Source organism: Streptococcus australis, from assembly GCF_003943615.1.
Taxonomy (GTDB): Bacteria; Bacillota; Bacilli; order Lactobacillales; family Streptococcaceae; genus Streptococcus; species Streptococcus australis_C.
Genome location: NZ_RJPZ01000002.1, coordinates 230687 through 346029 on the forward strand (window position 1 = coordinate 230687; position 115343 = coordinate 346029).

The 115343-nt window shown below is 43.2% G+C and carries 107 protein-coding genes (2 of these 107 running past the window's edge); 31 read left to right on the forward strand and 76 right to left on the reverse strand.

Translation table 11 applies throughout. The features are described 5' to 3' along the window. Nucleotides 1-247, reverse strand: the beginning of a protein-coding gene (locus D8785_RS03005; RefSeq protein ID WP_125374441.1) for a YceD family protein. Its footprint begins 296 nt before the window's first position; only the first 247 of its 543 coding nucleotides appear in the window; the start codon lies at nt 245-247; its stop codon lies beyond the left edge, outside the window. Between the two features lie 207 nt (nt 248-454). On the opposite strand from D8785_RS03005, the gene D8785_RS03010 reads away from it, so the two are divergent. From D8785_RS03010 to D8785_RS03015, 3 genes are all read left to right on the forward strand, one after another. Then, entirely contained in the window at nt 455-1315 is an 861-nt protein-coding gene (locus tag D8785_RS03010; RefSeq protein ID WP_125374442.1) for a helix-turn-helix domain-containing protein, read from the forward strand. Nucleotides 1316-1424: 109 nt separating this feature from the next. Further along, complete coding sequence (locus D8785_RS09730) at nt 1425-1601, forward strand: hypothetical protein (RefSeq protein WP_185759615.1); 177 nt, start codon at nt 1425-1427, stop codon at nt 1599-1601. Next, nucleotides 1598-2818 carry an MFS transporter gene (locus D8785_RS03015; RefSeq protein ID WP_125374443.1) on the forward strand — a complete coding sequence of 407 codons (1221 nt, stop codon included), beginning with the start codon at nt 1598-1600 and terminating at the stop codon, nt 2816-2818. The genes D8785_RS09730 and D8785_RS03015 overlap by 4 nt, the downstream gene beginning before the upstream one ends. Nucleotides 2819-2997: 179 nt before the next feature. Here the strand turns inward: D8785_RS03015 and htpX are convergent, their stop codons facing one another. Further along, nucleotides 2998-3894 carry a zinc metalloprotease HtpX gene (gene htpX, locus D8785_RS03020; protein ID WP_125374444.1) on the reverse strand — a complete coding sequence of 299 codons (897 nt, stop codon included), beginning with the start codon at nt 3892-3894 and terminating at the stop codon, nt 2998-3000. A gap of 1 nt (nt 3895) precedes the next feature. After that, nucleotides 3896-4456 (reverse strand): LemA family protein, encoded by a 561-nt coding sequence (locus tag D8785_RS03025; protein ID WP_117744591.1) that lies wholly within the window; start codon nt 4454-4456, stop codon nt 3896-3898. A gap of 70 nt (nt 4457-4526) precedes the next feature. On the opposite strand from D8785_RS03025, the gene rsmG reads away from it, so the two are divergent. Continuing rightward, entirely contained in the window at nt 4527-5240 is a 714-nt protein-coding gene (gene rsmG, locus D8785_RS03030) for a 16S rRNA (guanine(527)-N(7))-methyltransferase RsmG (protein ID WP_117744592.1), read from the forward strand. Between the two features lie 161 nt (nt 5241-5401). Here the strand turns inward: rsmG and D8785_RS03040 are convergent, their stop codons facing one another. The 5 genes from D8785_RS03040 to D8785_RS03060 all read right to left on the reverse strand — a co-directional run bounded on the left by D8785_RS03040 (nt 5402) and on the right by D8785_RS03060 (nt 10455). Continuing rightward, nucleotides 5402-6343, reverse strand: a complete 942-nt coding sequence (locus tag D8785_RS03040) for a carbohydrate kinase family protein (protein WP_125374446.1) — start codon at nt 6341-6343, stop codon at nt 5402-5404. A 72-nt stretch (nt 6344-6415) separates the two neighbouring features. Then, complete coding sequence (locus D8785_RS03045; protein WP_125374447.1) at nt 6416-7171, reverse strand: SDR family oxidoreductase; 756 nt, start codon at nt 7169-7171, stop codon at nt 6416-6418. A gap of 4 nt (nt 7172-7175) precedes the next feature. Next, complete coding sequence (locus D8785_RS03050; RefSeq protein WP_125374448.1) at nt 7176-8006, reverse strand: energy-coupling factor transporter transmembrane component T family protein; 831 nt, start codon at nt 8004-8006, stop codon at nt 7176-7178. Continuing rightward, a complete protein-coding gene (locus tag D8785_RS03055) occupies nt 7999-9681 on the reverse strand; it encodes an ABC transporter ATP-binding protein (protein WP_125374449.1) in 1683 nt (560 codons plus the stop codon). The genes D8785_RS03050 and D8785_RS03055 overlap by 8 nt, the downstream gene beginning before the upstream one ends. Beyond that, nucleotides 9682-10455 (reverse strand): nucleoside phosphorylase, encoded by a 774-nt coding sequence (locus D8785_RS03060; RefSeq protein ID WP_125374450.1) that lies wholly within the window; start codon nt 10453-10455, stop codon nt 9682-9684. A 496-nt stretch (nt 10456-10951) separates the two neighbouring features. Here D8785_RS03060 and D8785_RS03065 point away from each other — a divergent pair, with 496 nt between their 5' ends. Continuing rightward, nucleotides 10952-12232, forward strand: a complete 1281-nt coding sequence (locus D8785_RS03065) for a uracil-xanthine permease family protein (protein ID WP_185759616.1) — start codon at nt 10952-10954, stop codon at nt 12230-12232. 34 nt (nt 12233-12266) lie between these two features. On the opposite strand, the gene D8785_RS03070 is transcribed toward D8785_RS03065, so the two are convergent. The 24 genes from D8785_RS03070 to D8785_RS03190 all read right to left on the reverse strand — a co-directional run bounded on the left by D8785_RS03070 (nt 12267) and on the right by D8785_RS03190 (nt 32824). Then, nucleotides 12267-13163: a DUF4299 family protein gene (locus D8785_RS03070; protein WP_125374452.1), complete on the reverse strand. Its 897-nt coding sequence runs from the start codon at nt 13161-13163 to the stop codon at nt 12267-12269. Between the two features lie 92 nt (nt 13164-13255). After that, nucleotides 13256-14239, reverse strand: a complete 984-nt coding sequence (gene trhO / locus D8785_RS03075; RefSeq protein ID WP_125374453.1) for an oxygen-dependent tRNA uridine(34) hydroxylase TrhO — start codon at nt 14237-14239, stop codon at nt 13256-13258. 221 nt (nt 14240-14460) lie between these two features. Then, a complete protein-coding gene (locus D8785_RS03080; protein ID WP_125374454.1) occupies nt 14461-14952 on the reverse strand; it encodes a DUF6773 family protein in 492 nt (163 codons plus the stop codon). Beyond that, nucleotides 14953-15432 (reverse strand): DUF6773 family protein, encoded by a 480-nt coding sequence (locus D8785_RS03085; RefSeq protein WP_125374455.1) that lies wholly within the window; start codon nt 15430-15432, stop codon nt 14953-14955. It abuts the gene before it with no gap. A gap of 29 nt (nt 15433-15461) precedes the next feature. Next, nucleotides 15462-15656: a helix-turn-helix transcriptional regulator gene (locus D8785_RS03090; protein ID WP_125374456.1), complete on the reverse strand. Its 195-nt coding sequence runs from the start codon at nt 15654-15656 to the stop codon at nt 15462-15464. 138 nt (nt 15657-15794) lie between these two features. After that, the gene (locus D8785_RS03095; protein WP_125374457.1) at nt 15795-16346 is read right to left on the reverse strand and encodes an ECF-type riboflavin transporter substrate-binding protein; all 552 of its coding nucleotides are present in this window, start codon (nt 16344-16346) and stop codon (nt 15795-15797) included. A gap of 13 nt (nt 16347-16359) precedes the next feature. Continuing rightward, nucleotides 16360-17208 carry an SAM hydrolase/SAM-dependent halogenase family protein gene (locus D8785_RS03100; protein WP_125374458.1) on the reverse strand — a complete coding sequence of 283 codons (849 nt, stop codon included), beginning with the start codon at nt 17206-17208 and terminating at the stop codon, nt 16360-16362. Nucleotides 17209-17225: 17 nt separating this feature from the next. Further along, nucleotides 17226-17798, reverse strand: a complete 573-nt coding sequence (locus D8785_RS03105) for an MptD family putative ECF transporter S component (RefSeq protein WP_185759617.1) — start codon at nt 17796-17798, stop codon at nt 17226-17228. 21 nt (nt 17799-17819) lie between these two features. After that, nucleotides 17820-18512, reverse strand: a complete 693-nt coding sequence (locus D8785_RS03110; RefSeq protein WP_006595735.1) for a methionine ABC transporter permease — start codon at nt 18510-18512, stop codon at nt 17820-17822. Then, a complete protein-coding gene (locus tag D8785_RS03115; protein WP_125374460.1) occupies nt 18509-19576 on the reverse strand; it encodes a methionine ABC transporter ATP-binding protein in 1068 nt (355 codons plus the stop codon). The genes D8785_RS03110 and D8785_RS03115 overlap by 4 nt, the downstream gene beginning before the upstream one ends. Beyond that, nucleotides 19569-20942 carry a M20/M25/M40 family metallo-hydrolase gene (locus D8785_RS03120; protein WP_125374461.1) on the reverse strand — a complete coding sequence of 458 codons (1374 nt, stop codon included), beginning with the start codon at nt 20940-20942 and terminating at the stop codon, nt 19569-19571. Before D8785_RS03120 ends, D8785_RS03115 begins: the two co-directional genes overlap by 8 nt. Nucleotides 20943-21010: 68 nt before the next feature. Further along, nucleotides 21011-21883: a MetQ/NlpA family ABC transporter substrate-binding protein gene (locus D8785_RS03125; protein ID WP_125374462.1), complete on the reverse strand. Its 873-nt coding sequence runs from the start codon at nt 21881-21883 to the stop codon at nt 21011-21013. Nucleotides 21884-21916: 33 nt separating this feature from the next. Further along, nucleotides 21917-22744 carry an amino acid ABC transporter substrate-binding protein gene (locus tag D8785_RS03130; protein ID WP_125374463.1) on the reverse strand — a complete coding sequence of 276 codons (828 nt, stop codon included), beginning with the start codon at nt 22742-22744 and terminating at the stop codon, nt 21917-21919. 127 nt (nt 22745-22871) lie between these two features. Continuing rightward, on the reverse strand, nt 22872-24014 hold the full coding sequence (locus D8785_RS03135; protein ID WP_125374464.1) for an amidohydrolase: 1143 nt from the start codon (nt 24012-24014) through the stop codon (nt 22872-22874). Nucleotides 24015-24349: 335 nt separating this feature from the next. Beyond that, nucleotides 24350-25066, reverse strand: a complete 717-nt coding sequence (locus tag D8785_RS03145) for a YebC/PmpR family DNA-binding transcriptional regulator (RefSeq protein WP_006595729.1) — start codon at nt 25064-25066, stop codon at nt 24350-24352. A gap of 121 nt (nt 25067-25187) precedes the next feature. Continuing rightward, on the reverse strand, nt 25188-26285 hold the full coding sequence (locus D8785_RS03150; protein ID WP_125374465.1) for a nucleotidyltransferase: 1098 nt from the start codon (nt 26283-26285) through the stop codon (nt 25188-25190). Between the two features lie 22 nt (nt 26286-26307). Continuing rightward, nucleotides 26308-28071: an ATP-dependent nuclease gene (locus D8785_RS03155; protein ID WP_125374466.1), complete on the reverse strand. Its 1764-nt coding sequence runs from the start codon at nt 28069-28071 to the stop codon at nt 26308-26310. 32 nt (nt 28072-28103) lie between these two features. Beyond that, nucleotides 28104-28844: a class I SAM-dependent DNA methyltransferase gene (locus tag D8785_RS03160; RefSeq protein ID WP_125374467.1), complete on the reverse strand. Its 741-nt coding sequence runs from the start codon at nt 28842-28844 to the stop codon at nt 28104-28106. 208 nt (nt 28845-29052) lie between these two features. Further along, nucleotides 29053-29406 (reverse strand): ribosome silencing factor, encoded by a 354-nt coding sequence (gene rsfS / locus D8785_RS03165; RefSeq protein WP_049514170.1) that lies wholly within the window; start codon nt 29404-29406, stop codon nt 29053-29055. Next, a complete protein-coding gene (yqeK, locus tag D8785_RS03170) occupies nt 29407-30000 on the reverse strand; it encodes a bis(5'-nucleosyl)-tetraphosphatase (symmetrical) YqeK (protein ID WP_125374468.1) in 594 nt (197 codons plus the stop codon). Beyond that, entirely contained in the window at nt 29997-30629 is a 633-nt protein-coding gene (locus tag D8785_RS03175; protein ID WP_125374469.1) for a nicotinate-nucleotide adenylyltransferase, read from the reverse strand. Before D8785_RS03175 ends, yqeK begins: the two co-directional genes overlap by 4 nt. A gap of 21 nt (nt 30630-30650) precedes the next feature. Then, complete coding sequence (yhbY, locus tag D8785_RS03180; protein ID WP_006595720.1) at nt 30651-30962, reverse strand: ribosome assembly RNA-binding protein YhbY; 312 nt, start codon at nt 30960-30962, stop codon at nt 30651-30653. Between the two features lie 225 nt (nt 30963-31187). Continuing rightward, nucleotides 31188-32294: a ribosome biogenesis GTPase YqeH gene (gene yqeH, locus D8785_RS03185; protein WP_125374470.1), complete on the reverse strand. Its 1107-nt coding sequence runs from the start codon at nt 32292-32294 to the stop codon at nt 31188-31190. 2 nt (nt 32295-32296) lie between these two features. Continuing rightward, complete coding sequence (locus tag D8785_RS03190) at nt 32297-32824, reverse strand: YqeG family HAD IIIA-type phosphatase (RefSeq protein WP_045759146.1); 528 nt, start codon at nt 32822-32824, stop codon at nt 32297-32299. 173 nt (nt 32825-32997) lie between these two features. On the opposite strand from D8785_RS03190, the gene D8785_RS03195 reads away from it, so the two are divergent. Continuing rightward, on the forward strand, nt 32998-33618 hold the full coding sequence (locus D8785_RS03195; RefSeq protein WP_125374471.1) for a TVP38/TMEM64 family protein: 621 nt from the start codon (nt 32998-33000) through the stop codon (nt 33616-33618). Between the two features lie 33 nt (nt 33619-33651). On the opposite strand, the gene D8785_RS03200 is transcribed toward D8785_RS03195, so the two are convergent. From D8785_RS03200 to D8785_RS03240, 8 genes are all read right to left on the reverse strand, one after another. Further along, nucleotides 33652-34563, reverse strand: coding sequence for a DMT family transporter (locus tag D8785_RS03200; RefSeq protein ID WP_125374472.1), 912 nt, complete (start codon nt 34561-34563; stop codon nt 33652-33654). Between the two features lie 99 nt (nt 34564-34662). Next, nucleotides 34663-35703: a 2,3-butanediol dehydrogenase gene (locus D8785_RS03205; RefSeq protein WP_125374473.1), complete on the reverse strand. Its 1041-nt coding sequence runs from the start codon at nt 35701-35703 to the stop codon at nt 34663-34665. A gap of 191 nt (nt 35704-35894) precedes the next feature. Beyond that, nucleotides 35895-37340: an Asp-tRNA(Asn)/Glu-tRNA(Gln) amidotransferase subunit GatB gene (gene gatB, locus D8785_RS03210; protein WP_125374474.1), complete on the reverse strand. Its 1446-nt coding sequence runs from the start codon at nt 37338-37340 to the stop codon at nt 35895-35897. Beyond that, the gene (gatA, locus tag D8785_RS03215; protein ID WP_023024211.1) at nt 37340-38806 is read right to left on the reverse strand and encodes an Asp-tRNA(Asn)/Glu-tRNA(Gln) amidotransferase subunit GatA; all 1467 of its coding nucleotides are present in this window, start codon (nt 38804-38806) and stop codon (nt 37340-37342) included. The genes gatB and gatA overlap by 1 nt, the downstream gene beginning before the upstream one ends. Next, nucleotides 38806-39108, reverse strand: a complete 303-nt coding sequence (gene gatC, locus D8785_RS03220; protein ID WP_002884769.1) for an Asp-tRNA(Asn)/Glu-tRNA(Gln) amidotransferase subunit GatC — start codon at nt 39106-39108, stop codon at nt 38806-38808. The genes gatA and gatC overlap by 1 nt, the downstream gene beginning before the upstream one ends. 136 nt (nt 39109-39244) lie before the next feature. Beyond that, the gene (locus D8785_RS03225) at nt 39245-39814 is read right to left on the reverse strand and encodes a cysteine hydrolase family protein (RefSeq protein WP_125374475.1); all 570 of its coding nucleotides are present in this window, start codon (nt 39812-39814) and stop codon (nt 39245-39247) included. After that, nucleotides 39814-40602 carry a GTP-sensing pleiotropic transcriptional regulator CodY gene (codY, locus tag D8785_RS03230; protein WP_023024217.1) on the reverse strand — a complete coding sequence of 263 codons (789 nt, stop codon included), beginning with the start codon at nt 40600-40602 and terminating at the stop codon, nt 39814-39816. The genes D8785_RS03225 and codY overlap by 1 nt, the downstream gene beginning before the upstream one ends. Nucleotides 40603-40939: 337 nt before the next feature. After that, nucleotides 40940-42154 carry a pyridoxal phosphate-dependent aminotransferase gene (locus tag D8785_RS03240; protein ID WP_125374476.1) on the reverse strand — a complete coding sequence of 405 codons (1215 nt, stop codon included), beginning with the start codon at nt 42152-42154 and terminating at the stop codon, nt 40940-40942. A gap of 213 nt (nt 42155-42367) precedes the next feature. Between D8785_RS03240 and D8785_RS03245 the strand changes: the two genes are divergently transcribed. Then, a complete protein-coding gene (locus D8785_RS03245) occupies nt 42368-42820 on the forward strand; it encodes a universal stress protein (RefSeq protein ID WP_023024222.1) in 453 nt (150 codons plus the stop codon). 169 nt (nt 42821-42989) lie between these two features. On the opposite strand, the gene D8785_RS03250 is transcribed toward D8785_RS03245, so the two are convergent. Next, entirely contained in the window at nt 42990-44417 is a 1428-nt protein-coding gene (locus D8785_RS03250) for a Cof-type HAD-IIB family hydrolase (protein ID WP_125374477.1), read from the reverse strand. A 64-nt stretch (nt 44418-44481) separates the two neighbouring features. On the opposite strand from D8785_RS03250, the gene D8785_RS03255 reads away from it, so the two are divergent. Beyond that, nucleotides 44482-45444, forward strand: a complete 963-nt coding sequence (locus D8785_RS03255; RefSeq protein WP_125374478.1) for an asparaginase — start codon at nt 44482-44484, stop codon at nt 45442-45444. A 357-nt stretch (nt 45445-45801) separates the two neighbouring features. Here D8785_RS03255 and recG read toward each other — a convergent pair whose 3' ends face one another. The 6 genes from recG to manA form a co-directional block, all read right to left on the reverse strand. Continuing rightward, nucleotides 45802-47817, reverse strand: coding sequence for an ATP-dependent DNA helicase RecG (gene recG / locus D8785_RS03265; RefSeq protein ID WP_125374479.1), 2016 nt, complete (start codon nt 47815-47817; stop codon nt 45802-45804). Nucleotides 47818-47914: 97 nt separating this feature from the next. Then, nucleotides 47915-49042: an alanine racemase gene (gene alr, locus D8785_RS03270; protein ID WP_125374480.1), complete on the reverse strand. Its 1128-nt coding sequence runs from the start codon at nt 49040-49042 to the stop codon at nt 47915-47917. Next, nucleotides 49032-49394, reverse strand: a complete 363-nt coding sequence (gene acpS, locus D8785_RS03275) for a holo-ACP synthase (protein WP_125374481.1) — start codon at nt 49392-49394, stop codon at nt 49032-49034. Before acpS ends, alr begins: the two co-directional genes overlap by 11 nt. Before the next feature lie 83 nt (nt 49395-49477). Beyond that, nucleotides 49478-50509 carry a 3-deoxy-7-phosphoheptulonate synthase gene (locus tag D8785_RS03280; protein WP_120701666.1) on the reverse strand — a complete coding sequence of 344 codons (1032 nt, stop codon included), beginning with the start codon at nt 50507-50509 and terminating at the stop codon, nt 49478-49480. A gap of 20 nt (nt 50510-50529) precedes the next feature. Continuing rightward, nucleotides 50530-53049 carry a preprotein translocase subunit SecA gene (gene secA / locus D8785_RS03285; protein ID WP_023024235.1) on the reverse strand — a complete coding sequence of 840 codons (2520 nt, stop codon included), beginning with the start codon at nt 53047-53049 and terminating at the stop codon, nt 50530-50532. A 207-nt stretch (nt 53050-53256) separates the two neighbouring features. Continuing rightward, nucleotides 53257-54201 (reverse strand): mannose-6-phosphate isomerase, class I, encoded by a 945-nt coding sequence (gene manA, locus D8785_RS03290; protein WP_125374482.1) that lies wholly within the window; start codon nt 54199-54201, stop codon nt 53257-53259. 143 nt (nt 54202-54344) lie between these two features. Between manA and queG the strand changes: the two genes are divergently transcribed. After that, entirely contained in the window at nt 54345-55484 is a 1140-nt protein-coding gene (gene queG / locus D8785_RS03295) for a tRNA epoxyqueuosine(34) reductase QueG (RefSeq protein WP_117744630.1), read from the forward strand. A gap of 212 nt (nt 55485-55696) precedes the next feature. On the opposite strand, the gene D8785_RS03305 is transcribed toward queG, so the two are convergent. From D8785_RS03305 to D8785_RS03320, 4 genes are all read right to left on the reverse strand, one after another. Continuing rightward, nucleotides 55697-56212, reverse strand: coding sequence for a phosphatase PAP2 family protein (locus D8785_RS03305; RefSeq protein ID WP_125374483.1), 516 nt, complete (start codon nt 56210-56212; stop codon nt 55697-55699). Nucleotides 56213-56256: 44 nt separating this feature from the next. Further along, complete coding sequence (locus D8785_RS03310; RefSeq protein WP_117744632.1) at nt 56257-56667, reverse strand: peptide deformylase; 411 nt, start codon at nt 56665-56667, stop codon at nt 56257-56259. A gap of 108 nt (nt 56668-56775) precedes the next feature. Beyond that, entirely contained in the window at nt 56776-57669 is an 894-nt protein-coding gene (scrK, locus tag D8785_RS03315) for a fructokinase ScrK (protein ID WP_117744633.1), read from the reverse strand. Nucleotides 57670-57868: 199 nt separating this feature from the next. Continuing rightward, nucleotides 57869-59788 (reverse strand): sucrose-specific PTS transporter subunit IIBC, encoded by a 1920-nt coding sequence (locus D8785_RS03320; protein ID WP_123159523.1) that lies wholly within the window; start codon nt 59786-59788, stop codon nt 57869-57871. 380 nt (nt 59789-60168) lie between these two features. Here D8785_RS03320 and D8785_RS03325 point away from each other — a divergent pair, with 380 nt between their 5' ends. Together D8785_RS03325 and D8785_RS03330 are read left to right on the forward strand one after the other, a co-directional pair. Next, a complete protein-coding gene (locus tag D8785_RS03325) occupies nt 60169-61623 on the forward strand; it encodes a sucrose-6-phosphate hydrolase (RefSeq protein ID WP_125374484.1) in 1455 nt (484 codons plus the stop codon). Then, nucleotides 61604-62569 carry a LacI family DNA-binding transcriptional regulator gene (locus D8785_RS03330; protein WP_023024250.1) on the forward strand — a complete coding sequence of 322 codons (966 nt, stop codon included), beginning with the start codon at nt 61604-61606 and terminating at the stop codon, nt 62567-62569. Before D8785_RS03325 ends, D8785_RS03330 begins: the two co-directional genes overlap by 20 nt. Before the next feature lie 96 nt (nt 62570-62665). Here the strand turns inward: D8785_RS03330 and nusB are convergent, their stop codons facing one another. The 5 genes from nusB to uvrA all read right to left on the reverse strand — a co-directional run bounded on the left by nusB (nt 62666) and on the right by uvrA (nt 68476). Then, the gene (gene nusB / locus D8785_RS03335; protein ID WP_023024252.1) at nt 62666-63094 is read right to left on the reverse strand and encodes a transcription antitermination factor NusB; all 429 of its coding nucleotides are present in this window, start codon (nt 63092-63094) and stop codon (nt 62666-62668) included. Then, nucleotides 63087-63476: an Asp23/Gls24 family envelope stress response protein gene (locus tag D8785_RS03340; protein ID WP_006595687.1), complete on the reverse strand. Its 390-nt coding sequence runs from the start codon at nt 63474-63476 to the stop codon at nt 63087-63089. Before D8785_RS03340 ends, nusB begins: the two co-directional genes overlap by 8 nt. Nucleotides 63477-63512: 36 nt before the next feature. Beyond that, nucleotides 63513-64073, reverse strand: coding sequence for an elongation factor P (gene efp / locus D8785_RS03345; RefSeq protein ID WP_023024254.1), 561 nt, complete (start codon nt 64071-64073; stop codon nt 63513-63515). Nucleotides 64074-64586: 513 nt separating this feature from the next. Beyond that, nucleotides 64587-65654, reverse strand: a complete 1068-nt coding sequence (locus D8785_RS03350) for a M24 family metallopeptidase (protein ID WP_125374485.1) — start codon at nt 65652-65654, stop codon at nt 64587-64589. Then, complete coding sequence (uvrA, locus tag D8785_RS03355; protein ID WP_125374486.1) at nt 65651-68476, reverse strand: excinuclease ABC subunit UvrA; 2826 nt, start codon at nt 68474-68476, stop codon at nt 65651-65653. The genes D8785_RS03350 and uvrA overlap by 4 nt, the downstream gene beginning before the upstream one ends. A 121-nt stretch (nt 68477-68597) precedes the next feature. On the opposite strand from uvrA, the gene D8785_RS03360 reads away from it, so the two are divergent. Continuing rightward, nucleotides 68598-69542, forward strand: a complete 945-nt coding sequence (locus tag D8785_RS03360; RefSeq protein WP_023024261.1) for a magnesium transporter CorA family protein — start codon at nt 68598-68600, stop codon at nt 69540-69542. 28 nt (nt 69543-69570) lie between these two features. Next, nucleotides 69571-70245 (forward strand): DUF1129 family protein, encoded by a 675-nt coding sequence (locus tag D8785_RS03365; RefSeq protein ID WP_123160581.1) that lies wholly within the window; start codon nt 69571-69573, stop codon nt 70243-70245. 38 nt (nt 70246-70283) lie between these two features. Here D8785_RS03365 and D8785_RS03370 read toward each other — a convergent pair whose 3' ends face one another. From D8785_RS03370 to rpsF, 4 genes are all read right to left on the reverse strand, one after another. Then, nucleotides 70284-70802 carry a GNAT family N-acetyltransferase gene (locus D8785_RS03370; RefSeq protein ID WP_123160582.1) on the reverse strand — a complete coding sequence of 173 codons (519 nt, stop codon included), beginning with the start codon at nt 70800-70802 and terminating at the stop codon, nt 70284-70286. Between the two features lie 107 nt (nt 70803-70909). Then, entirely contained in the window at nt 70910-71149 is a 240-nt protein-coding gene (rpsR, locus tag D8785_RS03375) for a 30S ribosomal protein S18 (RefSeq protein WP_000068664.1), read from the reverse strand. Between the two features lie 41 nt (nt 71150-71190). Then, on the reverse strand, nt 71191-71685 hold the full coding sequence (locus D8785_RS03380) for a single-stranded DNA-binding protein (protein WP_006595680.1): 495 nt from the start codon (nt 71683-71685) through the stop codon (nt 71191-71193). 26 nt (nt 71686-71711) lie between these two features. After that, complete coding sequence (gene rpsF / locus D8785_RS03385; protein ID WP_023024266.1) at nt 71712-72002, reverse strand: 30S ribosomal protein S6; 291 nt, start codon at nt 72000-72002, stop codon at nt 71712-71714. A gap of 276 nt (nt 72003-72278) precedes the next feature. Between rpsF and D8785_RS03390 the strand changes: the two genes are divergently transcribed. From D8785_RS03390 to D8785_RS03400, 3 genes are read left to right on the forward strand one after another with little or no spacing between them, the layout of a single operon-like run. After that, a complete protein-coding gene (locus D8785_RS03390; RefSeq protein ID WP_125374487.1) occupies nt 72279-73331 on the forward strand; it encodes a bifunctional glycosyltransferase family 2/GtrA family protein in 1053 nt (350 codons plus the stop codon). After that, nucleotides 73318-74220, forward strand: a complete 903-nt coding sequence (locus tag D8785_RS03395; RefSeq protein ID WP_125374488.1) for a phosphodiester glycosidase family protein — start codon at nt 73318-73320, stop codon at nt 74218-74220. The genes D8785_RS03390 and D8785_RS03395 overlap by 14 nt, the downstream gene beginning before the upstream one ends. Beyond that, nucleotides 74201-74617, forward strand: a complete 417-nt coding sequence (locus D8785_RS03400; protein ID WP_125374489.1) for a hypothetical protein — start codon at nt 74201-74203, stop codon at nt 74615-74617. Before D8785_RS03395 ends, D8785_RS03400 begins: the two co-directional genes overlap by 20 nt. A gap of 108 nt (nt 74618-74725) precedes the next feature. On the opposite strand, the gene D8785_RS03405 is transcribed toward D8785_RS03400, so the two are convergent. Further along, nucleotides 74726-77110: a phosphoketolase family protein gene (locus D8785_RS03405; protein WP_125374490.1), complete on the reverse strand. Its 2385-nt coding sequence runs from the start codon at nt 77108-77110 to the stop codon at nt 74726-74728. 360 nt (nt 77111-77470) lie between these two features. Here D8785_RS03405 and D8785_RS03410 point away from each other — a divergent pair, with 360 nt between their 5' ends. Beyond that, nucleotides 77471-78442 carry a hypothetical protein gene (locus D8785_RS03410; protein ID WP_125374491.1) on the forward strand — a complete coding sequence of 324 codons (972 nt, stop codon included), beginning with the start codon at nt 77471-77473 and terminating at the stop codon, nt 78440-78442. 103 nt (nt 78443-78545) lie between these two features. On the opposite strand, the gene hutI is transcribed toward D8785_RS03410, so the two are convergent. Beyond that, the gene (gene hutI / locus D8785_RS03415; RefSeq protein ID WP_125374492.1) at nt 78546-79793 is read right to left on the reverse strand and encodes an imidazolonepropionase; all 1248 of its coding nucleotides are present in this window, start codon (nt 79791-79793) and stop codon (nt 78546-78548) included. A gap of 200 nt (nt 79794-79993) precedes the next feature. Here hutI and D8785_RS03420 point away from each other — a divergent pair, with 200 nt between their 5' ends. The 8 genes from D8785_RS03420 (at nt 79994) to hutG (ending at nt 90161) form a co-directional block, all read left to right on the forward strand. Further along, nucleotides 79994-82024: a urocanate hydratase gene (locus D8785_RS03420; protein ID WP_048716395.1), complete on the forward strand. Its 2031-nt coding sequence runs from the start codon at nt 79994-79996 to the stop codon at nt 82022-82024. Between the two features lie 82 nt (nt 82025-82106). Continuing rightward, entirely contained in the window at nt 82107-83006 is a 900-nt protein-coding gene (gene ftcD / locus D8785_RS03425) for a glutamate formimidoyltransferase (RefSeq protein WP_006595667.1), read from the forward strand. Between the two features lie 12 nt (nt 83007-83018). Further along, nucleotides 83019-83648 carry a cyclodeaminase/cyclohydrolase family protein gene (locus D8785_RS03430; protein WP_125374493.1) on the forward strand — a complete coding sequence of 210 codons (630 nt, stop codon included), beginning with the start codon at nt 83019-83021 and terminating at the stop codon, nt 83646-83648. Nucleotides 83649-83700: 52 nt separating this feature from the next. After that, nucleotides 83701-85374 (forward strand): formate--tetrahydrofolate ligase, encoded by a 1674-nt coding sequence (locus D8785_RS03435; protein WP_125374494.1) that lies wholly within the window; start codon nt 83701-83703, stop codon nt 85372-85374. Between the two features lie 15 nt (nt 85375-85389). Next, nucleotides 85390-85968, forward strand: coding sequence for a HutD family protein (locus D8785_RS03440; protein WP_125374495.1), 579 nt, complete (start codon nt 85390-85392; stop codon nt 85966-85968). A gap of 20 nt (nt 85969-85988) precedes the next feature. Continuing rightward, complete coding sequence (locus D8785_RS03445; protein WP_125374496.1) at nt 85989-87317, forward strand: APC family permease; 1329 nt, start codon at nt 85989-85991, stop codon at nt 87315-87317. 228 nt (nt 87318-87545) lie between these two features. Beyond that, the gene (gene hutH / locus D8785_RS03450; RefSeq protein WP_125374497.1) at nt 87546-89087 is read left to right on the forward strand and encodes a histidine ammonia-lyase; all 1542 of its coding nucleotides are present in this window, start codon (nt 87546-87548) and stop codon (nt 89085-89087) included. A gap of 87 nt (nt 89088-89174) precedes the next feature. Beyond that, the gene (gene hutG / locus D8785_RS03455) at nt 89175-90161 is read left to right on the forward strand and encodes a formimidoylglutamase (RefSeq protein ID WP_125374498.1); all 987 of its coding nucleotides are present in this window, start codon (nt 89175-89177) and stop codon (nt 90159-90161) included. Nucleotides 90162-90264: 103 nt separating this feature from the next. On the opposite strand, the gene D8785_RS03460 is transcribed toward hutG, so the two are convergent. The 5 genes from D8785_RS03460 to D8785_RS03480 form a co-directional block, all read right to left on the reverse strand. Further along, complete coding sequence (locus D8785_RS03460; protein ID WP_125374499.1) at nt 90265-93201, reverse strand: AAA family ATPase; 2937 nt, start codon at nt 93199-93201, stop codon at nt 90265-90267. A gap of 132 nt (nt 93202-93333) precedes the next feature. After that, a complete protein-coding gene (metF, locus tag D8785_RS03465) occupies nt 93334-94209 on the reverse strand; it encodes a methylenetetrahydrofolate reductase [NAD(P)H] (RefSeq protein WP_125374500.1) in 876 nt (291 codons plus the stop codon). 71 nt (nt 94210-94280) lie between these two features. Then, nucleotides 94281-96530, reverse strand: coding sequence for a 5-methyltetrahydropteroyltriglutamate--homocysteine S-methyltransferase (metE, locus tag D8785_RS03470; RefSeq protein WP_125374501.1), 2250 nt, complete (start codon nt 96528-96530; stop codon nt 94281-94283). A 266-nt stretch (nt 96531-96796) separates the two neighbouring features. Continuing rightward, nucleotides 96797-98410, reverse strand: a complete 1614-nt coding sequence (locus D8785_RS03475; protein WP_125374502.1) for a glycoside hydrolase family 13 protein — start codon at nt 98408-98410, stop codon at nt 96797-96799. 114 nt (nt 98411-98524) lie between these two features. Further along, nucleotides 98525-99565, reverse strand: a complete 1041-nt coding sequence (locus D8785_RS03480; protein ID WP_125374503.1) for an acyltransferase family protein — start codon at nt 99563-99565, stop codon at nt 98525-98527. A gap of 118 nt (nt 99566-99683) precedes the next feature. On the opposite strand from D8785_RS03480, the gene pabB reads away from it, so the two are divergent. The 4 genes from pabB (at nt 99684) to D8785_RS03500 (ending at nt 103907) form a co-directional block, all read left to right on the forward strand. Further along, the gene (gene pabB / locus D8785_RS03485) at nt 99684-101411 is read left to right on the forward strand and encodes an aminodeoxychorismate synthase component I (RefSeq protein WP_125374504.1); all 1728 of its coding nucleotides are present in this window, start codon (nt 99684-99686) and stop codon (nt 101409-101411) included. Further along, nucleotides 101411-102025, forward strand: a complete 615-nt coding sequence (locus D8785_RS03490) for an alpha/beta fold hydrolase (protein WP_125374505.1) — start codon at nt 101411-101413, stop codon at nt 102023-102025. Before pabB ends, D8785_RS03490 begins: the two co-directional genes overlap by 1 nt. 164 nt (nt 102026-102189) lie before the next feature. Then, the gene (locus D8785_RS03495) at nt 102190-103098 is read left to right on the forward strand and encodes an ABC transporter ATP-binding protein (protein ID WP_023027225.1); all 909 of its coding nucleotides are present in this window, start codon (nt 102190-102192) and stop codon (nt 103096-103098) included. 56 nt (nt 103099-103154) lie between these two features. After that, nucleotides 103155-103907: an ABC transporter permease gene (locus D8785_RS03500; protein ID WP_125374506.1), complete on the forward strand. Its 753-nt coding sequence runs from the start codon at nt 103155-103157 to the stop codon at nt 103905-103907. Nucleotides 103908-103937: 30 nt separating this feature from the next. On the opposite strand, the gene D8785_RS03505 is transcribed toward D8785_RS03500, so the two are convergent. After that, a complete protein-coding gene (locus tag D8785_RS03505) occupies nt 103938-104819 on the reverse strand; it encodes a sensor histidine kinase (protein WP_125374507.1) in 882 nt (293 codons plus the stop codon). Then, on the reverse strand, nt 104819-105508 hold the full coding sequence (locus D8785_RS03510; RefSeq protein ID WP_125374508.1) for a response regulator transcription factor: 690 nt from the start codon (nt 105506-105508) through the stop codon (nt 104819-104821). Before D8785_RS03510 ends, D8785_RS03505 begins: the two co-directional genes overlap by 1 nt. Before the next feature lie 203 nt (nt 105509-105711). Between D8785_RS03510 and D8785_RS03515 the strand changes: the two genes are divergently transcribed. Then, nucleotides 105712-106245, forward strand: a complete 534-nt coding sequence (locus D8785_RS03515) for a hypothetical protein (protein WP_125374509.1) — start codon at nt 105712-105714, stop codon at nt 106243-106245. A 126-nt stretch (nt 106246-106371) separates the two neighbouring features. On the opposite strand, the gene D8785_RS03520 is transcribed toward D8785_RS03515, so the two are convergent. The 5 genes from D8785_RS03520 to D8785_RS03540 all read right to left on the reverse strand — a co-directional run bounded on the left by D8785_RS03520 (nt 106372) and on the right by D8785_RS03540 (nt 112081). Further along, on the reverse strand, nt 106372-107811 hold the full coding sequence (locus D8785_RS03520; protein ID WP_125374510.1) for a 6-phospho-beta-glucosidase: 1440 nt from the start codon (nt 107809-107811) through the stop codon (nt 106372-106374). Nucleotides 107812-108019: 208 nt separating this feature from the next. Next, nucleotides 108020-108367 (reverse strand): VOC family protein, encoded by a 348-nt coding sequence (locus D8785_RS03525; RefSeq protein WP_125374511.1) that lies wholly within the window; start codon nt 108365-108367, stop codon nt 108020-108022. Nucleotides 108368-108454: 87 nt separating this feature from the next. Further along, complete coding sequence (gene spxB, locus D8785_RS03530; protein WP_023024318.1) at nt 108455-110230, reverse strand: pyruvate oxidase; 1776 nt, start codon at nt 110228-110230, stop codon at nt 108455-108457. Nucleotides 110231-110562: 332 nt separating this feature from the next. Beyond that, entirely contained in the window at nt 110563-111195 is a 633-nt protein-coding gene (locus tag D8785_RS03535) for an SGNH/GDSL hydrolase family protein (protein ID WP_125374512.1), read from the reverse strand. 52 nt (nt 111196-111247) lie between these two features. After that, nucleotides 111248-112081 (reverse strand): HAD family hydrolase, encoded by an 834-nt coding sequence (locus D8785_RS03540; protein ID WP_125374513.1) that lies wholly within the window; start codon nt 112079-112081, stop codon nt 111248-111250. Nucleotides 112082-112330: 249 nt separating this feature from the next. Here D8785_RS03540 and D8785_RS03545 point away from each other — a divergent pair, with 249 nt between their 5' ends. Continuing rightward, nucleotides 112331-113206, forward strand: coding sequence for an AraC family transcriptional regulator (locus D8785_RS03545; protein WP_125374514.1), 876 nt, complete (start codon nt 112331-112333; stop codon nt 113204-113206). A gap of 110 nt (nt 113207-113316) precedes the next feature. Here the strand turns inward: D8785_RS03545 and D8785_RS03550 are convergent, their stop codons facing one another. Together D8785_RS03550 and D8785_RS03555 are read right to left on the reverse strand one after the other, a co-directional pair. Next, the gene (locus D8785_RS03550) at nt 113317-114984 is read right to left on the reverse strand and encodes a MutS-related protein (protein ID WP_125374515.1); all 1668 of its coding nucleotides are present in this window, start codon (nt 114982-114984) and stop codon (nt 113317-113319) included. 18 nt (nt 114985-115002) lie between these two features. After that, on the reverse strand, nt 115003-115343 hold the 3' end of the coding sequence (locus tag D8785_RS03555; RefSeq protein WP_260469863.1) for a CapA family protein. 937 nt of this gene lie beyond the right edge of the window; the window shows 341 of its 1278 coding nt (coding positions 938-1278); the start codon falls outside the window, past its right edge — the gene reads right to left on this strand; its stop codon occupies nt 115003-115005.

Genomic DNA, 115343 nt, shown 5'->3' on the forward strand with positions numbered 1-115343 from the left:
TTACAGGGTAGCTCTCTTTGATCTCAACAGGCTCCATGCTTCGGCTAGATGCAAGGACGATGGTATAGGTCAATTGGTAATCCAAAACATAGAGACCTGTATCATAGGCTACTCGGCCTGTCGCTGTCACATCCTTTAAATCAAGAATTTCCGGATTGCGCTTTTGCAGATCCTTTAGCAAATCCAACTCTTGATCAAAAACCAGTCCTTCAGGATTTTTACGGATTTCTTGTGTATATAAGTTCATTCTTTTGCCCTCACATCTTCTAGATACTACTAGTATATCATGAAGCTGTCCCTTCAACCAAGAAGTCTCCTAAAAAATTTGTTATAATCATGAAAAAGATACAGTGTACTAGACCTATTGGTGTTGTACACCAAGGTCCCACAATCTCTTGGATAAAAGAGGTTCATTTGCTAAGGCATTGGTCCTTGTATAGATAGAGGAGAAGGCATGAAAGAAATTGGAGCAGTTTTTCGACAAATACGGGAAAGTCGCCACATCTCTTTAGAGGAGGCTACAGGTGGCGACTTTTCGCGCTCTATGCTATCTCGATTTGAAAGAGGAGAAAATGACCTGACGACCCAACGTTTTTTCCTGGCCTTACAACAGGTTAAAACCAGTCTCAGCGAGTTTTCCCATCTTGCAGGGATCGATCAGCACTCCTTTATCCCCAAATTGTTGAAAGAGCACTATGAAAACATGAGCTTGGAACATGATCAAGCCTTGTACCAAAGCTACCAGCTCGCCTACCAGAAAGATCAGAAAAAAGAAGACTTCTTAGCCAGCATTATTCTCAAGGCCCAAATGCTTGGCAACTATCCTGAGGTAGAGTTGAATGCTAACCAAGAGGAACTAGATTTCCTCTATGACTACCTCTTCTCTGTCATGGTCTGGGGAAATTTTGAATTAAGCCTATTTTCACTAACCTCTCCACTTTTTTCCAGTCAGCTCTATCGACAGTACACAGAGGAATTGGTCCAACGGGAGGACTTCAAGCTTCTCCTAGACTCTTCTCTTCCTGCCCTCAACTCTATTTTTCTCAATGGCTTTTTTCTGGCCATTAGTTCAAATGAATTTGAAGATGCGACCTATTTTGATCAGCTGATCAAGGACCACTTTTACTCCGAAAACGAAGCCTACCTTCGGACGGTTTATCTCTATGCCAAAGGGGAATTCCTTTATCGAAAGGGAGAAAAAGAAACTGGTCTTGAAAAGATGGAACAGGCCATCCAGGTCCTCTCTATTCTGGATTGTAAGGTCAGTGCCAACTACTACAAACAGGGCATGCAAGAACTCATCAAGGAATCCTAAAAACTCACAGATCTATTCCGTGAGTTTTTTGTTGAAAATATGCAACATGTTGTTTTCTCTTGTTTTGGAGGTCTATAATAGGATCACCAAGAAAAGAAAGAGGTCCAGTATGATAACCAAACTAAAGAATCGTCTCCTTCATTATTTCCTTAAACAGACTAGTTTTTATGTTAAAGAGGAAAAATTAGAACTGACAGAAGAAGAGAAACTGTCTCTTCTGAAGCAGGTGGTGCAACATTTAAGAAAAGTTATTGTTTGTGCTAAACAGAAGGAGGAAAGCTTATGAAACTCTTATTTCGCAATCACATCTTTGCCTTACTCAGTCTTTCACGTTTTTTGAATACCATTGGTGCTGCAATATACAACCTTGTCTTTGTGGTCTTTGCGGCTAGCATGCCCCATCCAAGTCTGGCAGTTGGGATCGCCAATCTCATTGTTTTTATCCCAAGTCTTTTCACCATTTTCATTGGAATGAAGGCCGATCACACCGCTAAAAAAGCTGACTGGCTGATCCGAATGGGCTTTCTGCAAGCTATTCTTTTCGTCATCATTGCACTGATGACCAAGATTCCGGGTTACCTTGCCTTTTCGATCGTTTGCTTCTTGAATATTGTATCAGATTGTTTAAGTGATTATCGCGGGGGTTTGCAACTTCCCATTATGCAGAAGAACATCCCTAGCGAGGATCTGATGGAGGCTTACTCCTTCAATCAACTGCTGAGTATGGTTTGTTCCATTTCAGGTCAAGCGTTGGGAGTCTGGCTTTTAGCTATTAGTCACCAAAACTTTGCACTGGTTGCTTCGATCAATGCCTTGACCTTTCTCCTGTCTTCCACTTGTCTTTTCATCCGACGAAGTCAACTGACCCACGAACCTATTCAAGCGGATTCTAGTAAGAACGTTTCTTTCCTTCAAGAATGTCGAGACATGTATCGCAATGTCACCACTATCTTTGCAGATGAAGAGGTTCACAACTTTGGAAAACTTCTCCTATCCTTAGTTTTTATCAATGCTTTGGGCGGATCTATTTCTGGGATCTACAATTTGCAACTGCTTCACTCCCCCTTCTTTCATTTGAGCTTCAGCCAATCTCTCTTGATTTTAGAAGCTGTAACGATCTTAAGTATGGTCTGGGCTAGCCTGACACCCCATGACTATTTTTCCAAGCAATCGCTCCATCATATCCTCCTGTGGATCGCAGGTGGCCTAAGCATGCTTGGTATCACAAATATTTTGGTGCGCTGGGATATCCTTTCCCTTTTACTCATCACTTTCCTCGGTTATCTTGTTGCAAAAATAAATCCAAAAGTTTCCAGTCTTTTAATGAGCAAACTGCCAGCTGAAAAATTAGCTTCTACCTCTAGCTTTTTGGGACTGATGGTAAGCTTTGCCATGCCACTTGGAACAGCCCTTTTCTCTAGCTTAGCTATCTGGAACCTCTCTCTTGCTTGGGGAATATTTGCCTTCCTTGGTTTCGGTACTGTCCTCTTGTCTAGCAAATAAAGAGGCTGGGACAAAAGTCCTAGCCTCTCAATTGTCTTTGAATTGTCGAGCAAGACGCAGTGGTTGAGTAGGCTCTACTACCCTGATTTCATCAGCTTTTACAGCCCTACTCAACTGTGCGGAGGTGGGACGACGAAATCGAAGTCTAACGAATGACCGATTTCTGTCCCACTCTCACTTTACATGTTTCTTAGTCTTTCCACCCGTTCTGCAATAGGTGGGTGGGTATAAAAGAGCTTTTGAAAGCCTGATTCTTTTTTTGGATCGTTAATAAAGAGAGCACTGCTGGCACTATCGACTTCTCGCTGCATGGGCGCACTATGATCCAGTTTCAAAAGAGCATTGATCATCCCTTGAGGATTCCGTGTCAATTCGACACTGGAAGCATCCGCCAGGAACTCCCTTTGACGAGAAATGGCTAACTGCACCAAGGTCGCCGCTAAAGGAGCTAGAACGATGGCAATCAAGGAAAGGATCAGAACAATAATTTCTAAACCACTTCCACCTTCTCGATCATCATCCCGTCTACGGCCACCGCCCCACCACATCATCCGGCCTCCGATACTAGAGAGCATCGTGATGGCACTGGCTAAGGCCACTGCAATGGTGGAGATACGGATATCGTAATTGCGAATATGGCTAACTTCGTGTCCAATGACTCCCTCCAATTCCTCACGATTCATCACAGCTAAAAGACCTGTCGTTGCTGCAACAGCAGCATTTTGAGGATTGGATCCTGTCGCAAATGCATTCATGGATGGATCATCTACAATATAGACACGGGGCATGGGAATCTGAGCCACCATAGCCATATCTTGCACAATGTGGTAGAGTTGAGGGGCTTGATCTTCTGTGACCTCACGCGCTCCATTCATCCGCATGACGACCTCCGTCGATTGAAAGATCATGCTAAAGGCATAGATACCACCAATAATCAACGCTAGGATGACGCCACCAAGTGAGGAGCCTAACCAGAGATAGCCAACGGCTGCTCCGATGAGAGCCAAGAGTATGAAAAAAGCAATAAGGAGAATCCAGGTTCTCCTTTTATTGCTTGCAATTTGGTCAAACAGCATATTAGTCTCCTAATCCGCTAAAGTCCACCTTTGGTACTGCTTTTTCTTCTTCAGGCACTTGAAGGAATTCGGCTTGTTTGAAGCCAAACATTCCAGCAATCACATTTGTTGGGAAAGTTTCCAATTTCACATTGTAGTTGCTTGTCACACTGTTATACAATTGACGGGCATAAGAAATTTTATTTTCTGTATTGGTCAATTCTTCTTGCAATTGCATGAAGTTGGTGTTAGCTTTCAAGTCTGGGTAGTTTTCCGCAACCGCAAAGATGCCTGCTACTTGACGTGAAAGAGCATCACTGGCTGCCATTGCTTCTGCAGGTGAAGATGCTTGAGCAACTTGTTGACGAAGTTGAGTGACCTTAGCAAGAGTATCTCCTTCGTACTTGGCATACCCTTTAACCGTTTCGATCAAGTTTGGAATCAAGTCATTCCGACGTTTCAATTGCACATCGATTTGACTCCAAGCTTCGCGAGTCTGCATCCGACTTTTGACCAAGCCGTTGTATACTCCAACGACCAAAAATGCGAGGACCACTAGGATCCCAAGAATAATCCAAATCATTTTATTGAATTCCTTTCATTTCTTTCTACCAGTATATCAAATTTCCCTTATTTTGTGGTAAAATTATCTTATGAAACCAGAAGAATTTTATGTCCATTTAGCCGACCTCGGCTTCCCATTAACTGATCGACAAAAAGAACAATTCGAACGCTATTTTGAGCTCCTCGTAGAATGGAATGAGAAAATTAATCTCACCGCTATCACCGATAAAGACGAAGTCTATCTCAAGCATTTTTATGATTCTATTGCGCCCATTTTGCAGGGCTTAATTGAAAATCAACCTATCCGTCTTTTGGATATCGGAGCTGGTGCTGGCTTTCCCAGCCTTCCTATGAAGATTCTTTTCCCTGAACTGGATGTGACCATCATTGATTCTCTCAATAAGCGGATTAACTTTCTCCACCTGCTGGCTGAAGAGTTAGGCTTGAGCGGGGTTCATTTCTATCATGGACGGGCTGAGGATTTCGCACAAGACAAGGCCTTCCGTGCTCAATTTGACCTTGTGACCGCTCGTGCGGTTGCCCGGATGCAGGTTCTTTCTGAACTGACCATCCCCTATCTGAAAGTTGGAGGACGACTCCTCGCACTTAAAGCTAGCAATGCTCCAGAAGAGTTGGAAGAAGCAAAAAATGCCCTCAACATCCTTTTTAGCAAGGTCGAAGACAATCTACAGTATGAATTGCCAAATGGAGATCCTCGTTACATCACTGTTGTGGAGAAGAAAAAAGAAACTCCTAATAAATATCCAAGAAAAGCTGGCATGCCTAATAAGCGACCATTATAAGATCAACTCAAAAGAAGAGGCTGGGACAAAAGTCCTAGCCTCTCAATTGTCTTTGGATTGTCGAGCGAGACGCAGTGGTTGAGTGGGCTCTACTACGCTGATTTCATCAGCTTTTACAGCCCTACTCAACTGTGCGGAGGTGGGACGACGAAATCGAATTCTTACGAATTACCGATTTCTGTCCCACTCTCTTTTGACTGGACCAATTGGTTCAACTCTTGCTCTAGGGAATGGTAGTGATGGCGCTCTAAATGAACTCCCCTAGTCGCCACAACCTTGCTTGCTAAACGGTTAGCAAAGCTTAAGGCATCCTCTACATCTACCCCTTGCAAGGATGCTGCTAAAAAGGCTCCCAAATGACTGTCTCCTGCTCCTACGGTATCAAGAACTTCTGTCGGAAATCCGATAGCCTCATACCACCTACCATCGTATGCGATTGCTCCTTTTTCTCCTAAAGTGACGATGACTAACTGCCCTGTTCTCTGGTAAAGGATCTTAACTGCTTCAGCAATCTCTTCACATTCTGAAAAAGCCTTAGCTTCTAGCTCATTGAGGTGGAGGATGGGTTGGAGATCATAAATTGCTTCCAGTCGGTCCTTGGGAATCAAGAGACCGCGAGGCCCTGGCGCAAAGATAACTTGGCCTTCGAGTTTTGACACAGCTTGAATGAGTTCCATCCCGGTCGGCTCTTCTACTTCAAGGCCACAGAGATAAATAGCGTCATAACTTTCCTGCTCCAGAGACTGCAGCCATTCCTTCTGAAAACCATATTCCACTCCATGATCTGATAAAAAGGTTCGTTCTCCATCCGACTCAATGAAACAATAGCAACAACCATTCGCTCCTGTTACTGAAATAGGGGTTTGGATGCCCAACTTTTCTAGTTCTGCCTTAACAAAATCCCCGTAGACACCCGTCCCAACTGGCGAGATGAAGTCTACCTTTTGACCTAAAGCATGAAGTACAGAGACGACATTAAAGGCACACCCTCCAAGAGACCAAGTCTGCTCATGGATATGGGCGTCCCCTTCCCGACTTGGTAGACGATCCAGATAGACCATAATATCACAAACAGTGGATCCAATCACCAAGGCTTTTGACATGGATATTCTCCTCCTATTTTCTATCCTCAACATGGAAAAATAACCAGCACGAGATAGAGCTGGTTAGTAAAACTAGTCACCCCGATAGACCGGTTGAGGGCCAAAGGTTTGGGAAACTGGCATGATTTCAATCCGATTGACATTGACATGCTTGGGTTGTTGAATGAGCCAAGACACCGTGTTGGCTATATCTTCAGGTTGAATAGCATGAGCGTCTCGATAGAGAGCTTCTACCCGTTTTTCATCCCCTTTAAATCGAACCGATGAGAACTCGGTCCCTTCACAGAGACCTGGTTCAATATTGGTCACCCGAATTTGTTTTCCAGCCAGGTCGGCACGTAGGTTTAAAGAGAACTGTTTAACGAAGGCCTTGGAAGCACCATAAACATTGGCCCCAGGGTAGGGAACCGTCCCAGCAGTCGACCCCATATTGATGACATACCCATCATTTCTTTCCACCATCTGGGGGAGGATTTGCCGGGTCAAATAGGTCAGACCGATGATATTGGTTTGGATCATGGTCAACCAATCTGCAATCTCTGCTTTCTGAGCTGGAGCGAGGCCTAGGGCCAAGCCAGCATTATTAACCAAGACATCAATCTGCTCCCAAGCTTTTGGTAAACTGGCAAGTGCATGATCCACCTGAGTGAGATCTGTTACATCCATTTGAAGAGGATAAAAGGCTTCTCCCAACTCTTCGTAAAGGGCCTGTAATTTTTCAATGCGTCTAGCCGCACCAATCACTCGATGTCCATCGGCAACTAAGCGCCGACAGATGGCTTGACCAAAGCCAGCGGATGCTCCTGTTACTAAAATTGTTTCTGCCATTTTCTTACCTCCAAGGATTATAGAATCGACCTTGGTTCACCCAAATCAAGACCAAACTCAAGACTACCATCAGACCGGATCCTAGGATAATCAGACGATCACGAGTCGTCATCTCTTGATAGGTGTACCAGGTCCGTTTTTTATTTTTCCCAAAGCGACGCAATTCCATGGCCGTAGAGATCGTTTCGATCCGCTCCAGAGAACTAAAAATCAAGGGAGAAATCATCTGAAGATTCCCCTTCACCCGCTGGACAAAGTTGGCCTTTTTGGACAATTCCAATCCTCTTGCTTCTTGGGAGAGCTTGATAATCTGGTATTCCTCCTGCACATCTGGAATATAGCGCAGGGTCAGGCTTACTGAATAAGCAATCTTGTAAGACACCCCAATCTGATTAAGACTTGAAGCAAACTGACTAGGATGGGTGGTCATTAGGAAAATAAGAGCCAGAGGAATGGTACACACATACTTCAAAGCTAGATTGAAGAGATAAAACAACTCTTGAGCTGTGATGCTATATGCCCCTAAACCATCTAGAAGAACTGTTTTTGCTCCATAGATTTCTACCCCATATTGAGGGGCAAAAAGATAGACCATCAAGACATTGAGAAGAGCAAAGACCAGGGCAAAACTAAGAATAAAAGAGATGTCTTTCAAACGAATGCCTGAGGTCGCAAATAAGGCCAGGGCACCTAGACCAATGACCAATAACAAACGGGTATCGTAACTCAACATGGCAGCTAATGATACCAACAATAAGAATAGGAGTTTGCTGGCGCCTGAGAGGCGATGCAGAAAGCTGTTTCCGGCATGGTAGCCGACTAAACGATTATTCATGACCTACCCCCTTCTGATTCATATAAAACTGGGTCAAGGCAAGAGGATCGACACCAAGACGATTTGCCAAGGCGAAAATAGACGTTTCTTTCAAATTAGCCCGTCTTAAAATTTCTGGTTGGGTCAAGAGCTCTGCCGGCGTCAAATCTGCCAAAATTTGCCCATCCGTCACCACGATCGCTCGATCGGAATAATCCAGCATCAGTTGCATATCATGGGTAATCATGATAATGGTATGTTCCTTTTGATGGAGTTCATCAAGGAAGTCCATAATTTCCGTATAGTTTCGTTGGTCCTGACCAGCCGTTGGCTCATCCAAAACCAGAACATCTGGTCCCAAGATGAGGATAGAGGCGATGGTCACCCGCTTTTTCTGGCCATAAGACAGGGCGGAAATCGGCCACTTACGAAACTCATAGAGACCACAGGTTTTCAAGGCTTGATGGACACGACTTTCAATCTGGTCCTCTGGGACATTTCTCAAGCGAAGACCGAGGGCCACCTCATCAAAAACCATAGTCGATGAAATCATCTGATTGGGATTTTGCAAGACATAACCTACTCGCTCTGCCCGCTCCTTGACACTATCACCCCTGATATCTTCACCCTTTGAGAAATAAGTTCCTTCCGTCTGGATAAAGCCACAAATCGCCTTAGCAAGAGTAGATTTTCCAGCTCCATTTTTACCTACAATCGCTAGCCGTTGTCCTTTTGGAATGGTCAAGGAAAGATCTTTTAGAATAGGCTGGCCTTCTCGATAGGCAAAGTTCAAATGACCAAGCTCTAAAATTGCTTCTACCTCTGCTCCTTTTTCAAAATTTGGAACTGGAATATCTACTGATACGTCCTCAAGTGGTAGTTTTCCTACATTGTCCAAATAAGGCAGCTTGCTTATATCCTTCCCTAACTGGCGAAGGGTTGTTAAATAGAGGGGCTCCCGAATCCCATTTTCAGCCAGCAGTGTCGTTCTCAACAACTCATCTGGTCGCCCATTAAAGAGAACTTGCCCTTGATTGATCAAGATGACCCGATCGATAGGACGGTAGAGCACATCCTCCAAACGGTGCTCAATGATAATGGTCGTCGTCCCCTGCTCTTCATGAATCTGATCGATCAGATCAATGATATCCTGACCCGACTTGGGATCTAAATTAGCCAGTGGCTCATCAAAGAGCAGGATCGGACTTTCGTCGATCAGGACGCCTGCCAAGCTGACCCGCTGTTTTTGTCCACCGGATAAATCTTGAGGCCGATGGTCCAAGAGTTTGCCCAAGTCTAAGCGCTCCGCCCAGGTATGAACCCGAGATTTCATGCTTTCCAGCTCGACCATATCGTTTTCAAGAGCAAAAGCTAAGTCTTCTGCAACACTAAGACCGATAAACTGACCATCCGTATCCTGTAAGACCGTACTGACCAAGTGAGACTTCTCATAAATACTGAGATCAAAGGCTTCTTTCCCCCGAATAAGGAATTGCCCACTACTAGTTCCTTTATAGATATTGGGAATAATCCCATTCAAGCACTGGCCTATCGTTGACTTGCCAGAGCCAGATGGTCCCACTATCAGGACCTTTTCTCCCTCATAAATGGTCAGGTTAATCCCTTTTAAGGTTGGCTCAGACTGGGCCTTATACTGGAAGGAAAAATCCTTCAATTCAATGATTGCTTCTTTCATTTAGTTTGCCTTTTCCCATAAGAGCGCAAATTGGATTGCCAACTCTGCGATTCGATCCTTACTATCTAAGTCCGCATGACTAGATAAGGTTCGGATATCCCATTTTTCTTCCGAAAGGTGATCCGCCGCATAGAAGAAATGGCAGAGAGCAAAGTCTCGAAAAGTTGCTAAGGCCGCCACTGCAGAACACTCCATATCGACACAGATGGCTCCTGCTTCCTTTCGACGCTTCATCTTGTCGATGGTTTCTCGATAGGGAGCATCTGTGGTCCACACTTTTCCCAACTGATAGGAAACCTTGTGACTATCCAGAAAAGATTGGAAGAGAGGAAGGACTCCCTTGTTCACTTCCACTTCATCACTGGCCGGAAGATAGTGGTAACTGGTTCCCTCGTCTCGAAGGGCAGCTGTCGGAATGATGATGGAGGTCGCCTCAATATCTTGGTCCAAAACCCCACAAGTCCCAAAGAGAACGAGCTTTTCCATCCCAAATTGAATCAGATCCTCTATAATTCCCACACAGGAAGCAGCCCCAACAGGCGCATTGAAGACAGCAATCTGTTGGTCTCCAATCGTAATCCCATAGACAATGACTTCAAAGTTAGCCATAGAGGTTCTTGTAATCTCATAATGTTCGTAATTCTCAAGTAGGCGCGCAAAGGTCACTCTTGAAAAGCAAGAGATGGCTACTTTAGGAAATCCCTCAATTGGTTTGTGTAAGTCCTGTGGATTGATAATCGCCTGTCGGTTGGCATCAAATTCTTCTAACAGCATCTCTTGCTCCTCTTTCATTTATTCTACTTCTAGTCCTCTATTATACCACAAAACCGGCTTCTTTCCTTCTAACAAAGGAGCAAGAAGCCCCACTTGTTCGTCTTTTGTGGTAGGAAACAATACAGCTGTCTTCAAAAAAAAATGAAGAGGGGCCACTCAACCACTGCGTCAATCGTTGACCTCTTCCCTGATGCAAATAGGTCACTCTTACTAACTCCTACCTCGCTCTCTTGTTTTCAGGCTCGGGAAAAGGGAGAGGGACAGAAAGCAATAATCAATTAAAAAAATGCTTTCGTCGTCCCTCCCTCGCTCTCTTATTTCTAGGCTCGGGAAAAATTCGTTTACAAAACGAATTTTTTCTGCTATACTTCTTAGAAGCAAAGGTTTTTAATGTCATCCCGTGAGGTGACAAAGACGCAGAATATGAATAATCTGAGGGCCCTTGCTATGCAAAAAAATCATGGGCTCTTTTTTGGTGCCCAAAAGTGAGGTTATTATGAAAGAAGAATCAACTGTTGATTTGCTCCTGGATGTCGATCAAAGTCCGGCACCCCTAAAAGGAATCTTATTAAGTTTCCAACACGTTTTTGCCATGTTTGGGGCAACCATCCTGGTACCACTCATCTTAGGCATGCCCGTATCTGTTGCCCTCTTTGCATCAGGTGTTGGGACGCTGATCTATATGACTTGTACCGGCTTTAAAGTCCCTGTCTACCTCGGCTCTTCCTTCGCCTTCATCACTGCTATGGCTTTGGCCATGAAGGAAATGGGCGGAAAAGTCGATGCAGCCCAAACTGGGGTTATCCTGACTGGTCTGATCTACGTGCTTGTCGCAGCAGGTGTTAAAGTTGCTGGCACTCGCTGGATTGACAAATTGCTTCCAGCCGTTGTTATTGGACCTATGATTATCGTCATTGGTTTAGGGCTTGCAGGATCCGCTGTTAAGAATGCTGGTTTTGTTGAAGGAGGAGATTGGAAAAACGCCCTTGTCGCTGTCGTGACCTTCCTAATCGCTGCCTTCATCAACACCAAAGGAAAAGGCTTCTTCAAAATTATTCCTTTCCTCTTTGCCATTATCGGTGGCTATGTCTTCGCAGTCTGCTTGGGCTTGGTTAACTTCGATCCAGTTCTCAAAGCTAACTGGTTTGAGATTCCTGGCTTCTATCTTCCTTTCAATACAGGTGGTGCCTTCAAACAATACAACTTGTACTTTGGTCCTGAAACCATCGCCATCTTGCCAATCGCTATCGTAACGATTTCAGAACATATTGGTGACCATACGGTGCTTAGCCAAATCTGTGGCCGTCAATTCTTGAAACAACCGGGACTTCACCGTACCCTTCTTGGTGACGGAATTGCAACTTCTGTATCGGCCTTTCTTGGTGGTCCAGCTAATACCACTTATGGAGAAAATACAGGAGTGATTGGGATGACTCGTATTGCTTCTGTATCAGTTATCCGTAACGCAGCCTTTATCGCAATTGCCCTAAGCTTCCTTGGAAAATTCACAGCATTGATTTCAACAATTCCAAATGCCGTACTTGGTGGGATGTCCATCCTTCTCTACGGGGTAATCGCAAGCAACGGTTTGAAAGTCTTGATTAAAGAGCGCGTTGACTTCAGCTTGATGCGCAACCTGATTATCGCAAGTGCTATGTTGGTACTTGGACTTGGTGGTGCAATCCTTAAACTTGGTCCCGTTACACTTTCAGGTACTGCCTTATCAGCTATGACAGGAATCATTCTCAACTTGATCTTGCCACATGAATCAAACTAATAAAAAAAGTTCTCAGAATTGAGAACTTTTTTTATTAGACTTGGGCCAATTGCAACAAGCGTTCCTTGGACAATTTTTTGATTTCAATTTGATTGGCATCTAACAATTCAAATTCACTTGCATCCAAAGCATCCAGCAGGGCTTCTAGATTTACAGCTGCTACCGGCATATAACTCTCTGGCATATCGGGATTTTCAGTGATTTCCACTAAGTTCACTTTCCAGTCGATGACTTCATCCATATTGACCTTCTCTACAAACTCTGCAGGCACAAAAGGCACACGTGGCAAAACGGTATCCGTGTCTTCTGTTAGACTGTAACTGCCAATGATGCCTCCCGTTTCGTTCTGACGGTAGAAACGGACTTGACTAAAGAAAGCGGAGCTGTATTGTACCTTTTTAACCACTTGACTGAACTCCTCTAAAGGTTGAGGAGAATCTAAGATTTTACGGAGGAGCTCACGATCTAAGATAACAGGATGAGCAAATCCCTGAATCTGGTATTGATGAAGGTCTGGATCTTTTTCTAGATTCTGTAAATTCTTCAACAAATAGGTCTCATAGTCAAAAGAGAAAATAGAATCTGCGTCATAGCTGGTCCCCAAATTATCGTGAATCTCATTTCCCAACTGGCGAGCAAGGGCACTGAGCCATTCTAAAATGAGTCGCCAATCTTCAAGGGTTGCAAAATCTGCAAGGATGAACTGATAAGCATGCTCTTGATCCAGATAGCGAAGGATGATTGGCAAACAGCTCTTTCCATAGCGGATACACATCATAGCTGGAAAATCTTTGAGAGAGCGACTAAGCATGGCTTCCTCAAAACTGTAGGTAAGTACTCCCTCCACCAAATTTAATACATCTTTAGCCGGCATCACTTTTTGATAGCCAAACATACTCTTTTTATTTCGAATTGAAAACACAACTGACATTTGTTTTCTCCTTTATGTAATCGCTTACCGAATTATAGCACAAATTTTCATGATTTTCCATATAAAAAAACAGCCGAAAGGCTGTTTTTATCTTATGCAGGTGCTCCATCAAGCGTCTCACCAATGGCTGCCAAACGCTCACTCACCTCTTCTTGTGACATCTTGTGCTCTTCTACATAGCGATTGCGTGGGTGAACACGGCACTCGTGTGAGCAACCACGGAGGTACTTGTCTTCGTTCTCTTCTGAGGTCAAGATCCGACGGTTACAGAAGGGATTTCCACAGTTGACATAGCGCTCGCAAGGTGTACCATCGAACCAGTCTTTTCCGACAACACTTGGATCAACATGGTTGATATCAACCGCAATCCGCTCGTCAAAGACATACATCTTCCCATCCCACAGTTCTCCTTGAACTTCTGGATCTTTTCCGTAAGTCGCGATTCCACCATGCAATTGACCGACATCTTTGTAGCCTTCACGCACCATCCAGCCTGAGAATTTCTCACAGCGGACACCACCCGTACAGTAAACTACAACCCGTTTGTCCATAAATTTTTCCTTGTTATCACGGACCCATTGTGGCAACTCACGGAAGTTGCGAATGTCTGGACGGATAGCCCCACGGAAGTGTCCAAGGTCGTACTCGTAGTCGTTACGAGTATCAAGGACAACGGTATCTTCGTCTAGAAGAGCTTCTTTGAACTCTTTTGGAGACAAATAAGCACCTGTTGTTTCAAGTGGATTAATATCTTCATCGAAGTTTTCATCCTCTAACCCAAGGTGAACGATTTCCTTTTTGTAGCGAACAAACATCTTCTTAAAAGCTTGCTCTTCTTCCTCATCCATCTTGAACCAGAGGTCTTCCATGCCTGGAAGACTGTGAACGTAGTCCATGTACTTTTGTGTCGTTTCGTAGTCACCAGAAACAGTTCCGTTGATCCCTTCGTCAGCGACTAGGATACGCCCTTTGAGGCCAATCGACTTACAGAAAGCCAAGTGGTCTGTCGCAAATTGTTCTGCGTTTTCGATGGGAACATATTTATAGTAAAGTAAGACACGAATAGGTTTTGCCATAAGATTCTCTTTTCTAAGATTAAATTATCAGAATTTTTCATTCAACTATACCAGTATACTCTCCCAAGAAAACGAATGCAATTTATTTGACCGAAAAATAAAAGCCTGGGATTCCAAACTTTTATTCGAATTTATCGATTATACTTATGAAATGTAAATGAATTTTAGATTTCTAGTCATGTTTTAGTATATTTCTACGATGACATCAAGGCTTCAACTTCTTATTCTTCCATCTCCAACTGGTCCAGATAGTCTTCATAACGTTTCTTCTCTACTTTTGCAAGGAGCATCACAAGGAAATTCATCCCCCATACAATCGGAAGATTCAGGAGAAAGGTGATGGGAAGCACTAGCAAGAATTTTGAATGGAAGGGATTAGACTGATAGACAGTTTGGTTTAATTGATAATTCTGAGTCCAGATGAATAAGGAAAGAATACAGGTCACTACTATAACACCTGTTAGATTTAGGTAGCTATAGCTGATAAACCGTACGCCCAATCGTTGACAACGAACAGCATAATAAATTCCCGAGACAATAAGTAAGCTCACTACCATGATTGGACTTAGACCGACCTGAGAAGTAAAGATAGACCCCACACTAAAAACGGTTAAGGCAAGAAACAGAAACCCAGCTGTTTCAGCACCAGCCTTATTGGCGAGTCCTTCTTCTCGTTCATCTATGATTTGTTTGTTCATTAAGTGTAATCTCATCTATTCCTCCTCTAACTCTGCCTCGATCTTCTTCTGTTTTTTCCGATTGATAAAGGCGAGTGGCTTTTCTAACAGATAAGTCAGAAAGGCAAAGACTAAAATGGCAAGGACGATTTTGAGCAGATACTTGGGACTAAGCATAAAGCTCATCGTTTCCCGCTTTCCAATCACATCCATTACGATCACAAATAAGGCAAATAAGATACCTGAGCCAATGCGACTGAACCAGCTGTCTGTTTCTAACATATCTCGAACATCAATCCCAGAACTGATTCTTCTGACAAGGGCATAAGCTCCCATGCCAATCAAGAGAATAAGCTCTGGAAAATAGGCTATTAGATCCAAGTCCAGGATACTAGCTTTCACAAAGGCGGATACTGCAATAAAGCAGGTCATTCCAAGAACAAGTTCCCCTGCAATTTTTCCATCAATCAGCATGGTCCGTTCATCTTTTACAATTGGTTCTTTCTTTTGTTTCATATGTTTCCTCTTTCTATTGTTTAAAACTGTTACTCCCAGAACAGTTGATCCAGTGTCTTATCCAAGGTCTTACAAATGGCCAGGCAGAGACTGAGGGTTGGATTGTAGTTCCCTGCCTCAATCAGGCCAATGGTCTGGCGGGTCACCCCGATGGCATCTGCAAGATCTCCCTGGGTCATATCGTGCTCGACCCGGGCCATTTTTAATTTGAGATTTTTTGCCACAGGCTTTTCCTTTCTTGTTTTTATAGCTATATTATACACTATATTTTCTATTTTGCAATATATATCTTGCATTTTGTAAAAAATATTTTAGATAAACAAAAAAGCCTGGGAAACCAGGCTTTATCTTCTTTTTTTTGATTAATCTTTAGATAAACTTCCATCTTTTGTTTGGGTACGGGCATAGGCAATCAAGAGAAGAGAACCTGCAATAGCAACCACTAAAGCATTGACAGAACCCGCAACAACACCTTGTAGGAAGACTTTATTTGGATTATCGTGGTAGATCAAGACATCCCCAACCGGAGCAATCAATCCCCAAATAAGCAAGTTGGCAATGACTTGCACAACGTTAAAAACGATCAATTCTTTCTTGGTCACTTCTCCTTTGAGGTCACCGATTTGTTTGCGGAATAAACCAACAAAGAGACCAAATAAGCCACTAGAAATGATCCAAGTCCACCAAAGACCACCTGACATAGCGTCCTTAATAGCATGACCGATTAAGCCCATCAAGAAACCAACAATCGGACCAAAGATCACACTAAAGAGGGCTTGAAGAGCAAATTGCAACTGAATGTTTGTATTTGGAGCTGGCGCCGGAATTGGAATCATCGCAATGACCACAAAGAGGGCTGCTCCAACCCCGATGGCTACAACATCCTTAATTGAAAAAAATTGTTTTTGTTTCATATTTTATCTCCTATTAATTTTCTATTTTTCTAATTTCGATATGCCAAGAAGCCCCAACTCCTACATTATAGGCCTTGGCAAAGGATCCCTGGTTGATGGCAAGGCCAACACGATAGAGGGAATTGATATAGAGGATCGGCTGTCCAATCCGCACATCGGCGAAAGACTTGCCGTAGGTTACTTGGTTTTGGTAAACCAGCATGTCATTGTTATAGATGGTTACTTCAAAGCGTTCCCCAAATTCGGGTTCCAAATGATTAAACTCTTCCCGAGTAATCGAGGTCCAAAGAGAACCAAAGCGCACATCCAAGATGTCAACGGCTCCTTTGACAAGATTGTCCTCCATAACAGTTTCCACCACTGGAATTTCTACAATGTGTTCAACACTGAGTTCTGGTCCCACTTCCTCAAAGCTGATATGACCACTGGCTAACTTAGCTCCTGTATAGGCATAGACATCACGCCCGTGGAAGGTATAAGAAAACTCTGTATTGGCCCGGCGGTTTTTGACCTCTGAAATCTCACGGATAGCAACAATCCCTACATGTTTCTTGATGAAAGATAGGGTTCCATTATCCGGTGTGACAATGTATTGATTCTTGGCCGTTTTGGCTACGACGCTCTTTCGTTTAGAGCCGACCCCCGGATCGACGACCGAAACAAAGGTTGTCCCTTCTGGCCAGTAGTCCACCGTCTGAAAGAGGCGGTAACTTCCTTCAAAGATATTATAAGGGGTAATGTCATGGGTCAAGTGGTGAATCTTGAGGGTTGGTGATTCCTCTAAAGCAACCCCGATCATAGCAGAGACAGCTCCATCCACCAGACCGAAGTCTGACTGAAGGACTAGTAAATTATTGTGCATATTTCTTCTCCATCATGTCATTTTCTATTTAGTTTTTGACAGACCAAGTATCCAAGAAGATAACCTAGCAGAGCTCCAAGAAGAAGGGTCAGTAAAAACCAGCTCACCGTTCCCATATTCGACGGTACCATAACACGTTCGATATAATCCATCGATTTCCCACGGGCTAGTAAAGAAGCACGGTAACTAGCTGGTTGGAACCACATCATAAGGATAGGCCCTGTCGTCGTAAAGGAAAAGAGGAGGAAAGACACCGCATTGCCTAACTTCGACTGGTAGTGGCCACGGCCTGCGACCAATTCTGCCAAAAGCCCTCCAACAAGAGCAGGCAGAAAGGCTCCAGCTCCATGACGAGTGAAAAGGAAAAAAGCACCAATCACAAGAGCAACGACTAGAATGGCTCCTGTTCGTTGAATTTTCTCAACATAGACCTGATAGATTCCTCCACCAACCAGGGCAGAGAAGGCTGGAGCATAGAACATGTTGCCTCGATTGTCAACCAGACTTCCCAGTAGGACGCCTAATCCAATGGCAAGAAAATACAAGCCTGCAAAGGCTGCAACCTGCTTAAACTGATGTTTCTGTATCATTTTTATTTACCTTCCCCATCCTCACCGGTGACTAATTTTTTTGGTTAAGAAATCACCAATAAATTGAATAAAGAAAATCAACAGCAGAATCAAGAAGGTCGCTAGTAAAGTAACATCATTATTAAAGCGTTGGTAACCATAAGAAATAGCTACATTTCCTAGACCTCCCGCTCCAATCGCTCCCGCCATAGCTGTTTCACCAACCAAGGAAATGAGGGTCACGGTTGTCACACGAATCAAATCAGGAAGACCTTCACGAAGATAGACTCCAACAATATCCCAGAAAGTTGCCCCACTTGCTTGGGCTGCTTCAATCACACCTCGGTCAAGTTCAGATAAAACGACTTGAACTTGGCGGGCAAAGAAAGGAAAGACAGCTAAAGATAGGGGAACTAAGGCTGCCGTAGGACCAATCCCAGTTCCCACAATCATGCGAGTAAAGGGATTGATCAAGGCTAGCAAGATGATAAAAGGAATCGCACGGAAGATGGAAGTGATTTTATCCAAGATATGGAAAACCAATTTATTCTCGATAATCCCACCAGGTGCTGTCAAGACCAGTAATAAGCCTGCAATTAAGCCCAATAAACCACCAATCACAAAAGAGATAAAGGTCATGTAAAGGGTCAGATAAATCGCTGTTCCCCATCCAGCTTGGCCACTCCAGCCCATCCGATAAACATTTGGTAGATAGGTTTGAATAAAGTCAATCATGCATTACTCCCTTCTTTTAAGACACGCACAGAAACACCTGCTGCTTGTAGATCCCGCTGTGCTGCAGATAGATTCGTTGTTTCACCAGTGAGGATAACAACCAACTCACCAACAGGGGTGTGATCCAAAATTTCAATATTTCCGTGTAGAATATTTGCAGACACTTGGTACTGTTTATAAATATCGTTGATAATCGCTGTGTCTGTCACCGAACCAGAATATTTCAAATGAGCTAAAACAGAATCCGCTGGCAATTTCTTAACAATTTGTTGCTGGTTGATTTTCACCATGGCTTCATCGATCCCTGTTGCAGTTGTGATGAAGTCTTGTGTCAATTCATTCTTAGGATTAGAGAAGATGTCTAAAACAGACCCCTCTTCAATCAATTCACCATTTTGCATGACAGCTACTCGATTGGCAATGTCTTTGACAATTTGCATTTCATGGGTGATCAAGACCACTGTCAAGCCCAACTTCTGGTTCAGCTCTTGTAGAAGAGCAAGGATTTGTTTGGTCGTTTTTGGATCTAGGGCTGATGTTGACTCGTCAGAAATCAAGATTTTTGGATCGTTAGCAAGAGCACGCGCAATCGCTACCCGTTGCTTTTGACCACCAGATAATTGAGCCGGATAGTTGTCTGCCCGATCTGACAGCCCAACTAGGTCCAACAACTTGGCTACTTTTTCAGCCTTTTGTTCTTTAGATAAGTTTGAATGTTTGAGGGCAAAAGCCACGTTTTCAGCAGCGGTCATTTGGGCCATTAGATTGAAATGTTGGAAAATCATACCAATGTCCCGACGTTTTTGGCGTAAAGCAGCCGCATTTAGGGTCACCTGATCTTGATAGATGACATCCCCATCTACGGTGATCGTTCCCGCTGTTGGTACTTGCAAGAGATTGATGACCCGTACAAGAGTTGATTTCCCTGCTCCAGAATAACCAACGATTCCGTAAATATCCCCTTCATTGATATGAATAGTTACATCCTTTACAGCTGAAATTTCACGTTTTTTCTGATGAAAGGTAACATCGATATGGTCCAATTTGATAATTTCTTTACTCATAACTTGTGATTAACTCCTTAATTAATTCAATATGGGTATAGTAGTCAGCAATTTTCACATTCTCATCCCCACCATGATCTCGACTATTGGCATTTCCGATTCCAAAGGCAGCCATTGGAACTTGCAAGGCCTCAAAGACCGTATGCATGGGACCAGTGCCTGCAGTTGTTGGAAGGACACAGACCCCTTCTGGATAAAAGCGTTTGGCCAGATCAATGACATTGAGAATGGAAGGTGCACTCATATCACTCCGATAACTCATTTCTCCTAGTGTATAGACGAGATCAATCTTCTCAAAGCCATTTTTATCCAACTGAGCACGAATCAATTCTAAGACTTGTTTGGGTTCCAAGCCAGGCACCAATCGAACTTCCATCTTGGCTCGAGCTTCTGCAGGTAGTATGGTCTTGACTCCTTGGCCCTGATAGCCTGTTCCCAAACCTTCAATGTTCATGGCTGGTTCAAAATAAAATCGTTTCAAGAACTCACTGCGTTCCTCTTTCAAGATAGGCAATTGAAGATTGTAAATCTCAGTCACATCGTCTGCTGTCTTATTGGCATAGCGGTCAATCAAGGCTAGTTCCCGCTCGTTAGGCTCCTCAATCAAATCATAGAGGCCATCCACCAAGATGCGACCGTCTTTATCCCGAAGACTGGACAAAGCATTGAGCAGATACCAGGATGCTGACTCCACCACTCCACCATAGCTGGAATGGATATCCACATCTGCACTTTTGACCACCATGTCAAAGGTAACAATCCCCTTGTTTCCACCTGAGATTTCCAGTTCTCCTTGTTGGTTACGGGTCCCTTGTTCCCAGACTAAGAGGTCTGCCCCACGCAAGTGTTTTTTGTGCTTGGCTAGATACTTGTCTAGATCCGTTGAGGCAGATTCTTCTGCCCCTTCGATGATAAAGGTAATGTTAACCGGAAGGTCGCCATTCTCACGGATATATTTCCGAATAGCGGTCAAGCGTGCGGTAATATGACCCTTGTCGTCATCTACCCCTCGACCATACATGGTCCCATAATGGACCGAAAGCGTGAAGGGATCACTTGTCCAAGGCTGGTCGCCATCTGCTGGAACTGTATCGTAATGGTTGTAGAAAATGATGGTCTTCGCATCCGGATTGGGTGAAACAAATTTAGCAATAATAAATGGCGCTGTATAAGTGTCATCAACAGTCACCTTAGCCCCCGCAGCTGTGAAGATTTCTCCCAAGTAAGTCGCCACTTCTTTTAAACCAATCTGCTGGGCAAAGATGGAGCGCTTGGAGATGAGAGTCCTCAGGACTTCAAAATAATGCTGAGCGACCTCATCATTTTCAAATTTGCGTATTTGTTCTGTCTCTCTTGGATTCGACATCATTTCCTCCTACTATACACGATAAGAGGTAGAGAAAAACTTCTCCACCTCTCTATTCATCCTCTTGATTACCAAACTGGTTGGTCCATACCGTCTGAAGATTTTTCAATCACTTTCTTCACGTTATCAGTATGGTAGGCTTTGATAATAGCTTCGATTGCTTTCGCTTTATCAGATGATTTCCAATCTTTCTTAGTTGCAATCAAGTTATACCATTGTTTAGAGTTGCTGTTTGCTTTTTCTACAAAGAGAGCTTTCTTGTAATCAATGCCTGCTTCACGAACAAAGGTGTTATTGATGATCGCTGCATCAACTGATGGAAGTGAAGAAGCTGTTTGAGAAGCGTCCAACTCAGAAATTGTCAAGTTCTTTGGATTGTCTTTGATGTTGCTGATGGTAGCCAATTCCCCATCTTTTGTATCCAACTTGATCAAACCAGCTGATTCCAATACATACAAGGCACGGCTTTCGTTTGTTGGGTCGTTTGGTACTGCAATCGTTCCTTTTTCAGGAATGTCTTTCACATCTGTGTATTTATTTTTTCCATCTTTTGTACCAGAGTAAAGACGGATTGGTGCAATGTACGTATCTGCTACAGAAACTAGGTCTGCGCTGTTTTCTTTGTTCCAGTTTTCAAGATAGTTGTAATGTTGGAAAGCATTGATATCCACATCCCCATCACGAACAGCTTGGTTTGGTTGTGAGTAGTCTGTAAACTGAGTGAATTCCAATTTGATGTTTGCTTTTGCATCATCTAAGTTCTTTTGCACTTCTTTCCAACGAGCTTCTTCTGTATCACTTAAGTTCATCACCCCAACTTTAACAGTTGTCACACCATCTTTATCAGATGATTTAGATGATTTTGAAGAACCACATGCTGCTAAAGCAAATGTTGCAACGGTAGCAAGAGCTGCTACTCCAAAAAATTTTGTTAATTTCATGATCTTTTCTCCTTATAATGTTTTTAAATAACCTTATTTAATATCAGAAGCTTCTGGAAGGAAAGTTCCACCGAAGTACTTCTTAGACAATTTTTCAAGTGTCCCATCTTCGTACAATTCTTTGATCCGTTTGTTGACGAAGGTTTCCAATTCTTTCTCACCTTTGGCAAGGATTGGGTATACGTATGGTTGTTGATCGCTTGGTAGTTCAATGACCTCCAAGTTATCCAAGCCTTGGTCCTTGATGATGGCCTCAACTGTCAAGCGTTCAAAAATCTTATAATCTGAACGTCCATCACTCAAATTCGCAAGAATAGATTGGATAGTACCATCTGTATATTTGAGCTCTGTTGGATTATCCTTATGCTCTTCATTGTAGGCTTCCAACTGTTTCGCTGTAGATGTTCCTTGGATGACCTCTGTAGACTTGCCACCGATATCATCTAATGACTTGATGCCTGATCCTTTTTTTACCACTAAGACCACTGGGTTCTTTGCGTAAGGATTTGGATACAAGTATTTTTCTGCACGTTTTTTATCGTAGCTAAGGTTGCTGACACCGATTTGGTAACGATCACCGTCTAAGCCCGCAAAGATAGAAGACCACTCCGTCTTATTAAAGTTGACTTCATACTTATCTGATCCTTTGAAGATTTCACGCATGACTTCGATTTCGTAACCAGTCAATTCCCCATCCTTATCATAAGTGAAGGGTTTGGTTGTTCCAACCGTTGCGACTTCAATAGTCCGTTTTCCACTTGATTTACTTGATGACTTTGATGAGCAGGCTACCAAAGTCCCAACTGCTGCTAAGCCCACAAGGCTCAAACCAACATATTTGATGAATTTATTCAATTTCATTTGTTCTCCTTTTCACTAAAATTGTTTATTCCTCTGTAAAAAAACAGCTTTTTCCATCATATCAAAATTCCTAGCTCTTGGGTATTATATTTTCTTTATGGAGGTGATAGGTTTTATCTATCACGGCTCATTTGCTTGAAAATTTTTCCAGCAAAGCGAGGGCATTTTCTACGTAATATGGAACCGATACTGCAAAAGCAGCATCATCTATGACCATGCTATCATGGTGGAGATCCGGTGCATCCGGTGCACCATTCGATCCAATAAAAGCAAAAACCCCTGGGATTTTCTCCTGATAAAAGGCGAAATCTTCACCCGCTGTCGATGGCTGAGCCTCTACAACTTCTGCAAAAGACTTAGACCAGCGAAAGACTTTTTTAGCCAAGGCCTTATCATTATAGGTGACCGGGGGCGTCTTGCCCCATTCAAACTGGACCATGACTCCTGTACTATTGGAGATTTGCTCGATCACGCGAATGAAATCCGCCTTGAGACGTTTCTGGAGATCCGGATTAAAGGTTCGAATGGTTCCTTCAAAGTAACCAGACTTGGGTAGAACATTCCAGGTTGAACCAGCTTCGATATGCGTTACAGATAGGACGGCTGTTTCAAATGGCGAAACCGTACGAGAGACCAAGGTTTGCAACTGCTGGACCATACTTGTGATTGCTACAACAGTGTCCAAACCAAGATCCGGTCGAGCTGCATGACTGCTCACCCCAGCGACAGTCACCTTGAATTTTTCAACCCCTGCCATCATAGCTCCTGGACGCAAGGCCAACTGACCCGCAGGCAATGACGGCATGTTGTGAAATCCAAGGATGGCTCGGACATCTTCGAGGAGTCCGGTTGCTAATACCGCAGATGCTCCCTCAGAAGTCTCTTCAGCCGGCTGAAAGATCAACCGAATCGTTCCCTTTAGGTCCGCTTCCATACCTTTTAGGACTTCTGCAGCCCCTAAGAGACTGACCTGGTGGAAGTCATGGCCACAGGCATGCATGACACCAGGTTTTTGACTTTGGTAGTCGAGACCCGTGTTCTCCTGAATTGGGAGGGCATCAATATCTGCTCGCAGGGCAATGACTGGCTTACCGCTACCAATTTCAGCAATCAGGCCGGTTTTTAATCCACTGTTTAAAATGCGTACACCAAGCTTTTCCAAATAGGCTTTGAGATAAGCTGTGGTTTGGTATTCTTGTCCAGATAACTCTGGATGCTGATGCACATAATGCCGAATGGGCACTAGATGATCATAGGAAAATGAAACCATTTCTCGTCCCCTTTCTAGCATAGTTCTATTCTATCACTGTGATCTCTATTCGTCTAATTCCTATTTTTTTCTCTCAGTTATAGCCAGGGACTATATCATTATTTTTGGGACCTCTGCCGTCCTTTCTAAAAAGTCGAACCGCAAGAAAAAAGAGGCTGGGACAAAAGTCCTAGTCTCTCAATTGTCTTTGGATTGTCGAGCAAGACGCAGTGGTTGAGTGGGCTCTACTACGCTGATTTCATCAGCTTTTACAGCCCTACTCAACTGTGCGGAGGTGGGACGACGAAATCGAATTCTAACGAATGACCGATTTCTGTCCCACTCTCCTATTTCTATTAGAATCCATCCACGTTGGTGTAGATTTTTTGAACATCTTCGTCGTCTTCAAGAACACTGTAGAGTTTTTCAAAGGTCTCCAAGTCTTCACCTGACAATTCCACTTCAGACTGAGGAATCATCTCAAGTTCAGTCACTTGGAATTCTTCAATACCTGATTCACGCAAAGCAACGATAGCCTTGTGAAGGTCAGTTGGAGCTGTGTAAACAGTGATGCTTCCTTCTTCTGCTTCAACATCATCTACATCCACATCTGCTTCCAACAACAGCTCAAAGATGGCATCCGCATCATCACCCGCAAATACGATGACACCCTTGTTATCAAAGAGGTAAGATACAGAACCTGAAGCTCCCATGTTTCCACCGTTTTTACCAAAAGCAGCACGGACATTGGCAGCTGTACGGTTAACGTTTGACGTCAAGGTATCAACGATCAACATTGAACCATTTGGCCCAAATCCTTCATAACGTCCTTCTGTAAAGGTTTCGTCTGTATTTCCTTTTGCCTTATCAATCGCTTTATCAATTACGTGCTTTGGCACTTGCGCTTGTTTGGCACGGTCGATAACGAATTTCAAAGCAGTATTCAATTCTGGATCTGGTTCACCCTTTTTAGCGGCTACATAGATCTCTACACCAAATTTGGCATATACTTTTGAGTTGGCACCATCTTTGGCAGTTTTTTTGGCTACAATATTGGCCCATTTACGTCCCATGAGGATTCTCCTTGTGTTTGGTTCATATTATTTTCAATCTTTTATATTATATCACAAATCATAAGACTTGGAAGAGTTTTTTACGCATCATCCTGGATGGAACTACTCTACCAAGCATCTTTTATTCATCTCTTACTCTCACCGGCACCCGACCCCAGGTTTGTTCCGGTAGTTGGGGATGGCCCAATTGATAGACTTGGTCTGCTTGCTGGGTCAAGGCATCCCAAGCTTCCTTACCAATCCGCGTTACCAAGTCCACTTGACCTTTTAGTGACTTGAGGTGAGCTTGGCCTTTTGCGGAAAATCCTAAGACATGAATGGCATCGGGCGATTCTTGATCCATCGCCCCTACCAAGATATAAGTCAAAATGCGACGGACACGCGCCTTGGTATAGCGCTTGGTTGCCACTTTCTCCACCAAGTCTTCCACAGAACTCGCGCTTCGAATGGCATCCCTTATCCGATTAGCCAACTCTTCATTGACCTGAAAAATCTGTGTCAGATCCGGATGGGTTAGGATTTGATAACGGAGCAATTGATAGTAATCCTCCCAAGATACCTTTGGAGCCGACTGAAAGAGTTGGCTATTGGGCATGAACTGATCCACAAAAGCGTGGTCCTCTTTATGAAGACGAAGGCTGGTGGCAGAAGCATAGGCCACCTCTTTTTCTTCTGAATGGTAGCCCGCACCTTGACGTTGGATAGGCTTGAGCGCAATCCCCTTCCCAGCACAAGCCTTGGCATAAGCCAAGCCCAGGATATGGTTGGGAGTATCCCCTGTGAACTCCACTCCAGCAAAGCTTTCCCACATTTTTTGGGTCTTCTGTGGATAGGATAAATCATCAGGAAGGCTTCGCAAGAAAGCTTCCATTTCCACTTCTTTCTCAGAGTAAATAGTTGCAATCGCTTGGTAATCTAAGACCTCTTCTGTCCCAAAGGTCAATTGGTCGATTCCCAGACGGGACAAGATCTCTACCGCTCCCTTGGCAAAATGATCAGCCGACTGAACAGCCACGAGAAAGGGGAGCTCGACCACCAGGTCTGCTCCATTTTCCAAAGCCATCTGCGCGCGAATCCACTTGTCTACAATGGTAGGCTCGCCACGTTGAACAAAATTCCCAGACATGGCAATAATTTTCAGCCCTTCTGCCTGTTCCAGCAGGAACTTATGGCCATTGTGAAAAGGATTAAATTCTGCAATAATTCCTGTGATGGTCATGATATCCTCCTGTTTTTTACATCTATATTTCTATGCCATCAATAATATCTAAAAATAAATTCTCAATATCCTTATGCACTTCCTCTCTATTTATTTCTTCAAATATAATTTTATCTGTGCAACTTTGATGATACTCTTCATTAATAAATTTATAAATTTTACTTTTTAAATCTTTACCATTAATCATCGAAATCTTATTTTCTAAACTAACTTTCCATCGATTATCAAATAATTCCTGACATTTAGAATTCTTCTTTGACGCTTCCCACTTAGAATCTAATTCTTTACCATCCCCCGTTCCATGAGAAAACACCTTATTATAGAATTTTTCTGATGTCTCTTTTCGAAAAGTTTCACAAATTTTTTCTAATTCTTGATAAAACTTATCTCTATCTTGCCCTTTTGATACCCTAAATAAAACCTCCGGAATCAAAATATAATTTTCTATTTCTTTTTTAGCCCAAATATGTAACTTTAGACGATTTTTATCTTCTGCTTTTTCTTTTATTGAACTCAAATACGAATCTGGATAATAATCTCTATCCAATACTCCAATTATACTAATCTCACTATCAATACTATTTAAAAAATCAGCTACTTTAAAGTATTTTTCAAGATTCGAAAAACCATCTATTTTTATAGAAAATATATGATCAATTGAAAAATCACTCTCCGGATATAACTTATCAAAAAACTTCTTTAAATACCTCATATCATCACCTTCAAGAAATAGTAATTTCTTATACGTAAACAAACGTATCAAAGACATATTTTGAATACTTCCGATTTCATCTACCACTTTTTGAACAGCAGGTAACTCATTTGTGTACTTCAAATTTTTCTTTTTATTACTAACATTTAAAATATTCTCTGAATCGACTTCAGAAATAATTTCTATTGAATGAGTCGCAATAATCACTTGTTGAAAATTTCTACGAACATATTTCAATAATTTTCGTTGTAAATCGGGGTGCATATACACATCTGGCTCATCTAAAATAACCGTCGTTATACCTTTGTTTTTTGATTTAGTAACAAACCACATCATTTGTAACCACATTTGAAGTCCATTACCAACATACCCTAATTCTGTCATAAAATCATTCTCTCCTACAACTAAAGAAACCAAAGTATTATCTGAAGAGTGGTCAAGTTTTGGAGGATTTATTTGCAGATTTTTCCATGTTTGCTTTATTAATGAAGAAAATTCATTAAATACTTTTTCATCATTAGTCATTTCCAAATAAATCTCGTTTCTGAAGTGCAATGATGATAAATATGTATCTTTATCTTTCCTTACTGTTTCTTCCGACAAATATTTTTCAATTTTTCTTAACGGACCTATTTGAGGTAAAATATTTAACTTAGGAAATCCAGAACTGTTAAAAGTATTTTTATTAGTAATAATTTTACCATTCGAGTCATAAACAAGTGCAAATATTAAGCCATCATAGAAATGAACTACAATTTTATAGCCATCATAAAATCCTGCAGTGAGTTTTGGTTTAGCCCCTTCGTCATAGTTATGTGGAATCGTACCAGTATTGATTTTTAACATCTTACCATTAACAATAATACATTTAGCTTTTTTAGGGAAATCGCGAGCCAAACCGTCAGGAATATTTCTAAAAATTGGTTTGGATAAGGCATAAGAAATTATTCTCAATGCTTCAATAATGGTTGATTTCCCTGCATTATTTTTTCCAACTGCAATTGTTAAATCTTTAAACTCTAGTTTTGTATCTTTGAAACAACGATAATCTTCTAAATGTAAAAATTTAAGCATCTAATTTGCATCCTCTTTTCAAATCCATAAAATTATTTATTACATACAAAAAACCAACGTTTGCTGGTCTTTGTTGGCTCCTTATCTTCAAAGTCCGCGTAGAGTTTAAAGGATTTAAAGCCAGCCTGCTCCAGTAAAATATCATAGGTCAAGACTTCGTAGGTGCGCTCTTCATGAACTTCATCGTGACGACTAAAGGAGCCATCCTCCTCTTGGACAAAGAAGGTCAGCTCATGGACAATCGAGTGAGGAGCTTCATCCTCATAGGTATCCCAGAGCATGGCAAAATCTTCCGCATTTTCATGGTAAGAATAGCCCGGGAAAACTTCATCCGTCTGGTAGGTCGAATGGACATCAAAAATAAAGATACCATCTTCATTAAGAGCGTTATAGACTTCTTTGAAGACATCTCCCACTTCCACCTCGTCCTGCATATAGCAGATAGAATCAGAGTAACAGGTCACAAAATCGTAGGTACCCGCTTGCGACAGGTCCAGCATATTGCCCTCGATAAAATCAATCTTTTGCTTGGCTGAAGCCGCTCTTTTTTCAGCAATTTTCAGCATATCAGCACTCAAGTCTAATCCTGTTACGTCAAAGCCAGCTTGGGAAAAGCGGACAGACTGAATCCCTGTCCCACAAGCCAATTCCAGTAATTTTTTCCGATCCTTGCTTTTAGGGAGATGCCGGAGAGAAAAATCCGTCCACAAATCATACAGACTGTCATCCATGACCGCATCATAGACCGCCGCAAACGTTTCATAAGTCGCCATAAATCAAGATACAAAGAGCGTTAAAAGCAAAGAGAAAATAGGAAAATTTCTGCCGTATCGTCAGATACAAAGGAAGTTTATCTTTTTCTCACAGCTTTTAGCTCGTGTTCAGTTGACAAATTAACTAAACACGACACCCTATCCTTTCTTTCCATAGAATTTCAATTTAACCAACAAAACTCAGTTGCTACCAACTGAGTTTAGCTGCTTATGCTAAGGTTGCTGAAAGATCGACAGCATTTGCTTCGTGCCATAGCTTTTCTAGATTATAGTGGGCACGCATTTCTTCTGAGAAGACATGAACCACCACACCACCTAAGTCAAGAAGGACCCAACCTCCTGCTGAGTCACCTTCGACGTGGCTGGCATTGCCCCCAGCTTCAACGACTTTCTCGCGAATATTTTCTGCGATCGCTTCCAACTGACGGCTGTTCATAGAGCTTGCGATAACAAAGTAATCCGTCACACTGGTCAAGCTTTGAACATCCAAAGCCACAATATCTTCTGCACGTTTTTCATCGGCAGCTTTAACAACAAGTTCAAGTAATTCTTTTTCTTTCATTTAGTCCTCTTTCAAATACTTCACAAAGGCGTTATAGGTTTCAAGGGTTTGGGGATAGATGGGCAATCCTTGGTGGGCCAGGTGTTCGACTGTACGAGCTGTTTCATAGGCCACGGCACGATCTAAGGAGACTTGGGCGATATCACGTGCTTGCTCCACCCCTGGGAAGGACCGGTTGTGCTCAATGTAATCTGCCACATAGACAATCTTGTCTAAGGTTGACATCTGTCCACTCCCCACAGTGTGAATCTCAATACTGCGAAGAATGGCTGGATCTGTCAGCCCGAGATCTTCTTGGATCTTGTAAATCCCGACCATTCCATGCCAGACATTGTTGCCCCAGTTTTTTAATGCTGGATCCAGCTCATAACGATCGATCAAGTCTAGAAATTCCTGATCCGATAATTTCTTGGCGTAGTCATGTAATAGACCGGCTAGGCCAGCCTGCTCTTCATCTACCCCATAGCGCTTGGCTAAGTCACGAGCAGCCTTCTCAACCCCTAAACAGTGGGTTAGGCGTTTTTCCGGCAAGATTTGACCCATTTTTTCGAGCAAGACCTCTCGAGAAAAGCCGAGATAGTTTTCATAGGTCATTGATACAACCCTTCTTTCTTGATATAGTCCAAGACTGGTTTTGGCAGCATAAAGTTGGGCGTCCGACCTTGAGCGATAAACTCGCGAACCATGCTAGAAGAGATATCCATCAAGGGAACATCCACCCAAATCACGGGGTAAGAAGTTCCCGCCTTGTAACGGGGGCGTTGAACCCCGACAAACTGGACCATCTCTACTAACTCGTCAATCCGATACCATTTTGGCAGGTAGTCCACCATATCGGCTCCAATGATAAAGTAATAGTCTGTATCAGGCTCTCGCTCATTGAGTAACTTCATCGTATCGTAGGTATAAGAAATCCCTTTACGCTCTAGCTCAATCGTCTCGATTTCTAGTCCTTCAATCCCTTCAATGGCTAGTTCCAACATTTTCAGGCGATGACGCTCATCAATGGTTTCTTTTTTATCCACATGCGGAGGCTCATATTCTGGCATGAGAAGGACCTTGTCCAAGCCCAATTGCTGGCGGACCTGGTCCGCAACTACAAGATGGGCATTATGGACAGGATTAAAATTCCCTCCGAGGATTCCCACTTGTTTGCGTTTCTTATCTTTGATCTCTGGCTCTAACTCCACCTTGGTAAAGGGGGTTAATAGTTCAATGGCCATATACCTGCTCTCCTGTGTCTCTTAGATTTCTTTCACTTTGACTGAAATCTTCCGGTTTTCTTTTTTGCTTGATTGTTTATACAAGATGAGGATGCGTCCAATTTTTTGAACCGTATCCACACCGATTTCTTCTTCCAAGATTTCCGCTACTTCATGGATATTCTCATCCGTATTTTGAAGGAGGGTCACCTTGATCAGTTCGCGAGCGTCTAGCGCTTGGCGAACACTGGTTTTGATTTGATCGTTAAGCCCGTTTTTCCCGATTTGGATAATAGGTTTGAGGCTGTGGGCTTGGCTATTGAGGAAAGCCCGTTGTTTGGATGTTAATGTCATGTTTTTTACTTCCTTTTTCTTGATCGTTATTTTAAGTGGTGGGGACGGCCGGAACTAATTTTTCAAAGATCTCATCTTTGAAAAATGGATTTCCTCACCTCAAAATTGAGCCTTGGTCTCAATTTTGCCCTTGCCAATCGATCGATTGGCAACTACACCACGGCAATAACGATCTATTTATGAGCTCACTTGGTTCGCTCTTTAATTCCAATTTGTTCCAAGTTTTTAAATGATAGCTTTGCGTGATACGACGGCGACGCCTTCTGGTGCCCAGACCGCTATTTTGGCTTTTCCATTGACGCGGATCCAGCCAAGCCCAGAGATAACGAGGTCTGTCTTGTCCTTGATGGTAAACTCATGAGAAACCAATGGTGGGAAGTCTTCTTTTTCCTTGCTGTTAGGAGGTGTTAACAAGCCACCGACATGCTTGTCATAAAAGGCGGTCGCTCCTTCGAGTTTGGTCCGGTGAAGCTTGAGTTCGTTATCAAAAAAGGCGGTGAAACCTTGTTTTTCCCCCTTGATAAAGTCAAACCGTCCCAAGCCACCCAAGAAGAGGGTTTGCTCTGGGTTAAGCTGATAAGTCTTAGGCTTGATTTCCTTTTTAGGACTGACATACTTGAGGTTTTTAGCCGTCAAGTAGTGAGCCATCTGGTGGCGGTGGATAATCCCTGGTGTATCGTAGATGTAGGATCCATCGTCCAGTGGGATTTCGATCTTGTCCAGTGTCGTTCCTGGGAAGCGAGAGGTTGTAATGATATCCTTATCGCCTGTGATTTCTTGGATAATCGCATTGATGAGGGTCGATTTCCCTACGTTGGTCACACCCACCACATAGACATCACGGCCTTTGCGGTGCTGCTCAATTTTTTCCATCAAGTCCTTGATGGCACTCTTGTTTTGGGCAGAGGTGAGGACCACATCGACAGGACGCATGCCTTCTTCGTGGGCCCGCTCCATCAACCAATGGGTCACCTTGCTATCTTTAACAGACTTGGGCAAGATGTCTTTTTTATTTCCGACCAAGAGGACATCATTTCCTGCTACAAAGCGAGGTAAGCCGGGGATGACGGAGCCATTAAAGTCAAAAATATCGACTACATTGACCACGAGAGCATCACTATCTCCTACTTCGTGTAACAATTTCAGGAAATCATCATCTGTCAGATGTACATCTGTGATTTCATTGTAGTGACGAAGACGGAAACAGCGTTGGCAATAGACTTCGCCTGTTTCCAATCCCTTTTCAAGAGCTGATTGGGGAGTGTAGCCTAGTCCCTCTTTGTTTTCTGTCTGAATGGGGGCTCCACAGCCAATACAGAATAATTCTTCCATTCTTAAATTCCTTTTTTATATACAATCGGACCATATTTTTCGGCCATTTGCTTCATGACACGGCGTTCACGCGCCCGGTTGATCTGGGTCTTGATGGAGTCATGCTCGACCAAAGGCTTGACCAAAATCGAACGAATGCCCGCCCGATGAGCTGCCCGGATGTCGGTCATCAATTGATCCCCTACCATGACCACTTCATTTTTTTCATAGTGGAAACGTTTGAGAGCTCGGTCAATCCCAAAGGTAAAAGGCTTAAGCGACCAAGCTTCATAGTCAATATCAAATTTCTCAACCGCGCGCTTGACCCGTTTAGGACTATTATTGGACACCACGATGACCCGAATCCCGCCATCACGAAGGTCATGCAACCACTGGCGCATCTCTGGGGTTCCATCCGGATTATTCCATGCAATCAAGGTATTATCCAAATCCACAAGGACTGCCTTGATCCCCTGTTTTTTCAAGTCTGCAACGGTGAGATCATAGGCTGCTTCCACCGCAAAATCTGGTTTGTAATTTTCGATTGACACGTTTTTCTCCATTTTTTATATTCTCTTCATTGTAGCATAAATGGACGTATTTTGCACTTGCTTCATCGCCCCTATTGGAAAAAGCATAGTTTGGTTTGTTATCTAAAATAGACAAAATCGTTACAAACTTTCAAAAACATGATATAGTAGAAGAAAAAATACATGGAAGAGTTATGATAGCAAAAGAAAAAAAATTGAGGGAGGTTTCTCCTCTCCTCCAAAAAATCATCAATTGGTCCTCCATCATTGGAGCCCTTGCAACCCTTGCTTTCTGTATATGGGCCTACTTTGCTGGTATCCTCCAATCCAAGGAAACCTTGTCGGCTTTTATTCTTCAAGCAGGAATCTTTGGACCCCCTCTCTTTATCCTTCTTCAGATCCTTCAAACAGTGGTCCCTATTATCCCCGGCGCTCTAACATCTGTCGCTGGTGTCTTTATATATGGCCACATCATCGGGACCATCTACAACTACATTGGAATTGTCATTGGCTGTGCCATTATCTTCCAGCTCGCGAGAATGTACGGGCCTAAATTTGTCCAGTCTATGGTCAGTCAGAAGACTTACGAAAAGTATATTAACTGGCTTAACGAAGGCAAGCGTTTTGACCGTTTCTTCATCTTCATGATGATCTGGCCCATCAGTCCTGCAGACTTTCTCTGTATGCTAGCTGGTTTGACCAATATGACCTTCAAACGCTACATGACGATTATTATTTTGTGCAAGCCGATTACTTTGGTCATCTACACTTATGGACTCACCTATATCATCGACTATTTCTGGCAAATGATGTAAAAAAGATGTTGAGCAATAGCCCAACATCTTTTTTTATAGAATTCCTTTTTCTTTTTGAATAATGAGGTCTTTCAGAGAGATCAGAAGCACTGCTAACAGAATCATCCCCATCCCTATAAAATCAATCGCATAGAACTGATCATTCATGATCAAATAGGCAAAAAATACAGCGGAAATAGGCTCAATTGAAGCTAATAAACTACCTTTTACTGCCCCAACCATCGAGGTTCCTTTGAGAAAGGCCGTATAAGCAAAAATAGTTCCCAACACGATCAAGCCAAAGAGGGCCAGAAGGTTATCAGAAGAATAATGTCCTTGAAAGGATACCAGGCCACTAAAAGGAACCATGAGAATTCCTGGTAAGAGCATACCTACCCCAATAACTGGCATGCTTCCCCATTTTTTGATTAAGTTGAGGGGCAAGATAATATAGAGAGCATAGGCAAAGGCAGAAAACAAGCCCCAACCTAGACCCTTGGGCGTAATAGCCAACTGATGCAACTGTCCATGGGTTGCAATCAGAAAGGTCCCCCCAATCGCTAATAGCATGGAAGCAATCTCTGAGACAGTAGGCCCAACGCGGTCCTTGACGCAGGTATAGGCTAAAACACCAACTGGGCAAACATATTGAAGCACCGTAGCGGTCCCAGCATTGGTTTCTGCAATGGCGATCAGATAGGTTAACTGAGTCAATAGCAAACCCAAAAAGGCAAATAGAATCAAAGATAGATAAGAGCTTTTATCCTTCAAAAAGGCAAAAAACTTCTCCTTATCAGACAGATAAGCAAAGAGAATGAGGACGGCACCTGAAATCAGCAGGCGAATATTGGTCAAGATAATAGCCGAAAAACCGTGTGCCATCAAATATTGCCCACTCACTCCAGAAAGCCCCCAGGCAATCCCAGCAATCACAGTCATCAAGGTTCCTTTAAAAGATGTAGACATATTGCCTCCCAAAACTAATTAATACGGTACTCTACTTCTTCTCTATTCTATCACAAAAACCAGCCCAAATGGACTGGTTTTTTCTAAAAGTTTGATACATTACGGCTCAACCAAAATCTTGATTTGGGCTTTATCTTGTGTTAATTCAACAAATCCCTCTTCAACGATATTTTCCAATTTAATTTTCTTGGTTACTAATTTCTCAGCAGAGAAGTAACCTTGTTCCATCAATTCCAATACTTTAGGGAAGATGTGGCGATAAGCGATAATCCCTTTGAGGGTCTTTTCTTGAATGGCGAATTCATTTGGATTGATGCTGGCTTCACGTTCCCAAATGGAAACAACCATACACTCACCAGCCTTATGCACAGCTGCCAAAGCTTGTCCAAGAACAACAGGAACCCCTGTCACTTCATAAGAAACATCTGCACCACCATCCGTCAAACGATGAATGGCTTCAACGATTGATTCACCTTCTTCTGGGCGAACCACAATGGCACCCAATTCTTCAGCCTTAGCTTGGCGTTCAGGAGACAATTCAACCGCATAAATTTTCGATGCCCCAGCTGCACGGAGAGCTTCCACGATCAAAAGACCGATTGGGCCCAAACCAAAGATAACAGCTGTATCCCCAGCTTTCAAAGCAGACTGACGAACTGCATAAACGGCAACAGCAGCAGGTTCTGTAAGCGCAGCCTGCTCGAAGCTCAAGCTATCTGGAATCACATGGACCAAATCTCCATCTAGGACACAATATTTAGCAAAACCACCATCTGCAGCAAGGCCGACGAAGTTCAAGTTTGGATCGAGGTTATAATCACCAATTAAGTTGTGTTTTGCCAAAATTGGTTCGATTGTCACACGATCGCCGACTTTGACACGAGTCACATCGCTTCCAACCTCAACAATTTCCCCAGCAAACTCATGACCGAGGGTCACGGGTGCTTTTTGACCAGAATAAACATGCTCTTCTGTTGGAATGAAGATTGGCCCATCCAAGTATTCATGCAAGTCTGTCCCACAGATTCCCGTGAATTTGACTGCAACCTTTACTTGATGGGGTTGTACTTCTGGAACTTCCACTTCCTCGATGCGAACGTCCTTTTTGCCGTGCCAGCGGGCAGCTTTCATTGTTTCCATATGATTCTCCTATTTTCTATGAATTGCAATTCCCTTTCAGGAAACCCGATAACCATATTGTAAGCCTTTTCACAAACTTTGTCAAGGAGGATTGAAAGCTTAACTGACTATTTTCTATTCGAAAATAGATAAAATTTTCAAGCCACTTATTAAGTACTAAAAAAACAGACACCTAAAGGTGCCTGTTCCTTTTATTCACTATCCTTCAACTTAGCCAATTCTTGGGCAAGTAACTTGAGGGCTACTTGTGGGTTGGCTTGGCCTTTGGTTGCTTTCATGAGGAAGCCTGTGAAGGCCTTATCCGCATTCCGTTTCCCTGACTTAAAGTCAGCTACGGCCGCTTCATTATCTGCAAAGACTTGGTGGATGATTGGAATCAAGACTTCAGGGTCTGAAATCTGTACCAATCCAGCTTTTTCGACGTATTCACGCGCACCGCCACCGTTTTTCGCCAAGTGAACGAAGACTTTCTTAGCAATCTTAGAAGAAATCGTTCCATCTTCGATGATGGCAATCATTTCTACCAAGTTTTCTGGTGTCAATTGGATTTCTTCCAGCGTTTTGCCTTCCGCGTTCAAGAATTGTGCCACTTCTCCTTGGAGCCAGTTAGACACTTGTTTAGCATCTCCACCAAGGGCTACGGCTGCTTCAAAGAAGTCAGAGGTCACTTTAGTCGCTGTCAATTGGTTGGCATCATAGTCAGACAAGCCCAGCTCTGTCACATAGCGAGCCCGACGGTCTTTTGGAAACTCTGGCAACTCCGTGCGCATTTCCTCAATCCACTCATCTGAGATTTCAAACAAGGGAAGGTCTGGTTCTGGGAAGTAACGATAATCCGCTGCCCCTTCTTTGACCCGCATAAGGATGGTACTCTTGTTGGCTTCATCGTAACGACGCGTTTCTTGACGAATGATCCCACCTGAACACAAGATTTTCGCTTGACGCTCCACTTCATATTCAAGACCTTTACGGACGTTTGAGAAGGAGTTCAAGTTCTTCAACTCTGTCTTGGTCCCAAATTCCTCTTGACCATATGGACGAAGGGAAATGTTGGCATCCACCCGCATGGATCCTTCTTCCATCTTCACGTCAGAAATGCCTGTGTATTGGATGACTTCTTTCAAAGCTGTCAAATAAGCGTAGGCTTCTTCAGGAGAACGCATATCGGCTTCAGATACGATTTCGATCAATGGCACCCCTTGACGGTTAAGGTCTACATATGAGAAACCGTCTGTTCCATGCGTGTTCTTACCGGCATCTTCTTCCAAGTGAGCCCGTTCAATCCCGATTTTCTTGGTTGAGCCGTCTTCCAATTGCACTTCAATCCAACCGTTGTAACCAATTGGCTCGTCAAATTGCGAAATTTGGTAGGCCTTTGGATTATCAGGATAGAAATAGTTCTTACGGTCAAAGTGCATGTGCTGGTGGATATCCATGTTCAGCGCCAAGGCAGCCTTGATTCCAGCATCCACAACACCCTTGTTCAAGACAGGAAGTACCCCTGGGAAAGACCAGTCGATCACATTGGTATTGGCATTTTGCTCGTTCCCAAAGTGAGCAGAGGTTGGTGAGAAGATTTTTGAATTTGTATTCAATTCAACGTGGACTTCAAGTCCGATGACTGTTTCAAAGTTCATTAATTGTCACCTCCGAAAATAAGGGGTTGTTGCTTGTGGTAATCCGTCGTTGCTTCAAATGCTGCTGCGGCTTGATAGATCGTTTCTTCGGAATACTTAGGACCAATCAACTGCAAACCAACTGGCAGTCCTTGGGCAAAGCCTGCAGGAATCGAAATCCCTGGTAGACCTGCCAAGTTAACTGGAATGGTCAACAAATCCGCCAAGTACATTGCAACTGGATCATGGCTGAGCGAATCCAAATCAAAGGCTACACTTGGTGCTGTAGGACCTAAAATCAAATCGTAATCCGCAAAGACTTTTTCAAAGTCTTGGATAATAAGGGTCCGGACTTGACCAGCCTTCTTGTAGTATGCATCGTAGTATCCTGATGACAAACTAAAGGTCCCAAGCATGATCCGGCGTTTGACCTCATCACCAAAACCTTGGCTACGAGTGTTGACATAGATATCGTCCAAGTTCTTAGCATCTTCCGCACGGAAACCATAACGAATGCCATCGAAACGTTGCAAGTTTGAAGATGCTTCTGAAGAAGCAATGATGTAGTAGACAGCAACCCCGTATTTAGAATGAGGCAAGCTGACTTCTTCGACTGTTGCTCCCAATTTTTCAAAGTGCTTAGCCGCATTAAGGATGGTTTCTTTGACTTCTGGGTCAATTCCTTCCCCAAGATATTCTTTCGGAAGGGCAATCTTCATACCTTTGATGTCTTGACCAATCTTAGAAGTGTAGTCTGCTACACGTACTGGTGCAGAAGTTGAATCTTTAACATCTTCGCTAGCAATGACATTAAGCAAGAGGGCATTTTCCTTAACTGTTGGCGCAAAAGGACCAATTTGATCCAATGAGCTACCAAAAGCAATCAGACCAAAACGGGAAACCGTTCCATAGGTAGGCTTGAGTCCAACAATCCCGTTAAAAGCAGCTGGCTGGCGGATAGAACCACCTGTATCCGAACCAAGGGACAAACGGACTTGACCCGAAGCTACAGCTGCTGCCGAACCACTGGATGAACCCCCAGGAACCTTGCTGTGGTCCCAAGCATTCTTGGTTGGTCCATAGTAAGAAGTCTCACCAGATCCACCCATGGCAAATTCATCCATGTTGGTCTTCCCGATGACAATCATATCTTTAGCTTTGGCATTGGCAACCGCTGTCGCATCAAAGATAGGCTCGTAGTTGTAGAGCATTTTTGAGGCCGCAGTCGTCAAGATGCCGTCAGTAGAGATGTTATCTTTGACAGCGAGTGGGATCCCAGACAGGAGGTTGTCAGCATCGATTCCTTTTTCGTCAATAGCCTTGGCTTGTGCAAGAGCAGCTTCTTCAGCTACCGTCACAAATGCATTGACTGCTTCTTCACGCGACTTAATATCGTCAAGAGTCGCTTGAGTCAATTCTGTTGCTGAAATTTCCTTAGCAACAAGGAGATTGTGCAACTCTTCAATGGTTTTATTGTTGAATGACATTAGGCATCTCCTCCATCTTCTAGGATAGCTGGTACCTTGATGTAGTAATTGTCTTTTTCAGGTACATTTTTAAACAAGCGGTCACGGTCAGTCCCTTTTTCAGCGACATCCGGACGCAATACAGTCTTGCGGTCCGCCATGGTTGTTGTTGGAGCAACACCGGTTGTATCCACCTCTTCCAACAATTCCACCATGTCGACAATTTTAGACAAGGTTGTCGCAAACTCAGCTGTCTCTTCTGGGGAGAATTTCAATTTTGAAAGATTGGCAACGTGGGTTACCTCTTCTTGCGTAATTTTCATCTTGCTTCCTTTCGTGAAATGATGATTTTTCAATACCCTCTATTTTACCATATTTTTAGTATTTATGCGGTAGTTTGGCAAGAAAATAGAGTCCAAGGAAGCGTAGCCATTAGGCCTCTCTCCTCGAACTCTCTTCTTAACATTCTTCTAATTGTTCATTCACAAGTTTTGCTCCCAAAACATGTTTGAAATGATTTAAAGCAAACTGGTGGTTTTCAGGAGTAAGCGACGCTACTGCCGGTTCTACCACTTCAATCTGATAGCCAAGATTGTAGGCATCAACCGCTGTATGGAGGACACAAATATCTGTTAAGACTCCCGTCAAAACAACAGTATCCACGCCACGTTCTCGAAGACGGATATCCAAGTCAGTTCCCGAAAAAGCAGAATAATGACGCTTGTCCATCCAAAAGACGCGTGGATCAGCTTGATGTTGCTTATAAAAATCAGCTAAGGGGCCGTACAAGTCCCGCCCACTGGTCCCAATGATATTATGGGGTGGGAAAAGCTTGCTCTCTGGATGAAAGGGATCATTCCCTTCATGAGCATCAATAGCAAAAAAGACATAGGCACCTTGATCAAAGGCCCACTGGGTCACCTGGGCAATGCTCTCAGAAATGGCTTGTGCAGGAGCTCCTGCAGTAAGCTTACCTTCATCCGCTACAAAATCAAAGGTGTAGTCAATCGAAATTAACGCTTTAGTCATTAGTAGTCTCTTTTCTTAATTTCTTCAAAAATATCTGGGATCAACACTTTGAGGTAGGTTCCCTTCATCCCAAGCGAACGACTTTCAATAATTCCTGCTGACTCCAGCTTCCGCAACGCATTGACAATCACAGAGCGCGTAATACCAATCCGATCCGCAATGACAGAAGCCGTCAACTGTCCTTCATTTCCTTTCAATTCACCAAGGATAGCAGAAACTGCCCGCAATTCTGAATAGGACAAGGTGTTCACAGCCATATTGACTGCAGTACGGCGACGAATATTTTTCTCGTCTTCCTCTCGTTGGAAGTTCAACATTTGAATCCCAACTACTGTACTAGCAATCTCAACCAAGATCAAATCATCGTCATCAAACTCTTTATCATTGCGCCAGATAATCAAAGATCCCAAGCGAATCCCAGATACATGAATAGGAGCAATGGTCGTCAAGCCATCAGGAAATTCAGACTTGGTCTCTACTGGAAAGATACTTAAATCGTGGTCCACATCTAAATTTGCCTCTGTATCATAGACTAAACTAGCTGCTTTAGCATAATCTTCTGGTAATTTTTTATTGTCAAAAAAAGCCTCAACCCGGTCATTATTAGTCTTGTAACGCATGAAATAACCAAGGAGAGTCCCCTTGCTATTAATAATACAAGCATTACAATGAATGATATCAGCCAGTTGACGGGCAATTGCATTATAAGGCATTTCATCTTGTAACTGTTCTTCAGAACGTTTCAAGATAGATGTAATTTTTCTCGTTTTTTCTAATAATTTAGCCATAATAAACCTCGCATATAGTCAGCTAAAGTATATCATATAAGCGAGGGAATTTCAATCAAATTATCTGAAAATTATTTATTTTTTCTACAATTCTATTCAATTCAGAAAAATTAGCCTTTTGTAACAAAATATTCGCTTCACTCTGTCAAAAAAGAGGCTGGGACAAAAATCCTAGCCTCTCAATTGTCTTTGGATTGTCGAGCAAGACGCAGTGGTTGAGTGGGCTCAACTACGCTGTTTTCATCAGCTTTTACAGCCCTACTCAACTGTGCGGAGGTGGGACGACGAAATCGAATTCTAACGAATGACCGATTTCTGTCCCACTCTCTCTATCTGCTTATCGTTTGTATTGTTTTAAGAAACGGGTCATCTTCTCTTGAATTTGAGCCAATTCTTCTACTCGAGGAAGGTAAACGATCCGGAAATGATCTGGCTCTTTCCAGTTGAATCCACGTCCGTGAACCAAGAGAACCTTTTCTTGTTTTAAGAAATCCAAGACAAATTGCTCATCATCATCCACTCGGTACATTTCTCGATCAATCTTAGGGAAGATATAGAGACCGGCTTTTGGTTTAACAGCTGAAAGTCCTGGAATATCATTGATGGCCTTGTAGATAAAGTTCCTTTGTTCGTAGATTCGACCACCTGGAAGCAAGAGTTCGTCCACTGACTGGTAGCCTCCCAAAGAAGTCTGAACCACTTGTTGGGCCAAGACGTTTGAACACAGGCGCATATTAGAGAGCATATTCAAACCTTCGATATAACCCTTCACGTGGTGTTTGGGTCCAGACAAGACCATCCAGCCCACACGGAAGCCCGCGATGCGGTGTGATTTGGACAAACCGTTCATGCTGACACAGAACAAATCTGGCGCCAGGCTTGCAATGGCTGTATGTTTGGCACCATCCATGACCAAGCGATCATAGATTTCATCCGCAAAGATAATCAAGCCATTTTGGCGCGCAATCTCGACGATTTCCAACAGAATCTCATCTGGATAGAGAGCCCCAGTCGGGTTATTGGGATTGATCACGACGATAGCCTTGGTATTTGAAGTGATTTTTGACTTGATATCTTCAATATCAGGATACCACTCAGCCTCTTCATCACAGACATAGTGCACTGCATTACCACCTGCTAGGCTGACCGCTGCTGTCCATAGAGGATAGTCTGGCATCGGTACAAGTACTTCATCGCCATTATCTAGCAAGCCTTGCATGGACATCACGATTAGCTCACTGACACCATTTCCAATATAAATGTCATCAATCTCAACGTTTGGAATCTTTTTCAATTGGCTATACTGCATAATTGCCTTACGGGCAGAAAAAATTCCTTTTGAATCCGAATACCCTTCACTATCCCGAGCATTCATAATCAAATCATGAATGACTTCGTCGGGAGCCGTGAAACCAAATTCAGCCGGATTTCCTGTATTTAAGCGTAGGATTTTCTCCCCGTTTGCCCGCATGCGCATCGCTTCTTCTAAGACTGGACCACGAATATCGTAAGCAACGTGCTCTAGCTTGACGGACTTATTGTATTCTTTCATGATTTTCTCCTCACTTTATCAAACTGCTTCCATTATACCACTAGTTAATCTTGAGTACAACTGAGCAACCTCTTTCATTCTCGATGAAATCCTATAGATATCTTATTTGACCTTTACTTTCTATGGTAAAAGGTTTAAAATATAATTATAGGTAACATAAATGGGTTCTTCCATTTCATTTTCACGTTTTCAAGCACTAAAGGAGGACGGAACATGTCTCAAAAATACGAAAACATTATGGTTGCAGTTGATGGATCTCGCGAAGCTGAACTCGCTTTTGAGAAAGGTGTGAATGTAGCCTTGCGAAACGGTTCAAAACTTACCCTTGCTCATGTCGTTGATACACGTGCCTTACAAAGTGTCTCTAGTTTTGATGCCGAAGTGTATGAAGGATTCCAAACAGAGGCTAATGAACTATTAGAAGGTTATATCAAACGTGCAAAAGAAGCCGGTGTCCAAAATATTGCTTCAGTGGTCGAAATGGGAAATCCAAAAGTCCTCTTAGCGACTGATATCCCTGAAGCAGAGGAAGTTGATCTCATCATGGTTGGGGCGACTGGTCTAAATGCTTTTGAACGTTTACTAGTTGGCTCTTCTTCTGAATACATCCTCCGCCATGCCAAAGTCGATTTGTTAGTGGTTCGTGAGACCGAAAAGACCTTATAAACTTTATAAAAACCAAAGAGGCTGGGACAAAAGTCCTAGCCTCTCAATTGTCTTTGGATTGTCGAGCAAGACGCAGTGGTTGAGTGGGCTCTACTACGCTGATTTCATCAGCTTTTACAGCCCTACTCAACTGTGCGGAGGTGGGACGACGAAATCGAATTCTAACGAATTACCGATTTCTGTCCCACTCTCTTTTATTTTCTTCAGATTCTACTGTTTTTTCAGAGCAATGTTTTTGATAAGCTTTGATTTGCCGTTCCAACTCTTTTTGAATAGCTGGCTCAGGTGCATACCTTTCTTCCCAGTCATCTGGTTTTAAAATTTTATGCGTGACTTCATCAAAGTGAGCCTGACCATCTGGGAAAATTTTCCCCATATTGGCGCGGTGAACAATCTCAAAAACCTCTTCAGGATCGACCCCCATTAGAACGAAACTACCATAAGTCAGATACAGCGTATCAATCAAGGCATCGACCTGCCCTACCATGGAGATCTCGGCGGGATGCTTGCTGCGAACCTTATTCGCCGCCTCATCTAGAGCTTGATGCAATTTTTCAATAGAACGATCGAAGATTGCTTCATCCTTACTAGCCGCCCGAATAAATTCAACCAATTCTTCCTGCTTAAACATGGTTCGGTAAAGAGCCTCTTGATTGTCCCAGGCCTTTGGTTCTTCCTGAGTTTGACCATCCATGAGTTGATGGAAGGCTTTGACCTTATTAAAGTGGTCGTCGCGACTGACAAAAAGAGTCTGATCCGTAATAATTCCAAAATGTTCCAGCGCTTTTTGAATTCCGTCCTTGGTATTACTAGTCGTTGTGTGCTGAGCCACTTCTTTGACCTTGCTGGTCCCATTCCCCATCGCAATTGACAGACCGACACCCGAAAGCATCTCTATGTCATTATCAGAATCTCCAAAGGCCATAACTTGGTCCATCGAGAAGCCAAATGCTTCTCCTACAATCCGAATCCCCTCCATTTTTGAGTTATCAGGGTTGATGACATCTGCCGCAAAGGGACTAGAACGAGTGAATTTTAATTCAGGAAAAGCTTGCTCAACTTTTTGGGTGTCCTTGGGACTAGCTAATAAGAGAACCTGATAAACCGGTCCTTGAGCAATTTGTAGCAGTTGCTTTTGATCCTGAGGAACAGCCTTGCTGACTACCTTGTTGAAGCCCTGACTAACTGCCTTCGAAAAACCTTTCGGTACAAAACGTGCAGACCATTGAGAAATCGGACTCATCCCAAAACTCATAATGCGAGAGCCTTCGACTCCATCTTCTGTCCCTAAAGCAATTTCGATGCGATGTTTCTTTGCATATTCAATTAAGAGACGAAGATTCTTCTTATCAATCGGAGAGGCAGATAAAATCTTGTCCTTGGTAAAAATATACTGACCATTATAGGTGACTGCGAAATCAAAGTCATAACGCTCGATAAAAGGACGGACAAAGAACGGTCCTCGCCCTGTCGCCAAACCAACAAAAATCCCTTGTTCCTTTAAGGCGCGAATGGCTTTTTCAGTTGACTTTAAAACCATTCGACTATCATTGACCAAGGTTCCGTCAATGTCAAAAAAGACCGCTTTTATTTCCATGATAACTGCTTTCTTTCCGTTTTATGATACAATAAATTATAACACACATTTCAAGGAGACACACATGATTAAGAAAATTTTGGCCCTTCATACAGGAGGGACCATCTCCATGCAGGCTGACGCCACAGGAGCTGTCGTGACCAATTCAGCCAACCCCATGAACCATATTGATTTGTCACTAGCTGGGATTGAGCTCACTTCAGAAGATTTTTTAAATTTACCAAGCCCTCATGTAACTCCTCAGCACATGTTGCAACTCTATCATAAGATTCAGAAAGAGGCTTCCCAGTATGATGGTATTGTCATCACCCATGGTACCGATACTCTCGAAGAAACAGCCTACTTCTTAGATACCATGGACTTGCCAACTATTTCTGTAGTCCTGACAGGAGCCATGAGAAGCTCCAACGAATTAGGAAGTGACGGTGTCTATAACTATCTGACGGCCATCCGAGTTGCGGCAGATTCCAAATCACAAGACAAGGGTGTCTTGGTCGTGATGAATGATGAAGTCCATGCAGCCAAGTACGTGACCAAAACACATACAACCAATGTCAGCACCTTCCAGACCCCAACACATGGTCCTCTAGGATTGGTTATGAAAAAAGAAGTTCTTTTCTTCAAAACAGCTGAACCCCGTGTGCGTTTTGATTTGCAAGAAATCAAGGGAGTCGTCCCCATTATTTGTGCCTATGCTGGCATGAAAACAGAACTTCTTGATCTACTTGATGTCCATCAAATGGATGGTTTGATTATTGAAGCCTTTGGAGCAGGAAATCTTCCTAAAGAAGTAGCTGAGAAACTCTTTGAATTTCAGGAAGCCGGTCTTCCCATTGCCTTGGTTTCCCGTTGCTTTAACGGGATTGCAGAACCCGTCTATGCTTACGACGGGGGCGGAGTTCAACTTCACGATCACGGTATCTTCTTTGTGAAAGAGCTCAATGCCGCCAAGGCTCGGTTAAAACTCTTGATTGCCATCAATGCTGGCTTAAAAGATGAAGATTTAAGAGACTATATGGAAGGGTAAAATAAGGATAGAAGGCGTGATGGTTAATCCATCCGCCTTTTGAAGTTAAAAATAGCTTTGATGGACTGAGATAATGACTGACAAAATGAATTTTAACATGGTTCTCATAGCTAGGACCTCTTTTCTGTTTTTTAGAATTATAGGTCCACAAACTTAAAATAAGATAAAAGAGGCTGGGACAAAAGTCCTAGCCTCTCAATTGTCTTTGGATTGTCGAGCAAGACGCAGTAGTTGAGTGAGCTCCACTACGCTGATTTCATCAGCTTTTACAGCCCTACTCAACTGTGCGGAGGTGGGACGACGAAATCGAATTCTAACGAATGACCGATTTCTGTCCCACTCTCTTTTTATCACTTCTTAATCCAGGTGTTCTTTCTGTTCCAAATGTAGAGACAAACAGTGCCAGTCTGGGTGTTCTCGCCATTTAGGAGTCGTGACCACCTGAACAGCTACCTTTCGCGCTTCCTCTAAGATCGGATAATCTTCAATGAGGTTGGCCACTTGAAATTCTGGTATGCCTGATTGACGCGTTCCAAAGATTTCCCCAGAGCCCCGTAGCTTGAGATCTTCTTCTGCCAAGACAAAACCATTAGTCGTTTCGGTCATGATTTTCATACGACGCTTGCCTGATTCCGTTTTGGGATTGGCAACTAAGACTGCGTAAGACTGCTTGTCTCCACGTCCTACACGACCTCTCAGCTGGTGCAATTGGCTTAAGCCAAAGCGATCTGCATCCATGATGATCATGACAGTGGCATTGGGAACATTGACCCCGACTTCGATAACGGTTGTAGAAACTAGCAAGTCTATTTCTCCTAGCTTAAAGGCCTGCATAATAGCCTCTTTTTCTTCCCCCTTCATCTTACCATGGAGGAGGGCAATACGGGCACGATCTCCGAAGTAGGCAATCAATTCTTCCTCTAAGGCGATAGCATTTTTGAGGTCCAGTGCTTCAGATTCTTCAATCAAGGGAGAAATAACATAGGCTTGGGAACCTTTTTGAATTTCTTTAACCAACCAATCCAAAACCAAGTTTAACTGTTGGTGCTTGACCCATCGGGTGATGATGTCTTTTCGACCAGCTGGCATTTGGTCGATAATCGAAACATCCATATCACCAAAAGCAGTGATCGTCAAGGTCCGAGGGATTGGGGTTGCTGTCATCATCAAGACATCAGGATTTTGGCCCTTTTCACGCAGGATCCGTCTTTGGGCTACACCAAAACGGTGCTGCTCATCAATAATGACCAAGCCTAAATCATGGAAATGAACTCCCTCCTGAATCAAGGCATGGGTTCCCACAATAAGGTCCACTTCCCCTGCTTCAATCGAAGCCAATCGCTCTCGTCTCTCCGCAGCTTTCAGACTTCCTGTCAAAAGAAGGATTCTAAGATTAGGAAAAAGAGAGGTCAAACTTTGTAAATGCTGCTCGGCCAAAATTTCTGTCGGTACCATCAAAGCTGCTTGCTTGCCAGCTGTCACAGCAGCATACATGGCTAGTCCAGCAACGACAGTTTTTCCACTTCCGACATCCCCTTGCAAGAGACGATTCATGTGGTAAGGAGAGCGCATATCTGCTAGAATTTCCTTCAGACTCCGCTCCTGGGCTTCTGTCAAAGCAAAGGGAAGATTGGCTTGAAGAGCTTTTAGCTTCTTCTCATCCCAATCCAGTACAATTCCCTGCCCGACTGAACGATTTTCTTCCTTCAAGACCTGCAGTTGCAATTGGAAAAAGAGCAGTTCTTCAAATTTCACTCGTCTCAGGGCCTGCTTGTATTCCTCAAGGTCCTTGGGAAAATGCATAGCCCTGACCGCCTGCCTGCGAGAAAGCAACTGGTACTTGTCCATTAGGACTTGGGGCAAATTTTCTTCCAATAGTTGGTCCAAGCCTGCTTCAAAAGCTGTTTTGATAACCTTCACTAGAGCAGACTGACTCACCCCTTGAGCCAAGCGGTAGACCGGTTGAAGGTCATCTTCGACTTGCGCGAGTAGCTTCATCCCTGTCAAGGCTCCCTTGGCCTTGTCCCATTTACCAAAGACAGCCACCGTTTGCCCCAGTTCAATCTTGTCCGCTAGATAGGGCTGGTTAAAGAAACTAACTGCTAACACCAGCTCCCCTTGTTTAATGGTGAAGCGAAGACGGTTGCGTTTGTAGCCGTAATATTGAACATTGGCTGGAGTTGCGACAAGTCCAGAAACGACCGCTTTTTCTCCATCTTCCAAGTCTAAAACATTTTTTGATTTAAAATCTTCATATCGAAATGGAAAGTAGAGCAAGAGATCTTCAACCGTTTCGATACCCAATTTTTTGTATTTCTCTGCTGATTTTGGTCCAATTCCTGGTAAGACAGAGAGTGGTTGGTGTAAGTTCATTCATTCCTCCTAGATAAGAAAGGAGGCTGGGACCTCCGTCATCAACCTCTTTCATCTCGAACTTTTTATGAAAGGAAGCTAGGAAAACTTAAACAGCTTACTTCCCACTGACTTCCTTTGTTGGACGATAAACTCTTGGTACGCGATCGCTCAAGACACAAACCACCTCATAGTTGATCGTGCCTCTATAGACTGCTACATCCGTTGCCGTGATAGCTAGATCACCATCTGTTCCAATCAATACCACCTTGGTCCCAATCGGATAGGCCTTGGGTAGGCGAATGGTGATTTGGTCCATGGATACGCGACCGACAATTGGACAGAATTGACCATCAATAAGGACATGAAAACCTTGCATATCTCTAGTCCAGCCATCTGCATAGCCAATCGGAATCGTCCCAATCCACTCTTCCTCAGTAGTCTGATAGGTCGCTCCATAGCCAACTGTCTGCCCCACCTCTAGTGGCTTGACATGCACCAATTCTGTTTCCAAACTTAAAGCAGGACGAATATTGTAAGGTAGTTCTAACTCTCTTCCACTTGGATTGAGGCCATACATGACATCGCCCAGTCGAACAGCATTAAAAATGGTATCAGCATGCCATAAAGTCGTTGCTGAATTGCTGGCATGAACGATTTCTGGAGTATAGGGTAAGAGCTCCAACAGGGTCCTAAACCGTTGCAATTGTCCTTGGAAATGACGGTCATCTTTCTCGTCAGCTGTAGCAAAATGAGTAAAGATCCCTTCCACTTCTGCTCCATGGTCTCTTAATAAGATCATAGCCTCTTGCAAATCTTCGGCTGAACGAAAACCAATCCGTCCCATTCCTGAATCCACTTTAATATGAACCTTCAAACCAGTCAAATCAGACTTTTTAGCTAATAAAGATTTCAACCACTCGAGACTAGCCACTGTATAACGAATTCCTTCTTTGATGGCAATCTCTATGAAATCTATTGGAGCAACTCCCAAAATTAAAATCGGCTTTTCACCAGATACTTGGCGAACTTCTATGGCTTCGTCTAGGTTGGAGACACAAAAAGCATCTACCATTGGCAATAAGCGTTCTACCACTGGCTCAACTCCATGGCCGTATGCATTGGCCTTGACAACCGCAAAGGTCAAGGTCTCTTTCGGAATATGGTCCTGTATTTGTCGAACATTATAGGCAATAGCCTCCACATCCACATATGCTCGCGTTGGTCTATGTATACTAGCTTTCATTTCTTTCCTCCAAAATGACACTGGTCGAAACTAAATCGCCTGAGTGACTAATCGAAACCCATATCTTTCCACTAAAAGGGGCTTTAGAAAAATAGGGAGCTCCTTTTTGATTGGTTAGAATTTCCAGATCCTGAAATCCTACTGGACCAATTCCTGTTCCCCAAGCCTTGGAAAAGGCTTCTTTTGCAGACCATCGTCCGGCCAGGTATTCCATTTTCCGTTTCCCGGATAATTGATCGAACCGTTCTCTTTCTGTCTCTGTCAATACCTTGGAAGCAAATCTGGGATGTCTCTGGTAGGCCTCTTCAATGGATTCGATCGATTCGATATCTATCCCATGTCCAACAATCATATCTATTCCTCTTTGATAATTCTCTATTCGCAACTCCATTTAAGAAGGAAAGGGCTGAGAATGTTTTCTCCAGCCCTCTCCTCTTATTCAGCTACATACTGATATATTTCTCGTACTAAGCTTTCTGTCTTTTCCCAACCCAAGCATGGGTCTGTGATTGATTGACCAAATACTTCTGGTTGATCTTGACGACCGTCCTCCAGATAAGATTCAATCATAAATCCACGAACCACATCATGGATAATTGGATTCCAGCTTCGATTACTAAGGGTCTCTCTGACAATGCGAATCTGTTCAGCAAATTTTTTCCCAGAATTATCATGATTGGTATCAACCAAGATAAATGGATGTTGCAATCCCAAGGCTTGGTAACGATGAGCAGCTTCTAGCAAATCTTCATAGTGGTAGTTTGGAATGTTTTTCCCATTCGCGTCTAAAGCTCCACGCAGAATAGCGTGTCCGAATGGATTTCCATTTGTTTCCACAGAACGACCATTATAGAAGAAATGATGCCCATGCTGTGCAGCATAAATCGCATTAAACATGACAGACAGATTTCCAGATGTCGGATTTTTCAATCCAGTTGGGACTGAAATCCCACTTGCCACAAAACGGTGGCCTTGATCTTCTACAGAACGGGCCCCAATAGCAACATAGGAAAGTAAATCTTCAACAAATGGGTAGGTCTCTGGATACAAAAGTTCGTCTGCTGTTGTCAATCCGGTTTCGGTAATCACTCGATGATGCAGGCGACGAACTGCCTTTAAACCAGCTACAAAACTTGGTTCTGAAGCAGTATCCGGCTGATGCATCAAGCCTTTATAGCCATCTCCATTGGTCCGAGGCTTGGCAGTATAGACCCGCATCACAATGAAGACCTGATCTTTGACTTCTTCTTGAAGGGCTGCTAGGCGACGAGCATATTCCATCACTGCTTCCTCATTATCTGATGAACATGGCCCCATCACAAGCAAAATGCGCTTGTCTTCTCCCTTTAAAATAGAGGCTAGTTCACGGTCACGCGCTTCTTTGCGAGCCAATTGTTCACCCTCTAAGCGATAAAGAGAAGTCACCGCTGTTTCATCAATGATTGGGCTAGTAGCTGTAAAAGACATAGGCAGATCCTTTCATACGATTAGAGTTTTTTACCGTGGCAGTTTTTAAATTTCTTACCAGATCCACATGGACAAATGTCGTTACGTTTGATTTGGCTCAAATCAAGATCTTCTGGTAAATCAGTTTTTTGAGCAGCAATATTACGAGTCGCTGTCGTTGAAATACTATGTTCTGTACGTGGGCGCTCTTGTTCGTGAATTTGAGCTTTCATCATGAGACGAGTCACATCAAACTCAATAGAACCAATCATATCGTTGAACATACGGAATCCTTCAGATTGGTATTCAACCACTGGATTATTTTGCGCATAGCCACGGAGACCGACAGCATTACGCAATTGGTCTAAGGCATCGATGTGATCTGTCCATTTACTATCCACAACACGAAGGATCAAGACTTTTTGGAATTCTCTAACTGCTTCTTCATCGCGTAATTTCGCTACTTGGTTTTCATAAACCTCTTCAGCTCGTTGGAACAAGTAATCAATCACATCTTTATCCGATTTGCCTTCAATATCGCTCTCTGAAATGGTATCTTCAGGGACCAAATTGTATTTGGCAAAGTTCAAGATAGCTTCCGTACGTTCTTCCTTGCTTGAGTGGCTTGCCCCTTCAACGATCCGTTTAATGGTTCGTTTGATCATGGCCTTGATTTCTGGAGCCAAATCACGATCCGCTGTAATCACATCATAGCGTTGAGAGTAGATAATCTCGCGTTGTTCCCGCATGACGTCATCATACTGAAGGACTTGCTTACGAGTGTCATAGTTGTTCCCTTCCACTCGTTTTTGGGCTGCTTCAACTTGACGTGTAAACATGTTGGATCGGATGACAGATTCTTCTTCGCTTAGTTTGAAGCGGTCTAGCAAGGCTTTGATGCGCTCTGAACCGAAACGACGCATCAACTCATCTTCAAGAGAAAGGTAGAATTGAGATTCACCCGGGTCCCCTTGACGTCCGGAACGTCCACGCAACTGGTTATCAATACGACGGCTTTCATGACGCTCTGTACCAATGACACATAGTCCGCCCAATTCACGAACCCCTTCACCGAGCTTGATATCGGTACCACGTCCGGCCATGTTGGTCGCGATGGTAACGGCACCACGTTGACCCGCATTCATGATGATTTGAGCTTCTTTGTAGTGGTTTTTCGCATTCAAAACTTCGTGGGGAACTCCTGCTTCGACCAAGAGACGAGATAAATAGTCACTGGTTTCAACGGCAACGGTACCCACCAAGACTGGTTGCCCTTTTTCGTAACGTGCTTTTACATCTTCTACTACAGCCTTAAACTTCGATTTCAAGCTTGGGTAAAGAAGATCTGGATGGTCAATACGAGCAATCGGACGGTTTGTTGGAATTGGAATGACGCGAATGTTGTAAATTTCACGGAATTCTTCTTCTTCTGTCTTACCAGTACCTGTCATCCCTGAAAGTTTTTTGTACATCCGGAAGAGGTTTTGGTAAGTAATAGAAGCTGATGTTTTGGTTTCTTCTTGGACTGGTACACCTTCTTTAGCCTCAATCGCTTGGTGCAAGCCGTCTGAATAACGACGTCCTTCCATGGTCCGACCTGTAAATTGGTCGACGATCAAGATTTCTTGATCCTCACTGACCACATAGTCGATGTCCAAAATCATGATATAGTTGGCACGGAGGGCATTGTCAATGTAGTGCGTTAAAGCAACATTTTCGATGTCATACAAGTTTTCAAGCTTAAAGTAGCTTTCAGCCTTATCAATCCCAGAATCTGACAAACCAATCGTTTTTGAAGGAACATCAATGATATAGTCTTCTTCTTCCAAAGATTTCACAAAGGCATCCGCCATGTGATAGAGTTGGCTAGTTTCTGTAGAAGTCTGACCTGAAACAATCAATGGAGTACGGGCTTCATCAATCAAGATCGAGTCTACCTCATCGACCAAGGCATAGTTCAAAGGACGTTGTACCATATTTTCGGCACGAACAACCATGTTATCACGCAAGTAGTCGAAACCGATTTCCGCATTGGTTGAATAGGTGATATCACAAGCATAAGCTTCTTGTTTTTCAGAAGGTGATTTTGCAGCCAGGTTGATCCCAACTGACAAACCAAGCCATGAGTACAATTCACCCATCTCTGTCGCATCACGTTCTGTCAGGTATTCATTGACCGTAACAACGTGAACCCCTTTACCAGATAGGGCATTCAAATACACCGGCATGGTCGCAGTCAAGGTTTTCCCTTCCCCTGTACGCATTTCTGGAACGTCACCATGGTGAAGAACAATCCCCCCCATGACCTGTACTTTATAAGGGAACAAGCCCAAGACACGCTTAGCACCTTCACGAACTACTGCGAAAGCTTCATAGAGGAGATCATCCAATGATTCACCATCTTGGTAGCGTTGTTTGAACTCTTCTGTTTTCGCCTTCAGTTCATCATCTGACAAGGCAGCCATTTGATCTTCATAGGAGAAGACCTTGTCTGCCATCTTTTCCAATCGTCTTAATTCACCTTTATCATTTTCGATAATTGTTTTTAATAAATTAGCCATTAGTATCCTTACTTTTCAAATTTCTTAAATTTTAAACGTTCTTTTTATTATAGCACACTGTAGCTTATCCATCAAGAAATTCCATTGATTAGAAGATGGTTTCCCCCTCTTTTTTCCCTTATCCATTTCACCTTTTGCTCATCTATTAGAAAAATCCTTAAAACAACAAAAGGTTAAGTACTTGACGACTCAACCTTCTATCTACGTTTATGGATGACTGACAATTAATTCCATCTCTTCTCCTGATAAGGTCCAATTCTGGATATCACTCGTTAAGATAAAATGTTCTCCTTTTCCAATCGGATAATCTACCCTATCTACCTGAAGACTTCCTTGCCCTGAGAGAACGCTCACCAAACTATAATCATGGGTCTTTTCAAATCGAACTTCCCCATTGATGACCCATTTGTGAACACCAAAGAAGTCATTGGCCACTAACAAAGTCGATGACAAGTGGTCAACTTTTTCCTCAACTGGTCGGCTATTTGCCGGAGCACCTAAGTTCAGGACATCAATAGACTGTTCAATGTGCAATTCACGTAAATTCCCTTGATCATCTTTGCGATCAAAGTCGTAAACTCGATACGTCGTGTCGCTTGATTGCTGGGTTTCCAAAATCAAGATACCCGAACCAATGGCATGCATGGTTCCACTTGGAACATAGAAGAAATCTCCCGCTTTCACAGGAACCCGTGCTAAAAGATCATCCCATTCTTTGGCTTCGATCATCTGACGTAATTCTTCCTTGGACTGGGCGTGGTGACCATAGATAATCTCCGCACCTTCATCCGCAGCAATAATATACCAGCATTCGGTTTTCCCAAGTTCTCCTTCATGCTCCATTCCATAGGCATCATCTGGATGAACCTGAACACTGAGCCAGTCATTGGCATCCAGAATCTTTGTCAATAAAGGAAAGACCGGTTCTGTTCGATCTCCAAATAATTCACGATGCTCTGCATAAAGTTGGTCTAACCCCATTCCAGCAAATGGCCCATTTTTAACAACAGAAACACCATGTGGATGGGCCGAAATAGCCCAGTATTCACCAACATGATCGCTCGGGATTTCATAGCCAAACTCATCTCGTAATCTAGTTCCACCCCAAATTTTTTCCTGCATGACGGATTGTAAAAATAACGGTTGTGACATACCTGCCTCCATATATCCTTGTATTCAATACCTTATTATACAAAATTTCATTCGTTTTTGAAAGCTCTACCAAGCCCTTCATCCCCTTTTTAATTTTTTGCACGTTTTTCGCATTTTTACCGGCTTTTCGCTATAATAGGTATATGAATCTCAAAGAATCCATTATCGAATTGGCTCACTCCATCGGTATTTCAAAAATCGGTTTTACCACCGCAGATGATTTTTCCTATTTAGAAAAATCCCTCCGCCTAGCTGTAGAGGAAGGCCGAAATTCAGGGTTTGAGCACAAAAATATCGAAGAACGAATCCAGCCACGCTTAAGTTTAGCTTCTGCTAAAACAATTATTTCCATTGCCGTTGCATATCCTCACAAGTTAAAACAACAACCTCAGAAGACAGCCTATAAACGCGGAAAATTTACTCCCAACAGTTGGGGCATAGATTACCACTATGTCCTACAGGATAAGTTGGACCGCCTGGCTAAAGGGATTGAAGAATTGACGGCTAACTTCGAATACAAGGGCATGGTGGATACCGGAGCCTTGGTGGATACTGCCGTTGCTCAACGGGCTGGCATTGGATTTATCGGCAAGAATGGCCTCGTCATCTCAAAAGAATATGGTTCTTATATGTTTTTAGGGGAGCTTATCACCAACCTAGAAATTGAACCCGACCAAGCAGTCGACTATGGTTGTGGAGATTGTAACCGCTGTGTAGAAGCCTGCCCGACATCTTGCTTAATTGGAGATGGCACCATGAATGCCCGACGTTGTCTGTCCTTTCAGACCCAAGACAAGGGGATGATGGATATGGAATTCCGTAAAAAGATTAAAACGGTCATCTACGGCTGTGATATCTGTCAAATCTGTTGTCCCTACAATCGTGGTCTGGATAACCCACTAGCTACTGACATTGACCCTGAACTAGCTCACCCAGAATTAATCCCCTTTATCGAGCTATCCAATGGTCAATTCAAAGAAAAATTCGGAATGGTCGCTGGTAGTTGGCGGGGGAAAAATATCCTTCAGCGAAATGCCATCATTGCCTTGGCCAATGCGAACGACCGGTCTGCCATCCCTAAACTTCTAGAAATTATCGAAACTTCGCAAAACCAGATTCATATTGCAACAGCCATTTGGTCTCTGGGGGAGCTGATTCGAGAAGTCACACCTGACTTGGTTGATTTATTAACTTCCCTCAAAAACCCAAGTCCTGCTATTATAGAAGAACGCGAACGGTTTTTCCAAAAATTCCATCTAGATGAAATAGAGATACAAAAATAGAGAGTGGGACAGAAATCGGTCATTCGTTAGAATTCGATTTCGTCGTCCCACCTCCGCACAGTTGAGTAGGGCTATAAAAGCTGATGAAATCAGCGTAGTAGAGCCCACTCAACCACTGCGTCTTGCTCGACTATCCAAAGACAATTGAGAGGCTAGGACTTTGGTCCCAGCCTCTTTTATAGTTCACCTCATCCTTCTTCCTGACCTTATTCTTAAAAAAGCCCCAAGGGATAAAACCAAAAGAACCCCCAAAGAATAGCAGATAAAAAACCAACCACAACATCACGAACAAAATGGACTCCAGCCAGAACACGANCCCCCGCCAATAGAAGAGCCAAGGACAGACCAAGGACCGATAGAAGAGGATGCACTCCCCAGGCTACTGTAGAAATGATCGCCGCAGAAAAGACGTGCCGACTTGGCATGGAACTTCCCTTCCCCTCTCGATTCAGTAACGGAGGGAAAGTCCCAAGCTCATAGGGACGCGGCCAATCCATTCGTTTTCGAATGACACTTAATACAATAAAACCAGTTGCTGGTACCAAAAGATAAGCAAGCACAATCCAAGTCTTGCTAGCCTTTAGATAGGCTGCCCAAAGAACATAGAAATAAAGGAGAGGCATCAACAAGGTGACGAGCCTATTGGTCCACTTTAATAAAGAAAGATAATAGGGATGGGTCACAAAAAATGGTCTAACCCGTTCATAGAACAAACATTCTTTTTTCATAAGGATTTTCTCTTCAATCAGTCATTTAACAAGCAACAGCTCAGCTAGATCAAAATCCCTTCCAGGTGATCGAGCTCATGCTGGCAAATCTGGGCCACAAAACCTTCTAAGCTTATGAGCTGAGGTTTCCAATTGGTATCACGGTAGGAAACTTGAATCTTTTCAAAGCGACTTGTCTTTCGACTTCCTGGCAAAGAAAGACAGCCTTCTTCTGTCTCATAAATCCCTTCTTTCTTAACTAGAACAGGATTAAAGAGAACCAAGGGCATCAAACCTAGTTGGATGATGATCACCCGCTTACGTACACCAATCATATTAGCAGCCATGCCAACACAGGCTTCCTGGTGAGCTCGTAGGGTATCTTGTAAATCTTGCGCCAAATACAAATCCTCTTTTGTCGCTTCTTCAGACACTTGACTCAAAAAGAAGGGATCCTTCATAATGGCTTTTTCCATCATTTCTCCTCTCTTGCTAAAAAAGAGAAGGTCATTCATCCATCTTCCCGACGAAGAACTCCCTCCCCCTAGCATTTTGATGCTTTATGTTATTTCAACCTTAACTTATTAGTCTTTTTTGCTGACTTGTTTTGCTAAGACAAAGTTACCCAAGGTCGCTGAACCATTTCCTGCTACTGCTGGTGTTACGATATAGTCACGAACATCTGGCACTGGTAAATAGCCGTTCAATAAGACGGTGAATTTTTCACGAACGCGATCCAACATGTGTTGTTGTGCCATCACTCCTCCACCAAATACAATCACATCTGGGCGGAAGGTTACAGTTGCATTGACAGCAGCTTGGGCAATATAGTAGGCTTGGATATCCCATACAGAGCTATTCAGTTCAATATTTTCCCCACGAATACCGGTACGAGCTTCCAAGCTTGGGCCAGCCGCAAGACCTTCTAAACAGCCTCTGTGGAATGGACACACACCATTAAATTCTTTTTCAACATCCATCGGGTGTTTGGCAACATAATAATGGCCCATCTCAGGATGTCCCACTCCACCAATGAATTCACCACGCTGGATGACACCTGCACCAATCCCTGTACCAATTGTGTAGTAAACTAAGTTCTCAATACGACCACCCGCATTATTACGAGCCACGACCTCACCATAAGCTGAGCTATTCACATCAGTGGTGAAGTAAATCGGTACATTCAAGGATCGACGGAAAGCTCCCACCACATCTACATTTGCCCAATGTGGTTTGGGAGTTGTTGTAATAAAACCATAGGTCTTTGAATTCTTATCAATATCAATCGGTCCAAATGAACCAATGGCTAAACCAGCAAGACTTTCAAATTTAGAGAAAAACTCAATACATTTATCAAGGGTTTCAATTGGGGTTGTTGTCGGAAACTGTGTCTTTTCAATGACGTTATTATTTTCGTCACCTACAGCACAAACAAACTTTGTTCCACCAGCTTCAAGACTTCCATATAATTTAGTCATATCAAACCTCTTTTTCAATTCTCTTTTTTTCTATTATATCACAAAGGGAAACGGTTCACTTCTATTCCTTATAGAAAAAACTACTCTTATTTATGTTTAAACATTAGGTGAGCGACTTTTTTATTCCAAGCCTCACCTCCAAACAAAATTCAAGGACTGGAGGAAGCCCTAACCAGTCCTTGAGTAATCCTATTTTAGATTATGCTTTTACTTCAATAATCGCATCGCCTTTAGCAACTGCACCATTAGCTACTGGAGTTACTGAAGCATAATCAGCTGTGTTTGTGACGATGACCATTGTTGTATCATCAAGACCAGCTGCTGCAATTTTAGCAGAATCAAATGTTCCAAGAACATCGCCAGCTTTGACCTTGTCACCTTGAGCAACTTTCTGATCAAATCCTTCACCGTTCATTGAAACTGTATCAATCCCAACGTGGATCAAAACTTCAGCACCATTGGCTGTCTTCAAGCCAAAAGCATGTCCAGTTGCAAAAGCAATGGTTACTTCAGCATCCGCCGGAGCATATACAACACCTTCAGTTGGTTTGATGGCAATCCCTTGTCCCATAGCACCACTTGAGAATACAGGGTCATTTACGTTTTCTAAAGCAACCGCTTGACCAATGATTGGAGAGATGATGGTTTCATCTTGAAGAGATGCTGGAACAGTTCCAGTTGTTTCTTCTTCAATAATTGCACCAGCTTCTTCGTCTTCTGCAGGAACTGATGAAGCTTCATCTTCGTAACCGAACATATATGTCAAACCAAAACTTAGTGCAGTTGTAAATACAACCATAAATACATATTTCAATAATTGACCGTTTAGATAGAGAAGTGTTCCTGGAATAATTGTAATACCAAATCCTGTACCAGCAAGGTTTAACATAGATGCAATCCAACCACCTACAGCACCTGCTCCCAAAGCAATAACGAATGGTTTCACATAACGCAAGTTCACACCAAAGATTGCAGGCTCAGTAATACCTAATAAGGCAGAAATAGTTGCAGGAAATGCTAAAGCTTTCACTTTTTGAGATTTTGATTTCACTGCCACCGCTAAAGTCGCACCAGCTTGTGCAGTCATAGCAGCTGTAATAATTGCATTAAATGGATCTTTTTTATCCGAAGTAATTAATTGCGATTCAAGAAGGTTAAAAATATGATGGACACCAGTAACGACAATCAACTGATGAACCCCACCGATAAGAAGACCTGCAAGGCCGAATGGTAAATTTAAAATAAACTTAGTTGCATTCAGTACATGTTCCTCGATGCTGTGGAAGAATGGTCCAATAATAAACAAAGCGAGGAATGACATGATTGTTAATGTAAATAATGGAACCAATAACAAATCTAAGACATCTGGAATTTTCTTATGGAGCCATTTTTCAAGTTTTGCACCAATTAGACCAACGAAGAAAGCGGGAAGAACTGAGTTCTGGAATCCAACTACATGATGGAAGATACCAAAGAATGTTGCTGCTTTAGAAGGATCTTCCGCTACAACCCACGCATTAGGAAGTGTCGGACTAACCATCATCAAACCAATTACAATTCCAAGAACAGGATTTCCTCCAAACACTCGGAACGCAGACCATGAAATCAAGGCTGGGAAGAAAGCAAACGCAGTATCTGTCAAAATTGTTGAATAGGTATAGAAATCTGTAGATTTAAATGCGTCTGCTGTAGTACCAAACAAAGCCAGCACTTGATCTTGAGCAATAGCACCACGAATTCCCATAAACAAACCAGTTGCAACGATTGCTGGCAAAATTGGGACAAAAACATCTCCGAAGGTACGGATTGCGCGTTGGAACCAATTTCCTTGTTTCGCTGCTTCAGCTTTCATTTCATCTTTTGAAGAAGTTGGCAAGCCTAGAGCTACTACTTCATCGTAGATCTTATTTACAGTACCAGTACCAAAGATGATTTGGTATTGACCTGAGTTAAAGAAAGCTCCCTGTACTTTTTCAATGTTCTCAACAACATCTTTGTTGATTTTTGATTCATCTTTAACCATCACGCGAAGACGAGTCGCACAGTGAGCAACACTGCTAACGTTCTCAACTCCACCGATTGCATCGATGACTTTTTTTGCAATTTCTGTATTTGACATTTGCAAAAATCTCCTTATTTTTTATTGTTTTGAAAACGGTTAAACCATCTCTACGCTCTTAATTGTACCACGTATTAAGAATATGTCAACCGTTTTGCAGAATGTTTTTGGTGTTTATTTGCGATTTTTGATTGTTTGAAAGATGGATTTCTTATTTTCATTCACTAAAAAGCCCGTATGCTCTATATAAAAACCTCTATCTTGTTTTTGAATTTTCAAAAACTTTCATACTTTCATTTATTTTCATAAACCGAAACTAGGCTTGACTTCGATATTTTATGATAAACGTTTGACATTTTTTCTCAATTATTTGGCCAAATTCTTGCTTTTTTTTTTAGAAATCGGTACTATGGAAGTAAGAAAAATTTTGGAGGAGTCAAATGGAATGGACAACCGAACTTCGGTACAAACGGTATGAAGACTGGACCGAAGAAGAAAAGAAACAAATTAAAGAAAATATGGCCAAATCCCCTTGGCATACTCACTACCATGTTGAACCAACATCTGGTCTCTTAAATGATCCAAATGGTTTCTCTTATTTTGACGGCAAATGGATCCTCTTTTACCAAAACTTTCCGTTTGGAGCCGCACATGGATTGAAGTCTTGGGTACAACTCGAAAGTGACGATTTAGTCCATTTTAACGAAACCGGAGTGAAGGTCTTTCCAGACACACCTTTAGATAGCCATGGAGCCTATTCTGGATCAGCTATGCAATTCGATGACAAACTTTTCTTATTCTATACAGGAAATGTACGAGATGAGAACTGGATCCGCCATCCCTACCAAATCGGGGCTTTGATGGACAAAGAAGGAAAGATTGAAAAAATCAACAAAATCTTGATTGATCAACCTGCTGATTCTACTGATCACTTCCGTGACCCACAGATTTTTAATTTCAAAGGCCAATACTACGCCATTGTCGGTGGTCAAGACCTTGAGAAAAAAGGATTCGTTCGTCTTTACAAAGCAGTGAATAACGATTATACCAACTGGGTTGAAGTAGGAGATCTTGATTTCAACAATGATCGTACAGCTTATATGATGGAATGTCCTAACTTGGTCTTCGTCGGCGAGCAACCTATCCTTCTTTATTGCCCTCAAGGTTTGGACAAAGCGGTCCTCGATTACGACAATATCTACCCAAATATGTATAAGATTGGGGCTTCTTTTGATCCTGAACAGGCTCGTTTAGTTGATGTATCTGAATTGCAAAACTTAGACTATGGCTTCGAAGCCTATGCAACTCAAGGCTTCAATGCTCCTGATGGAAGAGCCTTAACTGTTAGCTGGTTAGGTCTACCAGATGTCGCTTATCCATCTGATCGTTATGACCACCAAGGAGCTTTCTCTTTGGTCAAAGAGCTAAGTATTAAGGACGGTAAACTTTATCAATATCCAGTTGAAGCTATAAAAGAGCTCCGCTCCTCTTCATCCGAGTTTCGTAACAAAGAGGTTACCAACAATTGTTACGAGTTAGAATTAGCCTTTGAAGCGAATAGCAAAAGTGAGATTGTTCTCCTAGCAGATAAAGAAGGAAAAGGTCTTTCTATTACTTTCGATATTGCAAATGGTCAAGTCATTGTCGATCGTAGCCAAGCTGGTGAACAATATGCCCAAGAGTTTGGGACTACTCGTACTTGCCCGATCGAAAACCAAGCTACAACTGCTACTATTTTCGTCGATCATTCTATTTTTGAAATTTTTATCAACAAAGGAGAAAAAGTATTCTCTGGTCGCGTCTTCCCGCATGCTAATCAAACTGGTATTTTGATTAAATCTGGAACACCTACTGGAACATACTACGAACTAGACTATGGTCGCAAAGCTAACTGATGTCGCCAAATTAGCTGGCGTCAGCCCTACGACAGTTTCACGAGTCATCAATAAAAAGGGCTATTTATCTGAAAAAACTATCTCAAAAGTCAAAGAGGCCATGAGGGAGTTGGGCTACAAGCCTAATACAATCGCTCGGAGCCTACAAGGAAAATCAGCCAAATTAATCGGCTTAATCTTCCCAAAAATCAGTCATGTCTTCTATGCAGAATTAATCGATAAATTGGAAGAAGAACTGTTCAAGCATGGGTATAAAACCATTATTTGTAATAGCGAGCATGATTCTGAAAAAGAACGTGAATACATTGAAATGCTAGAAGCCAATCAAGTAGATGGTATTATTTCTGGTAGTCATAATCTGGGAATTGAAGATTATAACCGAGTTACAGCTCCTATCATCGCTTTTGACCGAAACCTATCACCTGAGATCCCTGTCGTCTCCTCAGATAACTACGCCGGTGGCGTCCTTGCTGCGGAAACCCTTGCCAAGACAGGTGCAAAGAAGATTATCATGATTACGGGGAATGATAACTCCAATTCCCCAACAGGTCTTCGCCATGCAGGGTTTGCTTCGGTACTGCCAGGAGCACAAATCATTAATGTTTCTAGTGATTATTCCCCCATTCGCAAAGAAATGGAAATCAAGTCTATCTTGACCCAGCAAAAACCTGATGCTATCTTTGCATCTGACGATCTAACGGCGATTTTGGTGATGAAAATTGCTGATGAACTCGGCATTTCAATTCCAGAAGACCTCAAAGTCATTGGCTACGACGGGACCTACTTTATTGAAAAATTTTTCCCCCGTCTAACCACCATCAAGCAACCTTTACAAGAGATTGCTCACCTGACGGTCGATCTTCTTCTACAGAAAATCGAAGGGAAAGAGGTAAAGACTACAGGCTATTTTCTCCCTGTTAGTGTTTTACCCGGCAAAAGTGTTTAAAAAAGGTTGGAAGATTCCAACCTTTTTCCTTATCATGATCAATCGAATTTCTATACTCAAAAAGAAACCACCCTCGGAGGTGGTTTCTTTTCTATCTTATTCTGCTTCCGTCACAAATTGGCTTAAGACACCATTCACAAACCGAGCAGATTTCTCATCTGAAAAAGTTTTAGCTAATTCAATTGCTTCATTCACCGCAACCAATTGGGGTGTATCAAAGGAAGTCATTTCAAACACACCCAAACGAAGAATGTTTTTCTCCACTAGAGTCAAGCGTTCTACGGTCCAGCCAGTTTTCAAGTGTTGGGCAATCTGTTGATCCAATTCATCCTTTGATTGACGAACACCCGATACCAAATTGAGGAGAAAAGCTGGAATTTCCACTTCCTGGTCTGTTTCCTCTTTGTCATGAGTAAAAGCAAATCGACACGCTTCTACAACATCCCCTTCATACTCTAAACTCATCAGAGCTTGAAAGGCACGCTCCCGTAGATCACGGCGTGATTCAAATAAAATATCAGTCATTGAGGAAATCCTCATTAAACAAATCTTTCAAATCAGGTTTCGCTGCTTTTTCAGTCACGATTCCGACTACATGGATGTTGACATCATCCAAGGTGACATCTGCCATATTGTAGACAGCTGTTTTTACTGCTTTTTGGATTGCAACCGCTACTTTAGGGACCGCCACACCATACTCTAGATAGAGGTAAATATCAACAGAGATTTGACCATCTTCTTGTGTACGAAGGTAAACCCCACGACCAAGAGCACGTTTTGAAAGGCTATCCGATACACTCTTGTTTTCAAGAGAATGAACACCATCTACTTTTGCAGTCGCAATCGCAATAATTTTTTCTAGCACACGAGGTGCAATGACGATTTCGCCGTATTGTTCAGTTGCCATAGAAGTTCCTTTCTATCAGACCTATTTTAGAGCTGATTAGGCACGAGAAACGTAAGTTCCTTCAGCTGTATTGATAATCAATTTTTGTCCTGCTTCGATGAAGTCTGGAACGTTAACCACAAGACCTGTTTCCATTGTAGCTGGTTTACCAGAACCTGTAACTGTAGCACCTTTAATAGATGGTTGAGTTTCAGCAACTGTCAATTCAACAGTTGTAGGAACAGTCACCCCAATCACTTCGTTTCCATAGAATTGGATTTTCACTTCTGAGTTTTCAAGGATGTAAAGCAACTCGTTCTCAACATTGGCAACAGGAATTTCATATTGGTCGTATGTTTCAGTATTCATGAAGTAAGCTGTGTCATCCATTTTATACAAATATTGAGCTGGTACTGTTTCAATAATAGCTTGCTCAAATTTTTCTTCTGGACGGTAGCTTGTATCAAAAGTTGAACCAGTACGAACATCACGCAATTTCATACGCATGATAGTATTTCCTTTACCTGGTTTGTGGTGGCTAGCTTCCAAAACGCGGATCAATTTTCCATCAGCTGTTTCAAAGGTCATACCAGCTTTCAACTTACTTGCTTCAATCATGTTTTCATACCTCTTTTTAAAAAATATATTACTCTTTATTTTACAGTTTATATCTCGTTTTGTCAATTTGTAACTTCAAACCCCTTGATTTTACTAGCTTTTTAGAAAATTATGATCTTTTCATTACCATATAGTTTTTTTCAAAAAGTTCCTAAAAAAGGTCACAAAAAAATACCCCATAGAGTATCTATCAATTTATGAGTTCAGCAGGCAAGATCTAGCACCCTCACACGGTGCTTTTTTTATCTTAAAAAATGGTAGGCGTCCGCGTACCAATGGGTACTCGAAGGCCTACCACTAGTTCAATTATAGCATATTTTATACACTTTTTCACATTTTAAAAGCTTTTAAAGAATTAATAATGCAAAAGGTGGCGTGTGCTTTTTATGTCAAAAACAAAAAATGGTAGGCCACCGCGCACCAATGGGTGCTCGACCGCCTACCACATATTCAATTGTAGCATATTTTATCATAAACAGCTCAGATTTCTCAAATCTGTCTCTGCAAATTTCCTTAGATCACAATCAATTCTTTTGGCGCAAGGGTCAAGACTTCACAGCCACTTTCCGTAATCAAAAGATCATCTTCAATCCGGACACCAGATAGACCTTCAATATAGATTCCTGGCTCATCTGTCAAGACCATCCCCGCCTTGATAACTTCTTTTGATGCTTGGTTGAAGTAGGGTTCTTCGTGGATATCCAAGCCAATTCCATGTCCAATTCCATGGCTAAAGTACTGACCGTATCCTGCAGCCTCAATAATGTCTCGAGGAATTTTATCAAAATCACGGAAACCTAGTCCATCCTTCGCTTCAGCAATGAGAGCTTGGTTGGCTTTCAAGACCGTTTCGTAAATTTCTCTTTCCTTATCGCTGACATGACCTGCATAAATGGTCCGAGTCATATCACTCACGTAATGGTTGTAAAGACAGCCAAAGTCCAAGGTCAAGGCATCCCCAGCAGAAATAATGCGATCACTAGGAGTCGCATGGGGCATAGCAGAGCGTTCTCCCGCAGCAGAGATGATATCAAAGGATACACCTGAAGCTCCCAATTCCCGCATTCTGAAATCCAGGAAGGTCGCAGCTTCTAACTCTGTTGTTTGACCAACCTTGATAAATTCAAGCACATCGAGGAAGGCTTGATCTGAAATACTGCAGGCCTTACGGATGGTTGCCACTTCTGTCTCATCTTTAATCAAACGAAATTCCATCACAAAATCAGACAAGGCCCTTAGAGAGACTCCTGAGAAAGCCGTTGCCAGACGGGTCTGATAGGCAACTGTGATCTCATCCTCAAAGCCAAGTTCATGGATAGCTGCATCTTTGACAATTTTTGCTGCTTCTTCCAATTCATTGCGAGTCTCAACAATCTCAACAAAGGGGAAACAAGTCGCATGGGCATGAATGGTATAGCGAGAATCTGTAAAGAGGACCACACGCTCTTCTGTTACCAAAACAGTCCCATTTGATCCCCAGAAACCTGTCAAATAGTAAACATTTTTCAAGTTGTTAATGAGGACAGCTTTTAGATCCTGTACCTTCATTTTAGTTCGTAGATTTGTAATTCGTTGGTTCATTGTAATTTCCCTTTCAAATACTGTCCTGTAAAGCTAGCTGGGTTGCTGGCTACTTCTTCTGGTGTCCCTGTTGCAATAATGGTACCACCACCGACACCACCTTCTGGTCCTAAGTCGATGATATGATCCGCTGTCTTAATCACATCCAAGTTGTGCTCAATGACCAAAACGGTATTGCCATCATCCACAAAGCGTTCCAAGACCTTGAGCAAACGAGAGATATCCTCTGTATGAAGACCTGTTGTCGGCTCATCCAAAATATAGAAGGACTTACCAGTTGAGCGCTTATGAAGCTCTGAAGCCAACTTCATCCGCTGGGCTTCTCCTCCGGAAAGTGTCGTTGCCGGCTGTCCCAGGGTCACATAGCCTAAGCCGACATCCTTGATGGTTTGTAATTTGCGATTGATCTTTGGAATGTGTTTAAAGAAATCGACTGCATCATTGACGGTCATGTCCAAAACCTGGGAGATATTCTTTTCTTTATAGTGAACTTCCAGGGTTTCACTGTTGTAGCGGCGGCCATGGCAGACTTCACACGGTACATAGACATCCGGTAGGAAATGCATCTCAATCTTGATAATACCATCTCCCGAACAAGCCTCACACCGGCCCCCTTTGACATTGAAACTAAAGCGGCCTTTTTTGTAGCCTCTTATCTTGGCTTCATTGGTTTGGGCAAAGAGATCGCGAATGTCGTCAAATACACCTGTATAGGTAGCTGGATTGGAGCGTGGAGTGCGGCCAATCGGGCTCTGGTCGATATCGATTAGTCGATCAATGTGCTCGACACCTGAAATGGTTTTGTATTTCCCTGGTTTCTCCGAATTACGATTCAATTTTTGCGCCAGCGTCTTTTTCAAAATGCTGTTAACTAAGGTTGACTTCCCTGAACCAGAAACGCCAGTGACAGCAATGAACTTACCTAGCGGGAAGCGCGCTGTCACATCTTTTAAGTTATTTTCAGCGGCCCCTGTCAGCTCGATAAAGCGTCCGTTCCCTACCCGCCGTTCAGTTGGTACTGGAATGGCCCGTTTACCAGAAAGATACTGACCAGTGATGGATTTGCTATTGCGGGCTACCTGCTTAGGCGTTCCAGCCGCAACAATCTCGCCTCCAAAGACTCCAGCCCCTGGACCGACGTCGATCAAGTAATCAGCTTCTCTCATGGTATCCTCATCGTGTTCAACGACGATCAAGGTATTTCCCAAATCACGCATCTTCTTAAGACTAGCAATCAGGCGATCATTGTCCCTCTGGTGAAGACCGATCGAAGGCTCATCCAAGATATAGAGAACTCCTGAGAGGTTGGAACCAATCTGGGTAGCCAAGCGAATGCGCTGACTCTCTCCCCCAGATAGAGTCCCGGCCGAGCGAGAAAGGGTCAGATAACTCAAGCCAACATTGTTCAAGAAGCTCAAGCGATCCTTGACTTCTTTGAGAATCGGACGAGCAATGGTCTCTTCATTCTTGGTTAATTTGAGATCGGCAATCACCTTAAGATGGTCCTCAATGGACAAGTCAGAGATTTGCCCGATATGCAGCCCCTTCTCTCCTCCTACCCGGACAGACAAGGCCTGGTCATTCAAGCGATAACCATGGCAGGTGGCACAAGTCAATTCATTCATGTAGGACAACATCTGATTGCGGGTGAAGTCACTAGAAGTTTCGTGGTAGCGGCGATTGATGTTGGTGACGACTCCTTCAAAAGGAATGTCAATATCGCGAACCCCACCAAATTCATTCTCATAATGGAAATGGAACTCCTTGCCATCAGACCCATAAAAAATTAAGTGGCGGTCTTCTGGAGATAAGTCTTCAAAGGGCTTGTCCATATCAATCCCAAACTGGATCATAGCCTGTTCCAACATCTGAGGATAGTAATTAGAGGAAATCGGGTTCCATGGTGCGAGCGCTCCTTCACGGAGAGTCTTGCTAGAATCTGGAACAACCAAATCCAAGTCCACCTCGAGCTTGATCCCTAGTCCATCACAATCTGGACAAGAGCCAAAGGGGGCATTAAATGAAAAGAGACGAGGTTCCAATTCAGGGACGGTAAAGCCACATACTGGGCAAGCATAATGCTCTGAAAAGAGCAGTTCATTGTCGTCCATGGTATCAATGACCACGTAGCCATCTGCGATCCGGAGGGCTGCTTCTACAGAGTCAAAGAGACGAGAACGAATGCCGTCTTTGATGACAATCCGGTCTACAACAACCTCGATGGTGTGCTGCTGACTTTTTGATAACTCTGGGACCTCTGTCACATCAAAGATCTCACCATCCACACGCACCCGAACATAGCCGTCTTTTTGGACCTTTTCGATGATCGTCTTATGCTGGCCTTTTTTCTTGCGAACAATGGGAGCTAAGATTTGCAGGCGTTGGCGCTCCGGCAGTTCCAAAACTTGGTCTACAATCTGCTCGACCGAAGAAGCGGTAATCGCCCCATGGCCATTGATACAGTAGGGAGTCCCCACACGAGCATATAGAAGGCGTAAGTAATCGTTGATTTCCGTTGTCGTTCCAACCGTTGACCGCGGATTTTTGCTGGTTGTTTTTTGGTCAATGGAAATGGCTGGACTTAAGCCATCAATCGAGTCCACATCGGGTTTTTCCATGTTTCCTAAAAACTGACGAGCATAGGCTGACAGGCTCTCTACATAGCGTCTTTGTCCTTCTGCATAGAGAGTGTCAAAGGCTAAGCTCGATTTCCCAGAACCCGATAAACCAGTAACCACGACCAGCTTGTCTCGAGGGATTTCTACATCAATATTTTTTAAATTATGAGCACGCGCTCCATGAATGACAATTTTATCGAGCATTTCTTCCACTTTTCATCAATTTATTTATCCTTCATTATATCAAATTTTTCAGCATTCTTTTATCCAAAAGCGTGCTTTTTCTGTTATAATGTTAAGGTGTAAAAAAACAAGGGGAGGCACCATGAAACAGGTCTTTTTATCAACAACGACTGAATTTAAAGAAATAGAGACACTGGAACCCGGTAGCTGGATCAACCTTGTCAACCCTTCCCAAAGTGAATCGATGGAAATCGCCTCTGCTTTTAACATCGATATTGCCGACTTACGGGCACCACTCGATGCGGAAGAAATGTCTCGTATGACCATCGAAGATGAGTATACCTTGATCATCGTAGACGTTCCCATCAAGGAAGAGCGGAACAATCAGACCTACTATGTCACTATCCCTTTGGGAATCATCCTAACAGAAGAGGCCATCATCACCACTTGCTTGGAAGAGTTGCCTCTCCTAGATACCTTTATCAATCGTCGCTTGCGGAATTTCTATACCTTCATGCGATCCCGCTTCATCTTCCAGATTCTTTATCGCAATGCGGAACTGTATTTGTCCGCGCTTCGTACCCTGGATCGTAAGAGTGAACAGATTGAAAGTCAACTGCACAAATCAACGCGTAATGAAGAGCTGATTGAGTTGATGGAGCTGGAAAAGACCATTGTCTACTTCAAGGCCTCTTTGAAAACCAATGAGCGCGTGATCAAGAAATTGACCAGTGCCACTAGTAACATCAAGAAATACCTGGAAGATGAGGATCTCTTGGAAGATACCTTGATCGAGACCCAACAGGCCATTGAGATGGCGGATATTTATGGAAACATCCTCCACTCCATGACCGATACCTTCGCATCGATCATCTCTAACAACCAGAATAACATCATGAAGACCTTGGCCATGGTGACCATCGTCATGTCCATCCCAACCATGATTTTCTCAGCCTACGGGATGAACTTCAAGAACAATGATCTTCCGCTCAACGGGGAACCTAATGCCTTTTGGCTCATTATCTTTATCGCCTTCGCCATGACCGGCTCCCTCGTCGTCTACCTCATCCATAAAAAATGGTTCTAACACCTACAAATATAACTAAGGAGTATGTATGTCTCAATTTGATTTGACCCAATTAAGTAAGAAAAACCAAGAATTCGTTCGTATCGCTAAACACCAATTAATTGAAAATGGCAAAACAGAAGAAGAGGCTACCAGCCTGATTGAAGAGATTCTTCCAGCTATCTTTGAAAACCAACCAAAAGGAGTAACGGCGCGAACTCTCTTTGGTGCGCCAACTGCTTGGGCCAATGCATTTAGCAATCAGGAACGCTATGAAAAAGAGCATCCAAAAGAAAATGATACTCCTCTTCTCATGATTACGGATTCCTTCCTTCTCGTCTTCGGTCTCTTTGCTGCGATTTCAGCCTTCATGAACTTATTTGCACCTCAGGGAACTACTTATGGACTTCTCACCTTGACTCTTGGTAGCTTGGCTGGTGGGGTTGTGCTCTATTTGATGTATTACTACTTCTATCAGTACTACGATGTTTCAAAACGTGGCATGAAACGTCCGGCTCTAACCAAGTCACTCCCTATCTTAATGTTGGCGATGATTCTTTGGGTGGTGATTCTCATGGTCACTGCTCTGCTCCCACAATTCCTCAACCCGCGTGTACCAAACTGGTTCATGCTCTTACTCGGTGGTGGGGCTCTTCTTCTCCGCTACTACTTGAAGAAAAAATACAATATCAAGAGTGCCAATACAGCACCTCAACGACGCTAAACAAAAACGGATGAAAATTTCATCCGTTTTTTGATTTACTATATTTCCTTGTTCAACCTTTTTGAAAAATAGAGAACTAAGTCATCATTGTTCTCACATGGACTGTAAGGGGCCAAGGGCTGATCCCTAAACCAAATTCCAGATCCATCTGGGATATACCCCCGTTTAACATAAAGCCTTTGAGCTGGGCCATAACCCGAGTGTAAACCAACCCCTAAAGTAACAATCTCTGACAGTAGCCCGACTCTTTTTTCCGCCTCCTCTAGGAGTTGATTCCCAATTCCTCGATTTCTAAATGGCTCAAAAACATTAAAATCAGTTAGTTCAGGATAGACTCCCACGAAAGGACCGTGCTTGGCATCAGGCAATATAGTGATATAACCTGCCACAAATCCATCCGACTCAGCTACTAATACGTCCCTCTCTCCATTCTCCTGATCCTGCAAATAGCTGGTCAAGATATCCTCTCTACCCGGCCACCCTTGATGGATAAAGGCTTGAGAGATCTCTTCAATATCAGATTTCATCATCCTTCTGATGATCGTACTTTCCTTCATGTTGCGCTCCTTGATACATTTCTCCCCTCATTATAGCATGATTAGAGCTTGGGAAAGGTCAAAGAGGTCCCCCGGACCTGAAAAAAAGACCCGTAAGGGTCTTTTCTTTAATCTTCGTTTACGAAAGGCATCAAAGCCATTACGCGAGCGCGTTTGATAGCTGTTGTTACTTTACGTTGGTTCTTCGCTGAAGTTCCAGTTACACGACGAGGAAGGATTTTCCCACGTTCTGAAACGAAACGGCTAAGAAGCTCAGTATCTTTGTAATCAACATATTCAATTTTGTTTGCTGCGATGTAATCAACTTTTTTACGGCGTTTGAATCCGCCACGACGTTGTTGAGCCATGTTTATTTCTCCTTTATAGTTTTAATTCGTTAAACCCATTCTTAGAATGGTAGATCGTCATCCGAGATGTCCATTGGATTAGCTCCGAATGGATTGTCATCACGTCCAAAGTTTGGTGTTGCGTTCGATGGTTCAGATCCTCCAAAGCTTGGAGCTGCATTTCCTGCAAATCCTCCAGCTGAAGCATAGCCTCCACCAGCTTGTCCTTCACGATTCGCGCGGCTTTCCAATAATTGGAAGCTGTCCGCTACGACTTCAGTGACATAAACACGTTGACCTTGCTGATTCTCATAATTACGAGTCTGGATACGACCTGTAATCCCAACTAAGGCACCCTTTTTAGCCCAATTTGCTAAATTTTCAGCTTGTTGACGCCAAATCACACAGTTGATAAAGTCCGCATCTCGTTCACCATTTTGGTTTTTAAAATTACGGTTAACAGCAAGTGAGAATGTCGCAACAGCCTGATTTTGAGGGGTATAACGAAGTTCAGCATCTCGAGTCATACGACCTACAAGTACAACATTGTTAATCATTAGTCACCTTCTTTATTCGTTAGGGCTTACGCGTCAACTTTTACGATCATGTGACGAAGAATGTCACCGTTGATTTTTGAAAGACGGTCGAACTCGTTAAGAGCTACATCGTCGTTCGCTTCAACGTTTACGATGTGGTAAAGTCCTTCACGGAAATCTTGGATTTCGTATGCAAGACGACGTTTTTCCCAATCTTTTGATTCAACAACAGTTGCACCGTTGTCAGTCAAGATAGAGTCAAAGCGTGCTACCAAAGCGTTTTTAGCTTCTTCTTCAATGTTTGGACGAATAATATAAAGAATTTCGTATTTAGCCATTGATATGTTCCTCCTTTTGGTCTAATGACCCCAAGTCTTCGCAAGGGGTAAGTGAGGTTTGCTCACAAGAAACTATTATACCAGACTTTGGGATAGATGGCAAGTAAAAATACGTTCTCTTCATTCTTTTTAAAAGATTTCTTTTCCTACTATTGCTCTCTATAATTTTTTACAGCAAGGAAATCTCCTCCTTTCCTTAAAGAAAACTGATATCAGTTAGCTTTAAGAAAGAGCCGTTATACTACCTTCATCACAAATAAGAAACGAGGAACGGTTATGAATTATTTAGTCATCCCCGCTTATCAACCCGATCAAAAACTTCTCAAACTGGTTCAAAAACTGAGAGAAAAATGTGACTTCTCCATTATCGTTGTGGACGATGGTAGTTCTGAGGAGTGCCAAGCTATTTTTGAAAAATTAGACGGACTAGCTACAGTCCTTCACCACGAAGTGAACCTTGGAAAAGGAGGGGCTCTCAAAACAGCCTACACCTACATTCAAGAGCAAGGGCAATACGGGACAGTCATCACTGCCGATGCCGATGGCCAACATAAGGTATGGGATATCTTCCGCGTGGCCAAACAGTCGCAAGAAAATCTAAACCAATTGATTTTAGGGGCACGCGCCTTTTCAGGCAAGGTTCCTTTACGTTCTGCTTTTGGAAATAAGCTGACCCGCTTCTTGTTCAAGCAACAAACAGGGGTCCCTGTGACGGATACGCAGACTGGACTTCGAGCCTTTACAACTAATATGATCCCCTTTATGTTAGAAATCGAGGGGCAACGGTATGAGTACGAAATGAATGTTCTCCTCGTAGCGAGCAAGTCCTTCCCCATCTTGGAAGTTCCGATTGAAACAGTCTATATCAATGATAATGAAGGGTCCCACTTCCGCCCTGTTCGAGACGGCCTCATGATCTACAAGGACATGTTCAAGTTTGCCCTCTCTTCCCTGAGTAGCTTTATCGTGGACTACCTGGTCTACGCCTTCTTCCTTTTCGTGATGATGGCTGTGCCGATTAGTCTCCGGATCCTCCTTGCAAACGGGATCGCTCGTGTGACCAGCTCCATCTTTAACTACTCAACTAACAAACGGCTAGTCTTTAAGAACAAAGACAGCCTGGCCCGAACAGGAAGTGGTTACTTGGGACTTGCTATTGGACTCTTTATTCTCGATACCCTCTTGATTCGACTTTTCTATACAAGCTTCGGTCTCCATTTGCTCCTCAGCAAAGTGATCGTCGGACTCTTGCTTTTCGTCGTCTCATGGCTGATTCAGAAAAAAATCATTTTCAAGGAAAGGACCGCACCTACTCATGAAATTCTTTAAAAAATCTTATACTTATGCTGCTTGTTTTGGTATCCTGCTAACGAGCTCCTTCAGCTATTCTATGCTTAAGACCTTCGTCTTATCGGATGCCATCCAAACAGTCAAAGCTACGACTACTGATACTAAAGCCGCTGCACAAGCTGCAGCTTCTGCAACAACGACCGATACCAGTTACTCCGATGACAATATCCAGGTAAACTTGACAGAAAAAACAGTTGCAAACACCCAGGTTTACATTGCAGATATTACGGTTAGCTCTTCAGACTATCTCAAGACGGCTCTAGCCCAAAATACCTATGGAACAAACGTGACCGCCAAAACATCTGTCACTGCAGCTGAGAATAATGCTATTCTAGCCGTCAATGGAGACTACTACGGAGCTAACAGCACCGGCTATGTCATCCGAAATGGAGTGGTTTATCGCGATACGGTTCGGGAAGACTCTAGCAATGGCGACCTAGCCATTTATAAGGATGGTTCCTTCAAAATTATCTACGAAGATGAAATCTCAGCTGAGCAATTGGTCAAAGATGGGGTCGTCAATCTCCTTGCCTTCGGACCTTCCTTGGTTGAAGATGGAGAAATTACCGTCGATACTAACTCAGAGGTGGGACAATCCATGTCTTCTAATCCACGAACAGCCATCGGGATTATCGATGAAAACCACTACATCATTGTCGTCTCAGATGGACGGACTTCAGAGAGTGAAGGGCTTTCTCTCTACCAATTAGCTGAAGTAATGAAATCTTATGGCGTCAAAACAGCCTACAACCTAGATGGTGGTGGATCTTCTACCCTTTACTTCAATGGCCAAGTTATGAACAAACCAACAACAAATGGTACTATCTCAGAAAGGGCGGTGAGTGACATTGTCTACATCGGTTACTAATCCTATTAAACAACGAGTGAAAAAGACCATCCTCTGCTACACTCTGATCTCAGCCTTCTTCTTTGTCGGAAGTCGCATCTACGAATACTTTAGTTTTGGTGAGACCTCTGCCTTCATGCACTATCTCTTCTTGATTCCTTTGATCGGTGGTCCCCTACTAGTGGCTATCCAGTTAGTGATTAAAGGTCTTTCTCGAATCACTCTCAACCTTTGGAACTCAGCGGTTGCTACGGCAACTACGGGGGCCCTCTACCGAGGCATTGTCAATCTATCGGGTCGTTCGACAACTCTGGACCAACCCTACTATTATGTCGCAGGCATCTTCCTAATTCTCGCCCTCGTCAGCCTCTTCTTTGTCCGCAGTGTCTGGGTGGAAGAAACAAAATTGACTACTTAAAATTAAAAGCTCTTATTCATAATAATTGGATAAGAGCTTTTGGATCTTTTACAATACTATCTATAAAAAAAGAAATCAGAATAATTTCTGATTTCTTTTGAAATAAACTTATTTATTTACATTTTCCCATTTCCAGTTGTGTACTTCTGGGATATCATCACCGTGTTCACGAATGTAGGCATTATGGAAGGCAATTGTCTCATCCATTTGCGCTGCAAATTCACTTGCTGCTTCTCCAAGAGCTGCATTGGCTGCATCTTGTGCCAAGTGGAAACGATCCAATTCAGACATGACACGCATGTCGAATGGTGTTGTGATGTCTCCGTTTTCACGGTATCCATGCACACGCAAGTTGTGGTTGTGACGGTTGAAGAAGATGTCACGGATCATGCCTTCGTAACCGTGGAAGGCAAAGATGACTGGTTTATCAGTTGTGAAGACTTTGTCGAACTCTTCATCTGAAAGTCCACGCGCATCCACTGAAGGGTGACGCAATTTCAAGATATCTACAACGTTGACAAAGCGGATCTTCAATTCTGGGAATGCCTTGTGCAAGATTGTGATGGCTGCAAGAGCTTCTAAGTTCGGCTCTGTACCTGCAGCTGCAATGACAAGATCTGGCTCTTCATCTGCTGAAACAGTTGAAGCCCAATCGATCACTTTGTAGCCTTCACGTACCAATTCTTCAGCTTCAGCTGCTGAGTAGAATTGAGGACGTGGGTGTTTAGAAGTAACGACCAAATTGATCACATCTTCTGCCTTGAAGGCTTGGTCCATCACTGCAAGCAAGCTATTGGTATCCGCTGGCAAGTATTCACGGATGTATTCTGGAGTTTTCTCAGCCAAGTGAGTCAAGATACCTGGATCTTGGTGAGTGTATCCATTGTGGTCTTGTTGGAAGACAGTTGAAGTCGCAATCAAGTTCAAGGCTGGGTAGTTTTTACGCCATGTCGTGTGAGTCTTAGATTTACGCAACCATTTGAAGTGTTGAGTAATCATTGAGTCCACAACACGAAGGAATGATTCGTAAGAAGCGAAGAATCCATGACGACCTGTCAAGACATATCCTTCAAGCATTCCTTCTGCTTGGTGCTCTGACAATTGAGAGTCAATCACACGTCCAGCAGGGCTCAAAGCTTCATCATAGTCAGGTTTCATACGTCCTAACCATTGACGGCTTGTACGTGTAAAGACTTCTTGAAGACGGTTTGATTTGGTTTCATCTGGTCCAAAGATACGGAAGTTATCTGGGTTCGCATCCACAAGATCTGCTGCATACTTACCAAATTCGATCATATCTTGTGCCATGATCGCACCTGGTGTTTCAATCTTGAAGGCATGTTTCTTCCAATCAGCAGTGTTCATTGGCTTGATCACACCTGCGTTTGTGATTGGGTTCATGGCCATACGACGGTCACCTTTTGGTGCGATTTCAGCAATCTCAGGAAGTAATTTACCAGTTTCGTCAAACAACTCAGCTGGACGGTATGATTCCAACCATGAAAGAAGGGCATCTACATGCTCCATGTGGTGAGCATCTACTGGGATTGGAACTTGGTGGGCACGGAATCCACCTTCGATTGGTGTTCCTTCCCAAGCTTTTGGTCCAGTCCAGCCTTTAGGAATACGAGCAATCAAGACAGGATATACTGGTTGAGTAGCTTCTTCTGCAGATCCTTTGCGCGCTTCTGCTTGAACTTTCTTGATTTCTTCAATTGCTTCATCCAATTTTTCTGCAAACAGAGCATGAGCTGCTGCATGGTCGTCAGAAATAGCTGTTACGTCAGCAAAGATTGGTTTCCAACCAAGACCTTCAAAGAAGAGGGCCAATTCTTCGTCTGTTTTACGTTCGAAGATTGTTGGGTTGTGGATCTTCCCACCGTTGAGGTAGAAGATTGGAAGAACAGCACCATCGTTGACTGGGTTCAAGAAGGTATTGGCTAACCATCCAGCCATCAATGGACCAGTTTCCCCTTCACCATCACCGATAACAGTTGCAGCAATCACATCTGGATTATCCAAAACAGCTCCAGCTGCGTGTGACAAGGCATAACCAAGTTCTCCACCTTCGTGGATAGATCCTGGAGTTTCAGGCGCCGCGTGAGATGCAATCCCTCCTGGGAATGAGAAGATTTTACATAGGTGTTTGAAACCTTCTTCATTTTGTGGGATATTTGGATTCAATTCGGTGTAAGAACCATCTAAGTAAGAGTTGGACACCATAACTTGTCCACCATGACCTGGTCCTTCAATGTAGAACATATCCAAGTCATACTTGTTGATTGCACGGTTCAAGTGTGCGTAGATAAAGTTTTGTCCTGGAACAGTTCCCCAGTGTCCGATTGGGTGAGCTTTCAAGTCATTCTCTACTACTTCACGTTTCAAAAGTGGGTTGTCTTTCAAGTACATTTGAGCAGCTGAAATGTAGTTCGCTGCACGCCACCAAGCATCCACTTTATCCAAGTAAGCTTTGCTGTTAAAATCAACAGTCATATTGTCTCCTCTCAAATTCTAGCTATGATTCTGATGAATTAGAATCCAGTGCAAGTATTTAGGTTATAAACATTCTGTCTCACTAAATAAAAACAGAACGAGCGCGAACCAAATTTAATTCAATTCTTTTCTATTCTATCAATAATTTATCTATTTGTATATAGAAAAAAATAAAAAAAATATAGTTTTTTATAAAAAGTTGCAAATTTCTTCTAAAATCAAACCATTTTCCCATCTACTTACAGATAACTTTGGGGGTAAACTGCCTAAAATTCCTTAGGGAATCAGCTAGTTATAAATCTCCTTGTCATCTAAAATTTTTCATGATATACTTCAGATATCAAACTAAAGGAGATCGTTATGTTGAAGGAAAAACGCAATAAAGGATTTGTTTCAGGTCTAGTACTTGCCCTTTTCTTCCTAGTATTCGCAGGTTTAGTATTTTCATTATGGATGCGTCACCAAAATCCTGCCACTAGCTTTGCGAAGGCAGAAAAGTCTGGGGACCCTGTAACGATGCTGATCTATGATATTACCCCAGAACCTGTCGGAACTGTGGGCAAAAGACATGTACTCTATATTGTCCAATACGATAACCAAAATGATGGTAAATATGCAGGGATCGAAGCAAAAAAAGACGATGCTACTATCAAAGCGATTGTCGATAAAGCTCAAAAAGGAGAACTGCAGTCTGATCCTTATCAACTAAAAGGAACACAATTAGCTCCTTTGGCAAAGGATAGCAAAAATACATCTCGTAACGGTCGCATTGTTGGCTACAGTGAGTACATTCATTCCCTCCTTGACCCTACTTCTATCGTATCACTCAATATGACGACTAGCTATTACTTGAGCCTTACGGAATATAACAAAGACTCCTTATTCCTCTTACTAGGTTCAGTTGCTTTAGCTGGCCTTGCCATTACAATGGTTGTAGCTAGCTTCTCCGTTCGGAAACGGACCATTGCTTCCTATCAGGAACTCCACCAAAACTATCCCGAACTCCAAGGAGATCTTAGCCGTTTGGCTGACGAGGCCAGTTACTACAATCAAGATTTAAAAGTTATCTTATACAAAAATCATTTGATCACCTATTTCAGAGGAACACAAACGATCGATTTGCGAGATGTGCAACAACTATACTTACATGTAACTCACGTTCGTCAATCCGGCATAGCCCGCTCTATCTTCCAATTGTGCTACACCCGCAAGGACAAACCAAAGAAAAAGTACCGTTTAGCAATTAAAAATAAGAAGAACGCAGAAGAGCAACTCTACACTCTCTTTGCACAGGTATCTGAGCGATTTCCAGATGTCAAGGTTGGGATTTAAAACTTCCCATCCCCCCTTTTGAATTACTTTTCTAAGCACTAAAATCCCCTCATCAACTCATTCTGATGAGGAGATTTTTCTTTTTAGGCCGCATTTAAGAGGATTAAATCACTTTCTTACCATTCTTATAGACATCTGTCACCAGATTCGTCGCAAAGAAATAGAAGAGATAATCTAGATTTGGTGCGTCGTAAATCGTGATATCAGCCTGTTTTCCGACATCGAAAGAGCCAATCGTTTTGGCACGATCTACTGAATAAGCCGCATTAATGGTCACGGCATTGAGAATTTCCACTGGAGTCAAGCGCATCATGAAGCAACCTAGATGCATAGCAAACTGAAGATTGGCTGTCGGACAAGAGCCTGGATTGCTGTCAGTCGTTAGCGTAATGGCCATACCAGCGTCCAACATCTTACGAGCCGGTGCATAGGTATCTTCCATCAGACTGAAGGTTGTTGCCGGCAAAAGATTTCCGATGACTTTAGCGGCTGCTAGTTTCTGAATGCCTTCATCGGTAATGACCATCAAGTGTTCTGCACTGGTGGATTCCAATTCAGCTGCTACATCTACGCCACCGATGGACTCAATTTCATCTGCATGAATCCGTAACTTGAAGCCCATTTCCTTGGCTTTCGACAGAAGATAGCGAGATTCATCCGCTGTAAAGACACCTTTTTCACAGAAGATGTCACAGAATTCAGCTAGATTGCCTTCTTTCACCTTCGGAAGCATTTGCTCAACGATGAGATCTAAATACTCTTGAGAACGGCCCTTATACTCTGTCGGGATCGCATGAGCTGCCATAAAGGTCGAAACCAGATCAATTTCATGGTCACGGTCCAAGGCTGCAACCACATCTAATTGGCGTTTTTCCGTTTCCCAATCCAAACCATAGCCACTCTTAGCTTCAACGGTGGTCACTCCATGACGCAACATATAGTCCAACAATCGTTTGGACTTGTTATAAAGATTGTCAAAAGATGCTTCACGAGTTGCCCGAACAGTGCTCAGAATTCCACCGCCTTGAGCGAGGATGTCTAAGTAGGAAACACCCGCTAGCTTTTTCGCAAATTCATGCTCACGACTACCTCCGTAGACCAGGTGGGTATGGCAGTCGATCAAACCAGGAGTCGCAACTTTCCCTTCACAAGATTTTACTTCCGTATGGTCATCGATCAGTTCTGGATCGGGTTGACCTGTCCCAACTGCGAGGATTTTTCCATCCTTAATAGCAATATAAGCATCGGAAAGGATTTGCGCTTCTGCCATCTCTTTTCCATAGAGAGGATGGCCTAAATCATTTGGACAAAACAACTGGTTAAAGTGGGTTAAGATTACATCAGCAGACATATGAAAACATTCCTTTCTATTTCCATTGTTATTCATTTTACAATTCTAAAGAAAAAGCGTCAAAAAAAAGTCAAAAAGTTTCTCCCTCATTTTTTTTTGCTTTATTAAAAATTAAATTTATTTTTGACTCTTTATTGACGTTTCTTGGATACAATAAAGAAAATATAAATTCATAGTCTACACATAAGGAGGTTCCTACTATGTCATTTATAGACGATAAAGAAATTGCAGCTGCTATGTCTGTCAAACTTGACTTTGATGTCCTACCTGAAAAGGCAACTTTTCAAGAAGGCATCCGTCGTGCACCTGATAGAGGCTTCCGCTTAACGCAAGCTCAGACTGAGATTGCTCTTAAGAACGCTCTGCGTTACATCCCTAAAAAATTCCACCAAGAATTGATCCCAGAATTTCTGGAAGAACTAAAAACTCGCGGTCGGATTTATGGCTATCGCTTCCGTCCAAAAGATCGGATCTATGGAAAACCAATTGATGAGTACAAAGGAAAATGCACTGCTGCTAAGGCTATGCAGGTCATGATTGACAACAACTTGAGCTTTGAAATTGCCCTTTATCCATATGAATTGGTCACTTACGGAGAAACAGGTTCTGTCTGTGCTAACTGGATGCAATACAACTTGATCAAGAAATACTTAGAAGTGATGACAGAAGACCAAACCTTGGTGGTTGAATCTGGTCACCCTCTCGGCCTCTTCAAGTCTAAACCAGAAGCTCCTCGCGTCATCATTACCAACGGTCTCTTGATCGGTGAGTATGACAATATGCGCGACTGGGAAATCGCTGAAGAGATGGGCGTTACCAACTACGGTCAAATGACGGCTGGTGGTTGGATGTACATTGGTCCTCAAGGAATCGTCCATGGTACCTTCAACACCCTTCTCAACGCTGGACGTCTTAAACTCGGTGTGCCTGATGATGGCGACTTAACTGGTAAACTCTTCATCTCGTCTGGTCTTGGTGGGATGAGTGGAGCTCAAGGGAAAGCAGCTGAAATTGCAAAAGCTGTTGCCATCGTTGCAGAAGTAGACCGCTCTCGGATCGAAACCCGTCACTCTCAAGGCTGGATTAGCCAAGTGACCGACAGTGCCGAAGAAGCTGTGAAATTGGCTCAAGCAGCACTGGAAGCTGGTGAATCAACTTCTATTGCCTACCATGGTAATATCGTAGACTTACTCGAATATGTCAACGAACACCAAGTCCATGTTCACCTCTTGTCTGACCAAACCTCTTGCCACAACGTCTATGATGGTGGCTATTGCCCAGTTGGGATCAGCTTTGAAGAACGGACACGTTTGTTGGCAGAAGACAAAGAAACCTTCCATCGCTTGGTCGATGAAACCTTGGCTCGTCACTTTGCAGTGATTAAAGCTTTGACGGCTAAAGGTACCTACTTCTTCGACTACGGTAATGCCTTTATGAAATCTGTTTACGACTCTGGCATCAAGGAAATTTCTAAGAATGGTCTCGATGACAAGGACGGCTTCATTTGGCCATCTTATGTAGAAGATATCATGGGACCTATGCTCTTTGACTATGGTTATGGTCCATTCCGTTGGGTCTGCCTAAGCGGTAAACACGAAGACTTGATTGCAACTGACCACGCTGCTATGGAAGCGATCGATCCAACTCGTCGCTACCAAGACCGCGATAACTACAACTGGATTCGCGATGCTGAAAAGAACCAATTAGTCGTTGGTACACAGGCTCGTATCCTCTATCAAGATTGTATGGGACGTGTCAATATCGCTTTGAAATTTAATGAACTCATTCGCCAAGGCAAGATTGGACCGGTCATGATTGGACGTGACCACCATGACGTATCTGGTACAGATGCTCCATTCCGTGAAACCTCCAATATCAAAGATGGTTCAAACGTTACTTGCGATATGGCGGTTCAATGTTACGCCGGTAACGCCGCTCGTGGTATGAGTCTCGTGGCTCTCCACAATGGTGGTGGTACTGGTATCGGTAAGGCCATCAACGGAGGATTTGGTCTCGTTCTAGACGGTAGCCACCGGATCGACGAAATCATCAAATCTGCGATTGCATGGGATACCATGGGTGGGGTTGCTCGTCGGAACTGGGCAAGAAATAACCATGCGATTGAAACAGCCATCGAATACAACCGTCTCCATGCAGGAACAGACCACATCACCATTCCGTATCTGGCAGATGAAGATTTGGTCAAAGATGCGGTTCAAAAATTGTTTTAACATCAAAAAATAAAAATTGAGAAAGGGGAGGAAATACAAAGACTCCTCCTCCCCAACTTCTCCTATAAAAAGAGGTAATCATATGGCAAAAATTGTTGAGTGTATTCCAAACTTCTCTGAAGGACGCAATCAGGCTGTAATCGACGGATTAGTCGCTACTGCAAAAAGCATTCCAGGTGTTACATTATTAGACTACTCGTCTGATGCTAGCCACAACCGCAGCGTCTTTACACTCGTTGGGGATGAAGAAACCATTCAAGAAGCGGCTTTCCAATTGGTAAAATACGCATCTGAAAACATTGATATGACCAAGCACGAAGGCGAACACCCTCGGATGGGAGCAACAGACGTTTGTCCATTCGTTCCAGTCAAAGATATCACAACAGATGAATGTGTCGAAATCGCTAATAAAGTGGCGGAACGCATCAATCGTGAATTGGGTATTCCAATCTTCCTCTATGAAGATGCCGCAACTCGTCCAGAACGCACCAACCTCGCTAAAGTTCGTAAAGGCCAATTCGAAGGAATGCCAGAAAAATTGTTGGAAGAAGATTGGAAGCCTGACTACGGTGAACGCAAAATCCACCCAACAGCAGGGGTTACGGCTGTCGGTGTCCGTATGCCGCTCGTTGCCTTTAATGTCAACCTTGACACAGATGATCTAGAAATTGCCAATAACATTTCTAAAATCATTCGCGGATCAAGCGGTGGATACAAATACTGTAAAGCAATTGGTGTTATGCTAGAAGATCGCAACATCGCTCAGGTCTCAATCAACATGGTCAACTTGGAAAAATTCCCATTGTATCGCGTCGTTGAAACCGTTCGTTTCGAAGCACAACGCTACGGGGTTCGAATCATCGGAACAGAACTCATTGGACTTGCTCCAGCTAAGGCTTTGATCGACTCTGCTGAATACTACTTGCAATTAGAAGACTTTGACTACAGCAAACAAGTCTTGGAAAATCACTTGTTGGGTTAGAAAGGGAGTTCTATGAAACTAGTTGACTTAAGTATTACAGAGTTTGCCAAGGTTCTTGGTTCAGATGCCCCAGCTCCAGGTGGTGGTTCTGCTGCTGCCCTATCTGCTGCAAATGGGATTTCCCTTACAAAAATGGTCTGCGAACTGACCATTGGTAAGAAAAAATACGCTGAATTTGAAGACCACATCAAAGGGGTTCACGAAAAAAGTGCCCACCTCCAAGATCAATTACTAGAAGCTATTGACAAGGATACAGAAGCTTTCAACGTCGTATCAGCTGTCTTTGATCTTCCAAAAGAAACCGAAGAAGAGAAAGCTGCTCGTCGCGAAGCCATGCAAAAAGCTTTGAAACATGCGACTGTTTCTCCTTTCTCTATGATGGAACTCATCGTTGAGGCTCTTGAAACCACCAAAGAAGCTGTTGGTAAGTCCAATACCAATGCAGCGAGCGACTTAGGAGTGGCTGCTCTCAATCTCAAGGCCGGCCTTCAAGGTGCTTGGCTCAATGTCCTCATCAACATTTCAGGAATCAAGGACCAAGACTTCGTCCAAGAATACCACGGCAAGGGACTCGAACTTCTCCAAACAGGCTCTGACCTTGCAGATAGCATTTACCAAAGCATTTTAGAAAGCCTATCTTGAGCCTACCAATCAACTTTATAACTTTAATACCTACAAAGAAAGAAGGGATTCTATGGTTTTATCGGATATTGAAATTGCCAATTCTGTCCAAATGAAGCCCATCACGGAAATCGCTGCTGAACTTGGGTTAACCGAAGAAGATATCTCACTTTACGGAAAGTACAAGGCAAAAATCGATAGCAATCAACTGAAACAACTCAAGGATAAGGAAGATGGGAAGCTGATCCTCGTGACAGCTATCTCTCCTACTCCTGCTGGAGAAGGAAAGACAACCACCTCTGTTGGTCTAGTAGATGCCCTCTCTGCTATCGGTGAAAAAGCCGTCATTGCCCTCCGCGAACCTTCTCTTGGCCCTGTCTTTGGGATCAAAGGTGGTGCTGCCGGTGGTGGTTACGCCCAAGTGGTCCCTATGGAAGACATCAACCTTCACTTTACAGGTGACTTCCATGCCATTGGGATTGCCAACAACCTGCTTGCAGCCTTGATTGACAATCATATTCACCACGGCAATGAGTTGGGCATCGATTCTCGTCGGATCACCTGGAAACGAGTGGTCGACATGAACGACCGTCAACTCCGCCATATTGTCGATGGCCTTCAAGGAAAAACAAATGGAGTGCCTCGTGAAGATGGCTTCGACATCACGGTGGCGTCTGAAATCATGGCTATTCTCTGTCTCTCAGAAAATATCCTTGACTTAAAAGAACGCCTCGACCGCATCATTATCGGTTACAACTACCAAGGACAACCGGTCACAGCTAAAGACCTCAAAGCTGGGGGTGCTATGGCTGCTGTCCTCAAAGATGCCATTCATCCGAACTTGGTACAAACGTTAGAACATACTCCTGCTATCATCCACGGCGGTCCATTTGCCAATATCGCTCACGGCTGTAACAGTGTGCTGGCTACTAAACTAGCCCTCAAATATGCAGACTATGTCGTTACAGAAGCTGGCTTCGGAGCAGACTTAGGTGCTGAAAAATTCATCAACATCAAGTGTCGCATGGCAGGACTCAAACCTTCTGCCGTTGTCCTCGTCGCAACCATCCGTGCCCTCAAGATGCATGGTGGAGTAGCCAAAGCAGACTTAGCTACAGAAAATGTCCAAGCCGTTATCGATGGTCTTCCAAACCTCGACAAACATTTGGCCAACATCCAAGAAGTCTACGGCCTACCTGTAGTGGTTGCCATTAACAAATTCCCTCTGGATACAGAAGCGGAACTTGAAGCTGTCTATGAATCTTGTAAGAAACGCAATGTAGATGTTGTCATTTCGGATGTCTGGGCAAATGGTGGAGCTGGTGGTCGCGACTTGGCTGAAAAAGTCATTCAACTGGCTCAAGAAGAAAACCACTTCTCTTATGTCTATGACGAAGAAGACAGCATTGAAACGAAATTGACCAAGATTGTCACAAAAGTTTATGGTGGAAAGGGCATCAGCCTAACACCAGCAGCCAAACGCGAACTAAAAGAATTAGAAGCACTTGGTTTCTCAAACCTCCCAATCTGTATGGCCAAAACACAATATTCCTTCTCCGATGATGCCAAGAGGATCGGAGCACCGACAGATTTCACTGTCAAAATCAGTAACCTTAAGGTAGCTGCAGGGGCTGGCTTTATCGTAGCTCTCACCGGAACGATTATGACTATGCCTGGCCTACCAAAAGTTCCAGCCAGTGAAAAGATTGATATCGATGCCCAAGGCAATATTACTGGTCTCTTTTAAGAAAGAGGACGTCCTATGGTGACTATCCTTCATCTCACCCCCGCAGATTATCAGATTTCTACTTGGTCTGGTGGCCAAACCACCCAACTCTTCCTCTCTCCAAAAGAGGGAAGTTATCCAGATCGGAACTTTGACTTTCGCCTCTCTACTGCAACGGTGGAGGTTAAAAAAAGTGATTTTACCGATCTCACTGGCTTCCACCGAATCTTAATGCCTTTGACTTCATCGATTACACTCACCCATCAACACAAAGAAGTGATCTTGAATCCATTTCAAAGCTACTTCTTTGACGGGGGAGACCCTGTATCTAGCCAAGGGACCTGCCAAGATTTTAATCTGATCTACAAACCTTCCTATCAGGGGCATATGAGTGCTATATCCCCAAATGAAAGTGTCACGAGTCAGAGTCGCTATCAATTGATTTATGCTCTCTGTCCACTAACACTTGAATGGAAAAAGGGACAACTTTACTCCCTCCAAACTCACGAGCTCCTGTTTATCGAACAAGCATCTCCTCTTCAAGAGATGACAATCACGTTTTCACCCCTTCAGTCCGGGGAGCAACCGATTGCTATCTGGACTGCGCTAAGATAATGTTTAAAAGGAGAGACATTATGAACGGAGCACATAAACAGTCGATTGAGGAACAAGAAAAAGCGAAATTCAGCTTTAGCGGCGCCACTCTATACGGTATCAATGCTGTGATCGGGTCTGGTATCTTCCTCTTACCTCAAAAAATTTATGCCGGTTTAGGACCAGCTTCTCTAGCTGTCATGTTCGGGGTAGCCGTTCTCGTCATGCTATTATCAGCCTGTCTGGCTGAAACGGCTGGCTACTTCGACAAAAACGGTGGAGCCATGCAATACTCAAAAGCAGCTTTCGGAGACTTCGTCGGCTTTAACGTCGGGATTCTAGGATGGGCCGTTACTGTCATTGCTTGGGCCGCTATGTTGGCCGGTTTTGCTAAGATCTTCATCATCACTTTCCCAGCATTCGAAGGCTATAACCTACCGATTAGTATCGTTATGTTGGTTCTCTTGAGTATTATGAACATTGCCGGTCTGAAAACATCTAAGATGTTCACTCTGACAGCTACTGTTGCAAAATTAATTCCGATTGTCCTCTTCTCTCTCTTCGCTATCTTCTTCATTTCAGGTGGCGTAAGCAAGGGCAACTTCACACCTTTCCTTCAATTGGAAAGTGGATCAAATCTCTTTAGTGCTATTTCGAGTACCGCCGTTTACATCTTCTACGGATTTATCGGATTCGAAACCATGTCCATCGTTGCAGGGGAAATGCGCAACCCTGAAAAGAACGTTCCCCGCGCTATCTTGGGATCCATCAGTATCGTATCTGTCCTCTACATGTTGATCATCGCAGGAACAATCGCTATGCTGGGTGGACGTATCATGGAAACCGGTGCACCTGTTCAAGACGCATTTGTTGAAATGATTGGCCCTATCGGAGCTCCTCTTGTTTCTTATGGTGCCCTCATTTCAATTGCCGGTCTCAACATCGGTGAATCTATCATGGTTCCTCGTTTCGGTGCTGCCCTAGCAGATGAAAAACTCTTGCCCGCAGATCTTGGAAAAACAAACTCTAAGAATGCTCCAGTCATTGCCATTATCATTTCCGGTGCCTTTGCGTTCTTACTCTTGTTATCTGGCTCTTTCGAATCATTAGCAACTTTCAGTGTTGTCTTCCGTTTCTTCCAATATATTCCAACTGCTTTGGCTGCTATCAAACTTAGAAAAATGTACCCAGACAAAAAGGTTACCTTCCGAGTGCCATTTGGTCCTGTTATCCCAATTTTAGCTGTTGTCATCAGTATCTTGATGATTGCAGGGGACAATCTAATGAACTTTGCATGGGGAGCTATCGGTCTAGTGATCGCTAGTGGACTCTATTTCGTTTTCCACGGTGATAAACTACCTAAGAAATAAAACAGTCCTCACCAATTCTATTTACACACTAGATGGGAACTTAGGAGGAGCAAAGAATTTCTTTGCTCCCTAGCCCATCTAAGAAGCTACGAATATCAAACCTGAGCTCTTTTCTCTAAGACTTCTTTCAATCTTCCTAAGAGCAATAGACAATGGGCTCACGTTTGGTATTCAAACCGAAGTAAACACATCTACTTCTACAGAACAATTCATAATCGGAGGTTTTATATGACTCAATTGATTCATTTAGATGGTAACAGCTTAACACTGGAAGAAGTCATCGCAGTCGCTCGGCACGGTGCCCAATGTGAGTTAGACGAAACAGCCAAAGAAGCTGTTATCGCATCTCGTAAAATTGTTGATGATATCGTCCGTGAAAAACGTGTTGTCTATGGTGTGACCACTGGATTTGGCTCCCTCTGTAATGTCAGCATTTCTCCAGAAGATACTGTCCAACTGCAAGAAAACTTGATTCGTACCCACGCATCTGGTTTTGGTGATCCACTTCCAGAAGATGCCGTTCGTGCCATCATGCTCATCCGGATCAACTCGCTCTTAAAAGGCTATTCTGGCATTCGTCTGTCAACTGTTGAAAAACTATTAGAATTGCTTAACAAAGGAGTGACTCCTTATATTCCAGAAAAAGGATCACTCGGAGCTTCCGGAGACCTTGCCCCCCTTTCTCATATGGTGCTCCCAATGTTGGGACTTGGACACGCCTACTACAAGGGTCAACTCTTGAGCGGTCAAGAAGCTCTCGACCAAGCTGGTATTGAAAAGATCCAATTGGCTGCCAAAGAAGGGCTTGCTTTGATCAATGGTACGACTGTCCTAACCGGTATCGGCGCTCTTGCGACTTATGATGGTATCCAATTGCTCAAACTGTCTGACATTGCCGGTGCTCTTTCAATGGAAGTCCACAATGGGATTACCAGCCCATTTGAAGAAGACCTTCATACTATCCGTCCTCAAAGTGGACAATTGGCAACCGCTCGTAACATCCGTAACCTCCTTGAAGGAAGCAAAAACACCACTGTTGCGACCCAACAACGGGTCCAAGATCCTTATACACTCCGTTGTATCCCTCAAATCCATGGAGCCAGCAAGGACTCTATTGCTTATGTGAAAACAAAAGTTGAAATCGAAATCAACTCTGTAACAGATAACCCAATCATCACCAAGGAAGGTCACGTCATCTCCGGAGGAAACTTCCACGGTGAACCAATGGCTCAACCATTTGACTTCTTGGGTATTGCCCTTTCTGAAATCGGAAACGTGTCTGAACGTCGGGTGGAACGCTTGGTCAACAGCCAACTTAGTAAATTGCCATCCTTCTTGGTCAAACACCCTGGCCTCAACTCAGGCTTCATGATCACGCAGTATGCTTGTGCCTCCCTTGCATCTGAAAACAAAATCTTGTCTCACCCAGCAAGCGTAGACTCAATCCCATCTTGTGAAAACCAAGAAGACTTCGTCAGCATGGGAACTACTGCCGCTCGTAAAGCAGCTGAAATCCTCAAGAATTCACGTCGCATCGTTGCGACTGAAATTATGGCAGCCTGCCAAGCTTTGGATCTCAAACCAGAAAATCATGAACTTGGTAAAGGTACAAAACCAGCCTATGACATGATTCGCAGCAAGGTGGCCTTCATTGAATTTGACAAGGACATCGAAATCTTTGAAGAACTCAATAAGGCATCTGCCGTTGTTGAAAGTGAAGAATTCTTAGCAACCATCGAAAAAGCAGTTGACTTAAGCATTCAATACTGATACAGTAAGGATACAGCAGAAAAAGGCTGAGAAAATTTCTCAGCCTTTCCCTTTCTAGCCTAATACAAACAAACGGAGGCATGTAACGTGCTTAGAGATTATTACCCAATGACTTACAGTTATTACCAAGGCAGTATTGAAGACAATCCTTATACTGCCAAATGGGGAATGCTGACAAAGTTTTTGGATTTGAACGATGAAACCTTGACTCCTTTTGAAGAAGTCACCTTTGGAATCCTTGGTTTTAAAAGCGATAAAGGAGTCTATATCAATAACGGTCGCGTCGGTGCCGTCGAAAGTCCTAATGCTATTCGAACCCAACTCGCTAAACTTCCTTGGCACTGGGGCACCAACGTCACAGTTTTTGATGTCGGAAATATCGATGGTCCCAATCGTTCTCTTGAAGATTTGCAAGAGAGCCTCTCTCTAACTGTCAAACGGATGTTGGAGTTAAATATTCAACCAATCGTCCTCGGTGGAGGGCATGAAACGGCTTATGGCCACTACCTGGGCCTCAAATCCTCCTTGCAACCAGATGAACAATTGGCTGTCATCAACCTAGATGCTCACTTTGACCTGCGTCCTTACGACCAAACTGGTCCCAACTCTGGAACAGGATTTCGCCAAATGGCAGACCACGCAAAAGAAGAGAGCAAAGATTTCCCTTACTTAATCTTGGGTATTCAGGAACATAGCAACAACCTGTTCCTATTCAACTATGTGGCAAAAACACCAAGCATTGATTTTTTAACAGGTCAAGATCTCTTCCGGATGAGCCACCAGGCTATTCTTGATCGGATTGATCAATTCTTAGAAAAACAGACAGCGGTTTACCTCTCCATCGATATGGACTGCTTTGCCGTCGGTTCTGCCCCTGGCGTCAGCGCCATCCAGTCACTTGGTGTGGATCCAAAACTAGCCCTAATGCTACTCCAACACATTGCTGCTAGTGGCAAACTGATTGGCTTTGATATTGTGGAAGTTTCCCCTCCTCATGATATTGACAATCATACCTCCAACCTTGCTGCAACCTTTATCTTTTACTTGACCCAAATCTTGTCTCAACAAAAATAAGATTCAAAACCTCTCTAACAATACAAAAGGCTTCGCAACATCCACCCCTAGGGCGTTGCAAAGCCTTTTTTTATTCTTCCTTCATGACACTTGATAAGCTATACTAGAGGTTTTTTAATCTCTTGAGGAAGGGACGGTCTCTATACGGAGTCAGGTATTGCTCTGCCAGTTTCTTGTAGTAATTCTTATCTTCTTTCAAGAAAGCGCTCAAAGCAGGAACCAATTGCTCTCCTTGCTCCTTCTGGGCCACCAAGAAGGCCAAGAGATAATAAACCATCCCCTTGTCTCGTGCATTCGTCGTTTGCTTCATGGTTCCTTCTTTACGAGCCAGGTAAGTTGCCACCTTCTCTTGCTCTCCGAAATGACAGGCGATTAAGGCTTGATAAAATCCGAGCAATTCTTCCTTCCAAGGGAAGCGAACGCTGGACAAAACCTTTTGAGCCCTGTCAAAATAGAAGCGGGCTTGGACCAAATCTCCCTTCCAATAGTAGGCAATCCCAAGATCAATTTCAAACACCACTCGGACCGAATCAACAGATTGATCTCCCACCAGGCGAAGGACCTCTTCCAAGTGGGTAACAGCTACTTGAAAATGCCCTCTCACTTGCTCTATTTCAGCCAGGTAGGCTAAAGATGCTGCAATTTGAATGGCATACTTGGCCTGCATGCTATTGGTCAGACTAAAGCAATCAATGGAGCGATAGAGGTGGCGGGTCGCCTGCTCCTCATCCCCTACCATCAAATGGTACAACCCCTTCAAGCGTAACTGAATCGCAATCGCTTCATGGTTGTTGGCCTGAATCGCATCTTCTAAAGCCAAATCTGTGTAATAGGCCATTTCAGAAATATTTTCTGTTTGAATGCAATAATAAATGATTTGCCGGTACCCTTCTAAAAGGAAGTCGAGCCGTTTGAGTTCCCGCGCATAGGAGATGACCTTTTGAATATCATGAATCCCCTTTTGGTACTCACCACTTCGAATGAAGTATCGCCCCTCTAGATACAAGTAGCGCAGTTGCAAATACTTGTAGTCTCTATCTTTTTGGTGTCGCGAAAAAAGCTGATCCAGTTCTCGACGAAGACGAGAGAGTTCCCCAAAAATGTCCAAATGGCTATTTTCACCATCTGATACTACTCCCTCTTCTCCCTTGGAGTATATTGGGAATAGTTCATGTTCCAACTGGAGGATTTCTTCTAAGTAGGTCAGCTCAAAAGACAAGGAACGCAAGAGATTTTGGGACTGCTTGTATTGGTAAGCTATTTCCTTATAGAAGAGCAGGTCTGTCGAATCTTCTAAGGTTTCTTCCAGTTTTTGCGCGATTTGTTGATGGAAGAGACGCCGTCTGGCTGGTGACAGGAGTTGGTAGAAGTACATGGCTACCAATTGCTTGCAAAATTGGACCAAGAGATCCTCCCCTTCCTCCACTATTGAGATGATTCCTCTTTGAGCTAAAGGATCTAATAATGCAGTTAAAACTGAAAGATCTGTAGCTGTCAAATCGGCCAAGATAGACATGGATATCGGCTTATGAAAACAAGACAAATAATGAAGAAGGGACTCCTCTTCACTGCTCAAGTCACCCAGCTCTTGAGACAGATAGGCTTGAATGATATCAGGTAAGGGCTCTAAACTTTCCTTCTCTTTCCACTCCTCTATATAGCTGGACAACAAGAAGGGACTACCTTCACTCCACTCCATCATTTGCTCGATCAGGGCTGGTTCTATCTGCCCCAGTTGCCCTTGCAAGAGTAATCGACTTTCACTCGGATCAAAATTGGTCAACTCTAGCTGGGACAACCGTCTCTCGACTTTTAAACTCCCAAAGAAGGTGACCAAGAATTCCGGCAAAGGCCCTTCTGCTGTAACAATCAGTTGCCATCTTTCCCCGCTACTTTTCTCCTCCAATTGCTTTACTTTATTGAATGAGGTTGCATCCATCCACTGGGCATTTTCAAGCAGAATCAGGAGAGGTTTTTCTTGGCTGAGTCTTTGAAGGTGCTTCCGGACAGCAGGGAGATTGTCCGCTTTTCCTAGAGGAGGAGCTTCCAAGCCCCCACTCACTTTCTCTAGGGAAGCTTTGAGGTCGTCCCAGATCCCTCCTTCTTCTTGGCGACTTCCGACTTTGCCTTCCAGCTTGACAAAGCTAAAACTACGATTGGACATCAAGACCAATTGACGCAATAAACGTTTTTTGCCTGTTCCAGATTGCCCCATGACCAAGAGAGGGCCAACCGCTTCCCCCTTCTCTACTAAGGAGAGGTATTCTTCCAGTTGGGACAGTTCTTGTTTGCGACCAAAGAAAGGGAGTTCTCGGACATTCACACGATTGCTCTGTTTATGGGTGCGTTTAGCTTCCAAAACAGAATGATACAGTTCTTCTATCACTCGACTGGGACGAACATTCAGCTCACGATCCAATAAATCAACCAGCTTGTAATAGGTCTCAAAAAATTTCCCCAGCTGGTGATGGACTCTATAATACTCCATCAAGAGTTGGTAGTTCTTTTCTTCAAATTCATCCAGCTCTACTAAATGGTGGAGTAAGGACTCTATACCAGGATCCCCCAGCCCCTCCTTGTCAATCTTTTGATAACAGCTTTCAATATAGAGTTGCTTATAAGCACTCCGTTTGCGCGAAGCCCACTGGTCAAAGTCCTCATCATCCTTGACATAGAAGCCTTCTAGAATATCTCCCTGATAAAGATGTAAATTGCTTATTGGATCCCTTTCAAAAAGCTGGACATCCAAAGAAAGATTCAGCTCAGGATTAAGGGCCAAGCTGCTCCTACTTGGAGAAACAATGACATCTCCTTCAAAGATTTTATTGGCTTGGTAAACAGTATTCCGTAGATTTTTCCGAGCGACTTGGTTTTCCTTATCCCCCCAGAGAATACCCGCAATTTCATCACGGTTAACCTCACCCGATACAGCTAAATAATAAAATAAAGCCTCCATCTTCGAGAAGGAAAAACGGATATCTTTCTGTTGGAAAACAACCTTAGGGGGTCCAAATAACTTCACCGTGAGTTCTCTCTTCATTGCAAGCGCCTCCAAAATCTTCATATTAATACTATAAAAAAAAAGTTGCCTTTTAGCAAGCGATTGGCCCAAGTAAAAAAGAGACTGAGAAAAATTTTTCTCAATCTCTACAATTCCTGCTTAGACTGTTGATTAAATCACTTCCAAGTTTGGTTGGTGTTCAAATAAAGCTTTTGTTGCATGGTGGACATGATAGGCTACATCTTCATTGTTCATGGTGTAGAGATGGACACCGGCAACATCTTGTGTGACCAAATCCACGATTTGATCTACCGCATAGGCCAAACCAGCCGCACGAAGGGATTCTGGATCATGTTCATACTTATCCAGAATGGCTTTGAACTTCCGTGGGATATGAACATTTTCACAAGTCTTCAACAAGCGAAGGGCCTGGTTTCTGTTAAGAATTGGCATCACCCCTGCATGAATGGGAACATCAATTCCCGCCAAGGTACACTTATCTTGAAAATCGTAGAAACGCTCATTGTCAAAGAAAAGCTGAGTCACTAGGCTCGAACATCCAGCATCCACTTTCTTTTTCAGATTTTGAATATCTGAAATTTGGTTTGGCGAATCTGGGTGACCTTCTGGGTAACAAGCACCAATCACATCAAAGTGAGGAGCTTCTGTTTTAATAAATTCAATCAAGTCCGTTGCATAACGAAAGTCTTTTAAAGGCTCAATACCAGGAATAATATCTCCACGAAGGGCCAAGATCCGATGAACCCCTACTTGATCTAATTCATGAAGGGTATCTGCTACTTTTTCCTTGCTTAGATAGATGGCAGGTAAGTGGGCAATGGTCGGAATAGACAATTCATTCTGAATATGATTGGCTAAAGCAACCGTCGTCTCTTTGATATTGTATTTATTATTGCTAGCTGTCACACTGATAAAGTGTGGAGCTAATTCCTGCATATTTTCCAAGGCACGTAAGAGCTTGGCATTGCCTACTTCAGGATTTGGAGGGAAAACCTCAAAGGAGAGCGACGGTGTTTGCTTAGTCATCAAATGTATTCCTTTCTTGATTGAGCAATTCTTTTTTTGCTATCGAGCAAGCTTAGGAATTTCTACTTGCTTTATAGCGCTTTACGAGCAGCTTTTGCCGCTTCTACAAGACGGATCAAGCTTTCTTTTGTTTCTTTAATACCACGTGTTTTCAAACCACAGTCAGGGTTAATCCAAACTTTTCTGCTTGGTACTTTGGCAAGGATAGCTTCGATAGTGTGATCGATTTCGCCTTCGTTAGGCACACGAGGTGAGTGGATATCGTAAACCCCAGGTCCAACTTCTGTTTGGAAGTTTTTCGCTTTGAGTTCGTCCAAGATTTCAAGGTTTGAACGGCTTGCCTCAAATGAGATAACGTCTGCATCCATGTTGTCGATGGCTGGGATGATATCTGTAAATTCTGAGTAACACATGTGCGTGTGGATTTGTGTGTCTGGTGCTACGGTTGAGTGTACCAAGCGGAAGGCTGGAATAGCCCAGTCAAGGTAGTCTTCGTACCAGTCACTACGACGGAGTGGCAATTTCTCACGAAGAGCAGCCTCGTCGATTTGGATAATCTTCACGCCTGCAGCTTCAAGGTCAAGAACTTCATCCTTGATCGCAAGAGCGATTTGAAGAGTAGAATCCTTGATAGAGATGTCTTCACGTGGGAATGACCAGTTAAGAATTGTAACAGGTCCAGTCAACATACCTTTAACAGGTTTGTCCGTACGACTTTGTGCGTAGCTAGACCATTTCACAGTGATAGGGTTGAGACGAGTCACATCACCCCAGATGATTGGTGGTTTAACCCCACGCATACCATATGATTGTACCCAACCATTCTTAGAGAAGAGGTAACCTGACAAGTTTTGACCGAAGTACTCAACCATGTCGTTACGCTCGAATTCACCGTGTACAAGCACGTCAAATCCAACTTCTTCTTGCCATTTGATCCATTCGTCGATAGTCTCAGCAAGGAAGGCATCGTATTCTTCTTGTGACAATTCACCCTTACGGAAGGCCAAACGTTTCGCACGAACTTCTTTCGTTTGAGGGAAGGATCCGATGGTTGTTGTTGGAAGGGCTGGAAGTTTGAATGCTTCTTCTTGGATAGCTTCACGTTCTGCAAAGGCTGGCAAACGAGTGTAGTCTGCTTCTGTCAATCCAGCAATACGTGCACGAAGTTCCGCATTTGCTCCGACACGTTCAGTCGCAAAGAGTTCTTTGTTTGCTGCAAGAGCTTCTTCACCTTGACCATTGCGGATAGCATCCAAGTCACGAAGTTCTTCCAATTTTTCAACTGCAAAAGCAAAGTGGTTCAAGATAGCTGGTTCAAAGTCTTCATTGGCAGTTGTAAATGGCACATGAAGCAGTGAGCAAGAAGTTGTCAAAACAATGTTTTCAGCTGGTACTTGTTTCAAGATTTCCAAGCTTGCTTCGTAGTTGTTGCGCCAGATGTTCTTACCATTGACAATCCCTGCATAAAGAGTCTTGTCAGCTGGGAATCCACCTTTCACGAGTTCAAGAGTTTTCTTCCCTTCCACAAAGTCCAAACCGATCGCATCTACTGGCAAGTTCACAAGGTCATTGTAGACATCACGAACATCACCAAAGTAAGTTTGGATCAGAACCTCAAGACCTTTCTTGTCAGCCAAGAGTTTGTTGTAGAGGTTCAAGAAGAGCGCTTTTTCTTCAGCTGATAAATCTTTGACAAGAGCTGCTTCATCCAGTTGAATACGAGTTGCCCCAAGTTCAGCCAATTTAGCAAAAACATCTTGGTAAGCAGCTACTAAGCTATCCACGAAGTCTTCTGCTTTCACGCCTTCTTCAAAGTCTGATAATTGAAGGAAAGTGAATGGTCCAACCACAACCGGACGAGTGTCAAGACCCAAGTCTTTCGCTTCTTGGTACTCATCAAAAATCTTGTGACCAGCCAATTTGACTTCTGTTGTTTTTTCAAATTTTGGAACAATGTAGTGGTAGTTGGTGTTGAACCATTTCTTCATTGGAAGGGCACGCACATCCCCTTTTTCTCCTTGGTAACCACGCGCCAAAGCGAAGTAGCGTTCAAGGTCAGACAAGTCCAAGTTTTGAACCGATGCAGGAACCACATTGAAAAGGAAAGCAGCATCTAGGAAGTTATCATAATGTGAAAAATCATTTGATGGAATTTCAGTGATCCCTTTTTCTTTGACAATATTCCAGTGTTTAGCACGCAACTCTTTTGCTGCATCTAACAAATCTTCAGCTGTAATTTCGTTTCTAAAATATTTTTCAGTTGTAAATTTTAGTTCGCGGAATTCACCCAAACGAGGGAATCCGATAATTGTTGTTGACATGTTTTGTCCTCCAAAAATTCAAGTTGAGTCTATCTTATCAGAAGAAGCCCCTTCTGTATAATTGCTTTTCAATGGTTTTCGATATAGCCAGAAACTATAACCTTATAGATCAAGGGTTTTCGCCCCTTGCCATTGACCAGAACTAATAGTCCTTATAAAAAATAACTATAGGACTTCTACCAGACAGACTGAGCCTCCTCCCATTGGACAGTCCTCGCTCCCTCTAAAACAAAAAAAGAAGCTATCCGCTTCTTTTTTGTAGGTCCTTAAGCTTCAGTTAGTTGCACACAAAAAGCGTCCCAAGGCTCCAATACCTTCTTCTCTTTGACCTGCTCTACTTCTGTATTGCTAATGAGGACAGTCTGGTAGTCGTCCTCCAGTTCAAAACTCTGGATTTGGCTAGACAGATTGACCACAATCAGATAGCGCTGGTCCCCATCTACACGTTGGTAGGCAAAGACTTGATCTGCTGTATCAAGTAGCTCAAAATCCGCAGAAATCAACCAATCTTGGTCTTTACGGAGAGCAATCAATTGCTGATAGGTATAAAAAATGGATGAGGGGTCGGCCAAAGCTGCTTCTACATTGATTTCCTGATAGTTTGGATTGACGACTAGCCAAGGGTGACCGGTCGTAAAACCAGCCTGTGGCTGGTTGGACCACTGCATAGGAGTCCGAGCATTGTCACGGCCAATATGCCGGATCTGGTCCATAATGGTGTCGAGGTCTACTCCCTTTTCTAGACTTTCCTTGGCATAGTTAATAGACTCAATATCCTCGATTTCGTCTAGTCTCTTAAAAGGATAGTTGGTCATACCAATCTCTTCTCCCTGGTAGATATAAGGCGTCCCTCTCATCAAATGAAGAAGAATGGCTAGAGCCTTAGCAGACTTCACCCGGTAGGCTTGGTCATCTCCCCAGGCAGAAACAACACGAGGAAGGTCATGGTTGTTCCAAAAGAGGGAGTTCCAGCCTTCGTCCATGACCAGTTCCGTCTGCCACTTGTTGAAGATTTCTTTCAACTTAGGAACATTGAGCTTCTTCGCATAGTGCCATTTTGGCTGGCCTTCTTGGAATAGAAGCCCGATGTGTTCAAATTGAAAGACCATTGACAATTCCTCATTGTCAGGACCAGAGTATTGCTTGGCAATCTCAGGTGTAGCTCCCCAAGTCTCCCCAACCGTCAACAAATCCTTGTCTCCGAAGGTCGCTCGATTCATTTCTTTCAGATAGGGGTGGAGCATGGGACCATTGGCGACGATCTTCTGATCCGGAATTTTCCCAATCATGTCGATGACATCCATCCGAAAACCACCGATCCCCTTGTCAATCCAAAAATTCATCATGTCGTAAATCTTCTGCCGAAGGGTTTCATTTTCCCAATTCAGGTCCGGTTGCTTCTTACTAAAGAAGTGCAAATAATACTGCTGGGAAGCTGGATCAAATTCCCAAGCTGAACCACTGAAGTTCGAGAGAAGATCATTGGGTTGATCCCTCCAAATATAGTAGTCCCGTTCCGGACTGTTTGGATTTTCTTTCGCTTCGATAAACCAGGCATGCTCATCGGATGTATGGTTGACCACCAAATCCATAATGATCTTAATACCGCGCTTTTGCCCTTCTGCAATCAGCTCCTCCATATCCTCCATGGTCCCAAAGATAGCAGCAATATCCTCATAATCAGATATGTCATAGCCATTATCATCCATAGGACTTTGGTAAACAGGAGACAGCCAAATGGCCGTAATGCCTAATTTCTCCAAATAATCCAGCTTACTGATGATCCCCTTGAGGTCACCGATTCCATCCCCATTGCTATCTGAAAAACTCTTGGGATAGATTTGATAAATCACAGCATCATGCCACCATTTTTTCTTCATGCCCTTCTCCTTTTTGATTTCACTTGTAATCCCTTTCATCATAACCAAACTTGAAAGGAATTGCAACTCTTAGTGGGGCTATCAGTCTCCTTTAAAATAAAAAAAGAAGTCACTTTAGAAAACCTCCTTTTTTAGCCTTCTCATCCTCTTTTCATTTTGCCAATTGTGATAAGAGAGCATGGCCAATCCAAAGAGATGGCTTCCAACCAAGGCTACCACAAAAATCAGCTTGCCTCTGTCTGGATAAGAAAGCGGGAGATTGCTAAAACCATAGCGAGCCCACTCGATGAAGATCGGATGCGAAAAGTAAAGTGCCATACTCATCTGTTTTAAATACTGTAAGTCATAAGATTTTAAAAAGGACGATTTTAGGCAAGCATTGACCAAATAGACCGTCACAAAAGGAAGAAGAAAGAAAAAGTTCTTATCCATTCCTTCATGTTGAAAAATAACTACGCCTTCTAAACAGAGGAAACCAAAAGTCAGAGCAACCTTTTGCCAACGGTGAACCCTAAAATTTTGTGAATGAAAATGATCAAACAGATAGTAACCCATATAGATAAAAATAGGCGTGTAAAAGAATCCATTTCGAGCAGTGAAAAATAAGTTGCTGTAGAGCTGGTAGCCCTTGAGAAGACTCGTGGTATCCAGATAAGCCGAATAGGTCTCAACCAAGCCCCAGCAATAGAGGAGCAAGCTGATCACCCCCGCCCAAACCATGCCCAAGCGTTTGACCAGTTGATTGACCAAAAACAAACCTAGCAAAAAAGCTGGGATATACCAGAGTTGGTAACACATCCCCAAATAGACCAGAGCGATGAGGACGCTAGTTAGAAAGAGAGATACTGGGAGGTTGAGACTAGAAAAAAAGAACCAGGCATATGGAAGATAGACACAACTCCAAAATAAATAAGTTTTTATGATTTTGACCAGATAGGCCTTCATTTTCCTCGAATCCCTTAGTGATTGCTTGAGGAAAAAGCTAGCACAGACGATAAAAAATGGTACCGCCATCCTTCCCAGGATGCTCTTAAGAGCAAAATGCACCGGCTCATAGGAAGTTAAGCGACCACTATGAACCATAATCACTGCAATCGCAAAAAGGTATTGAAAGAGACTTATCGTGGAGGTGTTATAAAGGGGATTCTTTTTCATGTCCGACTCCTTGCTAAATGCAGATTCTATGGTTATTTTAGCATGAAAGGTAAGGCCAAGCAAGGAATCTTTGGATCCTTATCTACCTTTTTCCCTTTATTTTTGATATACTCAAAGCATGCACAAACAAACGATTATTGATTTTAAAGAGCTTGGATTGCGACAGCTTTTCACCAAGCCCATAAGGGAATTAAAAACCAGAGACATAGATCAAGTCGAGGACCTTCTTAAAGAAGTGGAAACTTACCAAGAAGCTGGTTTTTATGCCGTAGGCTATGTCAGCTATGAGGCTGCTCCTGCTTTTGAGAAAAAATTAGCTGTCCATCCTGCACCTCTCATGGGAGAGTATCTCCTCTACTTCACCATTCACGAGAAAGTAGAAACCCTTCCTTTCCCAGAGGACTATGAGGCTGTGGATCTACCTGCCAATTGGAAGGAAGAGGTCAAGGCGCCTGCCTATCAAGAAGCCATTGAGACCATCCATCACCACATCCGTCAAGGAGACACCTACCAGGTCAACTATACCGTCCAGCTTTCTCAAGAGCTAGAGGCTGATCCTTTGGCCATCTATAATCGCTTAGTGGTAGAGCAAAAGGCCCATTACAATGCCTTTATCCAGCACGATGATGTGTCCATCCTCTCTATCAGCCCTGAACTCTTTTTTGAACAAGAAGATCGGCTATTGACCACGCGCCCCATGAAGGGGACTACTCGTCGTGGCCTCACCAACCAAGCTGATCTTGAAGAGGCAGCTTGGTTAGAAGCAGACCCCAAAAATCGAGCGGAAAATATGATGATTGTAGATCTCCTCCGCAATGATATGAACCGGATTTCGGAAATTGGAAGTGAGCAGGTGACCCGTCTCTGCCAAGTTGAGCAATACTCTACCGTTTGGCAGATGACGTCGACCATTGAAAGTCGCTTGCGCCCAGAGATCGACCTGGTTCAAACCTTCCAGGCCCTCTTTCCTTGTGGTTCGATTACAGGGGCACCGAAAATCTCTACTATGGAAATTATTCAAAAGACAGAGGCTGCTCCTCGCGGAGTCTACTGTGGAACGATCGGTATCCTTCTTCCAAAAGGGAAACGGATCTTCAATGTGGCTATCCGAACCCTTCAAATGCAAGGTACCAAAGCCATCTATGGCGTAGGAGGGGGCATCACTTGGGACAGTAAATGGAAATCCGAATACCAGGAAACTAAGCAAAAGTCTGCTGTTCTCTACCGTCAAGAGCCTCGATTTGATCTCTTGACAACTGGTCGTATCCACCAAGGAGAGTTGACCTTCCTGAAGCAACACTTGACCCGTTTGAGAGAGGCCAGCCGCTACTTTGCCTATCCTTATAATGAGCAAAAGCTCTTGAACAAACTTCAAGAAGAGCTCACTCATGTGGATTCTAGCCTTGACTATCGTTGTCGGATAGCCTTGCAGAAAAACGGAAACTTCCAACTGACGATTACGGAGCTAACAGACTTGCCAGCTAGCTATCTACAGGCTCAATTACGAGAACAAACTGCACCATTAAACCGACCTTTTACCTATTTTAAAACGAGCCAGAGAGACCACCTCATCCAGTCAGATCGGGAGCAGATCTACTATTTAGAAGACGGAACCTTACTAGAGACGACCATTGGCAATCTCATCCTAGAGATCAAGGGCCAACTCTATACTCCTCCAGCTCACCTCCCTTTATTAGATGGGATCTACCGTCGCCATCTATTGGAAACTGGACAAGTAGAGGAAAAACTCTTGACCCTGAAGGATTTAGAAGTTGCTGACAGAGTCTATGCCTGCAATGCCCTTCGTGGCCTTTATCCACTCGATTTTACAAGAAAGTACTCATAATGAAACTTATTTTTTTACATGGCCTAGGCCAGGATGCTCATTCTTGGCAAAGTGTTCAAGATGCACTTTCCCCCTTGCCTTCTGACTCTTTCGCTATTTTCTCTTATCCAAGCGAAAGCTACCAGGAGGCCAAAGAAAGACTGACGGAGTGTCTCCAACAAGAAAGCGAGCCCTTTATTCTGGTTGGACTCTCACTGGGTGGCGTTCTCGCTCTTGAACTCTCCAGCCAAGACTTACCACACCTCAAGGGCTTGGTGCTCTCAGGGACACAATACAAACTCAAGACCAATCTCCTCTATCGGCTCCAGATCCTCCTCTTTCGTCTGCTTCCCAAACAGGTCTTTGAAAAGCAGGGGGCCAACAAACAGCACATGTTGCAAATCTTGACCGAGTTAAAAAGTCTTAATCTAACCAATACTGCTAAAACTTGTCAGCTCCCTAGCTTAGTGATTTGTGGCAGTAAAGATTGGGCCAATCAAGCTTCTTCGAAAAAGTTGGCAAATCTCCTGCCCAAAGGGCACTATCAAGAAATCGCAGATGGAGGCCATCTACTCAATACTCAGAAACCCAATGAACTGGCACAAGTCATCAAGGAGTTTTTGAAGAACATCTAGTAAAAAAGGACAGAAGCCTTCTTGAATCAAGATAGTCTAACTGTTCTTTTTTACTTTTTAAAATTTTAGAAATATTTTAGAATTGCTTGATAGTTATTTGAAAAGCAAGCTGTATACTAAGAGTGTAAAGAAAACAACTAGTCATTTGGACGAAGGAGAAAACCATGGAAAAAGTATTAGAAATTTCCCATTTGAGTAAAAAATTTGGTCAACAATACGCCTTAAACGATGTGAATCTGAGCATTCGCAAAGGTGATGTCTACGGCCTGATCGGTAAGAACGGAGCTGGGAAAACCACCCTCATCAAGGTCATTACCCAGCTAATTCAAGAAACTGACGGAAGCGTCTCCCTCTTTGCTTCTACAAATCGCTCCCAGTGGACCCAAGCCCTGAAACGTGTCGGATCCGTCATTGAGAGTCCCGTGGCACACAAACATATGACTGCCTATCAAAACTTAGTCTACTATTGCAAGGCTCGCCATATCCCAAACCCCGACCAGGTCATCAAAGAAACTCTGAACTATGTCGGCCTGAGTAATACAGGCAAGAAAAAATTTCGTGATTTTTCACTGGGAATGAAACAACGGTTGGGAATTGCCATTGCGCTCATTGCCAAACCCGACTTCCTCATTCTGGACGAACCCATCAATGGTCTTGATCCGGTCGGAATCAAGGAATTTCGTCAGATGATCAAGCGCCTCAATGATGAACTCGGCATGACCATCCTCATTTCCAGTCATATCCTCTCTGAACTCTATCTGGTTGCTAATCGCTTTGGCATTGTCGACCAAGGACGCCTGATCAAAGAAATTAGCAAGGCCGAATTCGAGGAGCAAGGCGAAGACTATATCATCCTCAAGACCAATCAACTAGCCCTCGCGAGTCAACTGATCCAGGATCAACTCCATCATCGCATCAAGGTCATCGATAAGGATGGAGAAATCCATATCTTTGGCCAGACTCACGATATTAAAGTCATCGTCAAAGCCCTCGTTCAAGCGGATATTGACGTGGACGAAATCTACTATGCCCGCCAAGATCTAGAAAAATTCTTTACAGACTTGGTAGACTAGTCCAAATACCATCTTCCTGTATAACCTATCCACACATTTCATTTAGGAGATTTATCATGTTGCATACTATTCAAGCAGATTTTTATAGACTTTTTCGCTCCAAAGGTTTTTGGATTACAGAAGCCATTCTCGTTCTCAATATCCTGTCTGGAGTCATCTTTGGAGCTACCGGACACGTCGGTGTCAATACGGAATCCAAATTACCCCAAGCGACCGAAGTTTGGACTGGCTTTAAAGCCTTGACCAACTATTCCTCCAGCATCAGTGTGACCATCCTCTTTACCATTATTGTCATCACCCTGGTCCTGGGAACAGACTTAACACAAAACTTATACAAGAATAGTTTGGCCTATGGCGTCTCTCGCACCAGCTACTACTTTGCTAAAAGTGCTGTTGTCTTGACCATTGCTCTTTTCCAATTCCTCGTTTCTTATGGTCTCGTCTTCTTGATTGCGACCCTCTACAATGGACTTGGCACCATGCCAGATCACTTCTTGGCTCATTTTGGACTGACCCTACTGATTCAGTTCCTCTCCACCTTGGCTTGGGTCAGCATCATTTCCTTCCTCCTTTACGCTAGCCAATCCATCACCTTGGCCTTCGTTGGCTACTTCGTTGGAAATATCTTCTTAAGCCTTCCTGCGCTCTTCTTTAAAGACATCGACATTTTGCACTATCTAAACTTGGAATTCCAATATTCCATGGTCCAAAGTACGACAGCAACAAACAATACCCTCTCTATCGCCCTTGGATTCATCCTTGTTTTCGGATTCCTGGGACTAGCTACCTTTAAACACAAAGATTTATAAAAACAAAAAGGCTTGACGATTGGTCAAGCCTTACTGTTTTAATGTAATGGTTAAGATAAACCAATCTGCCTCCGTTGCCAGTTGCAAATCTCCCCCTAAGATTTCTACAAAATTTTGAATGATGTAGAGACCCAGGCCAGAAGACTCCTCTGTGTCCGATAGATTTTCGGAGTAGAAGCGACTAGCTAATTGGTCTAAGTGTTGAATCGGCTGTTGCACAATATTTCGCAGTTCGACCCGAATTGTCTCCGCATCAGAAGTCAGGGTCAAACGGGCCTCTTCCTTCCCATGCTTGAGGACATTGCTGAACATATTTTGCAAGAGGCGCTCCCAAAGCTCAGGATCAGTAGCATAATGGAGATGCTCTTCTAACTCTACCTCTAGTGCAATCCCCGCCTCAGACAAGCTATCATAATACTGGAATAACTGCTGAGTTAGGACTTGGCTGAGATTAACGTCTGAAAGCCGAGGCTGAATGGCACCCTCCATCAAGCGTCTGTATTCCAAGAGTGATTCCAAGCGTTTTGAGACGACTTGAAGATTGGAAGCAATTTTTTTCAGTTTTCCCTCTTCTTGCGTCCCACTCTTGATGATTTGTTGGGTATAACCAGACGCAATGGTCAAAGGCGTCCGAATATCGTGAGCAATATTACTGATGGCCATATCCAAGGTTTTCTTCTCTTGAAAGGCAATCCGATTGGTCCGCTCGATCTGGTCAAAGAGCTCACTGACCTGTTTGGTCAAGGCGACCAATTCTTTATTTGAAACACGTGACGTCAACCGTACCCCACTCCCATTTTGGAGCTTCTTTTGAATCTGCTCCTGCAAATCCTTTAAAGCTGAAAGCAAGCGAACATAGCCCAGTCCCAAGAGAAGGACAAGGAAGACTAGAACTAGAACCAATCCCCACATTATTTGTCTCCTTTCAAGCGAACACCCAAGCCCCAGACGGTTTCAATGTAATCCTCATTAGGATCGAGTTGGGCAATTTTCTTTCGGAGATTGCTCAATTGGGCATTGAGCGTATTGTCTCCAGGCAGATAGACTTCTTCCCAGACTGCCTCATACAATTCTTCTTTGGTGAAAATCTTCTTTGGATGCGCCAATAAAGTTTCAAAAATTTGAAATTCCTTTTTACCTAAGCGAAGCGTTTTTTCTCCAGACTCCAGTTCAAAGCTTTCTGGGTTCAGAACCAGATTTTTAAAAGTCAGCTTTTTCGATGATGGAGCTTCCTGTGCCGGAGTGAGGTTACTTCTCAGTTGCACCGTCACCCGAGCCGCCACCTCATCCAGATTAAAGGGCTTGACGATATAATCATTGGCACCTGCAAGGAGATACTGGCTAATGAGGTGTTTATCACCAAGAGCTGTCATCATGATGACCGGTACCTGACTCTGCAAACGGATTTCCTCAAGGACCTGATCCCCATTTTTCCCAGGGAGCATGATATCGAGAAGGACCAAATCAATGCTTTCTTGCTGGAAGAGTCGCAGCCCTTCTGTACCTGAAAAAGCCTGAAGCACCTCATGGTCTTCGCTTAAGAGACTATACAAAATTTCTTGGATATCATTATTATCTTCAATTAATAAGATGCGTGCCACTTGCCTCACTCCTCTTTTCTATGCTTACGAAATCATTTCTATTCCCCTAGCCTATCAAATAAAGGGACCTTCGTCAATGAAAATCTGATAAAATCCTATAGTCCCCAGGTAGAGCTGCATGGTAGGTCATCACAAGATGAACTTGACTATCCTTTCTTTCAAAGGGTATAATAGGACCAATGACACAATAGGGAGAATCATCTATGAAAAAAAATGCCAAAACTCAAATCAGCCTTGTATCCATTCTCGTCATCCTGGGCGTTGGTGCAAGAATGATGCGAGTCATCCATCGCCAGCAAATCAGGGAGCAAAATAGACAAACCGTCCAAACGACTAAAAAGGTTGCAGAGTTTCAGAAAACACTAGACGAGGAAGAAACCAAGAAACGGAACGAAACCTTCAACAAGATTTTTAATGATTCCCTAATTCAGAAAAATTTTGAAAATTGGCAAAAAGTCGATGAACTTCATGGTTTGGGACAAAGAACTGGGCAATTTTATATCTATAACTTTGAAAAAAAAGAAGAGATACTCTTAGAGAATACAGATCAAGCGTTTGTTCTACCCATTCGGGACAAGAGTGATAACGTCACATTTCAGGCTATCTTTGCCCACAAGGACGGTCAGTGGCACATCATGAAACCAGACGGAAGTTCACAGTTGCAACTAGGAGAAGCCAACATTTCCGCTGAATCTAAGTTTGTCATCGAAAACAATGTCTTAGACTACGACCAGTAAATCAATAAGGACTTGCCTTAATGACATACAAAAAGCTTAGGACCCCAGCTTGCAGTTGGGATTCTAAGCTTTTTAGTTTGCTGTCAGAGAGTCATCCAGAAGTTGGCGAAGCTCTACAGGAGACGTTTATTTAACAGAGGCCCCATTGGTCGCAATGACTTCTTTGTACCAATAGAAGGATTTCTTGCGCGAACGGGCTAGAGTTCCTTTTCCTTCATTGTCCCGATCGACATAGATAAAGCCATAGCGCTTCTTCATTTCTCCTGTTCCGGCAGAGACCAGGTCAATACAACCCCAAGTCGTATAGCCCCAGAGGACGACGCCGTCTTCATGGATGGCATCTCGCATAGCCTTGATGTGGGCAGCCAGGTAGTCAATCCGATAATCATCCTCGATTTCCCCCGCTTCATTAGGTGTATCCACTGCCCCTAATCCATTTTCCACGATAAACATAGGCTTTTGATAACGATCCCAGATGGTATTGAGGGTAATGCGGAGACCAAGAGGGTCAATCTGCCAACCCCATCCTGAGCTTTCTAAGTAGGGATTCTTCAGAGAAGCAAAGATATTGCCCGCTGTTTTCTCCCTTTCAGCTGGATCGCCTGAAGCGACCCGACTGGCATAGTAGGAGAAGGAAATAAAGTCCACCGTATAGTCTTTCAACAATTGAAGGTCCTGCTCGGTCATCTCAACCGTGATTCCCTGACGTTCCCACTCTTTTTTAGCATAATTAGGGTATTCCCCACGCGCCTGCACATCGATAAAGAAATAGTTCTTGCGGTCTTCTTCTAGACCCGCCCAAACATCTCGTGGAGCACAAGTATGTGGGTAGTTTTGCCCTGCTGCCAGCATACAGCCGACCTTGTTGTTTGGATCAATCTCATGGGCAAGCTTGGTGGCAATGGCTGAAGCCACCAACTCATGGTGGGCTGCTTGGTATTTGACCTGCTCCTCATTCTCCCCTTCCTCGAAGCAGAGACCCGCTCCCATAAATGGCGCATGGAGGATCATATTGATTTCATTAAAGGTTAGCCAGTAGTTGACCAAGCCCTTGTAGCGAGTGAAGAGTGTCCGGCAGAGACGTTCATAGTATTCCAACATCTTGCGACTACGCCAGCCTCCATACTCGGTAATCAAATGCATAGGACAGTCAAAGTGGGTAATGGTCACCAAGGGCTCAATGCCATACTTGTGACACTCCTTAAAGAGGTCTTCATAAAATTGGAGACCTGCTTCGTTTGGCTCCAGTTCATCCCCTTGTGGGAAGATCCGTGACCAAGCAATAGAAAGTCGATAAGTTTTAAAGCCCATTTCCCCAAAAAGGGCAATGTCTTCCTTGTAGCGATGGTACATATCAATGCCATCTTTAGCTGGGTAAAAATAGCCCTCTTCAAAGTCGAACATCTTTTTCTGACCCGTAATAATCGCGTGACGATCAGGCCCAATCGGTACCACATCCACATTGGCCAAGCCGCGGCCATCTTCATTATAAGCTCCTTCACATTGGTTGGCAGCCGTCGCCCCACCCCAAAGGAAACCATCTGGAAATTGTAGTTTGTCAGTCATATTCCTACCTCGCTTTCATCCTTAAATCTATTATATCCCTGTCTAATCCGAAAGTCTTACAGCATCCTAGGAAAAACTGATACTATTCTAAGATTGTTTCTATTCAAGCGCAACATAAAAAGACCGGATGACTCCGATCTTTCAATAGTTCATATTTTCACATTCTGTTTTAAGAATAATTAAGGTTGACTTCAAATGACTAAACGTCCTATTTCATACGATAAAAATCAATGACTAGACCAGCAGGGCCTTTAACTAGCAAAGATTCTGTTCCCCAATCAGTTGCAGCTGGGCCATGTAATATTTCAGCGCCAAGCTCTTTCAACCGTTTGTAGTTCTGGTCTACATCCTCAACCTCAATGTGAAGAATGATTCCTGACTGAAAATCTTCCAAAGGAATCAGGTGATTTTGTGATAACATGAGACAATGACTGCCAATTGTAAACTGAGCAAAACCATCATCAACATAATCAGCCTTTTTATCCAAAAGACGCTCCAAGTCAGAACAGACTTGGGGAGCATTTGAAACGATAATATCTAATTGATTTAAATTCATTTGTTATCCTCCAGAAAAAGACCGGATGGCTCCGATCTTTTTAAGTTCCACTCTGTGAAAATCAAAGAATAAATTCGACGAGAGGAATTATTTGATTGCGCGTGATTGCAACCCTTCTTCTTCCAAGAAGAGACGGAATGGTACGAGTTCTTCTGCTTCGTATTTTTCCTTGAAGGCTTTGATCGCCTCTTCTGAATGAAGTTTTGGATCCAACTCAAGTACTTCTACTGGAAGTGGACGGTGTTGTGTGATGCGAGCATCGATCACAACAGTTTTACCTTCTTTGTTGAGTTTAACAGCTTCAGCGACAACTGCATCGATATCTTCGATACGGTTAACGGTAAATCCAACTGCACCTTGTGCTTCAGCAATTTTCGCGTAGTCAGCATTTGTAAAGTCTACACCAAACAAGTGTTTGTTTGTATCTTCGTATTTGTTCTTGATGAAGGCATACTCATCGTTTGTGAAGACAACGTTGATAACTGGAAGGTTGTATTGAACGTTTGTGATCACGTCTGGGTACACCATGTTGAAGGCTCCGTCACCCATGATATTCCATACTTGGCGGTCTGGATTGTCTTTCTTAGCAGCGATACCACCAGGGATTGCGATACCCATTGTTGCAAAGAGTGGAGATGTACGCCACATATTCTTAGGTGTCATGTGAAGGTGACGAGTAGATGTTTGAGTTGAGTTACCGACGTCGATTGAGTAGATCGCATCTTCATCAGCGTATTTGTTGATGGCATTGTAGACTTGGTACAATTGCAATTCACCCTCAGTTTTACCTTCGAGCTTGTTCATGTAATCACGCCAGTTTTGGTTGTTCTTCACGTTTGCACGCCACCATGGAGTAGACTCAACTGGGTTTACTTTGTCAAGGATCGCTTTCGCTGCTTGACCTGCGTCACCAAGGATAGATGCGTCAAGGGCATGACGTTTACCAAGTTTGTAAGGGTCGATGTCTACTTGGATGAATTTTTCAGTGTTTTTGAAGGCTTCGTAAACTTCAGCAAATGGGAAGTTTGAACCAAGGAAAAGAACTGTGTCTGCTTCAAAGACCACTTCGTTGGCTGGTTTCCAACCAACACGGTAAGCAGAACCAGTTAAACCTTCGTAGTTCCATTCGAAAGCTTCGAAGTTTTTACCAGTTGTGATGATTGGTGCTTTGATTTTACGTGACAATTCAGTAATCACTTCACCAGCTTTTACACCACCGTAACCAGCGTAGATAACTGGACGTTCAGCATTGTTCAAGATTTCAACAGCTTTATCAATTTCAACTTCGTTCAAAGCAGGAGCGATAAATGAACGCTCGTATGAACCTGAACCGTAGTATGAGTTTTCGTCGATTTCTTGGAAACCAAAGTTTACTGGAATTTCAACAACGGCTGGACCTTTTTTAGAAACAGCAGCACGGCAAGCTTCGTCAATAACTTTTGGCAATTGCTCTGCGTAAGCGACACGTTTGTTGTAAACAGCGATACCGTTGTACATTGGGTTTTGGTTAAGCTCTTGGAAGGCATCCATGTTGAGCTCGTTGTTTGGACGTGATCCAAGGATCGCGAGGAATGGAGTGTTATCCATAGCTGCATCGTAAACACCGTTGATCAAGTGAGTGGCACCAGGTCCACCTGAACCAACTGCAACACCGATAGAACCACCAAATTTAGCTTGCATAACCGCTGCAAGAGCACCTGTTTCTTCGTGGCGAACTTGCAAGAAACGGATATCTTTGTCTTCAGCCAAAGCGTCCATCAATGAGCTGAGTGTTCCTGATGGGATACCGTAGATAGTGTCTACGCCCCATGTTTTCAATACGTTGAGCATTGCTGCAGAAGCAGTAATTTTCCCTTGAGTCATTAAAACTCTCCTTCAATAAAAATAATTGTCAGCCTTTGAACTGAATTCGACAAAGAGTGAAAACGTTTCAAACAACTTTACTATATCAATTTATCACGTTTTATTGCCCTTGTATAAGAATATGCTCACTGAACACCTGGAACTATTACATAACACAACAGCGAAATCTGTTCTGTTTCTGCAAACTATTTTATAACAGAAGGGATAAACCGCACAACAACAAGGTTTCTAGCTGTTATAAAATTAGTACAAAATGGAGCATATTCCCAAACTGTTCCACAGAAGGTATCAAAAAATCCTAGCAGAAAATAGATTTTCCCTGCTAGGATGGGTTATAGTTCGTTTTGAATAGCCTTACTCAAGACCCTGTATCCTTCAATTGTTAAATGAAGACCATCTGTTGTATAAGCCGGTTTGAGCTGACCATCTTCACCGATCAAGCTCTCAAAAACATTGATAAATTCGACATTCATCATTCCTTGAGCCAGCTCATGATAAGCCTGATTCAAGGTCTGAATCTTTTGATTGGTCCGGATATAGACTGTCCCCTTGTAGTTTTCTCCCTCATTCACAGGGAGAACCGAAACAAGTTTGATTTGCGCCAAGGGCAAGAGTCGCACCATCTCCTGTAGGATTATGGACATGTTATCAATGGTTTCTGACAGGGGCATTTCCTTGCCAATGTCATTGGTTCCGATTAGTAAGAAAATCTTATCCACTGCTTGACCAAAAATATGGGCATCTAGATTCTCTCTTAAGAGGTCTGTCTTGTAGCCTCTGATTCCCCGATTCACCATATACTGATCCGTCAAAAGCAACTCTTGCAGAGGATAGTATTCGATGATAGAGTCTCCTATAAAAAGAATATCGGGTTCCTTCAAAGGATTTTGATTCAGCTCTCGGTAGTTCTGTTGTATTTTTGCCTGTTCTTTCAAGAGCCAGGTCTCCAATAATTGTACAGCCATAAAGACTCCTTTCGATTCGTATGGTAGAAACTATGTGCGGTAGATTACTCGCCTAGTCGAAACTTAGTCTTCCGTCCAAATAGGCTTCAATCATTTCATAAACCCCACCTTCTTGGTGAGATGGCGCTGTATAACGGGCTGCTTGTCGAGCATGGACGTCCGCATTTTCCATCGCATAGGAATAGGTCGCTAACTCCAGCATTTCCACATCGTTTTGGCTATCGCCAAATGCTATTAAATGCCCACCATCAACGCCCCAGTGTTCTTCCAAGAATTGAATAGCTGTAGCCTTATTGACCTCCGGTTGCAGAATATCGATGGCTCCATAACCACTAGCTGCCGGAAGCAGGCGCTCCCCAAACTCTTCGCGCAACTCTTGCACAAAGACTTCGACTTTTTCAGTGTCAGTGACGACACTTATCTTCAGAACCTGCTCACCATGCTCTTGGACCAAATCATCCACAAAGCGCATCCGTCTGTAAAAAGCTGTAGCTAACTCAGGCGTCATCAATTGCTCTAAAAGAGGAAACTCTGTTCCTTTCTTGGCATAGGCTCCAGATAGGCTACTGACGACCAGATGAAGTTCTTCTTCTCGACCTTCTAGATAACGCAAGACCTCCTGCACCAGCTCTTCAGGCCAGCTACACTCTCGGATGAGCTTTCCCTTCTCTAATATCCGTGCACCATTGGCTAGAACCAAGGTGACACGATCTTTCAGCTCTCCCAAGACATGAGCCATACGGCTATAGCCATTCCCCGTCGCAATAACAAAGGGAATCCCTCTTTGGTCTAGCTGATCCAAGATGCGGCTCAGACGCTCACGGTCAACCTCTCCTTGCGCATCCATCAGAGTACCGTCCATGTCTGTCGCAATCATTTGTATCATACCAGCCACCTCTTTCTATCTTGTCCCTATTATACACCATTTCCTAGTCATTTTGGGCCTTCTTTGCCACAAACGCTCCCTTCTCCCCATCCTTAAAATTTTAGAAATTCCACCGAATCCTCTTTAATTTTCGGTCCAATTTTATTATAATATAGATAATAGATTTTCCCTGTATGAAGTAACTAGCAGACCCTCTCTCACACCTAGCCAAAGCGTCTGCTACTCCCGAAAAAGATCTAAGAGGTAGGCATGAACACAAAGACCTTATACCGCCAAACATCCTTTACCAATAGCGATTTCCCTTTTTCAATCAAACAGATTCGCACCCAAAATGGCCAACCGGATATTTTATTTCATTGGCACACTGATATTGAGATTATTTATGTCAACGAAGGGACTGCTCAATTCCATATCGACTATGAATATTTTCATAGTCAACCAGGCGATATTATTTTGATCCGCCCTAATGCCCTTCACTCCATTCATCCCATCCAGAGTTCTTCCCATACCATGGATGTCCTCCATTTTAATCTGGACCTGATTGGGATTACTCATAAAAATATTGCCACTCTAAAATATTTACAACCCCTCTACAATGGTGATTTTGAATTTGTCCGACGGATTCAAGTCCAATCACCCGGTTACGAAGAAATCAAACAGAGCCTCTTAGCCTGTATGGCAAATGGAAGAGAACAAGGTCCCTTCTATGAACTCCGACTCAAATCCCAGCTCAATGAACTCCTCTATCTCCTCTTCTCCCACCACTATATTGTCGAGAAGAAGTTTTCAACGGATGCTTATCGAAGAGAAGAAAAAATCCGTTTGGTCCTCGATCATATTTCGAACCATTACCAAGAGGAGCTCATGATTGAGCAATTAGCAGACTTGTGCCACTTTAGTCCGACCCACTTTATGAATTTCTTTAAGAAACAATTAGGGATCTCTTGTATGGAGTACATCATTCAATATCGTCTGAAAAAAGCTGCCCATCTCCTCCAGCATTCTGATCTGGCAATTATTGATATCGCTAGCCAATCTGGCTTCAACAACCTCTCAAACTTTAATCGCCAATTCAAGAAATACTATCAGATCACTCCAAGTCAATACCGAAAAGCTTGTCTTTAATCAATGGATCAAATAATAAAAGCCCCCTGAACACAATTGAAACTTATGTTCCAGGGGCTTTTAGTTTTTTACCAGTAGAAATATCAGATAAAACGAAGCAACTTACATCTTTAGCTCTCAATCATGCTATGTAAAGACCATTTCCCTGTTTCTTCATATTGCCTTATTAATTCTTGAGAAGTTTGAGTGATTTCTGAAGGAAAATGGAGGCTTTTTAATGTATTGACCGCATTCTTCGTTACTGCCGCCCCCTGCTTTATCTGATAATCAAAGACAATTTCCCCGTCAACATAACGACTATCAAAATGATAATTATCATTGACTGCACCAGACGCCGCGACTAACTCAATATCATGACTCGAAATCATATACAAGCAATCGTGTCTAGATAGCCAGCGGACAATCCCCAAGCCAGATCCAATTCGCTCAATGGTATTGGTTCCCTTAAAGAGTTCATCAATAAAGAAATAATGAAAACCAGACTTTTCCAGACTCTCAATCATTCGGAGAATCGTTTTGCTCTCTGTAATAAAATAACTATCTCCAACCTCGATATCATCACTGACATCCATAGAGGTCATGACATGTCCATAAGAAAGCTCCAAACTTTCACCATAGGCGAAGCCCAAGCCCTGAGCTAGAATACAGTTAATAGCTACCATTTTCAGATAAGTAGATTTCCCTGAGGCATTATCTCCACTAATCACCATATTTTTTTCAAAACGAACATCGTTAGCAACCGGATCCGTTAGTAAAGGATGGTAGACTCCCTTACCTTTAATCCCGACTTCTTGTTTAAAGCTGGGATGACAGACCAAATCAACATCACGCTTATGGCGTAGAAGGCTGATGGCTACTTCCAATTCTCCCAAAAGATTGATCGCTTCCTGAGCTTCTTTCTGATGAATCCTCACTTGCTGATAGATATAAACTTGAGCAATCTGCGGAATTAAGAAAAGAAAATTAAGGTAAATCAGAATAATTTCCATATCTGAGCTTCCTGTTGGACTTTGTAAGATTCCGGAAATAACTTTCGTCTTCTTAAATGGTTGGACAGCCTGTTTGAGGGCTTCTTGTTTTGGAATCGCTAAATGGCTAAGCTTTTCCGCTGAAGCAAAGATACGAACCAAGTAACTAACTCGATCCAAGCGCATTTTATTCGACCAATTCCGAATGCTCGAAAAAATGATATTGAAGGTCGCACTCGCCACCAAGACCATCATCGCTTGAATTTTAAAAAATGGAAGGAAGAAAAGAGAGAAGACCGGCAAACAGGCTAAGAAAATATAGAGAGAAAGATAGATCTTCGAATCCTGTTTCCCTGGATTAGCCACAATACTTCTAGCCATATTGTGGTTCTTTTTTCCTAATTGGTTCATGACAACTTGAACCTTGAGACGAAGATCAGGGTGATGGTCAAAAAAATCCTCTAACTCCTGCAAGGATGCTTCTGGTTGAAATTTAATCAAACGCATCTTCTGATACAAGGCCTCAGCCCCTATACTAGACTGTGTATAATTCAACTGATCAAAGACTCTATAGAGGTCCAAATCATGCCAAGTCTGACCGTCTACTTGGCTATCTGTCGGTTGGAGTGCAGAAGCCAAGAGCATTGTTTCCGCTAAACTTTCTTCACTATCTTTTTTTATGAAAAAAGGTTTACCCTCCCAAGCCTTGGCTAATTTTTTTCTCAGAAGAATCGTTGATAGCTGATTTGTTAGAGTCATAACGATGATCAGTCCAACAAATCCAATTGGTAACCATCCAAGTTTGTCCATTCCTTCATTCGCCCCTTCCTATTGCCAATTCAAATTCACACGTTCTTTCACTTCCTGGTAGGCTGTATCGACACGCGCCTTTGTTTCGTCATCCAATTGATCCCGATACTTGCCTCCCTCAATCCAGTCCTCCAAGATATAGGTCTGGAAATGATAGAGTTCATAGCCTTCAGGAGAATAACTGTCCTTTGGCGTCCGGTTGACCCAAGTAGGATGAGCTGTTGCTGTTTTGATCCGAGTCTTACGTCCTACCTTCTCAATGGTTATATCCATCAGGACACCCCGTTCGGTCCATTGAGCATTGTCTATCCCTTCCATGGTTTCCAGTCGCTGATTCGAAAGGAAATTCCCCATCGAAT

Bases quoted from the DNA above. Each gene is read 5' to 3' on its own strand.
- D8785_RS03500 (WP_125374506.1), top strand. From the start codon at position 103,155: ATGTTGCATACTATTCAAGCAGATTTTTATAGACTTTTTCGCTCCAAA.
- D8785_RS03155 (WP_125374466.1), bottom strand. From the start codon at position 28,071: ATGCTTAAATTTTTACATTTAGAAGATTATCGTTGTTTCAAAGATACA.
- D8785_RS03420 (WP_048716395.1), top strand. From the start codon at position 79,994: ATGTCATTTATAGACGATAAAGAAATTGCAGCTGCTATGTCTGTCAAA.
- D8785_RS03490 (WP_125374505.1), top strand. From the start codon at position 101,411: ATGAAACTTATTTTTTTACATGGCCTAGGCCAGGATGCTCATTCTTGG.
- D8785_RS03060 (WP_125374450.1), bottom strand. From the start codon at position 10,455: ATGCTGTTAGAAGAATTTGATGCCAACCGACAGGCGATTATCAATCCA.
- D8785_RS03360 (WP_023024261.1), top strand. From the start codon at position 68,598: ATGAAACAGGTCTTTTTATCAACAACGACTGAATTTAAAGAAATAGAG.
- D8785_RS03240 (WP_125374476.1), bottom strand. From the start codon at position 42,154: ATGAAAGAATACAATAAGTCCGTCAAGCTAGAGCACGTTGCTTACGAT.
- D8785_RS03105 (WP_185759617.1), bottom strand. From the start codon at position 17,798: ATGATACAGAAACATCAGTTTAAGCAGGTTGCAGCCTTTGCAGGCTTG.
- rsfS (WP_049514170.1), bottom strand. From the start codon at position 29,406: ATGAAAGAAAAAGAATTACTTGAACTTGTTGTTAAAGCTGCCGATGAA.
- D8785_RS03065 (WP_185759616.1), top strand. From the start codon at position 10,952: ATGAAAGAAGAATCAACTGTTGATTTGCTCCTGGATGTCGATCAAAGT.
- D8785_RS03010 (WP_125374442.1), top strand. From the start codon at position 455: ATGAAAGAAATTGGAGCAGTTTTTCGACAAATACGGGAAAGTCGCCAC.
- gatA (WP_023024211.1), bottom strand. From the start codon at position 38,806: ATGTCATTCAACAATAAAACCATTGAAGAGTTGCACAATCTCCTTGTT.
- D8785_RS03120 (WP_125374461.1), bottom strand. From the start codon at position 20,942: ATGTCGAATCCAAGAGAGACAGAACAAATACGCAAATTTGAAAATGAT.
- D8785_RS03070 (WP_125374452.1), bottom strand. From the start codon at position 13,163: ATGTCAGTTGTGTTTTCAATTCGAAATAAAAAGAGTATGTTTGGCTAT.
- D8785_RS03365 (WP_123160581.1), top strand. From the start codon at position 69,571: ATGTCTCAATTTGATTTGACCCAATTAAGTAAGAAAAACCAAGAATTC.
- yhbY (WP_006595720.1), bottom strand. From the start codon at position 30,962: ATGACATTAACATCCAAACAACGGGCTTTCCTCAATAGCCAAGCCCAC.
- D8785_RS03405 (WP_125374490.1), bottom strand. From the start codon at position 77,110: ATGACTGTTGATTTTAACAGCAAAGCTTACTTGGATAAAGTGGATGCT.
- D8785_RS03320 (WP_123159523.1), bottom strand. From the start codon at position 59,788: ATGTCAAATACAGAAATTGCAAAAAAAGTCATCGATGCAATCGGTGGA.
- secA (WP_023024235.1), bottom strand. From the start codon at position 53,049: ATGGCTAATTTATTAAAAACAATTATCGAAAATGATAAAGGTGAATTA.
- D8785_RS03080 (WP_125374454.1), bottom strand. From the start codon at position 14,952: ATGAGATTACACTTAATGAACAAACAAATCATAGATGAACGAGAAGAA.
- pabB (WP_125374504.1), top strand. From the start codon at position 99,684: ATGCACAAACAAACGATTATTGATTTTAAAGAGCTTGGATTGCGACAG.
- gatC (WP_002884769.1), bottom strand. From the start codon at position 39,108: ATGAAAATTACGCAAGAAGAGGTAACCCACGTTGCCAATCTTTCAAAA.
- D8785_RS03015 (WP_125374443.1), top strand. From the start codon at position 1,598: ATGAAACTCTTATTTCGCAATCACATCTTTGCCTTACTCAGTCTTTCA.
- D8785_RS03100 (WP_125374458.1), bottom strand. From the start codon at position 17,208: ATGCACAATAATTTACTAGTCCTTCAGTCAGACTTCGGTCTGGTGGAT.
- D8785_RS03435 (WP_125374494.1), top strand. From the start codon at position 83,701: ATGGTTTTATCGGATATTGAAATTGCCAATTCTGTCCAAATGAAGCCC.
- htpX (WP_125374444.1), bottom strand. From the start codon at position 3,894: ATGCTGTTTGACCAAATTGCAAGCAATAAAAGGAGAACCTGGATTCTC.
- D8785_RS03480 (WP_125374503.1), bottom strand. From the start codon at position 99,565: ATGAAAAAGAATCCCCTTTATAACACCTCCACGATAAGTCTCTTTCAA.
- D8785_RS03130 (WP_125374463.1), bottom strand. From the start codon at position 22,744: ATGAAATTGAATAAATTCATCAAATATGTTGGTTTGAGCCTTGTGGGC.
- D8785_RS03200 (WP_125374472.1), bottom strand. From the start codon at position 34,563: ATGTCTACATCTTTTAAAGGAACCTTGATGACTGTGATTGCTGGGATT.
- D8785_RS03255 (WP_125374478.1), top strand. From the start codon at position 44,482: ATGATTAAGAAAATTTTGGCCCTTCATACAGGAGGGACCATCTCCATG.
- yqeH (WP_125374470.1), bottom strand. From the start codon at position 32,294: ATGGAAGAATTATTCTGTATTGGCTGTGGAGCCCCCATTCAGACAGAA.
- D8785_RS03520 (WP_125374510.1), bottom strand. From the start codon at position 107,811: ATGACTGACAAACTACAATTTCCAGATGGTTTCCTTTGGGGTGGGGCG.
- yqeK (WP_125374468.1), bottom strand. From the start codon at position 30,000: ATGACCTATGAAAACTATCTCGGCTTTTCTCGAGAGGTCTTGCTCGAA.
- rsmG (WP_117744592.1), top strand. From the start codon at position 4,527: ATGAAACCAGAAGAATTTTATGTCCATTTAGCCGACCTCGGCTTCCCA.
- D8785_RS03460 (WP_125374499.1), bottom strand. From the start codon at position 93,201: ATGAAGAGAGAACTCACGGTGAAGTTATTTGGACCCCCTAAGGTTGTT.
- D8785_RS03340 (WP_006595687.1), bottom strand. From the start codon at position 63,476: ATGGCAACTGAACAATACGGCGAAATCGTCATTGCACCTCGTGTGCTA.
- D8785_RS03110 (WP_006595735.1), bottom strand. From the start codon at position 18,512: ATGATTGACTTTATTCAAACCTATCTACCAAATGTTTATCGGATGGGC.
- D8785_RS03135 (WP_125374464.1), bottom strand. From the start codon at position 24,014: ATGGTTTCATTTTCCTATGATCATCTAGTGCCCATTCGGCATTATGTG.
- codY (WP_023024217.1), bottom strand. From the start codon at position 40,602: ATGGCTAAATTATTAGAAAAAACGAGAAAAATTACATCTATCTTGAAA.
- D8785_RS03440 (WP_125374495.1), top strand. From the start codon at position 85,390: ATGGTGACTATCCTTCATCTCACCCCCGCAGATTATCAGATTTCTACT.
- D8785_RS03280 (WP_120701666.1), bottom strand. From the start codon at position 50,509: ATGTCTTTTACAGCTACTAGCCCAATCATTGATGAAACAGCGGTGACT.
- metE (WP_125374501.1), bottom strand. From the start codon at position 96,530: ATGTCAACAACAATTATCGGATTCCCTCGTTTGGGTGAATTCCGCGAA.
- D8785_RS03430 (WP_125374493.1), top strand. From the start codon at position 83,019: ATGAAACTAGTTGACTTAAGTATTACAGAGTTTGCCAAGGTTCTTGGT.
- acpS (WP_125374481.1), bottom strand. From the start codon at position 49,394: ATGATTGTTGGACATGGGATAGATATCGAATCGATCGAATCCATTGAA.
- D8785_RS03445 (WP_125374496.1), top strand. From the start codon at position 85,989: ATGAACGGAGCACATAAACAGTCGATTGAGGAACAAGAAAAAGCGAAA.
- D8785_RS03050 (WP_125374448.1), bottom strand. From the start codon at position 8,006: ATGAATAATCGTTTAGTCGGCTACCATGCCGGAAACAGCTTTCTGCAT.
- D8785_RS03380 (WP_006595680.1), bottom strand. From the start codon at position 71,685: ATGATTAACAATGTTGTACTTGTAGGTCGTATGACTCGAGATGCTGAA.
- D8785_RS03505 (WP_125374507.1), bottom strand. From the start codon at position 104,819: ATGTGGGGATTGGTTCTAGTTCTAGTCTTCCTTGTCCTTCTCTTGGGA.
- manA (WP_125374482.1), bottom strand. From the start codon at position 54,201: ATGTCACAACCGTTATTTTTACAATCCGTCATGCAGGAAAAAATTTGG.
- efp (WP_023024254.1), bottom strand. From the start codon at position 64,073: ATGATTGAAGCAAGTAAGTTGAAAGCTGGTATGACCTTTGAAACAGCT.
- D8785_RS03550 (WP_125374515.1), bottom strand. From the start codon at position 114,984: ATGGACAAACTTGGATGGTTACCAATTGGATTTGTTGGACTGATCATC.
- gatB (WP_125374474.1), bottom strand. From the start codon at position 37,340: ATGAACTTTGAAACAGTCATCGGACTTGAAGTCCACGTTGAATTGAAT.
- metF (WP_125374500.1), bottom strand. From the start codon at position 94,209: ATGACTAAGCAAACACCGTCGCTCTCCTTTGAGGTTTTCCCTCCAAAT.
- D8785_RS03225 (WP_125374475.1), bottom strand. From the start codon at position 39,814: ATGACTAAAGCGTTAATTTCGATTGACTACACCTTTGATTTTGTAGCG.
- alr (WP_125374480.1), bottom strand. From the start codon at position 49,042: ATGAAAGCTAGTATACATAGACCAACGCGAGCATATGTGGATGTGGAG.
- D8785_RS03040 (WP_125374446.1), bottom strand. From the start codon at position 6,343: ATGTCAAAAGCCTTGGTGATTGGATCCACTGTTTGTGATATTATGGTC.
- D8785_RS03395 (WP_125374488.1), top strand. From the start codon at position 73,318: ATGAAATTCTTTAAAAAATCTTATACTTATGCTGCTTGTTTTGGTATC.
- D8785_RS03115 (WP_125374460.1), bottom strand. From the start codon at position 19,576: ATGAGTAAAGAAATTATCAAATTGGACCATATCGATGTTACCTTTCAT.
- D8785_RS03325 (WP_125374484.1), top strand. From the start codon at position 60,169: ATGGAATGGACAACCGAACTTCGGTACAAACGGTATGAAGACTGGACC.
- uvrA (WP_125374486.1), bottom strand. From the start codon at position 68,476: ATGCTCGATAAAATTGTCATTCATGGAGCGCGTGCTCATAATTTAAAA.
- rpsR (WP_000068664.1), bottom strand. From the start codon at position 71,149: ATGGCTCAACAACGTCGTGGCGGATTCAAACGCCGTAAAAAAGTTGAT.
- D8785_RS03390 (WP_125374487.1), top strand. From the start codon at position 72,279: ATGAATTATTTAGTCATCCCCGCTTATCAACCCGATCAAAAACTTCTC.
- D8785_RS03545 (WP_125374514.1), top strand. From the start codon at position 112,331: ATGAACACAAAGACCTTATACCGCCAAACATCCTTTACCAATAGCGAT.
- D8785_RS03370 (WP_123160582.1), bottom strand. From the start codon at position 70,802: ATGAAGGAAAGTACGATCATCAGAAGGATGATGAAATCTGATATTGAA.
- D8785_RS03150 (WP_125374465.1), bottom strand. From the start codon at position 26,285: ATGACCATCACAGGAATTATTGCAGAATTTAATCCTTTTCACAATGGC.
- D8785_RS03175 (WP_125374469.1), bottom strand. From the start codon at position 30,629: ATGGCCATTGAACTATTAACCCCCTTTACCAAGGTGGAGTTAGAGCCA.
- D8785_RS03495 (WP_023027225.1), top strand. From the start codon at position 102,190: ATGGAAAAAGTATTAGAAATTTCCCATTTGAGTAAAAAATTTGGTCAA.
- hutI (WP_125374492.1), bottom strand. From the start codon at position 79,793: ATGTCTGCTGATGTAATCTTAACCCACTTTAACCAGTTGTTTTGTCCA.
- D8785_RS03055 (WP_125374449.1), bottom strand. From the start codon at position 9,681: ATGAAAGAAGCAATCATTGAATTGAAGGATTTTTCCTTCCAGTATAAG.
- D8785_RS03145 (WP_006595729.1), bottom strand. From the start codon at position 25,066: ATGGGACGTAAATGGGCCAATATTGTAGCCAAAAAAACTGCCAAAGAT.
- ftcD (WP_006595667.1), top strand. From the start codon at position 82,107: ATGGCAAAAATTGTTGAGTGTATTCCAAACTTCTCTGAAGGACGCAAT.
- nusB (WP_023024252.1), bottom strand. From the start codon at position 63,094: ATGACTGATATTTTATTTGAATCACGCCGTGATCTACGGGAGCGTGCC.
- D8785_RS03310 (WP_117744632.1), bottom strand. From the start codon at position 56,667: ATGGAAAAAGCCATTATGAAGGATCCCTTCTTTTTGAGTCAAGTGTCT.
- D8785_RS03525 (WP_125374511.1), bottom strand. From the start codon at position 108,367: ATGAATTTAAATCAATTAGATATTATCGTTTCAAATGCTCCCCAAGTC.
- D8785_RS03250 (WP_125374477.1), bottom strand. From the start codon at position 44,417: ATGGAAATAAAAGCGGTCTTTTTTGACATTGACGGAACCTTGGTCAAT.
- D8785_RS03410 (WP_125374491.1), top strand. From the start codon at position 77,471: ATGTTGAAGGAAAAACGCAATAAAGGATTTGTTTCAGGTCTAGTACTT.
- D8785_RS03095 (WP_125374457.1), bottom strand. From the start codon at position 16,346: ATGAAACAAAAACAATTTTTTTCAATTAAGGATGTTGTAGCCATCGGG.
- D8785_RS03535 (WP_125374512.1), bottom strand. From the start codon at position 111,195: ATGGCTGTACAATTATTGGAGACCTGGCTCTTGAAAGAACAGGCAAAA.
- D8785_RS03025 (WP_117744591.1), bottom strand. From the start codon at position 4,456: ATGATTTGGATTATTCTTGGGATCCTAGTGGTCCTCGCATTTTTGGTC.
- trhO (WP_125374453.1), bottom strand. From the start codon at position 14,239: ATGGCAAAACCTATTCGTGTCTTACTTTACTATAAATATGTTCCCATC.
- D8785_RS03045 (WP_125374447.1), bottom strand. From the start codon at position 7,171: ATGGCAGAAACAATTTTAGTAACAGGAGCATCCGCTGGCTTTGGTCAA.
- queG (WP_117744630.1), top strand. From the start codon at position 54,345: ATGAATCTCAAAGAATCCATTATCGAATTGGCTCACTCCATCGGTATT.
- D8785_RS03350 (WP_125374485.1), bottom strand. From the start codon at position 65,654: ATGAACCAACGAATTACAAATCTACGAACTAAAATGAAGGTACAGGAT.
- D8785_RS03475 (WP_125374502.1), bottom strand. From the start codon at position 98,410: ATGAAGAAAAAATGGTGGCATGATGCTGTGATTTATCAAATCTATCCC.
- D8785_RS03330 (WP_023024250.1), top strand. From the start codon at position 61,604: ATGGTCGCAAAGCTAACTGATGTCGCCAAATTAGCTGGCGTCAGCCCT.
- D8785_RS03125 (WP_125374462.1), bottom strand. From the start codon at position 21,883: ATGAAATTAACAAAATTTTTTGGAGTAGCAGCTCTTGCTACCGTTGCA.
- D8785_RS03085 (WP_125374455.1), bottom strand. From the start codon at position 15,432: ATGAAACAAAAGAAAGAACCAATTGTAAAAGATGAACGGACCATGCTG.
- scrK (WP_117744633.1), bottom strand. From the start codon at position 57,669: ATGACTAAATTATATGGAAGTCTTGAAGCTGGTGGAACAAAGTTTGTT.
- spxB (WP_023024318.1), bottom strand. From the start codon at position 110,230: ATGACTCAAGGGAAAATTACTGCTTCTGCAGCAATGCTCAACGTATTG.
- hutH (WP_125374497.1), top strand. From the start codon at position 87,546: ATGACTCAATTGATTCATTTAGATGGTAACAGCTTAACACTGGAAGAA.
- recG (WP_125374479.1), bottom strand. From the start codon at position 47,817: ATGAACTTACACCAACCACTCTCTGTCTTACCAGGAATTGGACCAAAA.
- rpsF (WP_023024266.1), bottom strand. From the start codon at position 72,002: ATGGCTAAATACGAAATTCTTTATATTATTCGTCCAAACATTGAAGAA.
- D8785_RS03160 (WP_125374467.1), bottom strand. From the start codon at position 28,844: ATGGCGACTTATGAAACGTTTGCGGCGGTCTATGATGCGGTCATGGAT.
- D8785_RS03195 (WP_125374471.1), top strand. From the start codon at position 32,998: ATGATAGCAAAAGAAAAAAAATTGAGGGAGGTTTCTCCTCTCCTCCAA.
- D8785_RS03245 (WP_023024222.1), top strand. From the start codon at position 42,368: ATGTCTCAAAAATACGAAAACATTATGGTTGCAGTTGATGGATCTCGC.
- D8785_RS09730 (WP_185759615.1), top strand. From the start codon at position 1,425: ATGATAACCAAACTAAAGAATCGTCTCCTTCATTATTTCCTTAAACAG.
- D8785_RS03515 (WP_125374509.1), top strand. From the start codon at position 105,712: ATGAAAAAAAATGCCAAAACTCAAATCAGCCTTGTATCCATTCTCGTC.
- D8785_RS03540 (WP_125374513.1), bottom strand. From the start codon at position 112,081: ATGATACAAATGATTGCGACAGACATGGACGGTACTCTGATGGATGCG.
- D8785_RS03205 (WP_125374473.1), bottom strand. From the start codon at position 35,703: ATGGAAACAATGAAAGCTGCCCGCTGGCACGGCAAAAAGGACGTTCGC.